Below are 115,343 nucleotides of genomic sequence, written 5' to 3'. Positions count from 1 at the left end.
AGACGGTCATTATCGGCCCGCCGGATCCAAATCATACGCAATGGCAGACCGGAGCACCCAGCCAATATAGCTAATATAGAATGGCTTCCAGAGCATAAATAGTCAGTTACTAGCTTGCTGCTACTGGTTTCTTCGCTATTCACCCAGCAATGCAAAATGCCACCCAATTGTGGGTGGCATTTGCACTAAGATGATTTTGACATGATGACGATGACTACATCCTCTTATGAAATAAGATTCTGCTGTACGTTGTACAATCTCGCATAGATACCATTTCTAACAAGCAGCTCCTCGTGCGTCCCTTGTTCCTCAATAACGCCATCTGCCAGAACGATAATTCTCTGTGCATGACGAATCGTGGACAATCGATGGGCAATAACAAGTGTCGTGCGACTATCGCTCAGCTTCTCCAGCGACTGCTGTACAGCCTTCTCGCTTTCATTATCCAATGCACTGGTTGCCTCATCAAAAATAAGAATCGGTGGATTTTTCAAAAATACACGTGCGATGCTTAATCGCTGCTTCTGTCCACCAGATAATTTAATACCGCGCTGACCAATGTCCGTCTCGTAGCCATTTGGCAGCTCCATAATAAAGTCATGGGCATTCGCTTTTACAGCTGCCGCAATTACTTCTTCCCTACTTGCATTCGGTCTGCCATATCGAATATTTTCAAATACCGTTCCCGGGAATAAATAAATATCTTGTTGAACAATACCTATATTCGTACGTAACGAATGCAAACGAATATTTCTAACATCAATTCCATCCAGATAAATTGTACCTTGGTTCGTCTCATAGAAACGAGGGATTAACGTACATAAAGTGGTTTTCCCTACACCTGAAGCGCCAACGATAGCTACATATTCGCCTGGCCGGACATCCAAGTTCACATTTTTCAATACATAGTCTTGATCTTCTTTATACGCAAAGCTCACATTGCTGAATGTCACTTTACCATGTACATGCCCAAGCTCGATAGCTCCTGCTGAATCTTGAATCTCTGGTTCGATCTCCAAAATGTCCATAAAACGATCGAATCCCGTAATACCTTCTTGATACAGCCTGGCGAAATTGACCCAACGCTTAATAGGGTCAATGAGAATACCTACGCAAAGAACAAAAGTTAGCAAATCAGCCAAGCTCATGGAAGCATCGACGATAGCCACACCGCCAAATACGACGACAGCAATCGTGATTAGCTCCGTAAACGCAAATAACCCTTCATGGAAATAAGCTTCACTTCGATAGCCTGCTCTTCTACTCTCGACGAATCGATCATTTTCATAAGCAAACTTTTTTGTCTCGATCGCTTCGTTCGCAAATGATTGAACGACACGGATGCCTGACAACGTATCCTCGACCTGTGCATTGATGTCCCCAATTCTGTCTTTGCTGCTGCGCAATGCAGCATTCATCTTCTGATTGAAATAGAACGCATAGATCGCCATAACAGGAAGAAAGAGAAAGACGATCAGGGCAAGCTTCGCATCAATATGGATCAAGATGAAGAAGACGCCAATAAAATTCATTAGCGAAATGGCGATATCCTCGGGACCGTGATGATACAGCTCAGAAAGTGAAAAAATATCATGCGTCGTCCGAGTCATCAGCTCGCCCGTCTTCTGCTCGTCGTAGAAACGAAACGATAATTTCTGTAGATGATCGAACATTTCACGGCGCATGTCGCTTTCCATTTTCGCCCCCATCATATGCCCCTGATAGGTAACCAGCATATTGCAAACGGTATGAATGGCAAGCAAACCAATCATAACTGCACCTATTGTGTAGATCTGATAAAGGACATCAGGCGGGTTATTCTCCAGTACTTGTGTCATGTATCTCACACATAAAGGAAGCGCGAGCGTAATCGCTGATACCATAAACGCACATGCCAAGTCCACGCTCAACAAGCCCAAATACGGCTTATAATAAGAAAAAAACTTTTTCGTTCGAGAATTCAATGTCTCTCCTCCATATAAGGTGGAGGGTTACATACGCACTGCCCTCCAACCGTGATTGTGGTGGGTTTGCTGTGTTTTTCTCATTAAGAAACACCCTTTCCGTAGTTTTGTAAGATTTTATCACAAACTCCTTTTCCAAAGATAGGCGTAAACTCCTCAAAAAATAAAAATCCTCGAGATCCATCAGTGCAGGAAATCGAGGTTTTGAAGTTAAGCTATTTTATATCATCATTAGCTATTTTCGTTCTTCAATGCTTCAACAATATTTTGTCCGTTTTGTTTTCTAGTCGCATAGAGTATGGTCAAACCTACAATAAAGAACACACCCACTACTGCTAAGATAATATCCACCCAAGGCAGCGTAAAATCAAATGAGAAATTACGGCTCAGAATCTTATAGATGAAATAGATTACACCTAAGCTAATAGGCAACCCGTAAAGCAGTGACTTCATGGCATAAAATAGTCCTTCAAAGCGTATCATCCGCTTCATGCTCTTTGGGGTCATCCCAACCGAAGTTAACATGGCAAACTCTCTTTTTCTTAGAGCCATGCCTGTTGAAATCGTATTAATTATAGTTGCCGTACATATAAGCCCTATGAGAATGACAAAGCCATATAAGAACACTGATATGACCGTAGCCCGATCCAACTCAGATTGCCGTAGCTCTATCAGATTGGTCGTATAGGCATTTATACTCGGATAACTATTTGTAATAGGCACTATTTCATTCTCCAAGTCAATAGACTGTTCGGTTGTAAATTGAACCTCGCTGTTCATATAGTTAGGTACATGTACATTACCCATCTGTTGAAGCATGTTGTCAAATCCATGCTCTGAAACAACAAGCGTTACAATAGAAGGATCTTCCTGGTAGTGATGCATAAATGGTGGACGTTTATCCGTAATAGATGCGATCTGGATGTTCCATTTCGCCTCCGATCCATCCTCATTGATACTGAAAGACAGGTCCGTTCCTTCGTTAACATTCAATTGGGTGATATCTGTAAAAATCCGTTTTTCTTTCACGGTGAACTGATTTACAAGTACTGCCGGAATGTTAGCACCTTCGAGTTTCTTATTATTTATACCTAAAGTTTTTAGATAGTTTGTAAAAGATGTGTCATCGAGCGAAACAATGTTTGCATTCAACGTGTAAGCACCCTCGTATGGTGCTAATCGCTTAGCAATGTCCATCGCAACTTGGTCTTCTTTAAGGTTTAGTGCTGTAGTAAATTTTTGAGTCTTTACTTTACTTGAAACATGTTTGACAGTCATCAGCTCGTTTGTTAATGTCTTCACTCCTGCCAAATCATCACCACTCACGTAGACGGATACATCATATGGGACTGGTGCTTGTGCCATGTTATAAGATTTGTCTAAATACAACGAAAATGAAGAGGCTGCTAAAAATAAAATGACACTGATAGCAAGAGAAAAGACAGTTGTACGATAGTGATGTTTGTTTCTCTTTATATTTTTCAATCCAAGCTCAGCTTCAAATCCAAACCATTTACGAGTCACTTTTGATGTGCGAACATCATTACTTTTCATTTCAATATCTTTGTTCTGTCTAATCGCGCTTATCGTAGTAATTCTAGATGCTCTTACGGCTGGCAGCCATGCTGAAATGAAAAGCGTTAAAATAGAAACTAGGATAACGGCAATGACGCTAAACGGTTCTATTACGATACGTATGGGTTCACTAACTGAAAACATTCTTTGGATAAACGGACTGAGCAGTTCGAAGGTTACACCAATACCTAATGAACCAAATAGCAATCCTACCGGGATAGCGAATATACCAATTACTGTGGCTTCAAAAAATACAGAAGCTCTCTTTTGCTGTTTGGTTGCCCCTACACTGGACAGCATCCCTAGTGCACGACTGCGCTCTGACAGCGAGATTGCGAACGCGTTATAGATTAGTGATATCGATCCGATCATAATAATCGTACCAATCGTAATAACGGCCATATACATGGTCGTAACAAACCTATCGTCATTCGAAATCCCGGAATAAAGCAGAAGGTTTCGATGATACTCGATTTTTACTCCGCTTGATTTCACTTGGTCTTTTACTCGATGTACGTTGCTGGCGATATTGTCACTAACCTTGTAGACGTCGGTCCCCCATTTTTTATAATCCTTATATTCAACGCTGACGGTGTACGGAGAACCTGCCTTCAAATGGTTCTTAGAAAGACCGCTGAATGCACGGTAAGCTGCTGCTGCATCATACTCTCGTGCAGGTGCTTGAACAATGCCAGTAATCGTATAGGTTTTGCTGTGTTCAGGCGTAAAAACTTCCTTTGAGTAGTAAGGATCTTGGCGGACTAATGGCATTTTAACGCCTTCTACAATCTCGCTGCGCTCACCAAACTCCAAAGTAATGACATCACCGACCTTCCATGGAACACCGGAGGTTTGCATAAATGGCTTGGAAATGACCAATTCATCTTCCGTTTTAGGCAAGCGGCCTTCGAGAGTGCTCACCGCTAGTAAATCGTGATTACTATGTTCCGTAACATATAAGTAGGGCTTTTTGCTGTTTTTAGAGTTTGCAAGCCGGGCAAAACCTAGCTCGTTTTCTATATCATACCCTTCAATCTCTGCCTTATTTGTAATACGGTCTACATCTTCCCCTGCAACATCAAGAAATGCAGCATTCCATTTGCCGCTAAAATGAATAGCTTCTCTTTGCATCATATCCATAAAAGAAGCCTTAATCGTAAACACGGCTGTAAGCATGGCGACCGAAATAACTGCCCCAATGATGGTAACAATCGTGCGGCTTTTATTATGTTTCATATAACGCATGGTGAGCTGATTGATGATATTCATCGTCGGATCACCTCGTCTTTGGAAATCATGCCATCCTGGATGGAAATAATCCGATCTGCTTGCAAAGCTATGTTTTCATCATGGGTAATAATAATAAGTGTTTGATTTCGCTCTTTGTGTAACTTTTTCAAAAGGCTTATAACATCAGCACTGTTTTTACTATCTAGGTTACCGGTTGGCTCATCTGCCAATACGATAGCTGGAGTGTTAATCAAGGCACGTCCGATGGAAACACGCTGCTGCTGGCCACCAGATAGCTGGTTAGGCAAATGCTTTAATCGTTGTTGAAGACCTAAAATCTCTACAATATTAGTTAGATTATCTTGATTTACTTCTCTACCATCCAATAGTAAAGGCAACGTGATATTTTCCTCCACATTAAGAACAGGAATCAGGTTAAAGAATTGATAGATAAGACCGATTTGCCTACGTCTAAAAATGGCCAGAGCCGTTTCATCCATTTCGTATATATCCGTATGATCAACAATCACCTTTCCAGATGTTGGCGTATCTACACCACCTAATATATGCAAGAGAGTAGATTTGCCTGATCCAGATGGACCAATAATCGCTACAAATTCCCCTTTTTGTACGGAAAAAGAAATATGGTTTAGTGCAGTAACGGCTGTCTCGCCGTCACCGTATGTTTTCGACAAGTTTTCTACTCGTAAAATCTCCATCTTGAACCTCCTAAGATTGGTTATTGTTACATTTAATTTACTTGGCTAAGATGTCTTGTCGGTGACATTCTATCTTACAATTTAGTCACTAAACCATTTGTTTGAAAAATTTGATGGTACACTTTGTGCCCACACCAAGCTGGCTTTCCATAAATATATCGGCACTTTGACTTTGCAAAATCGATTTAGACATCGCTAAGCCTATTCCAATACTGTCAGGACCAGAGTTTTTCCCTTTATAAAATCGTTCAAAAATGTACGGGGCATCTTCTGGACCAATTCCCTCACCACTGTCGGTAATAATCATTCGCGTATACAAAGGCGTCTCTTCACAAGAAATCGCAATCCTGCCTCCGGCCGGCGTATGCTCAATCCCATTTTTAATAACGTTCAAGATCGCTTCGACGGTCCAATTTTCATCTACAGTAACCATTAGATTGTGATCACAGGACATCGTAAGCTGTTGATCTTTTAATTCCATAGGAATAAGGAGCGGCTCTAATGCTCTATCTACTAATTTCTTGACAGATACAAGCTCCTTTTTGAACGTAACACTTTGCACATCAATTTTGGATAGCTTAAGCAATGAAGTCACAAGCCATTCAATGCGCTTCAATTGATTAAGTATGTTACCTACAAATTGTTCCCTTTTCTCTCGGGGAAGACTAGGATCGTTCAACAAATCTGCCATGACAAACATGGAGGTGAGAGGTGTTTTTAATTGATGCGAAATATTAGACAGCGTTTCGGCCAAATATAATTTATCCTTTTTCAAATGAACAGACAGTTCAGATAAAGTTAACGTGACTTTGTAAATATCATTTTTCAATATACTTAATTCGCCTTCTCTGTTGTCCCGTATATCCATAGTCGGTTGACCAGAATAAACAGAAGCCAAATAGTCAGATAACTTTTTGATGTCTCGAAAACGTTTAAGGGTAAATAGAAAGAAACATAAAAAGAGCAGGGATAGCGTAGCAAAGGCTACAACTCCTGCTTTCCAGTCCATCATCCAGATAACCGAAGTGCCAATGATAGATATAACTGCGCAACAAGTGAATAGTGCCCATATGCTCTTATTTTTAATCATGATTTCCACCCATACGATAGCCTAGTCCGCGCACGGTTTCGATGACTTTGGAATTTTGGTTACTATCCTCTAGCTTATCTCGCAATCGCTTAATGTAAACAGAAAGCGTATTGTCATTTATAAAGCTGCCATCCAAATCCCAAATACCTTCTAACAGCTGATTTCTGGTTAGAACTTGTCCTTTATTATTCATAAATGTCAACAGCAAGCGATATTCCAAAGCCGTTAACACTACTTCCTCTGTCCCTTTATACACTTTAGCCTGTTTTGTATTTACAACAATATTTCCAACCTTGACCACATCATTGGAAGCGTACGCCTTTGTATAATGCTTAAGTGCTGATTTCATTCTGCTAATCAGTTCACGAATACGAAATGGTTTGGTAATATAATCGTCTGCTCCCATATCTAATCCGCGAACCACGTTGATTTCATCATCGCATGCCGTTAGAAAAATAACAGGAGCTTCCTGATTATCTTTAATATATCCGCACACCTCATATCCACTACCATCTGGCAAGGTTAAATCAAGTAAATAAATATCAAAACGTTGTTGTCTGATTGTTTCCAATGCCATTTGCTTATTTTCACAAATGAATACTTCATAACCTTCACTGGTAAGCGAATAGTGCAATCCATCCGCAATCGTTTTGTCATCCTCAACTACTAGTACTTTCATTTTTTTGTTTCCTCCAATTGCATATAATCGGGTAATATTTCACTAATTATTTTTCTCATGGTATGTAATGAACATAAGTAAATCATAAATGAGATACGTATCGCAAACTATCATAATCTACTTTCCATGGTTAGACAAAGTCAGTCGAAATTGTCCGCTTTCCATAGACTTATTTACGTATCGACGCAAACGAATATTTCGAACGTAGATACCATTCAAATAAACTGTGCCTCTGCTCTATAGTTTGAGTCTGAACGAAAATAAAACAGCGTAATCTTGGACCAATAAAGTCCTGACTACGCTGTTTTTCTTTATACGGAGCAATCTATTATCTTTTGTTATTTTCACGGTGTTTCTGTTCTATGTTCAATTATGTGTAATACTTTTGGTTCAACAGCAGGTGAAATTCCACCTCCAACAAGCGTAAGACTGATCGTATGGCTATGGACGAGGACCTGGAAGAACGGAACATCTTCTCTATAAGAGTGTCTACCTTCGCCTTAACTTCTTTTTCTGTTAAAGAACCGACTGGCTTTGCCTGAGGCTCCCAATTCACTTGATCGATACGTTCAAAAATCCGGAATCTTCTCCATCGCTTGACCCGAAATCGCTGCACTTGGCGAATGACAAGACCGTGCAGCCAGAACTGGAAAGGACGGCTCGTATCATAGTTCGCAAGTGAGGTCTACATTTGCATATAGATCTCGTTCATAATATCTTCCCGCTCCTGCTGATGATCCACCAGAAAGGAGACGGTTCGATAAACATCCCATAAGGTGTTGGTTTCTTAGAACGTCATCGCTTGACCATGCCTTGCTAGATACTGTTCCTTCTCCTTATAGTCAGGCATGATGCTTCCCACACGCCGCCAGAAGGAACGATCATGATTCATATGATGCAAATGACATAATTCATGTATGACAACGTAATCAATCACTTCAAGAGGGGCCATAGCCAGTCGATAATTAAAAGTTAGCTTTTTATCTGAACTGCAAGTGCCCCATTTCGTTCTAGACTCCACGATTTCAAAAGATTTCGGCTTTACTTTCAAATCATTCTGATATATTTTAATCCGTTCCCCAATTATCTTCTTGCAGCTGGCGAAATAGAACTTCTTGAGCTTTAGCTTAAGCTCCTCTTCTGATAGTCCATCCGTCTCAATTAATTCATGGAGCAAATATTCTTTACCTAAATGAAGAAACTTGCCTTCATCATCATACTCCCTCGTGTTGGTCGTATCTTTATCAGCAGCAATTTTGCGCAAATTATCAGTGATCCACTTCCTATATTGTTCAATCGCGCTTCGTATCGTTTCTTCCGTCATATCCTTAGGCACTTTGATCGAAACACGCCCGAATGCATCCATATGAATCGTGCTTTTCTTTCTGCGCCCATATTGAACATGGACATTTATGATTTGATTATCTATTTCAACTTGCATATTCACCATCATCTCTATCTACTTTTATATGGAAAAGAAGGCTTACGATCCACGTTACTTTCGCAAGGCAATCATCCTAACTGCCATTTTACCATAACTGTAAAGATGGAAGCCCACGCTCGACTGCGTAAAATAATTTAACAATAATACCGCCAAAAAGTAAAAACTACGAGTAACCGTCTCTGCTTCACAAAAAAAGGCAGCCCGTAGGCTACCTTTTCCTTGCACATCCTAATTCCCTCTAGGACATACTTCCTTCTATAGTTGTGGACCCGCTGCGCGTATCGCCTCAGATGCATCACTGAACTTCTCGAAATTTTGCTGAAAACGCTGTGCAAGCTGCTTCGCTTGACGATCATAGTCTTCTTTATCCGCCCATACCTGTCTTGGATCAAGCAATTCACTAGGGACATGCGGGATTGTGTTAGGGATATGTGTACCAAATATCGGATGAGATGCAAACTGAGCATCCTCAATACTTCCATCAATAATGGCAGTAATCATAGCTCTTGTATACGCTAAATCCATTCGTTTACCAACGCCATACGGCCCACCGCTCCAGCCTGTATTGACGAGATAAACACGCGCGTTGTGCTTTGTAATTTTATCACCGAGCATTTCTGCATACACGCTTGGTCTTAACGGTAGAAATGGCCCGCCGAAGCATGCAGAGAACGTCGCTTCTGGCTCCGTAACGCCCCGCTCCGTTCCAGCCAACTTAGACGTGTAACCAGATAGGAAGTGATACATCGCCTGCTCCTTCGTCAACTTGGATACAGGAGGCAGCACCCCATACGCATCGGCTGTTAAGAAAATAATGACGTTCGGATGGCCCGCCACTCCTGGAATAACGGAATCATCGATGTAATCAATTGGGTATGCAGCACGTGTATTCTCAGTCAGTTCGTTGCTGCTGTAATCCGCTTCACCAGATACAGCATCGATCGATACATTTTCAAGCACCGAGCCAAATCGAATCGCATTCCAAATTTGCGGCTCTTTCTTCTCAGTCAGCCCAATGCACTTCGCATAACAGCCTCCCTCAAAATTAAAGACCCCGGAATCCGACCAACCATGCTCGTCATCTCCGATTAATCTACGCTCTGGATCTGCTGATAACGTCGTCTTTCCTGTCCCAGATAGTCCGAAGAACAAGGCAGTATCCCCAGCTTCGCCAACATTTGCCGAACAATGCATTGGCATAACGCCTTGAAACGGCAGCAAGTAATTTAACACACTAAAGATTGATTTTTTCATCTCACCCGCATAATGGGTTCCGCCGATGAGCACGATTTTCTTTGAAAAGGATACCGCGATAAAGGTTTCTGAATTGGTTCCATCTGTAATTGGATCCGCTTTCAAACCCGGCAATGCAATGACGGTAAATTCCGCATCATGTGTTTGTAATTCTTCTGCTGTAGGACGAATAAATAATTGATGAACGAATAGATTTTGCCATGCATATTCGTTGATTACTCGGATCGGTAAGCGATAGTCTTTATCTGCGCCTGCATAACCATCGAAAATATAAAGCTTCCGATATGCCATATAATCGATCGCTTTTTCATGCAGCAGATCAAATTGTTCAGGAGTAAGTGATTGATTCACGCCTCCCCATGCAATATGATTGATCGTTTGCTCTTCTTTTACGATGAATTTGTCCTTTGGAGAGCGGCCTGTAAATTTGCCTGTCTCAACTTGCAGCGCGCCTGCCGACGTAAGATGTCCTTCTCCATGAAGAAGCGCGGATTCTACTAGCTTCACAACTGGCAAATTTCTTTGCATCGTATCTACATCTAAATCAGCAAATTGCATGTTTGCCCTGCTATTCGCGGTCACGGTAATTCCTCCTATATTTGCCTCAGCTTCTTATTATTCAGCGTACATATTTACGGGTACATCGAGACTTCTATGCAATTGGCGGCACTCCGGTTGATCGCATACACCATAATAAACAACCATTCTGTTCGTATTCAACGTTTCTACTTGAGAGTTACAATGCTTGCAAATGATGACACCCATATTTACGTTCAAGTTGTTCATGGATTCGTTCATGCTTCATTCATCCTCCCTATACGTTAGGTTAGTTAACTTCATGCACCTGATTGCCTATCCAGGGTCTCTCCTTGTACACGTCTTCGTGCGGGTTATCAAAAACATGATGATAAAAGAACAACATTCAGCTACAGCGGATCGTAATCGTATAATACATTTTATATGCAGACTGTTGTGGAAATAATGTACATCATTTTTTAATGATGTGCAATATATAATGGTTTTTTGGTCATAAAGTTTTTTTATTGTATCTTTTTGTTTTTTTAATTACATAATGTTCATATTGTTCATGCTGATTCCGACAAAAAGAGACCTTCCATCGCAGAGCTTCCTTCCTCTAATCTGAAATGATATGCCTCTTGTGCATCGGTAACAATGAAACCGGTTGTTGTGCCATATCAAAAAGCCCCACTTATATGTATAAGTGAGGCTTTTATCTAACTCAGCTTTCGATAATATTAGGACATTTTCACCAAGCTGTAGTTTTTCTTTCCTTTACGGATGATGATAAAGCGTCCGCCAATAGCATGCTCTTCGGATACTTCCAAGCCTACATCGCTAACACGCTCTCCGTTCATGGAGATTGCACCGTTTGTAATATCTTCACGTGCTTGACGCTTAGACTTCACGATACCAAGATCAACAAGCCAGTCCACGATATTTTTCGCTTCCTTCGTCGCTTCGAACGTAGGCATTTCCTTGAAGCCTTGCTCGATCTCGTCAGCTGTCAATGACTTAATGTCGCCGCTGAACAAGGCAGCCGTAATACGCTTCGCTTGCTCCAACAACTCTTCGCTGTGTACAAAGCGGGTCATTTCTTCTGCAAGTGTAATTTGAGCTTCACGTTTATGAGGCTCCGTCTCAACCTTTTGAGCCAACTCATCAATGCGCTCTTTGGAAAGGAACGTGAAGTATTTCAAGTATTTCACAACGTCACGGTCATCTGTATTTGCCCAGAACTGATAGAACTCGAATGGAGTCGTTTTGTTCGGATCAAGCCAAATTGCGCCGCCAGCTGTTTTACCGAACTTCGTGCCGTCTGCTTTCAGCATCAATGGAATCGTAAGGCCGAATGCTTTTGCCTCAGAGCCTTCTTTTTTACGAATCAGATCAAGTCCGCTCGTAATGTTACCCCATTGATCAGAACCACCGATTTGCAATTGAACATCTTCATGCTGGTACAAATGCAAGTAGTCCAAAGACTGCAAAATTTGGTACGAAAATTCTGTAAAGGAAATACCGCTATCAAGACGGCTGGATACAACATCTTTAGCTAACATCGTATTGATGCTGAAGTTTTTACCGTAGTCACGCAAAAACTCAATAACATTGATTTTGTGAGTCCAGTCATAGTTATTTACCATGCGCATTTGATTGTCGCCCTCTGTTAGGAACAACTTCTTCAATTGTGCAGTAAGTGCATCTACGTTCGCTTGGATTTCGTCCAACGTTTGCAAAGAGCGCTCCGATTGACGACCGCTTGGGTCACCGATTGTGCCTGTAGCTCCACCAATTAGGATAACTGGACGATGACCAGCAAGCTGGAAACGTTTCAGTACCATAAATGGAATCAAGTGACCAATATGCATACTGTCGCCCGTTGGGTCTACACCACAGTAGAGCGAGATCGACTTCTCATTCGTAAGTTCTCTAAGACCTTCAGCGTCAGTTTGCTGGTTAATGGCGTCGCGCCATTCTAGTTCGTTGATAATATTCACAGCTATCCCACTCCTTCGAATTATAAACTTCCCTATTCGTTTGCTTCATGCGGCATAAAAAAAATCGCCCCTTGTCTATAAAAGACATAGGGACGATTGACCAACCGTGTTACCACCCAGATTGCACCCATGAACGATGCGCTGCCGCATACTATGGATACCACTCTCGGCGAGTTATCGTTCGCCATTCCGCTCAGCATTACCCGAGATACTCCAGAGTGTACTTCGCCTACTTAATGTGTACCGGGTTCCATCACCCCCCGGCTTTCTGAGACAGGGATTAAGTAGCTACTGCGCTCTTTCAACGTATATCGCATATAAGATTACAGACAGTATAGATAATTAAAATAGGGATGTCAACCGAGCGAGGACAAAACGTTAAGACCGTCTGCCAAATACACTAACAAATACACCAACATTTTCGTTTTCTATATAAGCACGTTTGTCACGATGAGAATCATTCATCAAATAGATGCACGATCCACTTATCAATCAGATGCCAGAGCCGTTCATTAATTAGCTGCTGATTCTCCGTTCCGTTATTTCCAATGCAATTTTTTCTGCATTAAGCCATACATTATCTGCTCCTGCATGGCCCGCCACTACTTGAAGCTATTGTATGTCATTGATTAGTGGTGCTTTGTTTAATAGTGCTTTCACTAACGGTCGCCATTGACGTTATTTCAATGAAATAGTACAGATTAGAATTTTAACGGTTGTGAGAGTGCCTATATGGACAATAATAGTGCATTATATCGCTCAAACTGGCAAATAAGCTCTCTGACGCCCTTTATATTTCAAAATGAGTAAATGTACGCTGAATAGCCTCTGTGGCAACCGTTACGAGCCAATTGAGCCCGTAATATATGCTCGATACGATTGTTTTGCTCTAGGTGATGGCGAACGATTTGACCTCATACAGCATCCTTGGCGGTAGCTGAAACACAACGTTGAAGCATACTTGTAACAACTGAGTCTAGTATGATACATTCTAAATATAATTTTATTTGTCGGTATGAAGCACATACCGCTTTGATCGCATCGCTACCACTCTATGGAGCTAGCCCATGCGTCAAAGCGGTTTTTCTATACCCTTTTTGAGATACAGGTTAGCATTTCTATTAAAATACCAAATTGCAACCGATCAATATGTGCTAGGAATTAGTATTGCCGGATAATACGAACAAGTAATTCACTTTCGATACGAGAGGAAGATTCCATTTGTTTGAAGATGTATATGAGCTCTGGCTCACTGACCAAATCGAACAAGAAAACAACCCACGGAGAAAAGAGCTGCTGCAGCAAGGCTTAGGTCATGGAACGGTAGAGTTTTTGCGCTCAATCTGGTTCCCTGCGGTTGGCAATCTGAATGACCTATATCCTGAATATGAAGTTCGCGATTATAGCAACGGTTATCGTTATTTGGACCTAGCATACCTGCCTAAGGGTGCAAAAGGATGCATTGAAATTCACGGCTATCGTTCACATGCGAGAGATATTGAAGTAAGGCGATTTAAAGATTTGTGCATGAAGCAAGCATTGCTTGCACTTGATGACTGGCTGTTCCTTCCGATTGCTTATTTGTCCATCAAAGATGACCCCGGAGTATGTAAACAATTAATTCTCTCTTTTGTAGGAAAATTTTTAGCTGCTACCGTTCCTTCTGATTTGACATGGTCGGAGGCAGAAACGTTGCGATTTGCTCGCAGAACCTTGACTCCGTTTACTCCGAAAGAGCTTGGAATCCATCTACAACTGTCAGAACATCGCACTAGAGTCGTACTTCGTTCACTACTGCATAAGAACTTACTAGCTGTCGCAAGCGGAAATCAGCGATACCGATCGTATCGTTTGATGGTAAAGGAATAATCTTTTTACATTGTAAATTGATAAGCTTTGCACTGCATCAATGCAAATGCAATAACGCTGCTGCGAAATTATACTGAAGTACTTTGACTCTTCAGCACTGCAGTAAACACTGTAGTAGCTAACGGTCGTAGCGGACGTTATTTTAACGAAATAACCCACATTTGAAACCTAACGGATGTAGCAGAGCTTATTTTCACATAAACAGTGAAAAAGAACGCATATATCGATGAATAAGCTCATCAGCAACCGTTAAAATTCATTTTCTATAAAAATGAGCAAAATAACGGCGGTGACGACCGTTAGAACTATTCGATGGTGCTTCGCTATACAAAATGCTTGCTCACGCACATCAGTTAGCCTATTATTAACCAAAAAGATCCAAAGGCACTATGGATTAATTGTGGATTAATGAGACGAACTGGAGGCTGACATAACGTGGAACTACCATCATTAGAAATTCTTCTGCTTTTAATTGCCACAGGCTTCATTGCTGCCTTTGTGGACTCCGTTGTCGGAGGCGGAGGGCTGATTACGGTACCTGCACTGCTTGCGATGGGTTTGCCACCACAGCTTGTATTAGGTACGAATAAGCTTGCCAGCACGATGTCCTCGCTGACGAGTACAGCATCGTTTTTACTATCTGGAAAAATTGAATTCAAACTTGTCGCGAAATTATTCCCGCTCTCGTTTGTTGGTGCTATATTAGGCACACTCTGTGTCAATGCAATTCCTTCTGAATTTCTGAAGCCACTCGTCGTCATCATGTTGATTGCGGTAACTATCTATACATTAATGAAGAAAAATTGGGGCGCAGCTTCTACATACAAGGGCTTAACGACAAAGAAGGTCATTCTCTTAATTGTTGCTGCAACAGGGATTGGATTTTACGATGGATTTTTCGGGCCTGGAACAGGTTCCTTCCTTATATTTGTCTTCTTGCTTCTGGGCTTCGATTTTGTTCGTGCCTCTGGCAATGCAAAAGTACTAAATTTTGGCTCTAACCTAGCATCATTTATTGCCTTTGCCATGCTCGGCTCCATCTCTTATGGATATGGCATACCGATGGGACTTTCGATGATTGTTGGTGCACTTGTAGGTTCTCGTGTAGCTATTAAACGTGGAGCAACATACGTAAAACCTCTTTTTATCGGAATAACGATTCTGCTGATAGGAAAGCAAGTGTGGGATTTATTAATAAAGTGATGGCAATCATTAGGATGGGAATTAGGAATGCAGATGCAGCGCAACGCTGGTCTAAATATGAATAATATGAATATACACCACAGCTGATTTATGCAGGTATAGCATAAGCGTTCTCGCATGCAGATACATTATTCGCAGCTTTGACACTAGCAAAAAGAAGCCGGACCGTGTCAGGTTCGGCTTCTTTACTATGCTCTTACTTACGCTAAAAAATAAGAAGCGGCTAACTTAGAGCCTCTGCTTATTTAAATTTAACATTTGAAAAATAGGAAGGCATGTGCAAAGTTGCATTCTCCAATTCCAATCTTCACACTCGATTGCTTTGTCTAAACATCAAGTACATAAAGAATGGCGCTCCTAATAGAGCTGTAAATATGCCCGCAGGCACATCTAATGGAACAAACACAGTTCTTCCTATTAGATCTGCTAGCAATACCAATAATGCGCCTATTAGAGCCGATGCAGCAAGGACGACCAAATTGTTATTGCCAACTAATTTACGTGCCATATGTGGTGCCATCAAACCTACAAAGCTAATTCCTCCTGCAATGCCTACAGCTGAGCTAGCAAGAATAACACTTAGCGCGATGAATAGGAATCGCTTCCTCTCCACTCGCATGCCAACGCCTTTTGCTATACTATCTCCTAATTCTAATACATTGAGATTTCTAGATTGGAATAGCGCAATTCCCCCGCAAATCACGACCCAAGGCGCCAAATACAGCACATGCTTCCATGAAGTCCCGTATACCGTGCCCGCCATCCAGCCTAATGCCTGTGAGACCATATGTAGCGGTCCTGCAAGGGTAAAATAAATCGTTAAAGCCCCCATCGCAGATGATACAGCTACCCCGATCATCGCCATTCGCAATGGCGAGCTGCCGTTCTTCCATGCAAGCATATACGTTAAAGTGGAAGCGAAGCATCCCCCGATTAATGCCGCAAGTGGCAGCCATGCTACACTTATTTCTCCGTTCATAATCGTGATCGCGGCGACTACGGCTGCTGTAGCTCCAGAGGTTGTCCCCATCAAATCAGGCGAAGCTAACGGATTTCTAATTAACGCCTGCAGCATCGTTCCGGCCATCGCCATCGCTGCACCAACCAATACAGCGGCGACTATACGAGGCAAGCGCAATTGCATCAGAATAAGCTCATACTTCGCTTCCCCCATGTCGATCAAAGATTTAATAACATCAATAACGGGCACATGTAAACTACCCAACCCAATGCTAACTATAATTGTAACGATTAATATGACGACTAAAGCCATCATTTTCAAACCTAAAAATGGATTGCGATGATGGCCTGAGTTGTTTTTTGCTATCCGTTTAAATCTGACCAAGTGCCTTCCTCCTTACAAGCCAAACTACAAAAGGAACACCTAGTATCGCGGTCGTCACACCGACTGGTATTTCCTTTCCATCCAGCAAAAATCGAGAAGACATATCGGCCAGCAGAAGAAATGATGCGCCTAGCACTGCGCTGTAAGGGAGAAGCCAACGATGATCGTTGCCTACTAGCCAGCGCGATATATGCGGAATCATAATGCCAACGAAACCAATTGGACCAGCCAAAGCAACACTACCTCCAGCTAGAATGACGACCACGACCATCGTCAATAATTTGACCCACATACTGCGCTGCCCCAGTCCTGCTGCCACATCATCCCCCATCGCCATGACATTTAGAGAACGAGACATAAGCATAGCAATGACCCATGCACAAATAAAATACGGCAGCATTTGAAGCGTGTGATTCATGGAACTATTGGACACAGAGCCTGTTAACCAGAACAAAGCCCCTTCCAATGTCGCATTGCTTATTAGCATAAATAATGAATTTAAGGACGAGGCGAATGACGCTAAAGCTGATCCTGTTAATATCAACTTCAATGGCGTCATTCCTCCCTTACCCAGCATTGCTATCATGAAAATGATCCCTGCGGATAGACCCGCTCCAATAAAACCAAACCACATCAACTCTGAGAAGGAAAATACCGCTCCATACCAATACAGCATAGCTACGATAGCCAAAGCAGCACCAGCATTAACTCCCAGTATCGAGGGAGAAGCAAGGGGATTCCTTGTCATGGCCTGCAGCATAGTTCCAGCAATAGCAAGACTGCAGCCAATGACAGCTGCAGTTATAGCGCGAGGCACTCTAGACGTACGAATAATAAGCTGCTCATCGCTGCCTGTAAACGATGTATAAGCTTGAATGACGGTGGCCATATCAAAATTTTGCAGTCCAAATAAAATACTTGCAGCAACAGCTGCTGCAAGTAGAAACAATGCTGCTATTAATCCCACAGCTTTTCTTTTGTCACTAGACAAAAGAGAGTTCATATCTTTTTTCTCCTCTTATCCCATTAAGATTTGATCATTAGCCCTTAATGTTTTGAAAGTATTTTTCAATATCGGCAACCAATAGTTTAGCTGCGATCATTCCGCCAGCGGAGTTCCAGATCGCCTCATCTACTTGATAGATTTGTCCATTTTTATTAACTTTCATATTTTTTGCAATAGGATCCGCCAACCATTCTTTTGCCGTATCAGAAGCGGCTGTTTCACCACTGCGGTCGGATGCAAAGTAGAACAATACATCGCCATCTAATTCACTAATTTGCTCTTTTGTGATTTCCTCTGCAAATTTCTCTTGATTTTGCTCTGTGGTTCTAGCAATCCCCATCTTATCCAACACTACGCCAGCAAAGTTTTGCTTGTAGTACGCTCTAGCCTTGCCTGCTTGGAAACGAGCAAGCGATACTTCTAGCTTAGCTTTATCACCTAATCTAGCTCCTGCCTCTTTCGTCAATTTATCGAAGTCAGCAAGCACTTGTTGACCTTTTTCCTCAAGATTCAATGCCTGCGCATACAGTGTGAAATTCTCGATCATACTGTCGCCAAGGTTTTCCGTTAATACTGTAGGGGCAATAGCAGTTAATTGATCATAAATTTTTTCTTGTCTTACCTTTGTTCCCAAAATCAAATCCGGGTCTAGGCTAGCGATGAGCTCCATATTTGGTTGTGTCTCGTCACCTACTACCGTTACACCTTCCATTTGGTCTTTAATATGATCGTACCAAGGATCGCCAATCCATGACTTAACGGCCCCAACTGGTTTAATTCCCAATTCCAACAACGTCTCTGTGCCTTGCGTTGTTAACACAACAATTTTTTGAGGCGTGCCTTCAACCTTGGTATCTCCCATCGCATGCGTAATCGTTCTAGTCTCAACTGCTGCAGGTTCTTTCGACGGCTGCGAATTTTCCGAATTGGCTGGTTTCGCCTCGTTACTTGTACAAGCTGTTAACAACGTTAGGATCATAATAATCAATGCTGATGTCTTTAATGTTCTCACGGTTTCCGCTCCTATTTTTGTAATAATGAAAATCATTATCAATAATTGTTAAAAAAATAAATGCCTTTCGTTACCGATGCGCAAACGGTTCTGTAAATGTTACAATTACAACACTAATATACACGTTCACCTGTTTCAATAGATTGAGCTTCGAAATGGACATAATGAAGGAAGTGTAACACATCATGAATATCATCGAAGGCCATCAACAATCGAAAGAATGGATCACTCTTTCTCTCCTCTATTTGATGGAGCATAAAGTCTACTCGGATATAAAAGTTACCGAGATTGCTAAAAAGTCCGGTATGGTCAGACAAACAATCTATCGCAACTATCAAGACAAAGATGATATTTTATTCGAATATTTATGTCATCAATTAAATCTCATAGATAGCAGAATTATCGACAATCAACTGTCTGGTGAAGCAATATTTGTTGTGTTTTTTGACATGTGGAAGGAATTTGTCCCGAGTTCATTATTAAAAAACATTCATTCTGCCGATCGTAAAATTAGACAAATTATATATAAAAGCTTGGAGTACTTTGTTCAAAATAAATATTTGAATTATTTCATGTCAGCACAGATACCTGTTAGCGCACTTCATGATTATGCCTTACGGTCTTTAGCTTCTATCCTGCACGGTGTATTAATAGAATGGAGTTTGCAATCCTATAAACAGTCTTCTGCGGAGATTGGCAAGCTTACGTATCAACTCACCAGCTCTATTCGTCAATATTGTCTTCAAGATGCCATCGATTAGGATGATGAATAGAAAAAAATGTAGACTATTCAAGGGAGATTTGATGCTATGTGGCGATAACCCATATACAGTCGAACCTCCCTTTTCATATGCAAAAATGATGAAATAGCAAACGGCTGGATACACTTTATGTATAAGGCAGTCCATTTTTACGACGCGGAGCGTTCGAGTTTACAGGCAGGTATACGATTTGGATGAATGCTGCTGAGCAAAATTTACTCTTCAATATTCCTTGACAGGAATATTCCTTATGAAGTATATTCAAAACAGAAGATGTAAGCACATCGAAGAAAGTGAGGTGAACCCACCAACGTATGGACATCGGAACATTTAGCGCTCTGGCTGAACCTAACCGTTTGCGAATTGTCGAGCTGCTTGCCCATGGTCCATTGACAGTTGGAGAAATAGCCGAGCGTCTCAATCTTCGGCAGCCTCAAGCTTCTAAGCATTTACGTGTTCTGCTAGAAGCACGATTGGTAAGTGTACATGCCGATGCGAATCGCCGCAACTATGCGCTGCAAATGGAACCACTGCAAGAAATGGATGCATGGCTGAATAACTACCGTCGCATCTGGAATGAACGATTCGATAACTTAGATCACTATTTACAAGAGCTTCAGAGCAAGCCAGAACAATAAATTTTAACTTACTTTTAGGAGGAATAATGATATGTTGAACAAAATGTTATTCAAAGCTGAGGGAAATGTACTAACGATGGAAAGAACGTTTAACGCACCTCAGGATCTTGTATTCAAAGTATTTTCGGATTCAGAGCATCTTAAGCAATGGTTTGGACCGCGCGGTTGGTCTATCACTGTAAGTGAGCTGGATTTCCGTCCTGGTGGTGCTTGGCACTATTGTATGAAATGTGAAGATAGAAATCAGGGTGACTTCTATGGAATGGAATCTTGGGGGAAATCCGTCTATAAAGAAATCGTTGCAAACGAAAAACTCGTATACGTCGATTACTTCTCGGATGCGGAAGGCAATATCAACGAAAATATGCCTGCTGTCGAAGTTACCGTGACTTTCGAGGCTGTTGATGGAAAAACGAAGATTACAAGCATTGGCAACTATGCGACTGAGGAAGCATTGAAAACAGTCATCGATATGGGCATGCAGCAAGGAATTACCGAAACATGGGACCGCTTGGAAGAGCACTTGGAAAGTCTTCAATAATCTGCGTCCCGAGGGGCATTCTGCAAGAGAGGGCATTCGCCCTCTCTTTTTTTGAAGTCGAATACTTATAGAATAAACCCGCTTGTTGCAGCCCCTCGTGCTGGGAAAGCAAATTACAAAAGTGGACAGTATTATTTCAAACTACCCAACTTTTCAATCGCCTGCTGTTCAGTTGGCAAGAAGAAAATATCCTTTCCGTTATTGCACTCATAGATGAAATCCTTCAAGCTTTTGCTTGTATAGGCCGTGAAATCTCCGACGATAGCTACCTTCACGTAATAATTAATGAACTTCTGAAGAATATCGCCTGCTAGACGTGTTTTCAAATCAAAAAAGCTTTCGCTCAATATAGATTTGTGCAGAACGATACGATCGCAATCTGTCTCATATCGCACGGTTGCCATCAGATCCAATGCAGACTGAACATTTTCAATAAGGATCTCGTTCTCACTTCCACTCACAACAGCAACATATTTTCCGTCTACTTCAACCTTCGTAATAATCATAAATATCCTCCTTTAAACCTTTTCACATAGTCCTCGCAAATGTAGCGATTATCTTCACCATTTACCGGCGGAATGTTCGTTACTCTGAAGAAACTTAAACCTACTACCATCGCCAGCAGCCCATAAGCGGCGCTTGGAGAATCCTCCACAGACATACGACCTGTCATATTGCCATAATCAAAAATTTTGGCGATACCATGAAGGTCAGCCAAATAGCTTTTCGATACAACCTCTTGCAAGTTAGGATCTAATGTAGCTTTGGAGAAAAACTGAAGAAAGAGCTTCCCTGAAGCATCATACGGGATATACATTTTTTCAATGCCATCCAGCTGTGAAACATTAATTTTCTTATCAGCGTCATCCCGATACGGTGGTAGGATATGTTTTAGCGTAACATCCATCATTTCCATCGGAGTCATCGTCGCTTCAATTTCCGATTGAATCTTTAGGCCATAATAAGCCATGAACGCTTTAAAGGCTTCGATCGTCAAGTTATCTTTATTTTTAAAATAATACGTGACTACGCCCTTGGAGCAGTCCGCATACTCAGCGACCTTATCCAGCGTCATACCATCGATTCCATGCAGACTAATACAGGTTAATGTCGCATTAATAACATCTGCTCGGCGTTTCGGTTCCATTCCTAATTTGGGCATCGTTTCACCTTACTTTTATTTATACTGTACAGTCGGAATAAAAAAATAATAACCTATGATTTGCCAATTCGTCAATGTGCATGAAGCGAATTGTCCTGTATCCAATATCACAAACAAAAAAACACGATCCATAAGATCGTGTTTAACAGGATTTCCATTTTCACATTCGATAAATATTCCACTCGAAGTAGCTATGCAAACTGTCCGTACTATGCGAATGAACACCATTTTAGCACATTATGATTTTATAAAGTAACTCGCATTTTCTTCAGCCCATTGTTTAAACGTGTATGCGGGTTGTCCAAGGACTTCCTCTATTGTAGGTAGGACCGTATAAGCAATTGGTGGTGGGTTGAGATGCCAGCTAATCACGAAGTTGATAACATCCTCGCGAACCCCCATTTTTCTCATTTGCTCCCGTTCTTCTTCTTCCGTCGTCTCAAGCAAGGTCAACGTCTGTCCAATTGCCTCACCGATAATTCGAACTTGATCCGTAACCGACAGTACCTCAGGACCGGTTAGTATATATTCTTTACCAGCATGACCATCCTCGGTCAGCGCGACCGCCGCTACTCGGCCAATATCAGCTTCATGCACAGATGCATTTAAGGAGCCGCTGAATAAATCCCTTACGATTCCTTCCTTGCTAATGGAATCCGTCCATTTGCGCACGTTGGACATAAACTCAACAGGTTGAAGCTGTGTCCACTCTAAATCACTAGCCTCAACCGCTTGCTCAACAGAGCCTTTTTCCCCCGTCCACAGTACTGTAACTTTGCGAACTCCCGCCTTTTTAGCCAATGCGACGATTTCTAGGCCTGTTTGTAAGGGAACATATTCTGCACCCGTCGTCATCAAATGTATGGCTGTAACACCTTCGAACGCGGCATCCAGTGTACTCGGATCACTTAAATCTCCAACTGCAATCTCTACTCCTTCAGGGAGTATGGCTTGTGGATTGCGTGTCAAAGCCCTTACCTTCTGACCTCTTCGCAGCAGTTGATCGACGACATGACGCCCAACTGTACCTGTCGCTCCCGTTACTAAAATCGTCATTGCTCTTCCTCCTCCGTATGCTCTAACATTTGATTAATCTTCTCAACCAAGGCTGATTTCGCATCGTTTAGCGAATTGATTTGGCTATTAATTTCACGTAACTTCGCTTCATATAACTGCAGCACTTCTGCACAGTAAAGGCCCTTATCTGCGTGTTCTTGTTTTTCTTGTTGATCGGGAAACTGACAAAATAAAATGTCTTTAATTTGCTCCGTAGTGAGTCCTAAACCTAAATAAAGCTGGATGGTTTGAATGGACTCGATTACCTTTTCATCGAATTCGCGATAGTTATTATTTTGGCGGGTAGGCTTGATTAAGCCCTTATCCTCATAATGTCGAATCGAACGGGCACTCGCTCCGGTAATTTTAATTACTTTTCCGATCTTCATTTCATCCCCCTCCATTTCTATCCAGCGGATTAAGGTAATTATAAACCCTCACATTAATGTGAGGGTCAATAGTTAATTTGCGAAACTGGCAAATAGGTAAATGCAAAAAAGCAGCCACTATGGGCTGCTTCTAATTTAGTAAATCCTGATGAGGCTTCTAAATGCGTTTATTTCTGTCGCTCCAGCTCGCATCTTTTTATAGAACGATAGCCGTCTCCAATCCCATGCGGATCATGTCATGGAGTGCCGTCTCACGTGTTTCTGGCGTGATCGTTTCATTCGTCAACATATGGTCGGTAACCGTTAAAATGGACAATGCACGGGCATTGTATTTCGCAGCAACCATATACATAGCCGCAGACTCATTGTCACAAGCTAGCACCTGATACTGAGCCATTTTCTTATACATTGGCTCATTGCCGTCATAGAAATGATCTTCCGTCATAATCAAACCTGCACGTACAGGCAAGTTCAATTTTTCTCCGATATCATACGCTGTTCTTACCAATTTAAAGTCTGCAGCCGGTGCGTAAGAGAAGTTCTCGAATTCATGTCTGAACATCGCAGAGCTTGTACATACCGCCGTGCCTACTACCAAGTCCATATGCTTGACATCAGCATGATAGGATCCACTTGAGCCGATGCGAATCAAGTTCTTTACTCCATAATCATTTACCAACTCAGTCGCATAAATAGACATGGATGGCATGCCCATTCCTGTACCTTGAACTGAGATGCGCTTGCCTTTGTACGTTCCCGTATATCCTAGAATACCGCGAATCCGGTTGTAACATACAGCATTCTCTAAATAGTTTTCCGCGATAAATTTCGCACGCATCGGATCACCAGGCAGCAATATCGTTTCGGCGATATCGCCAACTTTCGCTTCGATATGAAAACTCATGATGTATTCCTCCTATCCCTTAGAAACCAGTCCCCGTTGCGCCTTCACGATTTCGATTAGCTTTATAGCTTTGCTTCCATTCGATCAAGCCATCGATGCAAATGATCAAGTTAATAATCGCTAGCAAAATCATTACGTACAATTCTGTTGAGAGGTACATCACGATTAAAATCAGGTTCATCAAAATCCACAAATGCCAGTTTTCCAAAATCTTTTTGCTTAACAAGTACTGTGCAGCCAATCCGATAACTGCGATGAAAGCGTCTAAATAAGGCTTAGTTGCTCCTGTATAAGTAACTTGAATATAAGACCAGATGCCCCAAGTTACTAAAATAATGCTTACCCAAATGACGTAGCCCTTTGTTGACAAACGAATCGTTGGCGCAGTATCGTCTTCGCCTTTATTTTTAACCCAGTAGTACCAGCCGTAAATGTTAAAGATCAACTGCAAGGCCGATAAAATAACCATTGCGTAAAGGCCTGTTTTGAAGTAAATGTACATAAAGCTTACTACTGCAATTGCACCAAATAGGAAGTTGATAACTTTCTGCCTAGCTAACAACCATACGTTGATAACACCAATAACAGAAGCAAATATTTCAATATACGAAGAATTCAGATACAATCCCGCCCCAATACTGATGGCACAAGCAATAATAACGAACAAAGGATGTTTAATCATTTTTCTATAACCTCCCATAGTAATCTGACCTGATGCTTACGCTTTCATTTCAATTCTTGAATACCATTTTCACAATTAATGATAAGGCTTACATTTTTTCGAATATAGGCTTCAACATAAACGTTAGCATCTAAAAACCTATACACTTCCAATCGATTGTTAAGCTCGACTATTTCGATCTTCCAGCTCCAACTGCAATTGCTTCGTATCCAAAATTATAATTTCCTGCTTGTTCAAATCGATGATGCCTTGCTTCTTAAGCTCTGACAAAATACGATTGATGCTTCGAGGAGTGACAGCAAATTGATGACTGAGCTGCTGCTTATCAACCTTAATCACAATACCTTCTGCCCTCTTTTGACCGTGCGGCAGACAACGGAGCAAGTAACTGCACACTCGATCATGCAGGGTGTACAGATTGTTGTCTCCCTCCTTCTTCAGGATGTCGTACTGAAGCTTCAAGATGCTGCGGATAAAATACTCGTTAAAATTACGGTCCAAATGGAGCCATTCCAAAAAATGCTCGCGCTTCAGACCCATAAGCACCACATCCGTAACCGCTTCCACGTTGCTGATAAAAGGAAGGCGGTCCACAATCTCAAGCTCGCCAATCATATCCCCTTTATGATAAGTCGACTGCACATATTTCTTACCGTTTTCGCCAATAACGCTAATATCCGCGACACCCTCCACCATAATGTAAAAGCTGTCCTGAATATCGCCTTGGGAAAACAATACGGAGCCAGCCTTAAACTTGGTCAGCTTCCATTCGCGCAATATTTCGTAGGGGCATTGCTTCATCATTGCGTAAATCTTTTCGCTTTGCTCCATGTATTTAATCATTTGCTGCATCCCCATGTTGATTCACCTCAAGTATATATTTCTGGGACTGATCCAGGATAGGACGACAGTCCGTTATATGTATAAAAGTAGCTGCATTTTAGCGAGCAGATTACAGATATTCGGGACAAATGTCCTTCGCACATTTTCCTTGATATATTCTTTACGTTGTGTAACGGTTGTGAGAAACGTTATTCGATAAAAATAACCAGAAACCGCGGTCAAGTATAAAGAGCCATAGTATTCGACCATCCTTAATAAGAAGGGAGGTGAAAACTATGGCTAAAGACGTATTATGCGAAGTAAACAACTGCAAGTTCTGGGCAGCAGGCAACAAATGTGCCGCGTCCTCCATCTATGTCGTAAGCAATCGCGGTAATCAAGCGAGCAATAGTGGAGAGACAGACTGCAAAACGTTCGAACCAAAAATTTAGCATATCGTTTAGCACATTTTTGCAGCACAGCCGTTCATTTTTACAATAGCTTATCTGCAAGTAGAGCATCCCTAGCGGGGGGTGCTCTTTTCATTTGTTTTCCGTCGAACATGTCAGCAGCATTTCTGTCTCTTTAGTACAAGTATAACCTCTAATTGAGAATTATTTTCACATGCGAAGTAGAAAAATATCGTACTACAGATTAATGCCAAATACGATTAAAATAACCGCTACCGCATAAAGCAATCCGCCAGGATGTCGTCCGCGTGATGCCCATAGGGCAACAATAGCTGCAAACAGGAATGAACTGCCGACAAGCAGACCAATCGCTAGCTTAACATCCGGTTCGAACCAGATAGAAGCGATCAGGGCAAGGCCCCCAAGGAACCAGTTGAACGTGCTGAACTGTAAGAGCGGCGGCACGAGCATTTTGACCAATTTCGGCTGCTTAGTAGATCCAGACTCCTGTAACGGCCTGACCATCAATCGTTGAGTCAAAATGCCATGAATCACCGCCACGATACTTCCGATCATTCCAGCTGCCAACAAAGCTGCATCTTGCCAATTCATATAGCATACCTCCCTGATAAATAGTTGTAAAAATTATTTACTGAGGGTGACCCTAGTGAGAAATAGCAATAGCGCGCCAATCCAATTGTTTATTTCATTTAATACGATATCGTAGTATATCCCCGATCTCAATTTAATACGTTTTCGTAGTAATGTCAACGGTCAATTTCCATCATTTTCTTCAGAAAAAAATCCGACCTATTGTAAGGTCGGATTTCTCGGTTTTATCTATTTCTCTACATAACGTTATAAATTACCTCTTACATCTGAAAACTGAATTAACTTACTTTTACTTCTCTTTAACACCTAGCTTTTGCACCCGCTCCACTACCGCTAACAATGCCGGAAGCATAATTGGCAGCATTACAAATCCAAGCAAGCATAAGCCGATAATAACCGTCATCGCTACTTCAATCAGCGTCAGCACCCCTGAAGGGATGAGCGCCGCAAATGTACCACCAAGAATAATCGCCGCCGAAATAACAACCCCGCCCATATGGCGAGCAGCCTCGATCATTTCCTGCGCAGAATGACCGTCCATTTCACGATAGCGCATCATTAAGAAAATACTGTAGTCAACGCCTAATGCCACAATCATAATGAAGCTAAAGAATGGAACATTCCAACCTAATTCATTTACGGATAGTAAATGTGTAGCTAAGAACTCACTTATCCCAAGCGAAGTAAAGTACGCTAACACCAATGACAGAATAATGAAAATCGGTATCCACAAGGAACGTGTGATGAAAATAAGGACCATTCCAATACCAATCAACATGATCGTCGCTGTCCGTGCAAAGTCACCGCTCGCGATCGCTTCAAGATCCACATTTTCAGCCGTTTTCCCACCCAGTGCTGCCTTGGCATGTTTCAAATCGCTGCCTTGAATCGCTGCCTGCACTTCTGTGTTAATCTGCTTTACGATCGCCATTGCTTCTTTCGAATATGGGTTCACGTCCAGCATAATATTCATTTGTACCGTTTTGCGATCCGCAGACATGTACATATCCATTGCTTGTTTAAATTCCTCGCCCTTCAATATATCTTGAGGAATATAGAATTTTTCCGAAGCCTTGGAATCACTCAGCCCTTGCAAATAGCTCTGAGCATCTGCTAAGCCCGTACTCACTTCTTCCAAGCCTTTCGTACTAGCAGACAATCCAGATTGCAGCTTCTCCATATTACCTGTTAATGCGGTTAATCCGGAGAGCAGTTGCTTTTGTCCCGCATGAATATCTGTCAATCCTGTATGAAGCGCAGGAGGAACTGCGGTCATTTTATTCGATCCATCCGCTGCTTTTTGCAATCCATCCTTCAATTGGGATGAACCTTTATGCAGCTGCGACACACCACCTTGCAATTGCATAAGACCATTTTGTACAGCAGAAAGTGAAGCATTTGCTTGTTTAAAGGATGACATCGCTGCGTCATATTCCGTTTTCAATCCATTAAGCTGTTTAGCTAATTCCTTCATCTGCTGTTTGCCTGCTGCAGCAATGCCAATTGCCGTTTGCAAATGCTCATCATTTGCTGCATCTGGATTGGATTGAACATAAATGCCCAACGTACCTTCGATTTGTTCAAATGCCTGTACCGCTCCCCCAATCGCTTGCTCTAAACTTGCAAATTGAGTTCCGAATGAAGAAAGTCCTGTTTCAAGCTCCAAATAGCCTTTATGCAGCTTCGGTAATGATTGAGATAACAGGTTCATTTGGTCTTTAAGCGATGCTAGACCGCTTTCCAGTTGATTAGCTCCCTTAGCACCTGAATGTACACCTTTCGATAATTCATCAATCGCTTTCCCTAAACTCGAAACACCTGTCTTCACTTCATTGGTTCCATCGATTAGCAGCTGCACATTTTGTACACCCTTTGTATCTGCTTGACCGATTTCTTTTTCCGCAGAAGACAGCCCGTCGTTAATCTCGCCAACGCCTTTTGAGGCATCCCCTAGACCTTTATTTAGTTCCTTCGTTTGATCTTTCATGTACAGCTCATCCATTTTCTTACCTACTGGACGAGTCGTTGTATACACTTCAGCTACACCAGACATCTTCGAAATTTGCTCCGCAAGTTCGTCCAGCTCTTGTAATGCCTTCGCATTGTCCAACGGCTTATCCGATTGAATAAACAATGTCGTCGGTGAAGAGAATCCTGGTGAGAAATGCTTTTCAATGACCTGAATCCCTTGCTTAGAAGCGTAGCTATCATCAACCTCCAGCAAATCGTTATAGCTCAAGGAATCGCTATACTTCATCACGAACGGAATGCAAAGGACCGCTATAAACAAGAGCGCTGCGATAGGTCTTGTCACGGATGTCTTCGCTAGCACACCCCAAATTCGGCTCTCTCCATGTCCATCGAAGTTCTTAACTGGCCAAAACAACTTTTTCCCTAACGTAACCATAATGACCGGATTCAACGTCATCAGTACAAGCACGAGCACTGCTACACCTATGGCAACCGCCGAACTTGCTCGATAAATGCCGAACTCCGCCAAAATTAATGCCATAAATCCGATAAAAACAGCTAACGCGCTATAGAGCACCGTTTTTCCAGCAGAGCGATACGTTGCTTTTACCGCTGCAAGCGTATTTTCCTGTCGTGTAAGCTCTTCTTTGAATCGAGAGAATAATAAAATATTATAATCGGTTCCGATACCAAATAAGATGACGACTAGAAACACTTGTGTAAAGTTAGAAAACGGATAGTTAAACCACTCCACAAAATGAGCTACAATACCAAGTGATACGATATAAGAGATTCCTACTGTAACTAACGAAACAACCGGCACAATAGGAGATCGGAAGACGATGATGAGTACGACGATAATAAAAATGACCGCAATGATTTCGGTTTTCTTAATACCTTCTTCTGTCGACTTTACAAAATCCTCGATAACAAGACTGTTGCCTGTCAAATATGTATCGACCGTGTCTACATTTTTCATCAACGCTTCCAGCTGCTCTGTTGCTTCAGAGATCGTACCTTGACTACGACTAACAGACAACTGCGTTAAAATGGTCGTCTTATCTTTCGATACGAGCTGACTCTTCGTGTGCTCATCATCTAAATGAGTGAGCATATTTTCAATACCTAGCTGCTTTTGCTTCGATTTGAATTGTGAAATGACAGATTCAATTTGTTGATGCTGCTTACTACTTAAAGGCTTATCACTTCCACTATTAAATACAGCAATGATCGAGTAGCTATTGCCACTGTCCTCATCCATATGACTCAACATTTCATGCGCAATATTACTTTGCGCACTGTCTGGAATCGATACTTGTCCCTTTTCCCTCACTAGTTGATTGAGGTTCGGCATCGTCATCACGATAACAACGGTTATCAGAATCCAAGCCACGATCGAAGCAATTCTCAAATTTTTAATTTTCCTCATTCTCTATCTCCTATCTTGTAACATTCACAAAACTAAACACGTGTTTACTTTTATACATGAAAAAAGTATACTCATTGTGAGAAAAGCGTACAATGGTCAATTTTTAATCATTTATTCAATTTTGAATATTTCGAATTAAATATGTTTAATTTTGAACAAAATAAGGAGTATACCAAAATGAGGGAAAAAGCGGAATACAGAAGCGCCATTCGTTCGAGGAACATGATTCGTCGTGCATTGGTAGAGCTAATGTTGGAGAAAGAATACCAAAAGATTACGATCAAAGATATTGTCGAGCGAGCTGATATTAGCCGCGGAACATTTTATGCCCATTATTCGGATGTACATGCTGTCATTGAACAAATCGAAAATGAAATTATGGAGAAGATGATTGAATTTCTCGATGAATTCAAACATACCGATCTCATTCAAAATATGATGCCTTTCTTAGCGAAAGTGTCGAATTTCCTAGGTCAAGATATTGAATTTTACCGCATGCTCATTGCTGTTGATGCGGCAAGCACATTTATGACGAAGGTTAAGGCTGTTCTAATCGAGAGCCTGCTCAGCTATGAACGAAAGACCAATTCGGTTCAAGAACGTGAAGCGTTTATTCTACACGTTAACTTCTTCGCAAGCGGCCTCGTTGCCATGTATCAAGACTGGTTCGAAGGAAAACTCAATGGTTCCCTCGATGACTTGGCAGCATCGGTCAGCCGTATTATGGTGCAAGGGTTTCAGCCTTTTTTGTTACCATCATCGAAATAAGTGCAAATAAGCCAAACGGTACACCGGGATTTTATCCTGATGATCGTTTGGCTTATTCTAGCTTACCTTCTATATAAAAACACGATAAATACTAGAATATATTACCTGTCTATATTGGTACGGTTAGTATAGAATACAAGCAAGTATCAGACATCCACTTTTTTCTACCATTCTCCTAAGAGCTATTCAACATTTCCGCTGCTTTTTACAATTAATCTGACAGATGTGCTTTGAGCAAAATAATGCTAGCGAACTTTTGGAATCTGATAAGGGGGTGATCGAAGAACCTCGAATCATTGATGTATCTTTGTGTTAAGGCATCATCAAACCCATTCCAAGGAGGAAAAGTCAAATGAAAAAAGTAAGTTTTGGTCTAATTGCGATTATTATGCTTCTCGTATTTGCAACAAGCGCATTTGCAGCAACTGCTTCCGCTAGTTCAACAAGAACGGTTACAGGTGTTACCACGCATACAGGCGGTAATCTTGCCCTTGACTATTCCGCTTACGATTCTCGTATTCACGGTTGGATGTATATCGAAATTTATCGGGTTACAACTTCGGGTGATGTCGCGATCAATGCAGCTAGCGTTGAAGGAGGACGGCCTACCGATAACGGCATTCGCAGCGGCACTGTTTATTCGGATAATCAACCCGCAGGTACTTACAAATACGTCATTACAATTCCATCTAACTGGATGGGACCAAGTGTCTCTTGGCGCACGTATTAGATTAAAATAGAAACGAACCGTAACATGTTCGCATGCGAGCTTGTACTTGATACTTGTACTTACATTTGCATTTAAATTTACAACTGCACTTACACTCGTATACATTCGCATAAACAAATTATATTTTTCAGTTCTCATTGTAAACGAAGGGGACTGTCTCAAAAGGAATAAGCCATCTAGATAGACAGCCCCTTGCTTTGTTTCGTCTTCGTAACAACGACTCTCTCAATTACAGCAATGGCAAATCGTAATCATTAGCGCCCAATAGCCCAGATTCCCCCAACACCTAGGCTCATTAGACAGATCCGAAACAGCTCCGAATCAGTCCCCATGAACGTAACGGTTGCCACAGAGGCTATTTGATAGCAATCTACTCATTTTAAAATGTAAAGGTCGCCAGCGAGCTTATTTGTTATTGATAGCGATATCATTCACTACATGTGCTAAAATAAGCGCGCTCACGACCGTTAAAAATGAAAGATGAACGATTTCACGTTAATAACGTCAATAGCGACCGTTAGATGAACCACCTCGGCATATCGCAATGCGAAATCCAACATGGCCACTGTCATTGTGCGCTTTCATGGGCTTTTATCTGCTTTTATGCGCTCCCCATCGAATCATACCAGAAGATACATAGTTGCAAACTATAATTATCAATGTTATATTACTTGATACATCAATAGTTGACCCCTCAATTATTGAGTACTCAAACAATTTGGATGGCGTGGAGATATAGCTCTACAATGAAGTCGTTCGTATGTTTACGCTCTCAGGAGGCTCGAAGGCATGACACGTAATGATTGCACGGAGCAGCAGATATTGACTCTGCTTAACGGATTGTGCAACAAGATCCACCACAAATTCGAACATTGTACGGGCATAAGCTCGTCCCGACTCGAAATTTTGCACGAACTGTGCGGGGGGATTGAGGTCAAACAGTCCATGTTACAAAAGCATATTAACATCGACAATGCTGCTATTACTCGTCATCTCAAGCAACTTGAAGCTGAGGGCATGGTGACGAGACGCAAAAATCCTGACGATAATCGCGAAACCTTTGTTCGTTTATCTGATGAAGGGCTTGAAAAAATCGAAGGCTACAAAATAGAAAAAGAAAATTTCATTCGCCAGATTTTGAAGGACTTCGATGATAAAGAAATTCCAATACTGGCCGATTTTCTCGAACGAATGAAACACAACATTTCAATTAATAAGGAGCTGTAATATATCATGAGCAAATTTCAAAAAACAAATGACTTTAAGGAAATCACATATGGTCGTCGTTCTGTAAAAGAATATGACCCTGAGGTGAAAATCAGCAAAGAGGAAATGACCGCAATTCTTGAAGGTGCTACGAAAGCTCCGTCCTCTGTTAACATGCAGCCTTGGCGCTTTGTCGTTATCGAAAGTAAGGAAGGCAAAGAAAAGCTAGCTCCGTTGGCAAAATTCAATCAGACACAGGTTCTCACCTCTTCTGCCGTTATAGCTGTATTCGCGGATATGGAAAATGCGTCGTACATGGATGAAATATTCAGTAAATCCATAGAACTTGGTTATTTGCCGAAAGAAATGAAAGATGTGGTAATGAATATGTACAAACCATACTACGATACGATTTCTGCGGCGGATTTGCGCGATGTTAACTTTATCGATGGTGGACTTGTATCGATGCAATTGATGCTAGTTGCCCGTGCACATGGCTATGATACGAATGCAATTGGCGGTTATGAAAAAGATAAAATTGCTGAAGCTTTTGATATGGACAAAGAGCGTTACCAACCAATCATGCTAATCAGCATCGGAAAAACAGCCAAAGAGGGATACCCTTCCTATCGTTTGCCTGTTGAAACAGTAGCGACTTGGAAATAAATTCGATACATTAACCGTGGAATATCGTTATCGCTGCTATTAATTTCAAATTTACTTCGTGCTTCAAACCGACTCCAGCCTTACGGCCAGGGTCGGTTTTTTAGTTCATGCTCACCTACCGCATATCCACTCAAAATAAAAACGCAACCTACATTGGCTGCGTCTTGTGTCTTAGTTGGAAATACAAATGAAACTGACATACCAAATTCGTTATGCTCACCAACGATATTACAGCTAGAAAAATAACAAGAGACGGCATCGCCATCCATAGTCCACTCAAAGGTACAACGCGCCCGCCGCCAATAAAGGCAGCGATTGGTGACAAGAACAAGAGAAGCAAAGCAGGAAGTAAACTCACGATCGAGGAAGTAATCAACCTCACTATCGTAACCCTCTTCTTTTTTCGGTTCCTATGGATGAATCCATACACGCCCCAAATGACGGTTGCAAGGATCAGCAACATCATAGCCATCTCCATATTTCTACTGTTAAAGGCAGAGGGTTCGGCATTCTCTCCCATCATAATTTCAACTACTCCGTTAACAATAGCAGTGTAGTCAACAAAAGCATTCAACCCCGTTGTAAACAACATCGTTATGCCCAACTGCTGATCCACAAAAATGACCTCTTCCGCCTTGTAGGTCCAGAAAATACCGCCATGGGAAATCGTCAATCGTCTGGCCCCAACGCTTATCCTTACCTGCTATCCAGCCCATTCCATATGGACCTATTTGTCCTGCTGCATGATATTGATCCATAAGCTCCGGGGCAAGAAGACGGCCATTATATTGAGCAACCATCCATTTTGCCATATCTTCTGCCGTGGAAATAATGCCTGCAGGACCATCAATAAACCAAGAAGGCTCAGTTCTGCTAATCGATTGACCGAATACAAGATAATGTCCCCATGGAACAGCAGGATGCTCATTCATTTGCTGTGTCGAACTTACATTGAACGTCTGGTCCATCTTCAACGGCTCAAAAATATTCTTTTCCAGATAAGCAGTAAAACTTTGTCCGCTCACTTTCTCCACAAGCAGCGCTAAGTATTGATAATTTGGATTATGATAGCTATACGCTTCACCGGGATCATGTGCAAGCTTAACCTTGTCCAACGATGCGTAGATCTCCTTCAGCGCTTCGTATTGTACAAAGCGTGTCATATCAGGATTTACTTTGTCATTCAGACCACTCGTTTGATTCAGCAGCTGTCGGACCGTTATCTGGTGGACACGCTCGTCTATAGGCGATAAATCTGAGGTACCCGAGAAATAGGAGGAATACGGCGCATCGAGATCGATTTTCCCCTTTTCCACCAATTGCAGCACAGCTAGCGCCGTAAACGATTTGCTTAAGGAAGCAATAGGCAAAGGAGTACTCCCCGTTATTGCGCCCGCCTCGGAAACACCACCATAACCTGTTGCATAAAACACACGATCGTTATTGGCTATGGCTAGAGATGCCCCTTTAATATTATTCATTTTCATCGTTTCGACGACATACTCATCGATTTGTTTCAGGACTTCATCTTTGTTACGAACTTCAATAGCGAGAACTGAGTTTGCGAAACTAAACCCAAGCAGCATCAAACAACATAAGCATAGAATCAATTTCTTTTGCGAAATGGCCATCTTAACACTCCTTATCTATGTGATAAGAAGAAGTTACATGATAGTTTTCAACTATTTATCAACTCCGCAAACAAAACATGCCGTTACTCTTCCGCCGCCAGAGGAACTGTTTTCGATATGCAAGCTACCACCGTGCTTTTCGCATAGCACATGGCAAATATACAGTCCCAGCCCATGATGCACATTGGCCTCCCATACCTCGTCCCGATAAAAAGGAAGCTGTGCCTTTTGCAACGCTTCAACAGAAAAACCAATACCATCATCCATGACCGTTATAGAAAAGTGACCATTATCGATTTCATAATGAACATTTACATGACTCTCCGCATAACGCACACTATTCGCAATCAAATTTTCAAACACTTGCATCACCATATGCTTATCGACAACCACTGTTTTCGAATCTGTTTTAATGGACGAACTCACCGTCTTGCCACTGCGCTCTGCAATTTGATGGGCACTATCGTTCAATAAAGAAATGAACAGTTCCACTTCCATCTCAACGCGATGTACAGGCATGTCCTCCAGCTTCTGAATCGAGTTCATCGCCTCTGTGTAACGTTCAAGACGAACAATATGAACGTTCATCGTTTGGATCGTATCCAACAGCTTTTCCTCGGGTATTTTATTTTGAGGCAAATAAGCAGTGAGAAATTCAGAATATCCTTTTAAAACAGAAAGTGGTGTCCTCAGATCATGCGCAAAAATAGCATTCAGCTGCTTCCGTTCCTCAACCGAACGCCAAAGCACTCGATGATTGGCCTCCAATTGGCTTCGCATCTTCTCAAACGCTTGGCATAGCTTCCCCATCTCATCTTTATGATCATAAGAAATATGGAAATCCAAATCATTTTCCGAAATATTTTCCGATCCCTTCATCAGCATGTCCAGCGGCGTTTTCAGTTTCCATTTATAAAAGACGATGGCCATCGCCACGATAGCTACAGCAACCGTTACAAGTATAGTCGCAATAAGTACATACAACACCCAATCATCGTCTGAGGGGTGGCTCGCAAACTGCCGTCGCAACCTTTCCGCCCATTCGAATTCCAATACAATGATAGTTGAGACCATCATAAGTGTAAGGCTGCATAGCAAGATAAAGGATTGAAGCAGAGATAACTGTTTTAGCTTCAATCGCAGCCAATTGATCATTTTCGCCATTTATACCCTACTCCCCAGACGGTTTCAATCCACCTTTCGCCGCCATGTTCTTTCAACTTCGAACGAATTCGACGGATATGTTCCGCTATCACAGCACTGTCGCCTTGCTCGTCCAAGCCCCAAACCTTTTCATAAATACGTTCCTTGTCAAATATCATGCCAGGATGAGTGGATAACAGTTCGATAATATCAAACTCTTTTTTCGGAAATGAAAATTGCGTGCCACCGCAGTACATCACACGCGCCGAATAATCTACTACGATATCCCCACTGAATTTTACCGCTGCTTTATTGTGGCTTCGCATTTCCCGGCGCAAATGAGCCTCCACTCTAGCACCCAATTCATGAATGCTGAACGGCTTGACGATATAATCGTCTCCTCCTGCTTGAAAACCTACAATTTTATCCGCATCCTCTACACGAGCACTTAAAAATAAAATAGGACAGGAGACAAATCGCCGAATCTTCCTGCATAATTCAAGACCATTCAGTTCAGGCATATTAATATCTAGTAAAATAAGATCCGGTTGCTCTTCCGTTTTCCGTAGCGCCTCATTACCATCCTTCGCCGTCAGCACGAAATACCCGTTCATTTCAAAATAATCCGTCAGCAGTTTTCTAAGATCCGCTTCATCATCGATAATTAATATTTTTTTCATAGGCCGTACGTCTCCCTCACTTTGCATCCAGTCCAGCATAACAAAAATAGAGCCACATCCCAACGGTCGATCTTCCACTCAGAGAATGGACGTACGAAATCGTCAAGTATGGCTCTATGTAGATTTACAAAAGTATAAATGTTTAAAAACATTATTATGTAGGTTAATTATGTTAATATAAACCGCCCTAGCTCTCCTGCCTCAGCTTGTTCCAAAATCGCAAGTAGAAAAGACTCTGCTAAGCTATTTTTCATAATAACCTCTCTAGCTTCAGCAAAAGTAAACCACTCTGCCTGCTCAACTTCCTCATTGATTTGCATAACCGCCTCATTGTTCACCACAGAGACGAAATTTAACATCAGCGTATTCGTACGTTCGAAATAACGGCTTCGCATGTACTTATACTCATCCACATGCAGCCCCACTTCTTCCTTAACCTCACGAATCAGCGCCTCTTCCGCCGCTTCTCCTCGATTAACATAACCAGCAAGTAAGCTGTAATCCTTCATCTTATACTGTCTAAGCAATAGCACCTTGTTTCTTTCTTGATTCAAAATAGCTGTGCTAATCGCCGTACTGAAGATCGGAAAGCGAAATGCCTGACATGAGTCACAATACGGGATTATTCCCTCTCCTTCACATTCCTTAGAACGTAACTTCGTTCCGCAAGCATAACAATAATTCATTCCTAGTTCACCTGCATTCTATAGCTTTAAGTCCTTTTATTATAGCAGTTAGAGTATCACAAACAATGTGACTAACACCTCGCAATACGAGTCGAAACCAAACTTATTTCTCCATCATTTTGATGACCTTCATCATCATTCGCGCTGCAACAGAATGTCCTGTATATTGATTAACCGTGCCCGTAAAATACAGATCCGTCTCCTCATGATAAAAAGCAAATGCACCAGATTGTCCCCAGTGCCCAACGATCCCCTTTTTCCAATTAAACATAGCAATCGGCTGCTTACATATACCGATTCCATAGTAAAAGAGTCCTGGGCCAAATAATAGATTCCATTGGGAAGTCAATTCTGCGAGATCTGTTTTAGGAAAAAGCCGTCCGTTAAAAAATGCTTTTAAAAATAGCATGGAGTCCTGCGCAGTGGAAACAATTCCACCTTCAGAAGCAATCGAGGATATATAATGAGGCAAATACAGTGGTTGTTTTTTATAATAAATAGGAACCGGGCGCACATCGTTCACATCTTCAAATACATATGTCTTGGCCAACTGCAATTCATCAAAAATGAAGGCTTGAAATACCTCATGAATGCTCTGACCCGTAATGTTCTCAACAATCGTACCAAGCAGATGAAAGTTGGGGTCCGAATAGTGTGCTTTTCCTTTTTGACCCGGTTTAAATGAAGGCTTCTTGCTCTTGATTACATCTAAAGTCTTATCGAGCGACCACGCCTGATCTTTTCCACTTATTAACTCCGAGACGAATTCAGATGTAAAGTACGTAGGAATACCCGACGTATTAGACAATAAATGCTTGATCGTAATATCGTTGCTGTAATCAACTCCATCCTGTACATGGAGTTTGTTCATGATTTCCTGAGAGAGGTATCGGGAGATTTTGTCTTCAAGCTGCAGTTGTCCTTTCGAGCGTAATTTTAGCAGCACAGCTGTGACATACATTTTCGTAATACTTGCGATAAAATACGGGGTTTCCGCTTGAATGTTACCCGCTCCACTGACGAGCGATAACGATCCATCTCCTTTTTCCACACATATCACAGCACCGTAAATATGTTTCTTTTGGATCGCTTGAGCCACGAGATCATCCAGCAGCGACTGGGTTAGTTCCTTTTTCATTGAATGCTAACGCCCCTCTCTCGGTTTCATTCTCGAGTACATCTTAATCAAATCCATATCAGCAAACATACATTCTTATCTCACGTTCAGTAATAACCCATTCAGCAATGATTACTTTCGCTTCTTACATATATATCAGCAAGTCTCCTCTTTAGACGAATGCAATTGCCATTGTCCACTCCGCTCAATTTTCTTCTCTAACCAACTTCCGTTGTGCTGCCCTTAGCCACATTGATCAAACAAAAAACACGACCCATTGGATCGTGTAACGTTGGTGTTAAGGAGTATGTCTGCAAGCTGATTAACTACAGCTAAAGGCTTGCTCGCTAGTTAATTACTTTACATACTTCAAAGAAATAATGTGATTAATTCCGATTTTTTCGGCTTTCTTCTGAGGAATAGATTTCCGTTTATATTCTTGGAAGCCTAGCTTTTGGTATAAGTTCATGGCAGGCATATTCGTATCCGCTACTTCTTCAATGAGAAATTGATCAAAAGGGACATTTTCAACCATATGACGGATGATCGCACTTGCCGCTCCCTGTCCTCTGCATTCAGGAGCAGTTCCAACAAACTCGATTGAACCATGTGTGGAAATAGGAGCATCCGTTGTTGTCTTTACTGCCTTGGTTGCTTCAAATTCTTTTTTCAAAATAACTCCAGCAAGTGTTCCCTTAACTAGCCCCAAATGCTTACGCAGTTCCTTTGAGTTTAGCTTTACCGAAGAAGCCGTACCGTCTGTACACGCGGCCATAGCAGTAATTTTACGTTCATCTGTTACAGCGACATAAAATTGATTTAACACGAACATATGAGCAAAAGCTCTTGCAATTGCCTGATTATCCTTGGAAAAATAGCCAAGCCACTGCGAAAATCCATCCGCAAAAATTTGAGACATTTGTGGCCTTGGATCAAATTCTAATTGGTCCGCTCTAATCACGGTAAACATATACGCTTATTCCCCTTCCTTATAGAGAAATGAAGTGAGCGCAACTGGAGAGGGCATCTGAAAATTGTGCTGCAGCATCATTTTCATAGCAGCTAGCCCATGTATCGTTGAATAGAACAACAAAACCATTTCATCCGGATTTCCTGAACGAAATTCACCCCGTTCCTGACCTCTTTTAATAAGCTTGGCTGTTGCAGCAAATAATTGCTCACTAACCCGGGTTACCTCGACATGATTTACAGCTGCTCCCCCTCCCGTCAAAAACGACTGCTGCATAAGGATCAGTAAATTAGCAAATTGTTCGCCTGTCATCATATCGTTGTATATTTCATGTACAAACTGATCCATTGCTTGCTTAGGTGAAACCTCATTTGACTCAAAGTACTCCATCTGCTGAGCCATGCCTGCAAGTGCGAAATCCACCAATTCGTTAAACAATTTCTCCTTCGACTTGTAGTGCCGATACAGAAGTCCGATGCTAATCCCAGCTGCATCCGCAATATCCTGCACATTCGTAGAACCAAATCCTTTTTGTACGAACAGCTGCATGGCTGCCGCTTGTATTTTCTCTCTTGTTGCAATTCGCATCTGTTCATACTGTTCCTTCGTGCGTGGCATGATACAACCTCTTTTTTTGAGTGAGTTTTTACTCATTATAAAAAAGTATGCTTCAGAGATCAATCGGAAAGATCAATATTTGCTCTCAGCGTACAAAGAAAATAGTTTCATACAAACTCCTATATGGTACAATCTGTAAACGTTTGCTATTATGTTGTTTGTTCGCAATTATAAATAAAAGGGGAGTAAACGATGAATAAACCAATGTTCAATAGATGGACATTCTCGCTAGCACTTGTTCTCGCGGTTGGAATGTTCGGCACTACAGCAGGAACTAGCATAGCAAAGCCCGCCTCTGCTTCCGAACAAGTTGAAGCACAAACGGTAGAAGTTAAGTCTAAGTCCGGGAAGAAATCAAAAAAGTCCAAACCTAAATCCGGATCCTCAAACAAATCAAAAAAACCTAAATCAAAATCAAAAAAAGTTAAACCAAAACAAGAGCAAGAAACGGTGTACTATAAAAACTGTACTGCTGCACGCAATGCTGGTGCGGCCCCACTGTACGAAGGTGATCCAGGCTATCGAGTGAAACTTGATCGAGATAAAGACGGAGTAGCTTGTGAATAAGTAATGATCTTATACAAAAGCCACAGGATGAGAGATAGTTAATCCTCTCTAAGCCTGTGGCTTCTTCAATACTAAGCTAGCTTATGCTCGCCTCTTATTAACCGTTTTGTTCAATAATTTCTCTAGATCTTCTTTAGTAAAATGGTACGTTTCATTACAGAAATGACAATTGGCTTCAGCCTGTCCATCTGTCTGAATCATATCTTGAATCTCTTCACTTCCTAAACTGATAATGGCATTGGAAACTCTTTCTTTGGAGCATTGACATTGGAATTGTACCGGCATTCTCTCTAATAATTTCACGTTCCCTACACCCAGTACTTGCTCAAGTATTTGTTCCGGAGTCAATCCTTGCTCCAGCATCAAAGGAATGGGATCGATCACTTTAAGACGCTCTTCAATCTCGCTCATGATCTCAACTTTTGCGCCGGGCATCAGTTGAACGATGAAACCTCCGGCTGCTTGAATCGTATGATCGGGATTAACAAGAACACCAACCCCTACAGTAGATGGCGATTGTTCCGAAAGAATAAGATAAGAAATAAAATCTTCTCCTATCTCACCCGATATCACAGGAATTTGTCCCACGAAAGGTTGCTTCAATCCTACGTCTTTGGATACTGTCAGCGTTCCATCTATCCCTACTGCTCGTGGCACATCCAAATATCCCTGATCATTACGATCGAAATGAACTTGAGGATTGGTGACATATCCTCTAATTTCCCCTTTGCCGTTTGCGTCTACTAGAATCGTTCCAATTGGACCTCCTCCAGCAATTTTCACGGTTAAGTGCTCCTCATCCTTGAGCATAGCACCGAGCATCGCACCAGCAGTCATTGCACGTCCGAGAGCATCCGAAGCAGTTGGCGATGTATGATGACGACGTTGAGCCTCTCCGATGGCTACGGTTGTATGGACTGCATAGGCACGTACTTGATTATCTAGTGCTAGCGCTTTTACTACATAATCCTTCATTTCTTTGTCCCTTCTTCTATGGCAATTTTATAATAATTCCTTAGCCAGTAATCGATACACATTCAGGCGCTTCTCTTGTGAATGAGGAATGCTGCAAATCATCGCTTCATCAAAACCGTATCTATCTTGCTCTTCCAGTAACAGAGTTGCAATTTCTTTCGCTGATCCCACTAGATGAATGTTTCGATTTTGCTTAATTATCATTCGATCCATTTCCGTCAACGGATAATCACGAGCTTCTTCCGGTGTCAACAATTGATCTATCTTGCCTTTCATAAATCTTAAGCGCCAAATATCTTGAGGCAATGCCTCAAACTCAGCTTCTTCTTTTGTTTCCGCTGTTGTCACCATATAGGATACGTTGATTTCCGGTTTCTCCATAAAAGCGGAAGGCTGGAAATTGTGTCTGTATGCATCTAAAATCTCCTTACTCAACTCACCATTGAAAAATTGTGCAAAGGAATAACCAACACCCCTTTGCCCAGCCTGAACAGCACTGTTACCGCTAGAACCCAACAGCCAAGCTTCTGGCAAGACAACGTGAGACGGTGTTGCAATGGTCTTTTTATACAAGTCAACTTCGGGTACTTCGTCGTTAATCAACTGAAGTGCAGTATCAAATTTTTCATACATATTGCTTGTCATCGGTCTGCGCCCTTCCGATAAAGCATATATAGAGTCGTTATCCCCTCCGGGAGCTCGACCAACGCCAAAATCTATGCGGCCCGGTGAAAACGCACTTAGCGTTTTAAACACCTCAGCCAGTTTCAATGGGGAATAATGCATCATCATCACTCCCCCAGTTCCCATACGGATATTTTTCGTTTTAGCAGTCAAATGGGCGATCGTGACCTCAGGAGCTGAGCTTGCAAACACATTAGTTGCATGATGTTCTGCCATCCACATTCGATGGTAGCCTAATTCATCACCTAACACGGCTAACTCTTCCGCTTTTTTCAATGCTGCTGCTGCTTGATTCCCTCTCGTAATAGGGGCTTGGTCCAATATACTTAATCTCATCTGGCTGCTATCTCCCTTCCAATAAACTATTCTGTCTTGGAATCAATTTCCTTTTCTTTACTGATTTTATCCGGTGTTACATCATTTCCAAGTGCATCAAGCACGGTCAAACCAGAGAACGTGTTAACAACTTGTCCGCGAATTTCATGTAAGTAGTCTATACGCAATGAAATTTGCTCGACCCATTCCGCATTTGTCAAACCTTCTGCCCGTTCTTTTCTCGCTAATTCATTTATACGACCTAATATTTCTATCATCGTTTCTCTTCCTTTCCTTAAAGACCAAGTGTCAAATTATTTTCTCTAAACGTTCGTGTAAAACCGTGATGCGATAGAAATTTTTCCACATGTATTCCACCTGACTATGATGCATTTCCATTACATAACCATTTTTTCTTTAATCCATTGTTGCAGCAATTGTACTTTGGGCTGATAACCCACATTTATTTCTTCGTATAGGGATGCAATGGTTTGGCGCTTCAGCACCGTTTGCCAAGATGATTCGGCTTCCTGCATTAAGTCCGTTAACAAGCAGCATCCTTCCTCTTCCAGATCAAGCATGCCATGCATTACGCCACTAGACGAATAAAGAGATTGCTGTCCCTCTATAGCAAGATAAATATCGTATATCCGAATATCTTCAGCTTTTTTTCGCAGTTTAAATCCGCCTTTTACCCCTGGTACAGAAGTAATCAAGTTTGCACTGACTAACTTTCTCAACAATTTTTGAAAATACGTTGGGGAAGCTCCCAACTGTTGACTAATCGCTTCCCCAGGTAATACCGCTTTATCCGGCAACATGTTAAGAATAAGGATCGCATATACTGACTGCTCCACTCCCGTTTTCATCTGCATGAAGATCACCGCCTTTATTCAAATACATTTTTATATGGTTTTCACAACATCAATATTTATAACGCGGATAATAATTATCCACTTTATCTTAACTCATTGGTTACTAAAAGTAAACATTACTTCACTATCATCGTAAACAATAGAAAAAGAGTCATTGAAAAGGATAGTATGCATAAAATATGGACTGCTCATTTATCGCATTTTTGGACGTACTAACTCAGTCCAATGATTGATATACTTACGGAAATTCAATAGTGAGGAGTGTTTAAGAATGGATATGGTTCGTTACAAAATAAGAGAAGTGTTGGATAGTGACAAAATAAAAGCCTTTCTGAGTAAAGCGCGAATTGGGCATCTCGGGATGGTCGATGGTCAGCTGCCCTATGTTGTTCCGCTCAATTTTGTTTGGGCAAATGAGAAGCTTTATTTTCATGGAGCCACAGGCGGGAGACGCAATCAAGTCATGAGTATGAATCCAGAGGTCTGTTTTACGGTTTGTGAAGAATATGGAACCATTACCGATCCAGTGCCTGCTAAGACGGACACTGCATATATGAGTGTTATGATTTTTGGCAAAGCCGAACCCGTCGTTGATCTGGATGAAGCTACCTATATGTTGCAGGAGATGCTCCACAAATATGTGCCTGGTTATTATAACCGACCGTTGTCCAAGCAGCATGTAGACAAGTACAGGTCCGCAGTATTTAATAGTCCTGTTCAGGTATACCGAATTGATCCCTACCATATAACAGCGAAAGAAAATCCAATCGAAGAGGAAAAAATGTACGCACATCAGAACGATTAGGAGCATGCATATGATTACAACATCATCTTCACTGCGTGGCCGTGATTGGATATCTCCCACGATAGCTGCTCTTATATCAGTCATTGTCAACTATGGCGGGACATTTATTCTCGTGTTCCAGGCAGCAAAAGTAGCGGGATTGAGTCCTGAAATGACCGCTTCGTGGGTATTGTCGATTTCAGTGGGCGTGGGAATAACCGGTATTTGGCTAAGCTATCGATACCGTGAACCAATTATTACGGCTTGGTCAACACCAGGCGTAGCTTTTCTCGTTTCAGCTTTAGCGGTAACTCCATACACGGAAGTGATTGGCGCTTACATCATCTCTGCTATAGGGTTTATAGTTTTAGGGATATCGGGCATGTTCGAGCGTTTCGTCCGGCTTATTCCTTCAGGCATTGCTTCCGGTCTGCTGGCAGGTATTTTATTGCAGTTTGGTATTTCAGCATTCAGTGGTGCGGAAATTGACCCTTTGCTTGTCATTGTCCTTTTTGTTGCTTATGTACTATTAAGAAGGTTTACGTCCCGTTATGCTATTGTTGGTATTTTAGGAATCGGAGTTATTTACTTGATTAGTGTTGAGAATGTAGATTTCAGCACTATTAAATTGGCAATCGCGTCACCGGTATTTGTCTTTCCTGAGTTCTCGTTTCATGCTTTATTGAGCGTTGCATTGCCGCTGTTTATTATTACATTGACGGGACAATATATGCCTGGCATGCTCGTGCTGCGAAATGATGGCTTTAAAACGAGCGCGAATCCAATTCTGACAGTAACGGGACTAGGCTCACTCCTTACAGCACCGTTCGGCTCACATGCTTTTAATGTAGCAGCCATTACTGCAGCGATTTGTACAGGTAAAGACGCGCATGAGGATTCAACAAAACGTTATATTGCTGGAATTGCCTGTGGCATTTTTTACATCGTTGTCGGCCTATTTGGTGTGACGCTGGCTGCACTGTTTCTGATTCTTCCAGCCACTTTCATTGCGACTTTGGCGGGATTGGCACTGCTCGGAACAATTGGCAGCAGCCTTGCCAATGCTCTAACTGATCCCAAAGGACGTGAGACAGCTCTGATTACTTTTTTAGCAACGGCTGCAAATGTTACCTTACTTGGTGTTGGCGGTGCATTCTGGGGGCTTGTTGCAGGTTTGACCGCACATATTTTGATGCATAAATCAGAGGCACGAAAATGAATACAAGGACAGAAAGACTAAGCTTAGCCGGAGATGCTCCTATTATAGAAGCATCTCCGCGAGACGGCATATACCCGTTTCTATTTCTGACTCGTTTACTTTGGCAAAGCCCAACACCCACCCTTTGCGCTTGCTTTCCAAGCAATAATTACTCAGCGGATATATACGCATTCCCTTGTCTAGTGCATGATTCGCAGCTGCTTCTTCGTCAAACGAATCTTCAGCTTCAAGGAACATATGCAATCCCGTTTCTACGCCGCTTAGTTTAAAGCGTTCTCCGAGGCCACTTGAACCGATAGCTTTCGTCATGGCTTCGTGTCTGCGCCGATATACGTTTCTGACTCTTCTCATATGACGCATAAAATACCCATGCTCAATAAAGTGAGTGAGCGTCAATTGCTCCATAATAGGAAGGTGCCGATAGGTTAGTTCATGGACTTGAGCAAGCTGGTGTATAGCACTTCTGGGCCCAATGATTGCCGATATTCGTATACCGGGAGCAATCATTTTTGAAAAGCTCATCATATACAAGGTGTTCTGTGATTGCTGGCTGAACAACGTAGGTAACGGGTCACCGCGATATCGAAACTCGCTATCGTAGTCGTCTTCCACAATCCAAAATTGCTGTTGAGCGGCCATATGCAGCAATTGCTGCCTACGTGGTTCCGACATAATCACCCCAACTGCACACTGATGTGCAGGCGTAACATAAACAAGTTTGGATTGCGGATGAATGTGGTCTACCTGTAATCCGTAATCGTCTACAGGAACAGGGACAACATTCATCCGCCGATATTTCATAGCCATCCACGCGGCCGGGAAGCCGGGATCCTCTACGGAAACCGTTTCTCCTTCATTTAGTAGAGCTTGGGCAATTAAATCAAGGCTATGTTGTGCGCCTGATGTTAACATAATTTGATCGATATGCACGTGGACGCCTCGCTCTAGTGACAGATAACGTTGAATCTGTTCACGCAGCGGAACGAAACCACATGCGTTGCCGTAAGCCCAAGTAGTTAGTTCCGTTTCTTTGGAGGCTTGCAAAAAGGAGTGTCTCCAATTTTTTTGAAATTGTTGATCCAAATAAGGCTCGTGTGGGCTGAAATCTATCTCAACATTTCGATATTCCTTGCCTCTAAACCAGCTCTGCAAATGGCTGACTGCATCGTTTAATAAAGGTAATTCGGGGGTGATAGGCCCTTGAAGTGTTACATCCTCTGTAAAACCTGTTCTACAGGTCCAGTCACTTACCCTTGTTCCGCCGCGCCGGGAAGTAACCGTGTAGCCACGACTAAATAATTCCTCATACACAATCTGTATCGTTGAGCGGGAGACACCTATCAATTGTGCAAGCTCACGAGAAGGTAGAAGCAGTTCTCCTGGCGGCCATTTACCAGTTGTTATATTATGAATAGCTTGGTCAAGCAATTGCTGCCATATGGGGTGTTTGTCATCGCGCTTAATTTGTAGCATCCATTTCACCTCTAGTTGTGTTCGGTTTGAAATATGGACTGCATCCATTGCTTCTTATTATTGTACTACTTTGACCACTTCTCCTGCTTCTATATTGTGTTGACCAGACACAACAAGCTGTTCCCCTATTTTAATCCCGCTTAGTACTTCCTGATAAGGTCCCTTCACACGACCTAATTGCACTTCCCGCTTCTCCGCCTTATTTCCATTTAGGACGAATACATAGGCTGCGCGTCCTTCCCTTACTATACTTAATGACGGAACTGCTGCCACCGTTTCCTCTGCTATTGTGGTTAGCTGAAGATGCACTCTTGATAAAGGCTTCAACACATGATCCCTGTTGACCGCTTCAAGCTCCAACGTATACATTCTCGTCGCAGCGTCGGGTACATCGGACAGATGAACGACTTTAGCTGTGCGGTCCGAGTCCGCGCCATTACCATTGGAATCACGAAATGTTAACCTCTTTTTGCTACCAACCAGCTTTACAGCCGATTCAGTTAAGTGTGCTTTTATTTTGACTGTTTCTGTCATCTGCACGATTCCCACTATACTCCCCGCTTGAATGTTCGTGCCTTCAGCAACCTTGATGTCCGTCAAAATACCGTTAGCAGGAGATACAATTTGCCCATCATTCCAAGTCTGCTCTGCTTGTTCAAGTTCAAGCTTAGTCGTTTCAACTTCGGCCTCCTTAATAGCCACTGCCTTTTGTCGATCAAGTGCTGCCAGTTTCGTTAAGGATGCTTGAAGCTCCCGCTTATTGGCTTCGATTTCCGTCTCAGAAGCTCCATCCCGAGCCTGCTGTTTCAGTGTTTCTTCAACCTTACTTATCGCATTCGTTAATTGGAGTCGACTATCATCTACACTTTCTTTCGTTGTCGTTAGCGACAGTTCTGCACTCTTAAGGGCTAGCTTCGCCTTTTCCCTGGCTATCAAGGCATGACGGCTTTCTAGCTTGGCGATGACTTCACCTGCCTGAACCATTTCACCGCTCTTCTTTAACAGCTTTACGAGAGCTCCGCCTGATTCGACCCTAACTTCAACTTGAGTTGAGGCATGAACTTCTGCAATTTGTTCCCTTGGATCGCCCATACTGTGCTTGCCAACAGCCTCAACCTTAACCTGCAGCGGTTCATTCTCTTTAATGGATGTATTAGCTGACGTGGTAGCAGCAGGAGTTGGTGATGTTGAGCAGCCTGCCATATAAGCGGCGCAAAGTAAGATGAAGAATCCTTTCATTAAATGTTTTGAAGTGGTGTTACGTACAATCTGCATCTTCATTTTATAATTTCCCCCATCTACAAATGATTAGCTAACTTCGTGTGTAGAGCCAGAAGGTACGTTCCGTTTGAATAATCGGCTCATCCGAACCTTGAACGATTCGATCATCTCATACACAATTGGCACAACAACAAGCGTAAGTATCGTAGAGGTAATTAGTCCGCCAATGACGACAACCGCGAGCCCCTTCGATATTAATGTGCCGTTCGAAATTCCAAGTGCCAATGGAACCATAGCAGCAATCGTTGCTCCCGCTGTCATAATAATCGGACGCAGACGAACTTTTCCTGATTCAATAAGGGCATGCCGAACGAGATAGCCTTCCCCCCTCAGCTGCTGCGTACGATCAAGCAGGACAATTGCATTTGTCACAACGATTCCAATTAACATCAAGAAGCCAATTAGGGATGTAATATTGATAGATTCATTTGCTATCCACAGCCCTAGCAAGCCACCGATAACTGCTAAAGGTAAAGAAAATAGAATAGCGAATGGAGTACCCGCATTCCCGAAGCACAGCACCATAATAAGATAAACGATGGCTACTGCAGCTCCCATAGCAGCAAACATTTGATTGAAGCCCTTCATCATATCCATGCTCACACCGCGAACCGTCGTCGTTACTCCTGCTGGAAGCTCGATTTGGTTAAGTGCATCTGTTACTTGCGCACTGATCGCCCCTTTGTCTACGGAGTCAATCTTGGCCGTTAATTGTACCATCAGCTTCTGGCTTTCCCGCTGAAGCGCGACTGGCGCTGTGACTTGCTGTAACTTCGCCACTTCGTTCAAATATACAGTACTTCCATCAGCCGCCTTCATCGGCATTTGTCCGAGCTGCTCTAATGAATTTTTGTCTTTAGGAGCAAGTTCAACTGCTGCCCGATAAACCGTGTTATCCAGACGAACATTGCCAAGTTCATATTTAGCAAGCCATTGCCCAACATACATATGGACCATCGATACTTCCAAGCCAAATCGTTTCGCTTTTGACGGGTTCACCGTAATCTGTACTTCCGTCTTTGCATCTCCTAAGCTATCTTTTATTTCCTTTAACACAGGGAATTCCTTCATCCTCGTCTTCATCATTGCGGAAGCCTGTTCCAACACCTGTTGATCCTCCGCATAAATCACATACGTGAAATCGGTGGAAGAATATCCGCTGCCTCCTTTTAAAGATCCAGGCAATACCTCAGATCCTTTAGGAAGCTGGCTTGCGATAAGCTGTGTATATTGCTCCATTACAATTTTAGGATCGACGTTCTCATTTGCCTCTGTAATGACCTCTATAGAATACGGAACACGTTCCTCACTTCCCCTGTATCCAACTAGCGCTTCCACAAATGTGAACAGCGGCTGCTTATTCTCGTCTGTTGCTTCGTGCAGCAGCGTTTCAATTTGCTGTGCCTGCAGGTTTGTGCTGTCAAAGGGGGTTTCTGTTGGCAATTTGATCGTAAAGTTCATTTGCCGCTCTACTGCATCTTCAGGTAAAAATCCTTGGGGAAGATTAGGAATTGTAAATATAACGGTCAAAATGAGCAGCAGTCCGGAAAATAGCAGAGTCTTAATTCGATGTGTTAAGCTCCAAACTAGCACTCGCTCATACCACTCAACTACTTTGCCTCCTTCATGCTCCTTCACACTCGTCGCCTTAGTACTACGAAGTACCATCAGCTTCGCCATCATCGGTATAATCGTTAAAGAAACGAGCAAGGAAGCAAGCAGTGCACAAGAAACCGTAATCGCAAACGGGCGAAATAATCCGCCAATAACACCCGTTACAAAGGCAATGGGAAGAAACACACCTACTGTTACAAAAGTAGAAGAGCTAATAGCCATCGCAACCTGCTTAACGGCTAACAAAATAACAGATTCATTTCGTTGCTGAGCTTTTTCCAAATTGGCATAGATGCTCTCAATCACGACGATACTGTCATCCACGATCCTTCCCACGGCAATAAACATGCCTCCGAGCGACATAATATTTAAGGTGACATTCATGCCATGCATCATAATAAAGGTTAATAGAATGGAGAGCGGTATCGACACAACCACGATTAAGGTCATCCTCATATTGCGTAAGAAGAGCAAGATCATGAGGGAAGCAAGGACGATGCCTATCATGCCTTCTTTCAGCAGGCCGCTAATGGATGCCCGAACCTCATCCGCGCTGTCATAGATTTTGCTAAAGGACACTTCTGGGTGTACTTTTTCCCAACCGCGGATCAGCTCATTAGCTTCATTGGAGAAATCAACAGCATTAGTAGCAGCCGACTTGTACAAATGAATACCTACAGCCGGTTTTCCATCCATACGAGCGATAAAGTTAGCCTCATTGACGGCTTGAATTTTTGCGATTTCCTTCAGTAGCAATGTTGCACCCGTTGGAGAGGTTATCTCTAAGCTCTCTAGGGAAAAAAGACTGTCCAATTCGCCCTGAACCCGAGCAATTTGCGTATTCCCATTAAACTCCACGATTCCAGCCGTACTATTCGTCATCGCCGATTGCACGGAATCCGTCACCATATTTGGTGTCAAGCCATAGGCTGACAATGCAGCGGCATCCAACTGAATATCTAGAGACGTACGGCGAGCTCCTATCGTATCGATGTGATCGATCCCGTTGATCGATTCGAAGCCGGACTTGAGCTCTTGCTCATACAATTGATCCAATTCGCTTTGGGACATGGAATCTTTAGTATGAATGGCTAAGTAATAGGCAGGTTCCGATGCGAATCCTAGCGTAGATACTTTGGGTCTGCCTGCCCCTTTTGGCAATTGCACATCTTGGACGAGACTTTCTAGATCTTGCTTCATCTTATCGATCTGAACGTTCTCGTCAAACTGAAGCGTGATCATGGAACTGCCATCGTTGGACGTAGAACTTACCATCGTCAGCCCTTCAACATTCGCAACTTTATCCTCAACCGGCTTCGTGACAAGACTCATCACATCTTGCGGTGAAGCTTGATAAGGAGTTGTAATGAAAATAATGGGTATGGAGATATTAGGCATATTCTCTACCTTCAGCGACGTACCCGAAAAAGCCCCCGCTCCTACTACAATTGCAGTTAGTATAATCATGGCTGCTATTTTGTTCATCGAAAATTGAATGAGTGACTTCAAGCGTTAACCCTCCTACCCTATAATCTCTAAAGCTCTACCTATGTATTGGGTTTTTCTTCCTAGTAACTTGAAGTCAGTCTACTACACGATTATGAACATAATGTGACGTAATCACATGTTGAACAGATTTTTTTACGATACTAATAAAAAAAGCCAACGTCTAAGGCGTGTTCCCCTTAATCCGTCGACTTTGTTGTCACCTTATGAAATGATATGAGGCAGTGTAACGATTACGGTTATGCCTGCGTCTGAATTGCTTTTAAGGACAACCGTTCCCCCATGCAAGGAAACAATTTTTTTGACAATCGCTAATCCTAGACCGTTACCAGACTTAATCTTGTTGTGGGACTTATCCACTTTGTAGAATCTCTCAAATACTTTAACCTGCTCTTCCTCGGGAATACCGATCCCCGAGTCTGTGATTCTAACTTCAATCGATCCTATATGTTTGACAATCGTTATCCGAATGTGGCCACCTATCGGTGAAAACTTAATACTATTGCTGATAATATTCATCCACACCTGATTCAGCTGATCTTCATCTGCCTTAATCTTAGTGCGGGACAAATCCATCTCCCATTCTATCGATTTATCCGACCATAGCGGCTCGATCGACACAACTACTTGACGCAGCTGCTCATCCAAATCGTACATGCACGGAGAAAATGGATGGTGCTGCGACTCCAAAGAGGCTAGCTTTAATAAATTTTCGGTTAGACGCGAGACCCTTTCGCTCTCCTGCTGAATAATGGTTAGATATCGAATTCGCTCCTCTTCTGATAAATGATTATGCTGAAGAGCCTTTGAGAACCCCGAAATAGAAGTCAGTGGGGATTGAATTTCATGAGACACATTAGAAACAAACGTTTGCCTCATCCCTTCAAGCTGCTGCATCTGACTCGCCATATAATTAAAGCTTCTTGCCAGCTGTCCAAGTTCGTCCTTTCTGTTGCTCCACTCCAATTCAATGTCGAACTCTCCCCTGGCCAATTGCTCGGTAGCCGCCTTCATGCCCCGTATCGGTCTCACTAAGTACTTTGCACCAATAATAATGATCACACAGCCGACCAATAAATTAATAATTAATGCAAAAATAAGCAGCTTCGTCGAAACAGAGGACATAGAGCCTTCAGACGCTTGAATAAATAGCGCATAACGGCTGCCCGCCTCTTCGTAAGGAATTCCGATGACAAGTTCTGACGGGGATACATCACGTCCCCTGTACGTTTCACCATTTAATACAAACCGAACAACTTGATCGGGAATAATAAATAGATCAGATGAATCTCTTCCATTTATCACTCTCATCACTCTGCTGCTGTCGTATAACCTTACATCGTATTTTTCGGCATATCCTTTCTGCTTTAGTAGAGCACCGACTTGCTCAATCCCGTTACTGCGAATCGCCTGCTCAAGGCTGGCAGCATCCTTTGCCAATTCAATTTGAAGATTTTCAATAAACTGATCACCATAAGTTTGGATAACAAACTGAGACAACAAAAATGCACTGATCAAGCCAATCGATACTGCCGTTACATAAGTGAGCACAACCCGAACGTATAGGGATTTGATCATGTCCGCTGTTCCTCTAGTTTATAGCCTAGCCCACGTTTGGTCTCAATCGTGAAGGCGCAGTTCAATCCGGCGAATCGATCTCTTAACCGTTTAATATGTACATCTACCGTGCGGTCGTCTCCTTCAAAATAGGCACCCCACACTTGCTCGATAAGATCATTCCGGGTAAATATTTTACCTGGATAGCTTGCCAGCTTATATAGAAGATCGAATTCTCGAAGCGGGAGCGATAACTGTATACTGCCAATGACCGCTTCATATCTATTTTTGTCCAGCAGCACATTGCCTACTTGAACCTTCATAGAGGATTGAATATGATATCTCTTCAAATGAAGCTTCACTCGCGCTACCAGCTCGATGGGGTCAAATGGCTTGACGAGATAATCATCCGCACCCAAATTAAAGCTTTTAATTTTATGCTCGGTTTCTCCCTTAGCTGTTACCATCAAAATTGGCATCTCATGAAAGTCGGCCCTCAAGGCTCTACACAAATCCCACCCGTCCATCTGCGGCATCATAATGTCTACGATAACTAGATCCATTTTCTCTTCACGCAATCTCTCAATTGCCTCAACGCCATTGCTTGCATGATTGACCTTGAAGCCATCTCTATGCAAATAAAAGCGAATAAGCTCTAGTATATCTGGGTCATCATCCACAATTAGAATGTTAGCCATCACGACATCCCCCTGTAACCTAGTTCCTCTAAGAAACTATAACTAGTTGCTAATCTTATGCACCAAGCTATATCACTTAAATCTATTATATAGATTTATACCATATATTGTATGGTTGGTATACTGCCGTGGAACAGGTTAGAGTCGATAGTGATTGCTTACATAACACGAAAACACCGAAATAATCCGGTGTTCTGCCCAGCACAGAGTCAAGATTAATATGCATCTACTCCGAGTAGTTCCAACGCCAATCTAACGTGAGATTGCTCGCGCTTTTCAGTCAAGTAGCAGGCGTAGCCCTTTATAATGGGTGATTCTACAGAAAGCGGGACTTGATACAGCTTGTACGATTGAAGATACGGATCCGCTATCGATTTTGGCAAAAAGCCGAAAACCGAGTTGCTCAACAGCATCGTGAGCATCGTGGACGAATGATCGGTTTGAAGTGCTGGTATAAACCCCGGCTCAACAAGGGAGGCAAACCATTCCGTGAAAGGATTTCCCCAGTCGATGTGGCAATAGGTCGGCGAGGAAAAATTGGGCTCCGATAGCGCAGCAGTTCCATCAGCAGATACAAGAATGATTTCGTCTTCGAACAGCAGCTGTTTCGAAATACTTGGATGGTCGGGTGGGTCCAACTTGACCGCAAGGCTGACACTACCATCAAGCAGCAAATCACGAATCATATAGCCTGGGTCGATATAGCTCAAAAATTTGACGGCTACATGCGGATGTTTGTCTCTAAACTCAAGAATCCGATTCAAATATCGGTAGTGCCATACGGAGCCTGGGCCGCTCAACACGATATGTTCCCTATATTGTTCGGACAGTGACAATTTGCTCTCTTCGATAAGCTGGAGCATACGTTCAGCGTATGGTAGAAAAGCGATACCCGAGCGCGTCAGACTGACGGTTCGATTATCACGATCAAACAGCCGCTTGCCAACCGTTCGTTCCAATGCCCGAATTCTCGCCGTCACAGCGGATTGGGAAATGTGTAGATGTTTGGCGGCAGTGGTGAAATTGAGCGTTTGGCATACCGCCATAAATGCCTCCAAGTGAGACTGGTCCATTCACATTCCTCGATTCGATTTATTTATTACTGCAATACTTAAGATTCGTTATACAAATTATTCTAGGTCAACTATACTTCTATTACAAGATCGTTATGCAAAGACAGCTTGGATACGGGAGGACATCATAATGAAGGACAATATGCTGCTTATTGAACTTACAAACAAGGTTGACGATTATATCGAGGAAGAACTTGCTGACCTTCTCGTACAAGTGGTAGAAGGCGGCGCTTCAATCGGCTTCTTGCCACCCCTCTCTCCTGATGAGGCTCGGGATTATTGGGCTAACGTCTTGGCTCCAAACGTAAGGTTATGGATTGCTGTATGGAATGGATGTGTAGTAGGTACTGTGCAGCTCCATCTCTGCGGCAAGCCAAACGGAAACCATCGGGCGGAAATTGCGAAATTGATGACAAGCCCACAACATCGAAGATTAGGAGTTGGACGTGCCCTTATGCGCACGGCGGAAGAAGCGGCATGGAGCGAGGGCCGCACGCTGCTCGTACTCGATACAAGAGAAGGAGATCCGTCCAATCTGTTGTATCGTTCTATTGGATATCAACAGGCGGGGACAATCCCGTCCTTTGCAAGATCAGCGAATGGAAATCTCGATGCGACGGTTCTATATTATAAACTGCATGATCCGAATGCCTAAGTGTGAGCGAACAAAACAGCCCATAATCGCACTAACATGGAAATTTATCTGCTTTCCATTTGTGTGACTGGGCTGTTTGCTTTTACTAAGCATGTAAGCTGTATGAAAGCAACTATTAACTAAGCCAATACATAATTGGGCTAAAGACTGCAAAAATGAATCCGATGCACAAGACTACGTTGAGGAGTGCTAACTTATTGTTCTTGCACAAAAAAGCACACATGAAGCCCAGGTACCCTATTCCTACAGACCAATATAAATAATTGAAATTAGAGAAAATGAACAAGGCAGTGATATAGCCAATTACATTTATTACAATACAAGTAATTGAAAGATAAATAAGAACCTTTTGCATAGCCGAATTTGTAACGACAGCGCCTCGGATCCCCTTCAGCAATTTTCTCACCTCCGATATTTGTCCATAAAGATATAAAAATATTGGTAGAACATGGATGAACATATCATTATACATGATCTTACAAGATGATAAGTGACTGTCAATATTTCAGTATGTTCTCCAGCCTCGGGTTCCTAATAATCGTGGCAATCCTCACAAAATAAAAACGCAGCCTTGAATATGCTGCGTACAGTATTACACTCCACTATCATTACAGGCGTTCCTTATCGAACCCCTTTTACCATAGATCGATTGCTTACGGTCCAAGCTGTAGCTGATAAAGGTTAATAATGAGGCAGCGATCGCGACGATACCACCGAACCATGATATATCGATTATTTCCCTGTGCGTTGTGACAATCCCGCCAAGAGCTGAGCCAAGCGCGATTCCGACATTTACAGAAACAGGAGTCAACGATGAAGCCAAATCTTTCGCAGCTGGATAATGTTTATCAGCCAAATCAATGAAATACAACTGCATAGTGGAGTTCATGACATACACGATAAGAGCAAGGAATGAAATGCTAATTAAACCTGCGACAATTGAGTTAGAGGTAACATACAACGACGCGAGAATAAGCGCTTGAATGAGAAACACATATCTAAGCTTCCTAATCCCATCCCGATTGGCCAATTTTCCTCCAATTAGTGTGCTAAACACGGATACAACTCCGTAAAGCAGAAATACAAGGCTGATATATTGGTCTGGGACAAAGAGTACCTCTTGCATCAGAGGAGTTAAATAGGTATATACGGTATAAGTTGCTCCAATACTTAACGCCGGAATAAAGAAGGCTATGACAATACGTGAATTGGTTAATAAACCGATTTGTTTTTTTAATGAGCTCCGTGTTCCCTTTAGCCCTCTGGGAATCGTTGCCGAGCTTGCGAATAGAGAAATGATTCCTAATAGAGAGGTAAACCAAAAGGCCAGCTGCCAACCGCCCCATTGTCCGATATAAGTACCTAGAGGAACTCCAATTACACTAGCAATTGTAAAGCCCATAAAGATGATTGAAATGACCGCGCCCCTCTTTTCGGCAGACACGCTTTCGCTGCCAACGGCCATTGCAAGTGCGATCAAAACTCCGGTTACAACAGCCGTAATAATTCTGGAAACAAGGAGCAGCGCATACGAATCGGATAAGGCAGTTATAATATTGCCTGCAATAAATGCCCCAATCAATGAAAGCATTAGAGGATACTTATTGAACTGACTGAACATAGCTGTCAATATCGGTGTACCTATTGCAAAAGATAGGGCAAATGCTGATACTAGAGCCCCTGCTGCTGAAATAGAAATATGTAAATCGGCTGACACTTCAGCCAAAAGACCCACAATAACAAATTCACTTGTCCCTAGGACGAAGGTCAATAAAAATAAATTTAAGGTCAACATCTTTTGTTGTTTACTCAAGATGAACTCCCCCTTTCCATATCATCTTCTTTAAGCTCTTTCAACAGCAATCTGGACTTCAGCAACATACGTTTCTGGGTCACCTAATTTTTCATGAGGGAGACAGATTTCTCGTCGCGGCTCATTCTCCTTTATTCGATAACCGCTTCGTTCGATCCACAATGCCAATTCCGTACTCGCGGTACAAGAACTCGCTGTCCGACAAATATGGGTAAGCGTGGCCATCGTCGAAATTTCCGGCAATCGTTTTACCATGAAGAGTGGACCGCTTGGGATTTCGTGCGTTAGCGGACGAGCTACTTCGATATCGATCTCATCCTCACTACTTTCGCAGCCGTGCCAAAGTACGATTTTACTTGTAGAGGATAGACCTAATTTTCCTAAGTAATCGTCCAACTGTTTAAAAAGATCAGGTATTCGTCTGTATGAAGTTTTAAGACGGTAAGAAATTACAAGTTGAGGATCAACGGCCTTTAGAATGATATCGTGTGAAGGCTGGTTTTCAGCCTCACTCTCAAGACAGCACAGACGCTCCGCAATTCGAAAAAGCCTAGCTTGTTCCTTATCAATAATAGATTGAATCTCATTTTGCTTTAGGCGAAACATCCCCCTAAGTTGTTCAATCGGAACTTGCTCACCCAACATCGGACGAATTTGTTCCAACGAGAAGCCCAGTTCTTTATATGCCAAAATCCGATTCAGTTGAAACATTTGGTCAGCCGTATAATACCGATACCCTGTATACTTGTCAGTGTGAGTCGGCTTAAGCAAGTTCAACTGGTCATAGTATCGAAGCGTCTTAACGGACACTTGACTAATCTTCGAAAACTCACTAATTTTAAACATCGATTGGTAACCTCCCTTACCTATATTTCAATGCTCCCTTTGTCTTTTCCAAGTATAACTATCCAGTTAAGGGGAGAGTCAAGCGTGATATTTTTATGCTCCGCACAAAGCCAAATGCAATTGTATCTGCAACAAAAAACACGACCCATTGGATCGTGCGTGAATTGTATAACATATGTAGTTGCTACCCCATCTGTATCTGTTACGACTGCCCCCGCACTTTACCACCTAGTAAATAGCGGATTAGGTCCAGCATGCGTCGGAAAGTGCGGCAGCACTTCCTCGGCCAATTCCTGAATCACCTCAGCAGGCGGCCGACTCGAAAATTGGATGCCAAGCGCAGCATGATTGACACCCGCTGCTCGCCATTCCTCCAAAAGCTGAATCAAGCCTGCTCTCCCTGTACGCAATACGAAACCTCCGCGAAGCGGCGTTCGAGGATAATTGACATCTTCCACAAGATCAATCCACTCGTTGGTCATATGCGGTTTAAACATCCCGCCAGGAATTTTTTCGCGCCATGCCTGGATCTTCTGTGCAAGCATCTGGGGACCACTAGCATTTGCCGTCGCTTGGGGATAAGTAAGCCATCCGTCACTATGCTCTGCAATCCAATCCAAAGATTGCCTACTTGAACCAGTTACAATGAGTGGAATGCCGCCTGCCGCAGGCTTAGGGAGCAGTTCTACTCCTTTCAAATGCCCAAGCGAAGATTGAATCGCAGGACTATGCTGATGAATAAGTTCGCGGAAATACTCCACCGTCTCCCGGAACCTCACTTCACGATGGTCCGCATCTAGACCATAAGCCGGGAACTCTACAGGTCGGTCTCCAGAGGCTATCCCAAGTACAAGGCGTCCACCTGACAGCACATCAATAGATGACGCAGCTTTGGCCAAATCAATCGGATGGCGAAGTGTAAAAATCGCACTTCCGGTTACTAAGGACACATTTTTCGTCCTTGCAGCTAGATAGGCTAAATAGACAAATGGATCAAAAACCTGGCCTGCATCTCCAAAATTAGGATCGAATAACGGAACATCCCGAACCCAAACGGAAGCAAAATTCGACTGATCGATTTTTTCAACTAAATCAGCTTGTCCCTTTAACACATCCATTTGACCTTTATAGAACGTAAGCGGTAAAAATATACCGATTGTTAATTGATTAGGGGCAAACATGCGCCGAAAACCAGGATGATCATTAAAGCTTCCACCGTTATCGCTAGCAGTTGACGTATCTCTATCCTTTTGTTCACTAGATTTTATTTGTTGCTCCAATTGGATCGCCTCCCCAAATATAAGTGTTCCAGTCCTCTGATATTGCACCTTAATTCGCCTGGAACTGATATAATTGTAATAGTCAACTGCACCTACAAGTAGTGACAATTCTCAACAATAATATGGGGTCAGTTTGTCCACTTGAGGAGGATACGTATGATCGATTTGACGATTTTGCTAAATGAAAAGTCAGAAGAACCGTTATACACTCAACTTTATCAATATATAAAGAAAGAAATCTTGAGCGGAAAGCTAACCGCTCAGACACGACTGCCTTCCATTCGTGCGCTATCTTCGCATCTTCATGTTAGCCGGAATACGGTGGATCTGGCCTATCAGCAGTTAATAGCCGAAGGCTATGTTCTCAGCAGAGCAAGAAGCGGCTTATATGTTATTGACCTGGAACTTGAAACGCTGCCCTCATCGCATTCGAATAATATGACAAGGTTGGAAAACCGTGTACAAGACCAGCCTGCGATCCAATACGATTTTCGTTATGGTGATGTGGATGCTGAGCATTTTCCATTTTCCACTTGGCGCAAGTTATCCAATCAAAGCTTACAGCAGAATCAACGGATGTTGTTTTCTTATGGCGATCCTCTGGGGGAACATGGATTTCGAAGTGAAATTGCTAAATATGTGCACAGCTCTAGAGGAGTAAATAGTTCCCCCGATCAGATCATCATTGGTTCTGGTATTCAGTACTTGCTCGGCATATTAACTGGATTACTAGGAGCTACTGACAACGGTATAGCGATGGAGGAGCCCGGCTATGACGGGGTTCGAACGATTTTTAAACATAACGGTTTCCCCATCCACCCTATTCCGCTGGATGAAGATGGACTTAACATCCATAAGCTATATGAAAGCAAATCACGCATCGTATACATAACGCCATCCCATCAGTTTCCCTATGGAATGGTCATGCCGCTCGCAAAGAGAATGCAATTACTGAAATGGGCAGCGGACCAGAATGGCATCATTATCGAGGACGATTACGACAGTGAGTTCAGATATGTAGGTAAACCTATACCTTCCCTGCAGGGCATGGATACCCGTCAGCGAACGGTCTATTTGGGAACCTTCTCTAAATGCCTTCTTCCCTCATTACGAACTGCCTATATGGTTCTACCACCGGACTTGCTAGAGCGTTACAATAAGCAAGACTTCCGGCTATATGACCAAACCGTGTCACAGATTCAACAGAAAACACTAGAGTTGTTTATGAGCAACGGGCATTGGGAAGCCCATATTCGCAAAATGCGCAAAGTTTATCGACAAAAACAATTTACGCTGATTTCTACGATCCAGAAGTTGATGGGTACGCAAGCGACGATAGTCGGTCAGGATGCGGGACTTCATATTTTATTACGTGTACATAATGGCATGGATGAAGTGGAATTGATTCAAACTGCAGAGGAAGAAGGCGTAAAAATATATCCTGTATCTCCCTTTTGGGCGCAACGAGCTCAAGCTGAAAGATCTATGGTTCAGATCGGTTTCGGCGGTTTGAGTAACACAGATATCATAGAGGGAGTTCAATCTCTTTATCATGCGTGGTTTAAGAAACGCTGAACCGTATAAATAGAAGCTCTACAAATAGAGCAGCATCAGAAGTTTACTATTACATATCACCAGAATATCAATATAAAGCGGAGCCACCATTTTGTGAAAATGAGGGTTTTTCCTCTTGTACGCATCATGTCATGTTGACTAGATACTAACAACGAAAGATGCTAATCATCGGATCAAAAGGCTGCTCAGCTTGATATATGGATGAAAGCCTAGCGCACATCAAATTGGTCATTCATATCATATCGCGTATGTATATTAGCCCTAATGTATAGGGGGAACAAGAAAATGAATGCTTCGGAAACCAAAGCCACAATTACTAAAAATGCAATCTTTCTTGCCGCCATGAGCTATCAGGCCTATCTATTGTTTCTTACTAATAAAGTACACTTGCCAAAAGGCTATAAGCTTCGCTCCATCATTCGCGTGTTAGCCAATGTAGAAAATCCGAAAGAAGAAATTTTCGGCTTTATAGCAGAATCTAAGCAAAAAATAATTATTGCATTTAGAGGCTATGCAGACTACCCTTCAGAGCTTCTTGCTGGATATGACGCACTTCAAATCCCCTATCCCTATGTCCAAAGAGCGGGCAACACGCAACGAGGATTGACTTGTATGTATCAATCAACGAGAGACAAAATCATCCGAGAGTTAAACAAGCTCCCAACAACCAAAAAACTGTACATTGCGGGTCATAACTACGGCGGTGTCGTTGCAACACTAGCTGCGCTGGATATCGCAGTGAATACGAAGTTTAAGCGCCCTATCGTCTATACGTATGGCAGCCTGCGAACCGGAGACCCGCTCTTTGCATCACGATTTGATAAGGTAGTCAAAAACAGCGTACGCGTCGTAAATGTCCATGACGTTAATACTACTTTCCCAGCCGCCTTTTACCCACCTCCGTTCACGAAGAATGGGTTGAGGTACCAGCATGTAAAAAGCAAATACCCACTCTACTTCCAGCTCAACAGTACACCTCGAAATGATGGAATTGGCTGCTATTTTAAATACCTCAGCAAAAAGAATCCAGCTTATGCAAAAACACTCTGCCAAACGAATCCGGGGTTTTGTCCCGACACAAGTATGTGTGTTCCGCTATTAAAAACTTGTTAATTCCATTGCCTAATGTAATTGAAAGGAGTCAACTATGGGGAGCTCTGAGGTGAATCACGATTCTACGAATAAAACAGCCATTTTTCTCGCAGCTATGACCTACCAGACGTATGTGCTTGTTCAAACGAAAAAGATTTTTTTACCGAAAGGCTATAAACTACGCTATGTCATTCAAGCTCTCGGTGGTGTTGAGAAGCCGATAAAAGAAGTGTTCGGGTATATCGCGGAATCCAAACATAATATCGTTATGGCTTTTAGAGGAACGGGTTCGTTTCAAGACAATGAATCGGACCAAGATATTTTTCAAGTCCCCTATCCTTTTGTCAAAAATAGTGGAAAGACGCATCGAGGTTTTACGTGCATTTATAGCTCCGCAAGAAACAATATCATTCGTGTTCTAAACAAACTGTCCCCGACTAAACGACTGTATATTGCTGGTCATAGCCTAGGAGGAGCTTTAGCTGTATTAGCAGGCTTGGATATTGCCGTAAATACGAAGTTCCATAAGCCAATTGTGTATACGTATGGCTCCCCTCGTGTTGGGGACCCTACCTTTGCCGCGAAGTACGACCGCGTCGTAAAGAACAGTGTGCGTGTGTTCAATGTCCACGACATTATCCCCTTGATACCGGATAAAGTGTACCCTCCTCCTTTTACAAAAGAGGGACTATACTATCAACATGTGAAAAGGAAGTATCCTATTTCATTTCAATTGAACAGTGTCGCGGGACTTAACCACAACATTGTCTGTTATTTTAATACCCTCAGCAAAAAGAACCCTGCGTACACGAAAGCCATCTGCCAACCCAATCCGGGTTTTTGCCCCGCTACAGGGGTATGTGTTCCTTTTCTAGGTGGATGCGGATCAACGATCACCAAAGGACAGTTGTATTGTGTAGGCTGTTAGAGGACTATTCCAACCCTGCTGAAGAATTAGCGCCCTCTAAATCAATTTTTATATTTGACCTTTACAGCACCATTTGCGGTCAGCGCTATGACCGATACTAACACTGCCAATAAAGAATGGCTTGATAAACTATGGAGCAATATTACTGCACAGCCTACGAACCAAGCATCGTACTTCGGCAACACTGTTCGACTGCATAGCGTAATCGTCGTTTCCGGCAACTGGTGGTCACCAAATTAATTCACAACTGCGTGCAACCGTGTATGTGTTCAACTCTTATAACATAGGTAGTGACTAAAACCTGCTATGAAAACTAAGAAACTGAGGCATCTAAAAAAAGAGCCGACGGCAAAGGAACTGACTCCTGTATATGAGACAGCGGTCAGTTCCTTTGCGGCTCTTAAACATGGATTAATACATAAATGTATTCCTTTTTTCGTAACCTTGAGTAATCCTTAGTTGTTCATCAAAACTAAATTATGGTAGCATTTACTTAGGCATAACTCATAGGAGGGAATTTTATGAAAAAACTATGCATTGCCGCTATTGCTGCTGGTGTCTTATTGAGTGGTTGTAGTCAAAAAGAAACCACCATCCAACCAACTCATCAGGTACAAGAAGAAAAGCCTTCAACGCCAGAACAAACAGAACTCCAATATGTTCCAATTGATGAAAATAAATATGATGGTATCGAAAAAGAAATGATTAAGCTAGTAAATTTGCATGCGAAGTACGTAAATGAACGAAATGAATCAAGTTTTAAAGAACTATATCAGGACCCTGATAGGTTCGACCTTCCCCCCTCTGAAATTCTGAAAATCGAAGTGAATGAATTTCATAACATGAAACATACGCAAGGATATGTCAGTGTGAATATAACTTATAGAGTGCTCGAAACAAAAGAAGTCACAACATTAAGCCCGAATTTTTTTATTGCTCAGGGTAAAGAAAGCAAAGAATGGAACATAGTGGATCTTGATTAAAAATAAAGGGGATATGATTTTATCCCCTTTACCTAAACTTATTGCCATGCTGTAGGATTAACCTTAACCATACTAAACACCTCTCTAATTCCACTTGCGCTTTCTGGTACAAAAGTTCCTGTTGTCTGACCACTCTTGTAACGCATTTGAGAGGAGCCGCCGCCATCCAAGTAAACCGCCATAGCACATCCTTTATCTTTCATAAATTGACGCATTCCCCAAGGGGTTTCACTCTGAAAAACAACCAGCACAACTTTTCCTGTCGTATAACTATATCCAATTGCTGTACGTGCTCGAAGTCCAGGTGAGGAGTAAGTGCTACCGCTCTTTTTAATTACGTTATTAATACCTGATGCTTCTTCATTAACATCTAAGCGACGGTAAAATTCTTGCTCAATAATGTTCTCGTTGACATATAGATTTAGACCACCAATTGCATATAGTTTCATATTTGGCGAAAGTGGGAAATCTTCGACCTTACGTACATTGGCTACATCATGCACACGATTCCCAGAACGTAAATCTCGGTAACAGTAAAAAGTTCCCCGTTGTTTATTACCATAAGCATTAAATCTTGCGTTACCACCAATAGCAGTATCATTGTTAACCGCAATTCCTAAAAAATCATTCGACGAACTAAAGAATGTACCGTTAACACCATAGTTGCCTGAAGCTGTAACAGTGTTATCTATTTTCACTACAGAAATAGCTTCAGAATCTGCCTCGATAACACGTACATCTCGTCCATTATGCGTGGTTTTTGAGTATTTTGCTGTTGTCATTTTTCTTCATCCTCTCGATATTATGAATAATAAGAACATCCAGCGCTGGATTTCTTCTCATTTATAAAGTCGATTTTTTCAGATCTTTAACAACCAACTTCAAAAAAATTTTCAATCTATGTTTCAATATGCAAAGTGGCTCTAACCACAAACTCTGCAAAGCATCTTCTTTAGGCATCTTGATATATTTGCAAGCTGATAAACACGTGCGCCTCGTTCACCGTCTTTACTATTGCAATACAAGGATATTCCTAAAACAACGGTTGTCTTTCCATTTTTACGGGCAACAAAAATAAGCACTTCCTTGAATCTGCGCAGACTAGATGTCCTAGTGGACCCAGCCATATGCAGAGCCAATAATGAAATGCTGCCACGGTTGTATTTCTAAGCGTTCATAATCACCTCTAGATGGTATGCAACATCATGACGCCCCTTAACTAATGTGATATCTCCTCAATAACTAAAAACATCTCTTCTATTTTTACAATAGTCATCAAATTTCTTTTTTCTCTATCTACTTTGATTTTCAACCTAAACGACTACATATATTCTATTTCACTAAAGTTACATACCAAATCATGTGGATCTTCAAAAAATCTCTGTCATGTTGAACTTTCGATTTTTCGGAACGATACCTATCAGATGAATTTCCGTCAATTTTCCCTTCTAAATTTTTATAAGTATAGATGAATTTAGGTTGATTCTATTAAGGAGGTGATGAAAGCTCAATCCCAATTTTTAACGGTAAATGTCTCAGTTTTATCAAAATAGTGTATGTGAAAAGGAGTATACCTATATGAAACCGAAAAAATCGTTCATTCTTATGCTCTGTTCTGCCTTACTTATGCAAACGCTAGTGTTCTCTGTCACTACCTCTGCAAATCCAGCATCCTCTCCATCTGTAAAAGATTCTGTGTATGGACAAAATGTAAATGAAGAGAACATCGATACATTTGCTGTTGCCCAACGAGGATTTCCACAGCATGTAACCTACTCCAACGGTGTTATTAAACCAAGAGTATCTCAAGCGAATTTAGATCAAGAGGTTCGCAGACTATATAATGAATGGAAAGCTAAGTACGTAAAAGCCCACCCGTATAAGAGCGGTCGCTATTTTGTCCACTACAATCAAAACGCCGAATCAACGGACGATCCGATTGACGCTGTTACCGTATCTGAAGCTCACGGCTATGGCATGATCGCCACTGCCTATCTGGCAGGTCATGACGCTGACGCGAAGAAATTATTTGATGGGATGTACCGTTTTTATCGTGACCACCCGAGTACGAATCACCCCGACTTGATGGCTTGGCAGCAGGTTGATCGCAACGGAGCCATTATCACCACACCAAACTCTGGGGGCAGCTCCGCTACTGACGGAGATATGGACATTGCCTACGCATTGCTGCTCGCTGAGAAGCAGTGGGGCAATAACACGGGCATTAATTACGGGGCACAAGCGAAGAAAATGATTAACGCCATTATGCTCAAAGATGTGAACCACACCTACTACCATCTAAAACTTGGTGATTGGGCGCAAGATTCTCATGCTAAATATGGCCCCGGGACACGCACATCAGACTTTATGTTCCACCATTTAAAGGTATTCCAAACGGCTACAGGCGACTCGCGCTGGAATCAAGTCATTACGACAACCCACGCTGCCAGAGAAAATTTATACTACGGGTACGCTGCCCAAACTGGGCTCCTTCCTGATTTCGGCATTCGTAAGGGGCAATACTACGAGCCTGTTAAACCCACAATCCCACCTTTCTTAGAGAACACAGATACAGACGGAATCTATTACTATAACGCTGCACGCATTCCATGGAGAATTGCTACCGACGTCATTTTGACAGGGGATACACGTTCCAAGTTCCACTTGACCACACTTAACAATTGGATTCGTACAGAAGCTAACAACAACCCCGCTAACATTCATGGTGGCGGTTTCTATCTGGACGGCACAAAATATTTGAAAAGCGGAACTTATTATGATTTGACCTTTACAGCGCCATTTGCGGTCAGCGCTATGACCGATACTAACACTGCCAATAAAGAATGGCTTGATAAACTATGGAGCAATGTTACTGCACAGCCTACGAACCAAGCATCGTACTTCGGCAACACTGTTCGATTGCTTAGCGTAATTGTCGTTTCTGGCAACTGGTGGTCACCAAATTAATTCATATCTACGTGCAACGGTATGAATAAGTTCAACTCCTTATAACGTAGGCTTTCTAATAGTAACAAGCTCGAGCCCCCCCTTGTCGCAAAATTTGATAAGGGGGGTTTTTAGGTCGGCTAGCATGAGCATTATTACTAGAATCCAACCTCACGGCCTTAAACAACGAAAGAAAATTACATTGTATAAAAAAATTAAATTTGATAAAATAACTGACGAACGTTCGTTAATATAGAGGTGATTTTATTGAAAAGTAAAGAAATTAAAGACACGGCTTTAAAATTCTTCACAATTCATGGATATGAGGGAGCATCTCTGTCTCAAATTGCTGACAATGTCGGTATGAAAAAACAGTCTCTCTATGCTCATTTCAAAGGGAAAGATGATCTATTTCTACAAGTTTTACAAGATGCCAAAGAGACAGAACTCTCATCGAAACTAAAATATTTGAGTACAGTGGATGCCCAAAATCCCAAAGCAGATTTATTAGGATATTTGCAATTGGTCATTGATATGTTTCAACAGAGCGAACAGTTAAAGTTTTGGCTGCGTATGTCTTTTTTTCCACCTCCTCACCTTGCAGCAGCGATTAATGAGGAAGTAATCGTTTCGGAACAAGCCATTCAAACCGTGCTAGAAAGCAAATTTAAAGATTGGATCGATGCAAAAGCCATCAAGGAAGATATAGCCTTGGTACCTACCCTTGCCTTCTTAGGGGTAGTAGATTCGATCATGCTAGAACTTGCTTATGGACACGACGAACAACGATTAAACGATAAACTAAATGCCTCATGGACCATATATTGGAGAGGTATTTCATAGTGATGATGTTACAAAGAGAGGTATTGCTTCATGAAAAAACCATTAAAAGAACAAAAAACAGTTTTACTCATTCTACTAAGTAATATATTCATTGTTTTTCTAGGAGTCGGACTTATCGTCCCTGTTATGCCATCCTTTATGAATATAATGCATCTATCAGGCCAAACGATGGGTTATCTTATGGCAGCCTTTGCGTTTGCACAATTACTCATGTCCCCCATTGCAGGACGGTGGATTGACACTTTTGGCAGAAAGAAAATGATCGTAATTGGCTTATTCCTGTTTAGTATATCAGAGGTCATCTTTGGATTAGGCACACACGTATCCGTTCTTTATTTCTCTAGAATTCTAGGTGGGATCAGTGGTGCATTTATTATGCCAGGCGTAACAGCCTATGTTGCAGATATTACTTCAGTAGAGGAAAGACCTAAGGCAATGGGGTATATTTCTGCCGCTATTAGTCTCGGGTTCATTATTGGCCCAGGCATCGGGGGCTTTATTGCTGAGCTAGGCGTGCGTGCTCCATTCTACTTTGCTGCTGGCTTCGCATTTATAGCATGTATTTCATCCATATTTATTTTAAAAGAGCCACTAACCAAACAAGAGCTTTTGGAAATCAGTCTGCTCAAAAAAGATACCAGCTTTGTAACTGATCTGAAACGATCCATTCACCCACAATACTTAATTGCTTTTATTATTGTGTTTGTATTGGCCTTTGGGTTATCAGCATACGAAACCGTATTTAGTCTGTTTTCCGATCATAAATTTGGTTACACCCCAAAAGATATTGCGATCATTATTACAATAAGTGCAATCTTCGGGGTTGTCGTTCAGGTCTTTATGTTTGGTAAATTGGTAGAAAAGCTTGGTGAAAAGAAGCTCATCCAAATATGCCTAATCGCTGGCGTAGTATTGGCGGTAGTATCCACCATGATCTCGGGCTTTTTAGCCATTTTGCTAGTAGCTTGCTTCATCTTTCTCGCATTTGACTTACTGCGACCAGCATTAACGACCTATTTATCAAAAACGGCTGAAAAAGAACAAGGATTTGTCGCTGGAATGAACTCCACCTATACAAGCTTGGGCAATATCGCTGGGCCCGCGTTAGGCGGTATCCTATTTGATATAAACATCAACTATCCGTATCTCTTTGCTGCTGTCATTATGTTTATTGGTCTACTCTTTACGCTGATGTGGAAAGAAAAACAATCCGGTAGCAGCTTGGCAAATTAATAAGAAGAACACGTACGCCGTAAAGCAAAAGAAAACCCGATGTCTCCGAAAAAGACATCGGGTTTTTCTACATACGATCCGTTCATTCCCGTTCGTTATAGCCTCGTAACAACAGGTTACTGTTCTTCCGTTCTTCTATTCTTTACTCCATCCCATGCTCTTCACGAATTTTGTACAAGCCATGAAGGGCCAGTTCAGCCGGATCCCGATTCAGTAGAAAATGTATGAGCAACAAATCAATTTTAAAGGCACACACATTATTTCCATCTACTATAGAAGAAAATCCTGCTTCAAACACTGGACCATGCTCCTCATGCCATTCCAAACCTGCATGTACCTGCTCTGGGGCAAATTCTTCTTCGATCGTAGCAATACAATGCGGGATTATCTGATGATCGAGCATCGCTTTATATTCCTCTTCACTAGCTGGTGGTTTTGGAAGTGCCTTTCCGCCCTTCGTTCTCATCAACTCGACAAAAAATGAGGCCATCCATCTTGAGGGATCTTCATCGGATTGGAACCTCTTAATCAGTTCCTGAAGCAAAAAGCCACATTCGTATTCGTCATTAGAATCGTCTTTCACTGAAAAAATAAAAACAGGGCCGTAAGTCTCCTGGATTACTGCGCGTCCTGTCACTTGCTCGTAGTGTGTTTTCAATGCGGTAACACCATCACGACAAACTACATGAATGAGTTCATTCCATTGCTCTTCTGAAAGTGTTCCTTGTTTGTTGTCATCTGTGATTTCGTTAGTCTGTGTTTTGTTACTCATTCTCTTCATCACCCCATGCTCATCATAACATTCCATAGTTTGGAGAGCAAAGTTACTCGTTTGGAAACATTGAGTTCTGTTTACGAGGATGCTCCCTTGAAGCTCTTTCTTGTTATTTTACATCACAAAAAAACAAGGTAGCGAAAGCAATTTACAATTTTCTAGTAATAGTTGTCTTTCCCCTCATACCGACGGGCTGGGCTGTATAATAAAAAACCTCAGTCGGGTTAAACCGAACTGAGGAAAACAAACCACCTATCTTCATTTTTTACACTGTCTACTTGACAAGAAGACACTACATAATTAATTACTACCACTGTTTCCTTGCCGTTAATAATAAAGGTCGCTATTTCATAATAGGTCTCACCTATGCTTTATTTAATAACTTCAACCTTTTTATCCCCTTTTGTCTTCGTTGCCTCTACCGTTGTTTTACCTTGGTCAGCAACTATCCCACCTGTAACCAGCGTAATGACGACTAAAGCTGCGCTGAGCGCTGTGAAAATCTTCTTTTTATTGCGATTTACCATGACCATACCTCCGTATCTATTTTTTGATAAGCGGTGAACGTCAATTGATATTATTTAAATCACAACATTCTACTTTTTTTGTTGGTAAAATTTATTTAGTGATTGTATTATAACGTACTGAAAATGATTGTAAAAGGACTTTTTATTGAACGACCATTAGTTATTTTAGAAGCGTATATTGGCCAATAAAAAAAACGGCATCTCTGCCGTTTGTGTTAGTTATTGGTGGAACCAAGGGGGATCGAACCCCTGACCTCTTCGCTGCCAGCGAAGCGCTCTCCCAGCTGAGCTATGGCCCCTTATTCAACTCAATCATGGATTCCCTATGCTTTGAATCCGCTTTAATAATATATCATATGCATATGTTCAGCCGCAAGTATGAGCCTGCATTTTATTCCAATAAGAAGTCCACACTCCAAAATCCTCCATTTCTCAAATATATCTCCCATTCTCTCTTTCTATCTCTCTCAATCAAATTTATTTACACCATTTCATTCCATGTTATATAATGCTAAAAGCACTGGTTCAACAAGGAAACTTATTGAACCAATCGTGCATGAACAATTAGTTAAATAATTGACGTAAGAGACGGAAGCTGGTGTGAATCCAGCGCGGTCCCGCCACTGTGATAGGCATATGCCTTAAGTCAGGTCGGTCGCTTACCTCTATCATTTAACCTGGACTTTCGAGGCAAAAGTCAGGTTACATCATCATGTTTCTTTTTGTATGATGATGGACCGCCCCTGCCTTCTTGCAGGGGCTATTTTATTTTCATGGAGAGGAAGAGAGTCAGAATGAAGAAGAACATGTTTTCCCTGCTCCTTGCTGTAGCTTTATTTGTCAGCACAGCACTAGGAGCAATCCCCGTACAGCAGGTTGCAACTGCTGCTGCGGGCCTAGATCTAAAGAGCGAGCTTAATCGAGTAGTGACTACTTACTCTGCCAAGTCATATGATGATTGGGCAGCAGTAGCAGACAACATTACAGGCCGCCAAATCCCTGACAGCTACATCCAGAAGGCAAAAGAAGCAGTTATCGCTGCACAAGGAAATTATAAAAAAGGAACGGATCTTGCCAAAGCAATTATCGGCCTTACCGCTGCTGGTGTTGATGTTACCAATATTAATGGCATTAATCTCATCGAGAAAGCTGCAAACTTTGATAATAAGCGTTTACAGTTATCTAACGATGTCGTTTATATGCTTATTGCCCTCGACTCCGGCAAATACAAGACACCTGACGGCGCGCCAATTACTCGCGAATTTCTTGTAGATAAGCTCCTTCAGCTAAAGCTTGCTAAAGGTGGATGGTCATTCTGGGGTACAGAACCAGACCCAGATATGACAGGCATTATTATGGCTGGTCTTGCTCCATATACAAATCAACAAAGTGTTGCCGATGCTGTCTATAGCGGCGATAAATATTTCCACAATAAACCGATTGATAACAGCAACAGTGCAGCGATGCTTGTTATTGGCTTATCCTCCACTGGCAAAGATGCTAAGAATACTCTTTATAATCAAGATGGAAAAAATGCAGTAGACAACCTATACAGCTACCTTGCTGGAGACGGTCTGTACAAATGGATGAAAAGCGATGCTGACAGTAGCATCATGGCTACGAAGGATGTTATGCTTGCTTACCTATCCTATCAGAGATTCGCCAATGGACAGAACAATAGCATTTTCTATGACTTAAAAGCCAAATATAATCCAACACCTGAAACACCAAAGCCACCAGAACAAGTTACATACGATGTATCCATTAGCGTAACATCGGATAAAACATGGAACGGCTTCCCACAATCCGGAACGGTAACACTTAAAGAAGGCGACACTGTTGACACAGCATTAAACAAGCTTGTAGGCACAGATAATATTACTTACAAAACATTCGGTACAATGAAATATGTAGCTGGCATTAAAGGCTTGCAAGGGGGCGCCTACGGCCCAATGAGCGGTTGGATGTATACCGTGAATGGCCAAACACCTAATGTAGGCGCTGATCAATACAAGCTCAAAGCTGGTGATATCGTAAAATGGAACTACTCTAACGTAGAGCAAACTACAGTTATTCCTCCAGGTAATGGCGCTGGCGGTAGTGTTCCCACCACCCAAAACATTCAAGTAACGGTTACAACAGAAGTTCCTAAAACAGGATTGCCAATGAATAACCAACAAGCCTATCGTACGGATATGACAGCTTTTGATGCACTTGTCGGTCTCGTAGGTGCAGCAAACATTACGAGCGTTGGTTCAGGTGCATCTTTATACGTTTCTTGTGCAGTAGGTCTATGCGAAATGGAAAATGGACCTATGAGCGGTTGGACATATACGGTCAATGGCACAGCACCTAATCGCTCCGCTGGTGCTTACAAATTAAATCAAGGCGATACAGTAGTTTGGAAATACATCGGAACCCCTCCTGCTAACAATGGCAGTGACAGTTCGAATGGGGGTGGTTCTGTCGGTCAACCAAATACCGGCAATCCCACAGCTCCTGGTTCTGGAACAGCAGGTAATGAATCAGCCAGCAAGGACAACAACAAAGGAAACATCAACGGAAATGGCAGCAGCGGGGGCAGCTCCACAACTGGCAATAAAGGAAACGGAACAAACGCAGGTGCTAACCTTACTGCCAATGCTATTGCTGAGCATCTTTCTAAATATAGCGATCGGGATCAAATATCTGCATGGGCAAAGGAAGCTGTCGCTCGTGCAAAACAACTCAGCATCCTTGAAGGAGCAAAAGACTCCACAGGAGCCGTAACATTCAATCCTAAGAAATCCATTACGAGAGCAGAGTTCCTTACCATTGTGACTAAGCTCTTGTATAAAGAAGTTACCGTAACAAGCAACACGGAATATAAAGACGTTAAACCAGGCGACTGGCACTATAAATATATCGTTAAGGCAAAAGAAGCTGGTATCATCGGTGGCTTCCCAGACGGCAGCTTCAAGCCGAATGAGCCGCTTACAAGAGAACAAGTCGCTATTATTGTAACCAAAGCATTCAAGCTAAAGGCTCAGCAAGCATCAACCTTCAAAGATGTACCTAGTTCTCATCCTTCTGCAAGCTACATTGCTGCTGTGGAAGAACAGAAATTGATGAAGGGCACAAACGGTCAGTTCCAACCAAAGCAAGCAGTAACGAGAGAAATGGCGGCTGTAATTGCCGTTAAATTGTATGATGACTTTTCATCAAAGAAATAAGGAGGCAGGACGATGCAAGCAGTAAACACGGGTTTTCAGCGAATTGTCGCTTCCCCACTCATACGAGATATTTGCATTGCAATTAGCTTATCTGCACTTAGTATCTTCGGCAGAATTTTAACCAATCAATTTCATATGCCGAACATTCAACCTTCAACAGCGATTATTATGATCGCCTCAATAACGCTTGGCATGCGCTACGGTATAGCCGTTGCCGTTGCGACTGCCTTAGGCTCTAACATTGCACTTGGACATGGCCCATGGACGATGTGGCAAATATGCGCTTGGGGTTCGGTTGCAATAGCAGTCAGCTTCTTAAAGCCTGTCTATAAAAAGTTGCCAATATATGTCCTCGTAGGCTGCGCAGCATTGACCGGATATTTGTACGGCTTTATCGTTTCTAGCCCTGTTTGGGCTGCTGGACCACAAGCATTCTGGTTGTATTACCAAGCCGGTCTTCTGTTTGATACGTTCCACGCAGTTGGTAACGCCGCCTTTATGGGCATGCTCGCTCCGATATTATTGAGAGCTGTACACAAAGTGAAATTGTAACGACTTAGACACAACAAGCTTAGTGTGCGGATCATTACAGCGTTTCATTCGAACTGTGAATAGAACGCTTAACACGTAATGATGCACAACTCATGCGTAGAATTAGAATTAGGGTGACTTACCCAAATATACACGAAAGACCGTTTCCTCAGCACATTAGCTGATTGTGAAACGGTCTTTTCTTTACGGTCGCTTTCAAAGGAATGCACTCAGCATTAGTTGCAAAATGAGCTTCCACCACACTACTTTTTACATGCACTTATCATGCATCCCATCCCGCTCTCTCCCCATAAAAAAACAGCCCCATAGCGGCAATAACGCCTTTGCTACAAGACTGTTTCTACATCCCTATCCTATTATGATTAGGAATTCCCATTCATATCGCCGAGCGGATGCTTAGACAACAACGTTGTCAGCTCCTTCATAAACATATCGATGTCTTTAAACTGACGATATACCGAAGCGAAGCGCACATACGCTACTTCATCTACAGGATACAGTTGTTCCATAACTAGCTCACCGATTTCACGGCTCTCGACTTCAGCATGCGCTGTCGTGCGAAGCTGCTTTTCAACTTCGGATACGATAGCTTCAAGACGCTCCAATGGAACAGGTCGCTTTTCACATGCACGAATCAATCCGCGCAGCAGCTTCTCTCGACTGAATTCTTCACGACTGCCTTCTTTTTTAATAACGATAAGTGGCGTCTCTTCGACCATCTCAAACGTCGTAAAACGGCGGCTGCACAGCTCACATTCTCGTCTACGACGAATCGACTTATTATCATTTGCAGGGCGTGAATCAAGCACTTTTGTTCCGTTATGATCACAATATGGACATCTCATTTTTCGTTTCCCTCCTGTCCTACTGTAAAAAGTAATAAACTCCCAATGGTTACCTGTAATGATATTCGTAACTTTGCGCACAATACAATTACCAACCGCAAGGAGGTGAATAGATATGAGCCAAAGCAACAACCGTTCCAGCAACAGCTTAGTTGTTCCACAATCAGCAGGCGCACTTGAGCAATTGAAGTATGAGATCGCTCAAGAACTTGGTATCTCCATCCCGCAAGATGGATACTACGGACACGTAGCAACTCGTGACACAGGCTCCATCGGTGGTTACATCACAAAACGTCTTGTAACCATTGCTGAGCAGTCACTTGCAGGTCAATACCAATAATGGTAATGAAGCGTCGAGAGTGCGCACGCGCACTTTCGATGCTTCTTCCTATTTTCAAGCAAGGGCAAGTCCGATTTCAAGACACTACGATCCGTATACTTTTTTGTACTTCGTATAATAATGAAATACTTTCGTTACATAGTTGCGTGTCTCCTGAAAAGGAATTTGTTCCTTAGCGGTTTCCAATCGCCCATCCCATGTCCCTTGCTTCAACCATTTGTTCACATTGCCTGGGCCTGCATTATAAGCTGCAACAGCAGCAGGTATATTATTATGATACTGCTTGATTAATGAATGTAAATAATAAGTACCAAGCTCTATACTGGGATCGGCTTCTAAATGAAGCTGCTCCAATGACCATTTCTGATCACGTCCAGATTTCTCCATAAGCCAATTCGCCGTATCCGGCATGAGCTGCATAATACCTAAAGCACCTTTATGTGACTTCTTCCCGACTTGGTAATTCGTTTCTGCGCGAATTATAGCCGCAACTAGCAACGGATCAACCTGTTGCTTATTCGCATGCTTTGTAATCTCATCTTTATAAGGAATGGGATACATCCACTCCCCCAACCAATTCGATTGGAAAAAGAGAATAAATAAAAATCCGATAAACAAAAGAAGCATGACTCTCTTTTTCCGAAAGAGTCCCATTATTTTTTTCATAATAGCCCTTTCTCCTGCAAAAACAAACGAACTTGACGCTCTGTCTCCGTACGGTCCTTATCATTATAAATAATCCAGTCCGCCCGTTCCCGCTTCTCTTCTAGACTCATTTGCGCATGTATGCGTTTATGTGCCTCTTCATCAGTAAGCTGATCCCGTTGTTTAAGACGCTCCAACTGCACGGCCGGTGGTACATAGACGACGACAACTTCTTGGAGCAGCTCGTCCAATCCAGACTCATACAAAAGCGGTACATCTACAACGACGAGCCTCTTCGGTTCTTCTAATTCGTATTGCTGCATCTGACTTATCATTTGTTTGCGAATTGTCGGATGTGTAATCTGTTCGAGCGCGCGGCGTTCGACTGGATCTTGAAAAATAACTTGTCCTAATCGCTTACGATCTAACGTACCATCTGGCAGCAGCATTTCGGAACCAAACCGTTCAGCAATCTGCTCCAGTACGGCACTGCCAGGAAGAACAACCTCCCTGGCAATTCGATCTGCATCTACCAAACGTGCTCCATAATGTACAAACAATTGAGACACGGTGCTTTTGCCAGATGCGATTCCACCCGTAAGACCTATGTTCAATCGAATCACCTCCATTCACTCGATGATTACACATTTCTCAAGATTTCAAACCTATTTACATCACATTAACTTCATAATTCCCATCATAATTAACAATAAACCGGGTAGAAAGGTAAGCTTGCGAATCCATTCTGTACGAGCAAATGCTGCACCGACGTGAATACCCAGCTTGAGAAATATGCCGCCAAATAAAGCGATGAACAACGAGGTCCATAAAGATGGATAGCCGAGCATCGCCGCACCAATTCCCGCTCCAAATGCATCTAGCGATAGTGCCGCTCCAAGCCATGCTGCCTCTGATGGGCTAATGGTTCCTGAGCGATCCATATCAGCTGCCGCTGGACTCCGCAAAATATGAATAATGATCCCGAGTCGCTTCAACTGCAAATGAAACAATGTAGCTGGTGTGGATGCAATCTCGCGTGTAGTTTCAGCAGGCACGGTATCTACATGTACAATAGCAGACGTGACCACTTTATCTAAAGGATCTGCAATGTCGTTCGTTTGAGGCACTACCTCGTCATCTTCTGAAGAGGTTCGGAAAAATTGAACCAGCACCCAGCAGCCAATCCCAATCAGCAGCAGCGCTCCGATCCAACGAGATACATCTGCCGAGAAAACCTGCATAATAATCGTGCCAATTTGCATCGATACATATAGCACTAATCCCGAACAACCCGCAATGATAGCGACTGGCAGCCATCCGATCCGCACTCTTCGTAGTCCATAGGTCATGCCTACCCCGAAGCTGTCCAGACTTAGAGCAAACGCCAAAATAAATACAGATGACATAAAAACGACCACCGTGCACCCTCCTCGCACAGTGAAGGACATCTCCCTTCACTGTATCTTGTTGCGTATCCCATCATATGGGCGCACATCACGAGGGGTGCATAGTAATAGCTGCTCATCACTCATCATTAATTCCAGCACTTAAACGTATCATAGTTTCTTCCATGTCGTTAAAATCAATTATCCATAAATGTCAGTGCTTTAATACTGAGGCTGGCATACTCGACAAGTATGTGTTCCTCTCCCACCAACAACGCTTTTCTCAATCATCGTACCACAGTTTGTACAAGCTTGTCCCTGCTGTCCGTATACTTTGAGCTGCTGTTGGAACATACCCATTTCCCCTTGTCCATTCACATAAGACTTAATGGAAGATCCGCCTGCATCAATCGCTTCTTTCAAAGTGGAAACGATAGCATGATAAAGGCGCTCCACTTGCTCACGTGTAAGGCTGTCCGCGGATTGCAGCGGATGTATACGTGCTGTAAACAACGCTTCATCTACATAAATATTGCCTAACCCTACGACAATATGCTGATTCAGCAGCACCGGCTTAATCGCACTGCGACGCTTGCGAAGCGCTTCATACAACGCGTCTGCTGTAAAGGAAGGATTCATTGGCTCAATCCCCAATTTATGAAGCGGAGCCAAGACCTCTTCATCACCTGCATTGAATAAATGCATCGTTCCGAATTGGCGTACATCCTTATAGCGCAGCTCTGTTCCATCCTCGAAATGGAAAATAACATGCGTATGCTTCTCCACAGGCTCTTCAGAGCGATATACACCATATCGCCCTTCCATTCGCAAATGAGAAACGAGTACAAGCCCATCTAGACGAAAAATGAGGAACTTTCCTCTTCTATCGATATGTTCAATCGTATGACCAACTAAAGCGTCACCGAACTGTTCATGCTCCTGTGGACGCTGAATAATTCGAGGCAGCGAGACGGTAACCCGTTCGATACGCTTGCCTGTTACTAATTCATTTAATGTTCGTTTTACCGTTTCAACCTCCGGCAATTCCGGCATGCCTATCACCTCGATGTTTGTATTACTTATAACGAATGTTCTAATGTTCTATGCTCAACAACTCAGAATTCTCTAAATTGGTCCTGTCCTACGTTTTCTTTATTTTGCCTCGTACCAGTTGGAACCTGTGCTCACATCTGCGCGAAGCGGTACACTCAGCTCAATCGCTTGCTCCATAACTTCGGGCACAAGCTTTTTCATCGTCTCCACTTCGTCCTGCGGCACTTCAAACACAAGCTCATCGTGTACTTGCAGCAGCATGCGGCTCTTCAATTGCATTTCACGCATACGCTTATCCATTTGAACCATCGCTAGCTTAATAATATCTGCCGCTGTACCTTGAATCGGTGTGTTCATCGCAGTACGCTCTGCAAAGGAACGCAAGTTGAAGTTGGAAGCATTAATCTCCGGCAAGTAGCGACGGCGCTCCAACAGCGTTTTCACATAGCCATCTTGACGCGCTTGCTTCACAATATCGTCCATAAATGTGCGTACCCCTTGGAATACAGCGAAATACTGGTCGATAAACTGAGCTGCTTCCTTACGCGTAATATTCAAGTTTTGCGACAATCCGTAATCGCTAATACCGTATACAATACCGAAGTTGACCGCCTTCGCTTGGCGGCGCATATTCGAATCTACATCCGATTCAGCTACACCGAACACATCCATAGCTGTCTTCGTATGAATGTCCATATCTTTAATGAATGCTTCTTTGAGCTTTTCATCACGAGAAATATGAGCCAATACGCGCAGCTCGATCTGAGAATAGTCCGCTGCCACAATCGTCCAGCCTTCCTCGGTCGGCACAAACGCTTGACGGATACGGCGTCCTTCTTCCAATCGAATCGGGATATTTTGCAAGTTGGGATACTGCGAGCTTAGTCGACCTGTTGCCGCAATCGTTTGACGATAGTACGTGTGTACCCGCCCTGTCTCTGGCTTAACCTCTTTCAATAAGCCTTCAATATAAGTAGACTGCAGCTTTGTCATTTGGCGATAATGCAAAATGAGCGGGATAATATCATGATACGGAGCCAACTTGTCCAGCACTTCAGCATCTGTAGAGTAGCCTGTCTTCGTCTTCTTAACAACAGGAAGTCCGAGTTTATCAAATAAAATCTCGCCAAGCTGCTTCGGAGATCCAATGTTGAACTCCGTGCCTGCAAGTTCATAAATACGAACCATCGTTGTTTCAATTTGTTCTGTAAATTGCTTACCAAGCTGCTCTAGACTTTCCTTATCTACATGAATCCCCGTCTTCTCCATCTGCGCCAATATCGAAGATAACGGCAATTCAAGCTCATCATAGAGCTTGCTCATCTCGTAGCGCTCAAGATCAGCCTTCATCATAGGTACCACGTGGCGAATAACATACGCTTTGCGTGCCGTATGATCAGCTACTATAGACGCTTCCGGTACTTTAAACTTCGCACCTTTACCAAAGATCGCTTCGTCCTCTACTACTGAAATCTGTTCGTATTTGTTAGCTATCGACTGAACCGTTGCATTCGCATCGCTCGGATCAAGGATGTAAGCTGCAAGCTGTATATCAAACTCATTACCACGCAATGTAATGCCCGCCCAATGAAGTACAAGCTCCATATAGTGCAGATCGTATCCGTATTTCACAGCTGATTCATTGCCAAGCCATTCTCGTATAAATGCAGCATCTTCATGCAGAAGCATGTCCACTGGTACATACCAAGACGTATTCGCAGAAGAGAGCATCAACCCAATTGCTTCTGCCTGATGCGGATTATCCCCTTTTGCTTCAAGTACAAGGGTATCTACTTCTGTAATAGCATCACGCAAACGAGCCAAATGTTCTGGAGTAACAATGACTACATCTAGTTCAATTTCAGGTTCTTTCTCAATCTCAAATGCAACATCACCATTTTGATGAGCTGCGAGCTTCTCGACGCGCTCCAGTACAGACTTGAACTCAAGTTTGCGCAGCATCGGAAGTGCTGTGTCCGCAGGGATGCCCTCAAACTTCAGCTTCTCCTGATCAAGCTCAATTGGCACTTCACGGTATATCGTTGCCAGCTGTTTACTCATACGAGCATCTTCAGCATGGTTCGTAATATTTTCTTTCATTTTTCCTTTTAGCTCATCTACATGATCAAGCACATTTTCAACAGAACCATATTGATGGAGCAGCTTCAATGCTGTCTTCTCACCTATGCCAGGCACACCAGGAATATTATCGGATGAATCGCCCATAAGACCCTTCATATCGATAATTTGCAGCGGTTTCAGCTGATACTTTTCCTCAATGGCTGCAGGTGTGTACTTTTCGATTTCCGTAACACCTTTACGCGTCAACACAATCGTAACTTGGTCAGATGCCAATTGGAGCATATCCTTGTCCCCTGTTACAACAAGCACCTGCTTTTCTTGTTCGGAATCCAAGGTCATCGTTCCGATAATATCATCAGCTTCATATCCACTAAGCTCAAACTGAGCTATTCCCATCGCTTCCAACAGCTCTTTCATCAATGGAAATTGTTCTGACAGTTCTGGCGGAGTTTTGGCACGGCCACCTTTGTAATCCTTATAATCACCATGGCGGAATGTTATTTTGCCCGCATCGAATGCTACAAGCATATGAGTTGGCTTTTCCTCTTCAACGAGCTTAAGAAGCATCGTAGTAAAGCCATAAACTGCATTCGTATGTATGCCTTGTGAGTTCGTCAAAGGCGGCATTGCATAGAATGCTCTGTTCGCGATACTATTTCCATCTATAATAATCCATTTTTCCATAACCTGTACGCCCCTCAATTGCAATCTCTTCTTATTATGATAGCATAGCGCATGCCTATAATGGAAATAAGTCGCGCAGTTATTGAACTGCCATTTTGGACGAGAAAAATACTGCCATATTCGTTTCTACGCCCAATGTAGCATCGACTCAAAAAATAGTCAGAAAAGCCGCCCCCGCTAACTCAGGGACGGCTTTAGTATACATTTGTTCAACTAGCTGTTGAGGTCAGGACGATTGTTCGTAACCAAGTATACGACACTTTCACCGATGTTCGTCGCATGGTCAGCAATGCGCTCAATGTAGCGGCCTACGAAGTTCAGCAGCATCACTTGGCTCGCATTATGCGGATTCTCGACAATATATTGATATAGGTCTCGTAAAATCTGTCCGTACAATTGATCGACCAAATCATCTTCCTTCGCCATCTTATACGCAAGATCTACATCTTCACGCTCATAGGCTTTAATTGAATCCTCGATCATTTTTTGTACAATCTCAGCCATGCGCGGAATATCAACCAATTCCTTAATCAAGGGCTGACCTTCCAAACGAACGACTACCTTAGCAATATCGATTGACAAGTCACCCATACGCTCCAGATCACTCGCGATACGGAAAGCAACAAGAATACGACGCAAATCTTTTGCTACTGGCTGTTGAGTAAGGATAAGCTTAGAACCAATATCCATAATATCGTTCTCAAGCTGATTCAGCTCAGCATCTTTTTCAATAATTTCTTTTGCACGATTGACATCCTGTGTTTTCAATGACTCGACCGACTCAGCCAAAGCACGCTCCACACGACGCCCCATCTCTTCTAAAAGCTGACTTAACTCTCCTAAAGCAAGATCAAAATCTCGACGTTGTATCATCGTACAGTCTCCCTTCTCGCTTGCCGCTGCTATGTCTCATTCTATACTACAAAGGCGAACACTTCGTTTCTTCAAAATAATTCTGCTCAATCGATTATTCATGCCGTCACTTTCTAATTAACCAAAGCGACCTGTGATGTAATCTTCCGTACGCTTATCGCTTGGATTAGAGAATAGTTTGTCTGTTTGATCAAACTCAACCACTTCACCATTTAGGAAGAATACCGTTTGATCCGAAATACGTGCAGCTTGGTGCATATTGTGCGTAACCATAACGATTGTATATTTGCTCTTCAACTCTTGTGTTAGCTCTTCAATCTTCAATGTAGAGATTGGGTCAAGTGCAGATGTCGCTTCATCCATCAATAGAATCTCTGGATTCACTGCCAACGCACGTGCGATACAAAGACGCTGCTGCTGTCCACCAGACAAGCTGAACGCGGAACGTTTCAAGAAGTCTTTCACTTCATTCCACAGTGCAGCCTGTTTCAAGCTTTGCTCTACAATCTCATCAAGCTGTGCTTTATTTGTCGTTCCATGTAGACGCGGACCATAAGCTACGTTGTCATAGATCGATTTCGGGAACGGGTTAGCCTGCTGGAATACCATGCCGACTTTTTTACGAAGCGTTTCTACATCTACTTCATTGCTGTAAATGTCCGTTCCTGCAATATCAACTAGACCTTCAATTCTCGTATTCGGAATCATATCATTCATACGGTTTAACGTACGAAGCAAAGTCGACTTACCACAACCAGAAGGACCGATAAATGCGGTTACTGCCTTCTCTGGTATGGTCAGATTCACTTTCTTCAAAGCGTGATACGTACCATAATACAGATCCATATCTTTAATATCTATAATCGTCTTAAAATCAACTGCTTTCGTTGTTTCTTTAACTTGTGGAGCCGCTGTCGTTGTAGACATACGTGCATACCTCCCTCAAAAGTCCGTTCAGGTGTTAGTGCTAAATATTTTTCTGATACTTATTACGAAGCATGATTGCTGCCACATTCATAATAACGAGCATAATCATCAACACGATAATTCCTGATGCCGCCAAGTCTTGGAACGCTTCTTGCGGACGAGCAATCCAGTTGTAAATTTGAATCGGCATAACCGTAAACGTATCGAACAAGCTCTCTGGCAAGAAAGCAACATACGTTGCCGCACCGATAATAATAAGCGGTGCCGTTTCACCAATCGCACGTGACAAGGCTAGAATGACACCCGTCATAATTGCGGAGATCGCTGAAGGAAGTACGGATCGAGATACCGTTTGCCACTTCGTTGCACCAAGCGCGAACGAAGCATCGCGACGAGCTCTCGGCACTGCACGTATCGCTTCCTGAGAAGCTACGATAATAATCGGCAGTACAAGCAATGTCATTGTCAACGCACCGGATAGTAAGCTTCGTTCTAATCCGAATGTACGAACGAAAATAGCTAGACCTAGAATTCCGTAAACGATGGAAGGAACACCTGCCAACGTACTAATGTTCAATTGAATCAATCGTGTGAAGCGATTTTTCGGTGCATATTCTTCCAAATAAATCGCTGCTCCTACACCTAGTACAAACGAAATCGGAGCCATTAAGCAAAGCATATATAACGATCCAACAATCGCTGATTTCATCCCTGAAGCAGATGCTCTACGAGATGGATAGTTCGTAAACAGATCTGGATTTAGTCGAGCTATCCCGTCTGTAATAATCGTGATAATAAGAGCGGACAACGCTACAATACCGAACATCGTAGCTCCTAAAAATAAAATCCGCCAGATGAGATCGTTTCGACGACGTCCACTTATTTGTTGACGATTCGCGTCTTGAAATAGATTGTTCATGCTTAGTACTCCTCTCTAAACCGTCTCGATACGTACTGAGCAAGCATGTTGAGTACCAGTGTAATGACGAACAACGTCATACCTACAGCAAAGATTGTGCCGTATTCCACCGATCCGTGCGGAATATCTCCCATACTTACTTGAACGATATACGCGGTCATCGTCTGAATGCTTTCCAATGGATTCGCAGTCAGATTCGGAGTTGAGCCCGCTGCAACCGTAACGATCATCGTCTCACCAATCGCACGTGAGAAAGCGAGTACGAAGGAAGCAATGATACCAGATAATGCCGCAGGTACAACAATCTTAGTCGCTACTTCAAAGCGAGTTGCTCCTAATGCATAAGCTCCGTTTCGCAAGCTGTCTGGAACAGCTGACATCGCATCTTCACTCAAAGAGGAGATCATCGGGATAATCATAATACCGACGACGATACCTGCACTTAATGCATTAAACACTCCTGTGTCAGGGAAGATCGAACGAACAATTGGCGTAATAAAGGTTAACGCGAAATATCCGTAAACGATAGTCGGAACACCAGCCAACACTTCTAGAATTGGCTTTACAATTTTACGAACACGTCTGCTTGCATATTCACTGAGATAAATCGCACTTGCCAAACCAATCGGTACCGCAACTATGATAGCGATAATGGTAATGAGCATCGTACCGCTAAGCAATGGCCAAATTCCGAATGACTTCGGATTGATCAATGGTGACCACTTAAGAGATCCGAAGAAGTCTTGTATAGGAACAATTCTAAAGAAACTGATCGTTTCACTAAGCAGCGTATACACGATTCCAATCGTCGTTAATACAGATACCGACGCACAAAGGAATAATAATACAGGCATGATTTTGTCTGCGATACTCGTCTTGCCTTTTGTAAGATCTAGACGAGCAGACGATTTAGGTGGTTGTTGGTTCATTAGACCCAGCCTTTCTCGAATGATTCCTTGATATGCATGTAAGGATGCCCCAGCGAATAGCTAGAACATCCATCACATGAAGAGTGGAATATAGAGGGCTGCTTCTGCTTATTTAAGCTTCGCTATCTCTTTATCCATTTCTGCTTGTGGCAATGCAATATAGCCAACCTCTTGTGCCAATTCACCAATCGTATTCAAGTAGAATTCCATAAATGCTTTAACCTCAGGCTTTTCTTGCAGCATGCCTTTGTCCACATAGACGAACAATGGACGAGATAGAGGTTCATAGGAGCCGTCTTGAACTGTTTCATACGTTGGTGCAATTGCGCCTTTACCATTATCAATCGGAACAGCTTTCAACTTGTCTTTGTTCTCTTCAAAATAAGCGAATCCAAAGTAGCCGATTGCGTTCTTATCACCAGCAACACCTTGTACAAGGTTGTTGTCATCTTCAGAGAATGTAACTTGCTCATCGTTACGGCTTGCTTGTGCTTCACCGTTAATCGTTTCTGTAAAGTAATCAAATGTACCAGAGTCTGCGCCTGGAGAATAAATCTTAATCTTTTCATTCGGCCAGCCTGCACGAACATCAGCCCATGTCTTCACTTTGCTGCCTGGTTCGAAGATGGCTTTCAACTCAGCAACTGTCAATTTATCAACCCAATCATTGTCCTTGCTCACGATAACGGACAAGCCGTCGTACGCAACACTTAGTTCGATTGGTTCTATACCATTTGTAGTAGCCAATTCTTTTTCTTTATCTTTCATGTGACGAGAAGCGTTAGCGATTGGGATCTCCCCGTTGGCAAAGCGCTTGAAACCGCCGCCTGTACCAGAAACACCAACTGCGATACGAACATCAGGATTTTCACGGTTGAACTCTTCCGCTATTGCCTCTGTCAACGGATACACCGTACTTGAACCATCAATATCAAGTTTCCCTGTCATGCTTGATGCTGCATTTCCGCCTTCTCCACCTGTGGAGCTTGTGCCTCCCCCGCATGCTGTGACAACTAGTGCAAGCACCATAATCAGAGTTAACATTACAAAGCGTTTGTTGCGTGTGTTCAAAACAATCCCTCTCCTTCAACGGACATGAAGTTTATTAGTCATTTCTCTCTTGCTCATTTGTAGTGTACCGCCCAATTGTTAATTTCAATTATTTAATTTGTAAACGCAATGTAAAATCTGAAAACATTTACGTGAAATCGACATTACAACTATAGTTCCATTACGTTTGGACATGCTATTCACATAAAATAGCGCATAATTCCCAGTAAATGTGCAGATATTGGTTATATTACAAATCTGGATTGGCTTAGCATGCCCAGCATCCACCTTTTGAATGAAGAGTCCAATGAATTGGAATAAATACGAAAGCGGTGAACAAGGTGAATTCGAATGATCATACGAATCGCATCAACAAACAGGAACGTTGGCTCATCATATTGAGCTTTAGTGTAGGCGTTATTATGCTGCTGTCATTTATCCGCCGCTTTTTAAGCTAGACTTACAAATCGTAAGTAGAGTTCCAACTAAACTACATATCTAATTTCATCAAGAAGGAGTGAGCATATATGAATAGTTATGACCCGGTCCTATACAGTCGAATGTTGACGGGACTTACATTAGGTGTCCATATTGTCTACGCCACCATCGGTGTAGGTGTCCCTCTAATGATTGCGTTAGCAGAATGGATCGGCATTAAGCGAAATGACACCTATTACTTGCTCATGGCTCGTCGCTGGGCTCGCGGCTATACAATAACAGTTGCGGTAGGTGTAGTTACGGGTACTGCAATAGGACTCCAATTAAGCTTGCTATGGCCCAACTTTATGCGGGTTGCTGGACAAGCTATTGCACTTCCCTTGTTTCTCGAAACATTCGCCTTCTTTATCGAAGCGATATTTCTAGGTATTTATTTGTACACATGGGACCGATTCAAAAATCGCATGCTGCACTTTCTGCTGCTGCTGCCCATCGTTCTCGGTGCATCGATGTCTGCCTTTTTCATCACTTCGATGAATGCATTTATGAATACGCCGCAGGGCTTTGATATGGTTAATGGAAAAATGATAAACATTGATCCGCTTGTTGCGATGTTCAATCCTGCTATGCCAACTAAGGTGGCACATGTTCTGACCACCGCTTATGTAACGGCTGCGTTCATTCTTGCAGGAATCGCTGCATTTGCCCTGCTTAGAGGGCGCAACCATGTGTATCACAAAAAGGCACTGCGCTTAACGATGATGGCTGCGCTTATTTTTTCGCTGGCATCTACGGCAATAGGAGATTTATCGGGTAAGTTTCTGCATGAATATCAACCAGCAAAGTTGGCAGCTGCAGAATGGCACTTTGAAACGTCAGACAAAGCCGAACTTATTGTCGGGGGGGTTCTAACAGAGAACAATGAAGTCAAATACGCTTTCAAAATCCCCTATGCGCTCAGCATATTGGCTGGAAGTTCTCCAAATACAGTCGTAAAAGGATTGAATGAAGTTCCTAGAGAGGAGTGGCCACCGCTGCGAGCTTCCCATTATTTATTTGATGGGATGGTGTTCTTTGGTGTATACATTACCATCGTGGCCTTATGGCATGTGCTTGCTCATTGGCGAAGATGCAAGAAAGGAACAATGAAAAAACCATTGAATCGTGGACTACTCGTTGCCATTCTACTCGGAGCTCCTGCTGCGATGTTAGCGATTGAGTTCGGATGGATATTTTCAGAAATCGCACGGCAACCGTGGATATTATGGGGATATATGAAAGTATCTCAAGGGGCAACAACAGCTCTGTATGTAGATAGAATGCTGTGGGTGTTTGCTGGGCTGTATGTCGTTCTGTCAGTGACCTGCATCTATGTACTAATTAAGATGTTTAAAAACAATCCAATCGAAGCAGAGTTTATTGCCCGGGGAATGAAAGAAGGAGATGTGAAACGATGAGTTACGAATTAATAGGGATTACGGTTCTATGGCTCTTCCTTTTCTTCTACCTTCTTCTAGGGTCGATTGATTTCGGTGCAGGATTTTTCAGCTACTACAGCCTATTGACTGGGCAGCGCCACATTATTAATAACATTATCGAACGTTACCTTGCTCCGATGTGGGAGTTAACGAACGTGTTTCTCATCTTCTTTGTCGTCGGTCTGGTAGGTTTCTTCCCAGACTCGGCTTATTATTATGGCACGGCTTTGCTGATTCCAGGCAGCCTTGGTATTATCTTGATTGCGATTCGAGGTTCCTACTATGCGTTTAGCATGTATGGCTCTCGTAACAATCGGATATTCATGCTGTTGTATGGACTAAGCGGGCTACTTATACCTGCTGCGTTGTCAACCGTGCTGACCATTTCCGAAGGCGGTTATATTTTTGTGGAGAATGGCATAGTTAACTTCCAATTCACGCGGTTGTTTACAGATGTATATCCTTATGCCGTTATTGTTCTCGCGCTCGTCAGCGTGTTGTATATATCAGCGATGTTCTTGACCTACTATGCTAACCGAGCACAAGATAAACCGGCACTGGAAATCGTACGCAAGTATGCTCTGTCTTGGTCACTGCCTACGATACTTGCAAGCTTGTTCGTCTTCTATGCCATACGGGGACATAATGTAGAGCACTACAACAATATGGTTGCAAATGGATGGATGTTCGCCCTATCATTTCTCTTCTTTGTGGTTGCCGTTTACTGCGTATGGAGGCGGCGCCATTATGGGCTATCTTTCATTGCTGTTATTTTGCAATTTGGCTTCGCATGGTTCGGTTATGGCAAAGCTCATTTACCCTACTTGCTCTATCCATACTTAACCATCGAAGAGCATTTTACAAATGCTACAATGGGGGCTACGTTAGTCACCGTGTTTATGTTGGGCTTGCTCTTTCTTATCCCGTCTCTATACTTGCTGCTTCGATTATTTCTGTTCGACACCAACTACGTTAAAGGCAAGCATAGCAAGCCAAAATATTAGAAGGGAGCATACCGTTACATGACTGTGTTTCTTATTTTCTTCCTTCCCTTGATCATTGTCGTACTTTCCATTGTGGCTGTTTTTACTTGGGGAGCGATGGCAAGCACGAAAGAAGATGCATAATTTAATGTGCGAAAATGATAAATAGTGAATCGCCTTAGATGTGCTTCCACTAATACAAAGAAGGAGCATCCTTCTATCACATTGGATAAAGGGATGCTCCGCTCTTATGAAACGTTATATGACACGCTTGTCCTACGCTGCCATTTACATCATTCCTGATACAAACCCACAGCCTTTTACTAACTTCAAAGCTTGGCATGTACCGAAACGATAACATACATTCATACAGACATACGACATCGATGTAAAACCGTGTAAATTATTGCAAAGAAGTCTTACTTACTACCAACTTGTACCCGACGCCTCTAATAGCGTCAATATGCACCGACTGCTGATTAAGCTCTAGCTTCTTCCGCAGTGAGCTAACGTGTACGTCCACCGTGCGCTGGCCACCAATATAATCAAATCCCCATACTTGGTTCATCAGCTCATCACGGGTTATGACGGTCCCAGGTCGTTTAGCCATATGCAGCAGAACTTCAAACTCCTTAGGACGCAGCGATATTCCTTCTCCCATCAGCGTAACTTCATATTTGTCAGGGAATATATGAAGCTCTCCAAGCTTGATACCCGTATTGATAGGCTCATCGATTGCTTCAAGTGTCATTCCGTCTGCGGACGTACGGCGCAGCACTGCACCTACACGAGCCAGCAATTCTGCTACACCAAATGGCTTCGTAATATAATCGTCCGCCCCATACTTGAGTCCTTGTACGACTTCTTCTTCCGCATTGCGAGCTGTCAAAATAATAATCGGTGTAGTCACCTTTGCTTGACGAAGCTTCTGCAGCACTTCGAATCCGTTCATACCTGGAAGCATAATATCAAGTACAATGAGCTCGAATGGTTCATTAAGCCCCATCTGAAGTCCATCGCGGCCATTATCAACAAGCGTTGTCTTGTACCCTTCTTGGGTTAAGTTATAAGATAAGAGCCGCGCCAAAGTAGGCTCATCTTCCACGACTAATACTTTTGGTTCCGACATGTTCTCCTCCATGTTACCAATAGGAATCACCGTTCCATCTATACTGCTAACCTATCCATATCCTATCACATTCTATAGCAGATGCATAACCTCTTGTCCTCATCCAATTTATTCGAAATCAATAGGCGCGTCTTGAATGATTGGCAAAGTAATCGTAAAGGTAGTGCCAACACCAACTTCACTTTCAACTTTTAGCGTCCCGTGATGTGATTCTACAAGATGCTTCACGATAGACAAACCTAGCCCTGTGCCTCCTGAACTGCGAGAACGAGCCTTGTCTACCCGATAGAATCGTTCGAAAATACGAGGCAGATCTTTCTTCGGAATGCCTATGCCCGTATCCGTAATCGAAATCTCAATTTGCTCATCAGGCTCACTATCATTAAAGGTACCAACTAGTATCGGCTTGGCACAAAGCTTCACTTTACCTCCCTCAGGAGTATAGTTAATTGCATTGGACAAAAGGTTCAATACAATTTGACGCAGCCTGTCTTCATCCGCCTCGATAAACAAGTCATCGGTTACTTGCAACGTAATTTCAATTTCTTTGCGATCTGCATTTTTCCCCAATATATGAACGGTCTGTTCCAATAAGCTTGGCAGGTGTACCGGTGAGTACTGCATCGGCACTTGTCTTGACTGAATCTTGGACAGCTCCAGCAAATCTCCAATTAATCGATTCAAGCGTTCGCTCTCATCATGAATAATTTGCACAAAGGAATGTGCCGTCTCCGCATCCTGAATTGCCCCATTCAGCAGAGTCTCTGCAAAGCCCTTAACAGCAGCAATCGGTGTCTTTAATTCATGGGAAACGTTAGCTACGAATTCACTTCTCATTCGCTCAAGTCGACGCAGTTCCGATAAATCCTGCATCATCAAAAGCAGCCCTGCCCATTCATCATCTGTATAATAAACAGGAACAGCATGAATATCTAATAGTCTCTCTTCTGGATAATACACTGTCGTTTCGTGCTGAACGTAATTGCGATACATCATAACTTCCGAAATAATGACCTGCAGCTCGCTTGGAATCCGAATGTCTGTGTAATTTTTCCCTAGGCATTCTTTGCACGATAATCCAAATAATTGTTCAGCCTTACCATTCATCAAGCCGACTCGACCATTCGCATCCACCATAACAATGCCATTCATCATATGATCGAGAACGCTCCGCAAGCGACTTTCATTTTCACGAATCTCATCCACTTGCTCCTCCAAGCTATCCGCCATTGCATTAATAGCAGAGCCCAGCTGTCCAAGCTCGTCCTTCCCCGTTGCTTCTACCCGAGCTGAATAATCCCGTTTAGCAATGCGCAAAGCAACCCGCGTCATATTTTCTATTGGACGGGTGAGCTTGTGTGCAATTCGATAGCTGACAATGGCTGCAGCTAGAAATAGACCCGCTAAACCAATTACTAAATACTCTAAAAGCTGCCGTACACCTGCTTCCACTTCAGCAAGACCTTTAGCTAAACGTACATAGCCTTCGAACTTGCCAGGATGTTGGATTGGTCCAGCCACGTAAAGCATATTTTCGTTTAACGTGTTGCTAAATCGGATGATAGAGCCGAAGTATCCTTTGGCAGCTTGTTGAATCTCTTCCCGCTGCAAGTGATTATCCATCGAGCTTACATCATAATTAGAGTCTCCCGTTACCGTGCCATCTGACAGTACAAAGGTTACCCTTGTATCTGTCGCTTCCTGCAATGCTTTCGCCCATGTCGTATAGTACGCGCTTCTGTCTTCCGCAGAATCAAAAGAACGCCATTCGAGCATCGTATCAAGCATTTTAATTTCCTGTACCATTGTCTGTTCCAATTGCTTAATATGGCTGTCTTTAAAGGAATAGGTCATATATATCCCCGCAGCCAGGACGGATAACCCGACCATAAGCACATAAGTTAACGTTAATCGATTACGAAATCTTGACATACGTATACGCTCCATCTTCCATTCATTGTTGTTCAAATATCCACACTATAATTGAACAACGTTTCATCTATATCCTAGCTTGTCTCAGTTCAAATTACCAGCAAGAACACGTTGTCTCCTCCGAATAAGCGCATGATAGATTGTTGCACCCGGCTGCTGAATCAAAATGGCTAATACTACAGCAACCGCCGTTTCTGCCCCAAAATGCTGCATAGCTAGCACTAATCCTAACGATATATTGCGCATGCCAGACGCAAAACCAAGTGTAGACTGAGGCGGGCTTAAATGGGGAGGCCATAGCCGTTCTGTCACATGACCAAGCGCGTAGAAAGCAGCAACTAAGCCGCATACGGCAGCAAAAACAATAAAGGCTTCTGTATCCCATGTCCTAACGAAAGGTCCGATTGCTGCTGCATTTAGCATTACCACACCAACGAAAGCAAGCTTGGACAAAGGCAGCAAAACAGGCGCCATCCGAGGTTTAGCTTGTCCCCGCGTCCATTCATGTACGACAATACCAGCCAACGTAGGCAGTACGATAATAAGAAGCAGGTCCAGCAGCATCGCCCAGCCATCAAACGGAATTGATTGTTCATACAACAACGACAGCGATAAAGGAACAACGATTGGACTTAGCAAACTATCTACGACAACTAAGGCAAGCATAATGGGTACAGCTCCGCGTGCCATTTCAACCCATAGAACAGAGGAAATCCCTAATGGAATAACGGCAAACAGCACCAAGCCGATCGTATAAGAAGAGTCTGAACCAAATAATACGGCGCCAAACCCGTAAGCTAATAGGGGCGCAACGAGATGCGTCATCACAAAGACAATCAGGAATAAAAGTGGCCGACGAAAAGCCGCCATAATATCTTTCCAACCGCACCCTAGTCCCATAACGAACGTAACCAAGCCGAACAGCCACGGCACCAATGGAACATGATCAATAAGTAATGGACTACAAAGAACCCCCAGCACAAGACTGAGGGGAATCAAAACAAACATATATTTTTCAAACCATGTATTCATTTGTATCCCTAACGATTGTCGAGCCATTAAAATACGGTCTCCTTGAATTGAGATAATTTCTCGAAGGAATTTCTATCCACATCCGCGTGTAAGCTATTGCCATGGGAATCCATCGTCACAATCGCGGTAAAGCCTTCTGCTTGCAGATGCCACATCGCTTCTGGAATACCAAACTCCATGAAATCTACATCGTTTACTTGTTTAATACAGCGCGCATAGTACTGAGCTGCACCGCCGATAGCGTTCATATATACGCCGCCATGTTCTTTCAAGGCAGCAAGCGTCTTCGCTCCCATACCGCCTTTGCCGATAACTGCACGGATGCCAAACTTTTTAATAATATCGCCTTGATAAGGCTCCTCACGAATGCTCGTCGTTGGGCCTGCTGCTTTTACATGCCAATCACCATCTCTATCCTGCATCATAACAGGGCCGCAATGATAAATAACGCCGCCGTTCATATCGATTGGACAATCATGGTCCATCAAGTGCTTATGCAGCGCATCGCGTCCAGTATGAATCTCACCATTAATGACAACGACATCGCCAACTCGCAGTGAACGAATATCTTCCTCACTAATTGGCGTCGTAAGCACGACTGTGCGTCCACTTTCTTCATCAGTATCCGTATTTGCAGACGTGCTATTGTCGGATGTAGCAGACGCAGCCACTTCTTCAGCAGCATCCTTCATTGGAACAGCTGTGCCGCGCTCATACACCCATTGTTTCAAGGCACCTGTTGTGCTGTCCAGCAATACACCTTGACGACGGTACGCCCAGCAATTGTACGCAACAGAAACGAAGAAGCTTGCCGGCAAACGATTCATCACACCAACTTTACAACCTAGCAGCGACACTTCACCGCCAAAGCCCATCGTACCGATGCCAAGTTGATTTGCTTTGTCCATAATATACTGCTCTAGCTGATCCAGCTCAGGAATTGGGTTACGATCGTCTACTTCACGGAACAGCTGATGCTTTGCAAGTTCGTACCCTGTTGTACGGTCTCCACCGATTCCAACACCGATAAAGCCCGCGCTGCATCCTTGTCCTTGTGCCTGATAAACAGCGTGAAGAACACACTTCCGGATTCCGTCCAGATCACGCCCTGCTTTGCCCAATCCTTCTAACTCAGTAGGCAAGCTGTATTGAATATTTTTATTCTCACAGCCGCCCCCTTTAAGGATCAGCTTAACTTCTATATCATCTTGCTCCCACTGCTCAAAATGAATAACAGGCGTCCCAGGGCCTAAGTTATCGCCGCTGTTCGCTCCTGTCAAGGAATCAACAGAGTTCGTGCGAAGCTTGCCATCTTTCGTCGCTAGACGCACAGCCTCACGAATTTCCTGCTTCAGAACGATTTGATTCACGCCAACAGGGGTATGTACGATAAAGGTAGGCATCCCTGTGTCTTGGCAAATAGGAGAAACATTGGTTTCTGCCATCTCAATATTTTGTGCAATGGTACTCAACGACAAGCCCGAACGCGTAGCGGCGTCTTCCCGCTCTCTCGCTTGTCTGATCGCTCTACGAACGTCTCCCGGTAGGTTTGAAGACGCTTCCACGATTAGTTGATAAACACTCTGGCCAAACTGCTGCAACATCCTCCAACTGCTCCTCTCTATATTCCCTCGTTCCCGTCTGAAGACTGGTCTAAGCTGTTTATTTATTTGTATCAGCAGGATTAATTGGCAACCTATCTATTATCTATTCAAAAAAGTGCCAATAATCATATAATAGCATAACAAACCCTTTTTGAGAGGATGGAATCTATTGAAAACGCCCGCTTCACACTTTCTAGCCTATATGTATCGTCTTAAATATATCGAGCGCTGGAGCTTAATGCGCAATACGAATCGGGAGTCCGTTGCCGAGCATTCCTTCCATGTTGCTCTTACTGCTCATTTACTGTGTACGATCGCTAATGAACAATTTCATCGCGGAATCAATACCGACAAAGTCGTAACCATGGCCTTATTCCACGACGCTACCGAAGTGTTCACGGGAGATATCCCTACACCCGTCAAACACCATAACCCTCGGATTCTGAATAACTTCAGAGAAATTGAGCAGCTTGCTGCTGACAGACTACTTGAAATGGTACCTGCACAGCTGCGTTCCGTATATGGACCATTAATAGGAGCAGGGCAGCAGGACCCGGTGCTTAAGAAGTACGTAAAGGCTGCTGACTTAATCGATGCCTATTTAAAATGTACATTAGAACTTGCTACAGGCAATCGTGAATTTGCAGAAGCAAAGCGTCAAACCGAACAAAAGATGAAGGAGCTCCAGATGGAGGAAGTAGACTACTTCCTTAACGTATTCTTGCCAAGCTTCGAAATGACGCTCGATGAAATGTCCAAATCAGAATAGGAATTTATCCAAAACAAAAAAGGCTATCTCTGGCTTGGTTATAAAACCAAACCATTGAGATAGCCTTTCATAATTAACGGTAGCAAATAACCATTAGATGATTGACGAATTTTGCATTAGAACTAGCATACCGATGAAGAGTACAAAAATGATGGAGCTAAATGTTACAACTTTGGAAATCGAAGCTGTATCAGATTGGTTGTTTTTAGCTGCTTGTAATGCAACCTTCATCTTCTTGCCCATAATGCCGCTGAATGCGAACATAGCAAGCAATAGAACCGTTACAACTCCCATCCACACATAAGAAACGCCCGCTTTAGTCATCATGTAGCCGCCAGTAATAAACTGAACGACGAGAATATACTGTGCAATGCGGTTACCCACGATCATCGTGGACAGTACGCCCTCTTGCGCACCAGGAGCAGCCTTCTTAAGATTGTTCGCAAAAAATGGAGCTAGCCCGTAGAAACCAATCAAAGCAACTGCCATAAAGTGAATTGTCCAAAATACTGAAGCCATTGTTCCAAATCCTCCATTACCTCTAATTTATGTATCTCTATGAATGAATCTTCCTGCAACGATGAGCGCTGGAGTAAAGAATCATCCTTGTCTATGATTTATTATACTATACATTTGACATTGAAACATAGAAAAGAGTTGCTCGCACGCGAGCAACTCTAATAGCTTATCCCAAAAATTCACTATCCATTCACAACTTTAATTACGTTACGAACGGATTCAGCAGATTTATCAAGTGCGGCTTTCTCTTCAGCAGTAAGCTCGATCTCAATAATTTTCTCGATTCCGTCTCCGCCAAGCACTGCCATAACGCCCATGAACAAGTTCTCATAGCCGTATTCACCTTCGAGCAATGCAATGACAGGAAGAACGCGCTTCTTGTCTTTAAGGATAGCTTCAGTCATTTGTACAATAGATGCCGCAGGAGCGTAGTAAGCACTGCCGTTACCGAGCAAGTTTACAATCTCGCCGCCGCCAACACGTGTACGTGCTACGATTGCATCAATGCGTTCTTGCGGAAGAAGCTTCTCGATTGGCACCCCACCAACGCTCGTATAACGAACGAGTGGAACCATATCGTCACCATGACCTCCAAGAACAACACCACGCACATCTTCTACAGATACATTAAGCTCTTGTGCGATAAACGTACAATAGCGAGCTGTATCCAATACACCGGATTGACCAATGACACGGTTCTTAGGGAAACCAAGCGTTTCGTTCGCTGCATATGTCATTGCATCTACTGGGTTACTCAAAAGAATAACATAAGAGTTCGGGCTGTATTTCTTTACGTTCTCACAAACGGAGCGGACAATTCCAGCATTGGTGTTAACCAAGTCATCGCGACTCATACCTGGTTTACGAGCGATACCTGCTGTAATAATAACTACATCAGAATCTTTCGTATCTTCATAGTTAGAAGTACCGATAATGTTGCTGTCGAATCCTTGCACCGGGCCTGTTTCAAGCATATCCAATGCTTTTCCTTTAGTTGGGTTCTCCAACTGAGGAATATCTACTAGCACAACATCTCCAAGTTCCTTCTGTGCAAGCATCAATGCTGTAGTTGCTCCTGTGAATCCTGCACCTACTACTGTAATTTTCGCGCGACGAATTGCCATCTGTTTATCCCCTTTACTTCAAGTTGCTGATGATTTGGTCAGCGAATTCTGAGCATTTGATTTCTGTAGCGCCTTCCATCAAGCGTGCGAAGTCATAGGTAACCGTTTTGTTGTTAATTGCTGTAGCCATACCACCATAGATAAGGTCAGCAGCTTCTTGCCAGCCCAAGTGCTCCAAGAGCATAACGCCAGACAAAATAACGGAACCAGGGTTAACTACATCAAGATCCGCATACTTCGGAGCAGTACCGTGAGTAGCTTCGAAGATCGCATGGCCTGTTAAATAGTTGATATTTGCACCTGGTGCAATACCAATACCACCAACTTGTGCAGCCAAAGCATCGGACAAGTAGTCACCGTTCAAGTTCAATGTTGCGATAACATCAAAGTCTTTCGGGCGAGTCAATACTTGTTGAAGCGCGATATCAGCGATTGCATCTTTAACCAAGATCTTGCCTGCAGCAAGCGCTTCTTCTTGAGCTTTGTTCGCAGCTTCTGTGCCATGCTCGTCCTTAATGCGGTCATATTGACCCCAAGTGAACGTCTTGTCAGCAAACTCTTCCTCTGCCACTTCATAGCCCCAGTTCTTGAAGGCACCTTCTGTGAACTTCATAATGTTGCCTTTGTGAACGAATGTAACGCTCTTACGACCGTGCTTGATTGCAAACTCAATCGCAGCGCGAGCAAGACGCTTGGAACCTTCAGAAGATACTGGTTTCACACCGATACCAGATGTTTCAGGGAAACGAATCTTGTTCACGCCAAGCTCGTCTTGCAAGAACTTGATCAATTTGTTCACATCTTCGGAACCAGAAGCGTACTCAATACCAGCATAGATATCTTCTGTGTTTTCACGGAAAATAACCATATCAACCAGTTCAGGACGCTTAACTGGAGAAGGTACACCATCGAAATAACGTACAGGACGCAAGCAAGTGTACAAATCCAGCTCTTGACGAAGCGCAACGTTCAAAGAACGAATACCGCCACCGATTGGAGTTGTCAAAGGTCCTTTAATGGCAACGATATATTCACGAATTGCTTCCAACGTATCGTTAGGCAACCACTCACCATATTCATTATAAGCCTTTTCACCTGCAAATACTTCGTACCAAGCAAGCTTGCGCTCGCCGCCATAAGCTTTCTCAACTGCAGCGTCCAATACACGCTTGGATGCGCGCCAAATGTCACGGCCTGTACCGTCTCCCTCGATAAATGGAATGATCGGTTGTGTTGGTACTTGCAACTTACCGTCTTTAATCGTAATTTTCTCGCCCTCTGTTGGTGCAGCAAACTTCTCCAATTGCAACATATATAGTTCCTCCTCAGAATAATGCTGAATGGTATGAATCCGCGTATATGACATACGCCGATGACGGGCACTACATCCTTATTGTAGCAACCCGCCATTTTCTATGACAAGCTAAAATATGAAAATTTTTGATACTTAGATAAATTAACGTTCAGAAATAGGAATATAAGCTTGTGTTGACGGGCCAACATACTCAGCGCGCGGACGAATAATACGATTGTTCTCGTATTGTTCTAAGATGTGCGCTGTCCAACCAGATGTACGGCTGATTGCAAAGATTGGTGTAAATAAATCGCGAGGGATACCAAGCATCGTGTAAACCGAAGCGGAGTAGAAGTCCACATTTGGTTTAAGTCCCTTTTGACCCGTTACCAATTCTTCAATACGTACGCTCATCTCATACAAATCAAGATTGCCTTTCTCCTTGCCAAGCTCTTCCGACATCTTCTGAAGATGCTTAGCACGAGGGTCTCCGTTCTTGTATACACGGTGTCCGAAGCCCATAATCTTAGCTTTGTTGTCCAACTTGTCTTGAATGTAATCGTCTACATTTCTTGATTCACCAATCTCTTCCAACATAACCATAACCGCTTCGTTCGCTCCGCCATGCAATGGTCCCTTCAAAGCACCGATTGCCGAAGTGATACCCGAGTAGATATCGGACAACGTGGCAACGGTTACACGACTTGCGAAAGTAGAAGCGTTCAATTCATGATCAGCATGCAATACTAATGCTTTATCCATTGCTTCGACCGCACGCGGCTCAGGCGCTTCGCCTAGCAATGTGTACAGGAAGTTGTAAGCAATAGACTTGCCTGCTAACGGTGCAACTGGTTCTTTACCCTCTCGAATACGAGCATAAGCAGCTACGATGGTAGGTAACTGAGCTTGAATCTTAATTGCTTTATTCAAATTCGCTTCTGCACTCATGTCATTGGCACTATCATCATACAGTGCCAAAGCAGAAACAGCCGAACGAAGGACAGCCATTGTATTCGCTTCAGATGGGAACAACTTCAATTGCTCGATAACACCTGCTGGAACGGATGCATGATCACTTAGCTTTGCTTGAAGATCTTGAAGCTCTGCCTCATTTGGAAGCTTTCCATACCATAACAGATAAGCAACTTCTTCAAACGTAGCATGTTCAGCCAAATCATCAATATTGTAACCACGGTAGGTTAATACCCCATCAATAATGGAACTGATAGACGAAGCCGCTGCAACAATACCTTCTAGCCCTTTGGTTGCTGTCATAGCCCTCTCTCCTTTGCATCATACTTCTCTTTTGTGTACAACGTTCGACTGCGTATTCGATTGTGCATAAGTATTTCTATGAAGTAATTAAAACTTCTAGTTAAATGATATAGGATATTGTCGGTTCTGTGAACGCAAAAAGGCAATTTTAGGGATAGAAATGCTTTATCACCTACATAAACGGATTTTTAAGGAACGAATCTGAAAAAAGATGAAATTGTTTAAAAAACCTACATATATATAAGATAATCTCTATCTCATCGCGCTCAAGAACGTATATCGGCCGCATAGCTGGAACACAGTGTTTGTTGCCATTTCATAGAAAAGAATAGATTGGACTAGCAATACAGAGGGGGCGTATCGTGGATATTAACATTACAAAACGAGTCGTACGAGCTGTGATGGTTATGATCTTGATCATGGCTAGCATAATTTTATGTGCATTGCTGCTGCCCTTGCTTTATCCATTTTTGCTAGCATGGATCATTGCTGCACTTATGAATCCGATCGTCAACCTCTTGGAATATCGCCTACGTTTTCCACGATGGTTAGCTGTTACTCTTTCTTTATCTGTCTTTGTAACCTCAATGTTCACCGTGCTTGCTGCTGTTGTCACACGTATCGTCAAAGAAATTATGACCTTGACAGAGACGATTCAACTGTATTTGCAAGCATGGCGCGAATTGTTTCTTACCCTTATGAATAATGAACATATCGTATCGCTAATTGAGACACTTAGTCTGCTGTATAAAGATAACCCTAACATTCAGAACACAATCAATACGAATATCTCTCGTACTGCCGAAACGGTTACGAATACCGTAACTGATCTTGTTACATACATGTTGAATGGCATTGTAACACTACTATCACGCCTCCCTAACATTGCTACAATTTCAGTTGTGGTATTACTAGCAGCTTTTTTTATCAGCAAAGATTGGAAGCATTGGCTTAACCTCGTAACCGATTGGTTCCCTGATCAATTGCGCAAACCAGCTTATAGTGTATGGGCAGATCTAAAGAAAGCTCTATTTGGCTACTTGCGCGCTCAATTCATTCTTATCTCCATAACAGCCGTCGTCATTACGATTGGTTTGTTGCTGTTAGGTGTACCCTATGCCGTCACGATCGGGCTATTAATTGGTCTCGTGGATTTGCTCCCTTATCTCGGTGTCGGAGCAGTCATGGTGCCGTGGATTATGTATAGTTTTATAACAGACCCTTCTTCACTAGCCATTGGTTTAACCGTTCTCTATGCAATCGTCCTCGTAGCAAGGCAAATTATAGAACCAAAAGTACTTGCATCCAGCATCGGGATCGATCCGTTCATGACCTTGGTCTCCATGTTTGTTGGGCTAAATCTATTCGGAGTACTCGGGCTTATTATCGGACCTGTCACACTCATACTGCTAACTGCCGTACATCGAGCACATGTATTCCGAGATGTTCGCAATTACATTATGATAGGGAGAAAATAGAGCGATTATATCGATGTCGAACACTCGTCCCATAACATTTAGAAGTAACTAGCCACGGGTCGTTGATCAAATTCACATATTGCGCTCTAAAAAAAGAGCAAGAAAACAACGAAGCATCCAGCAGCTCGTCATTCCCTTGCTCTTTTCGTATTATTTTATTTTTCAACTAACTAAGATACCGCTTCAACTCACTCTAGCGTTTGAGTCTCAGAGTTTGAGTGTGCTCTAATGAGATCTAGAGTTCGATCCTAGAGATTGATTCTGTTCTAGCGAGCTCTAGGGTTCGAGCCTAGAGTTTGAAGTATGAGTGCTCTCTAACGAGCGCCATCACCGTTATTTTAGGGAAATCATCCATATCTGACATGTAACGGTTGTAGTCGAGCTAATTTAAGCAATTTCAGTCCATTTCATGGCTCAATATGATAAATAAGCTCACTGGCACCCTTTACATTTTATAATGATTAAATATGAGGCAAATAGCCTCAATGGCAACCGTTAGCACGAGTGTCATCGATACTTCACCAGCACACCACTACTTCATCACTACTTAACACTTCATACTGCATGCATAGTGCATCACCAGTTCATCACTAAATGTTATCGCAAAATATGAAAATTACCATTCTGCATCTTTTTCTCAATCCATTTCAACATATAGTGTCTGTAAATAGGACGAGTTAACGGAAAGACCATCGTAAACCCGATAATATCGGTTACAAAGCCAGGAGTTAGCAGTAAAATACCACCCAGCATGACGCAAAGTCCTTCGACTAGCTTACGGCCTGGAATTTGTCCAGACTGCATCTGCTGCTGTACGTCGCCCCATACTTGTGCCGCTTCATGACGAGTAATAAGAACGCCTATAATAGCCGTCACAATAACAAGCAGGAACGTATTCCAGCCTCCAATTTGGCCGCTCACAAAAATAAATCCCCATATTTCCATTGCTGGAATAAGTGCAAGTAATAACAGGAACCACATATACATTCACTCCCTATTTACCATTTCAACCTTCTATTGCTTTTGTGCAAATGGTTGCAGCATCGACCATAATTCAGGCTGCTCACGACTCACGCGCTTCGGACGCCAGTCACGCCCGATCCAAGCATGCTCGGTTCCACCTTCGTAGAGAAGCTCTCCAATCGGCTCTGACAGCCATCCTGTTGTCTGTACCTGAATCACTTGCTCCTCAGTCAACCGACAGACAAGGGATTGGAATGACATACGAATCGTGCCCAACTGATCAAGCCTTGTAAACACAGCCACCCAATCATCATAATGAGCGGGGCGCTTATAGCTGATTCGAAGATCAGTGACAGGAAACAAAAGTCCTTCCTCTTCGAGCTGTTTGTAGTTAACACCAAGTGCTCTTATCCATTCAGTACGTCCAACTTCAAACCAAGTTGCAACATTTCCATGGAAAACAACGGCCATGGCGTCTGTCTCCTGGTAACGAACCCGCATAGCCACTCCGAACCAAGGATTTTTTGCAATATGATCGGTTTCGAGATGCGTCGATTGCTGCTCTTCATTCTTCACTCTTACTCCCCCTAATGGAAAGTTAACGATACAACAAAAGCAATGGCTGCGACACCATTGCTTCTGTAGATATTGCTATTTATGAATTAGTTGCAAGCTTGTCCAATTTGCGTAACTTTCATCAGGTTCGTAGAACCTGCGCAGCCAACTGGTACACCAGCTGTGATGACAACAAGATCACCATGAGCAACTAGACCCGTTTCAAGACCGCCTTTAACAGCTGTATCGAACATTTCGTCTGTTGTTTTTGCTGGCTCACCTTTAACAGGTACAACGCCCCATACCAACGCCATGCCGCGCATTACTTGCTCAGAGGCAGCTACAGCAACGATTGGTGCTTTCGGACGGTATTTGGATACCATACGAGCTGTATAGCCTGTTTGTGTGGATGTAATGATTGCTTTCGCATCAAGGTCCAATGCAGAGTTAGCTACTGCTTGACCGATTGCATCTGTAATAGTAGATTGCTGCTTCGAACTTTGACGAACGAAGATTTCACGGTACTCAAGCGCAGATTCTGCTTTCTCAGCGATACGAGACATCGTGAGTACAGATTCAACTGGGTATTTACCAGCAGCTGTTTCACCAGACAACATGATTGCGTCTGTTCCATCGAAGATAGCGTTAGCTACGTCAGAAGCTTCCGCACGTGTAGGACGTGGGTTGCGCTGCATGGAATCCAACATTTGTGTTGCTGTAATTACTGGTTTACCTGCCAAGTTACATTTCTCGATCATGCGCTTTTGCACAAGAGGAACTTCTTCAGCAGGGATTTCAACGCCGAGGTCACCACGAGCAACCATCAAGCCGTCGGACAATTCAAGAATTTCATCCAAGTTGTCGACACCTTCTTGGTTCTCGATCTTGGAAATGATTTGGATATGATTCGCATTGTGCTCTTTAAGCAAGTTGCGAATTTCCATAACGTCGCTAGCTTTACGCACGAAGGAAGCAGCGATAAAGTCAACGTTTTGCTCGATACCGAAACGGATATCGTTAGCGTCTTTCTCTGTAATACCTGGAAGAGAAATGCTTACGCCTGGAACGTTAACGCCTTTTTTGCTCTTAATTGTACCACCGTTAACGATCTTACATTTGATTTCTGTGCCTTGAACTTCAACAACAGTCAATCCGATCAAACCGTCATCGATCAAAATTGTAGAACCTACTTCAACATCACGCGGAAGATCAGCGTATGTAACCGATAGGCGGTTAGCATCTCCTTCAATCTCTTCTGTTGTCAAAGTGATGTACTGATCTTCTACAAGCTCAATTGGTTCTACAGCCAATTTACCCGTACGAATTTCAGGACCTTTTGTGTCAAGCAAGATGGCAACTGTTTTGTTCAACTCTTGAGCTGCTTTACGAATATTGATGATACGATTGCCATGCTCCTCAAAGTCTCCATGGGAGAAGTTCAATCGTGCTACATTCATACCAGCCATAATAAGTTGTTTCAGTTTGTCCAATGATTCGCTGGAAGGACCAATCGTACATACAATTTTAGTTTTGCGCATTATGAGTTTCCTCCAATATGTTCGGCTCTCTACTATCCACTTGATATATTTATTATAACAAGTTCACAACTATTTAATTTACTATACCTTCTTCAATTTGTACATGAAGATTGTCATATTTTTAAGTTTTACCAAATGAATAAGTCGTTATGACTGTAAATTGTTAGTTAAGCTTGATCTAAATAGGTGAATCGACCGATAGAACGGAACTTTTCATATCGATTTTCACGAAGCTCATCTGGTGTCATTGCCAGCAATTCTGTTAATTGTCTTACTAATGCATGCTTAACAGAAGCCGCAGCCGTAGGAATATCTTTGTGCGCGCCACCTTGCGGCTCCGGGATTACTTCCTCAATAATGCCCATCTCAAGCAAATCAGCGGCTGTAATCTTCATTGCTTCTGCAGCCTGATCCGCCTTCGACGCATCTTTCCACAAAATAGATGCCGCTCCGTTCGGAGAAATTACCGAATAGATGGCATTCTCAAGCATTAACACTCGATTGCCTACACCAAGGGCTAACGCTCCACCACTACCGCCTTCACCAATAACAACGCAAATGATCGGCACGCCCATCAGCATCATATCACGCAAGTTGCGGGCAATCGCTTCAGATTGTCCTCGCTCCTCTGCTGTATTGCCAGGGTATGCGCCTTTTGTATCAATAAAAGTAATAATTGGACGCTTAAATTTATCGGCCTGCTGCATAAAGCGCAGCGCCTTCCGGAATCCTTCAGGATGAGGACTTCCAAAAAACCGTGCTATATTCTCTTTTGTATCTTTGCCTCGTTGGTGGCCTACAACGGTTACTGGCATGCCATTCAGCTTGGCAATGCCTCCGACGATAGCTAGATCATCTCCGAATAGTCGATCACCATGCAGCTCAATAAAGTCAGTAAAAATATGATTAACAAAATCCAGCGTCGTTGGACGCTGGTGATGTCTAGCCAGATGCATCTTCTGAGACGGTGAAATGCTCGAGTAGATCTCCTCAGCCAGCTTTGAATGACGCTCTTCCAGTCGCGTAATCTCTTCGCTGAAGTCTATGTTCTTCTCTTCTCCAAAGCGCTTCAATTCTGCAATCTTCTGCTTCAATTCTGCTAGCGGTTGTTCAAATGGAAGCTCACTCGCCATTCGCCATCTCTCCTTTCGCGGTATGAAGGTCAATCAACTTCGTTAACGTTTGACGCATATCTTTGCGTGGAACGACCATATCAACCTGACCGTGCTTCAAGTTGAATTCAGCGGTTTGGAAGTTGTCCGGCAGCTTCTGACGAATGGTTTGTTCAATAACAATTCGGCCTGCAAAACCAACAAGAGCCCCTGGCTCGGCCAAATTAATATCGCCCAACATAGCAAAACTCGCAGATACGCCTCCCATTGTCGGATCCGTAAATACGGATATGTAGAGGCCTCCACTTTCATGAAACTTCGCTAATGCAGCACTTGTCTTCGCCATTTGCATCAAGCTCAATATACTTTCCTGCATACGAGCTCCACCTGACGTAGAGAAAATAATAAGCGGATACTTCTTTTGCATCGCCATCTCGATCGCACGAGTTATTTTCTCTCCAACAACAGATCCCATACTTCCGCTGAAGAAGTCAAAACTCATGACAGCAACGACAACGGGATATCCGCCAATCGTACCCTCACCGGAAATAACAGCTTCATTTAAGCCAGACTTTGCATGCTGCTGCTCCAGCTTCTTCGCGTATCCCGGGAATTCAAGCGGATCTTCAGACACCATATTAGCTTCATATTCAAACAAACGACCATCATCTAAAGTCATCTGTATGCGTTCCCATGCACTGAGACGGGCATGATGTCCGCATTCCGAGCAAACTTTCAAGTTCTTTTCCAATTCCTTATGATATTGAATCGTGCCGCACTTGGCACACTTTGTCATCAATCCCTCAGGTATTTCACGCTTAGGACGATCACTATCATCACGTATGGATGGAATCGTCGCGTATTTCTTCTTTTTGTGGAATAAGTCTTTGAACACTCATGACACCTCTTTAGGCTGATTTACGCTGCATGTAAACAACATCCACTGGGGCTTGTCCACCGAACGAATGCGCCCGATTGTAGGCAACAAAAAGCGGCTGTCTCAACAACAATGACGTTCGTCAAGCAGCCGTATTATGCGTGCAAAATAGAGTTGAGCACTTCTTGCACTTCTTCCACTTCACCGGAAGGTACGAGCACTTCGAATTGTTGTTTAGACATATGGACAGGGCGGACTTGTACAAGAAATCCTTCCTCCGTCAATCTGTTGTTAATTCTTTCAGCAATTTTAGCTGTCGGAGCGATGTAGATAACTGTCCACATTCGCGTGAGTACCTCCTCACGTTTGTTGCATGGTCATTAATGCACCTATGATAACATAGTGCCTTTTTCATAGCAACAAAATCGAGCCCTCGATGCTATAGAATCTACACAATATTCCAGTTATTAGGCTCGTAGATTTTCGCAAAACGGTGCGGTATAAGCAAATGTCAATGATGACTGTCACACGATCAGAATAAATTATGAATCTACTTTATCATACTTGATAGCGTTCGGATCTTGATGTGCAATCCGAGCAGATGCTGCCGCCGCGAGGCCAGCTACCAAATCATCAAGAAACACATGGATACCGCTATGATCATTATTCAACTGCCCGAGTATCCCTAGCTTATTTTTGTCCAAGTATCCAAAGCTTGTCAGACCTATCATACCAAACATGCTCGTGATCCCGAGTGCCAGTGTCTCATCTACTCCATACAGAGACTCATCCGCTTCCAGCATGGATTGCAGCGGCTCCGGCCATTGTTTGCGCTCTGCCATCATATCCATGGCTATGCCTGTCATCAGCGTATATTGTACTTCACGTTTCTGCAATACCGACTTCACACTATCGAGGCACTGCTCCAATTCTAGCAATGCATTGTAAGGCTTTTGCAGCTTGTATACGATTTCTGCTATCGCTTCAAGCTTCACTCCACGCTGTTCCAACCATGATACCGCCATTGTATAATTCAAAAGGCACTCCCCCTGTCTCACGATCCCGCAGCCTTGTCTCTACACAAGGTGTAAAGACAATATATGCCGGATAGTAAAAAATGGTGAGTGCCTTATACAAAATTCAATCGACTACGATAAGTAAGACAATTACATTTCAGTAAATACTTGTAGCGTTTCAGGCCGTTATTACTTGACGCGTACGCTACCTTCTCCGAATAAGCTTTCGATACGCTTAAACAGCTGCGGCGAAGGCTTCAGCGTGTAGCTTCCGCTAAGAGCGCGAAGCTGCTGCTCGCGCTCGTAGAAGAGCACGGTCGGCAGCGTGCCATGGTGCTCTTGAATGAGCGACTTCAGCTCATTCAAGAGCTCTGGCCGTTCGCATTCGGCCGTGATCTTAATGTACACACGCTGGCTCTGCTTGGCGCGTGACGTGCCTGCGGCGTGCGCGTCTGTGCGCGAGGCCGTGCCTGCGGCATGCGAGCTGCCCGCCTCTCGCGGGGCAGGCTCCGCGCCTTCGCGAGCAGCGACGCCATTGGCGCTGTGCTCGCCTGTGGCACGGGCGAAAGCTTCGCCATGCGCTGCTCGCCCGCCCGCCGCTTGAGCGGAAGCGCCATGCCCAGCTGGCGAGCCAGCGGCCGGCGCAGTTCGCGCAGCCCCGGCGGCGTTAGCCGCTGCTGGCGGAGCGGCTTGGCCTGCACTTGCGCCGCTTGGCGCCTGTGCGCGGGCGCGCTCTGTGCCGCCGCTGCGGCCCGCAGCATCGCGGCCGCCAGAGGCAGCTGCTGAGCGCTGCTGCCGCGCACGTCGCGCCAACTGCGCGACAGCGTTCAAATCCAGCGGCGCAACATCATGCGCCAGCAGCTTGAAACCTTCGTCCTGCTGCTGGACTTTGGCACGTACCGCGATTAAAGCCCCCTTCGAAACAAGCGGCTGAGCACGCCTCCATACTTCAGGGAACAACACGACCTCTACGCGCTCGATTCGATCCTCAAGCTCAATAAACGCCATCGGCTTGCCCTTTTTCGTCATAATGCTTCGTTCCGATACAATCATGCCGACGACGACGCATTCACTCTCATCAGGCGTGTCATGCAGATCCACGATGCGATCCGCATCGGCTCCCTGCAACAACTCTACATATTCATCAAGCGGATGTCCGGACAAATAAAGACCAAGCAATTCCCGCTCTAGTTCCAGCTGCTGACTCATCGTGAACGGCTGAATATCCGGATAATCAATCTGCCTGTTGTTGACTTCTACAAAGTCAAACATTTGAATTTGCAAATCTTCACGCTGCTTTCGCCATTTCACTGCCGATTCGAGCATCTCATCGAGTACGGCCAACAATTGAGCCCGATGCCCGGGCAGTGAATCCATTGCTCCCGCTTGAATCAACGATTCAACAACACGACGATTGCACACACGCAAATCAACGCGACGACAGAAGTCTTGCAAATCCTCATAGGGCTGGTTGCGGCGCTCCCGTATAATGCTTTCGATCGCCTGTGTACCCACATTTTTAATAGCTGCTAATCCAAAACGAATGGCACCGTCTACAGGTGTAAATGTCACTTCGCTCTCATTAATATCAGGTGGAAGCACCTCTAGCTGTGTGCGGCGACAATCTTCGATATATTCAGCAACTTTACGGTGATTGCCCATCTGAGCCGTTAACATCGATGCCATAAACTCAGTTGGATAGTGGGCTTTCAAATAGGCCGTCTGGAATGCCAACACGCCATATGCAGCCGCATGGGCACGCGGGAAACCATAATCCGCAAATCGTACAATCATATCATAAACATGATTCGCATCTTCCAACGTATAACCTAACGCTAAGCTTCCTTTTACGAAGTGCTCTCGCTCCTGATCAAGCACCTCTCGCTTCTTCTTCGAAACCGCTCTGCGAAGCAAATCCGCTTCTCCCAAGGAGAAGCCTGCCATCTTCGAGGCGATGTGCATAATCTGCTCTTGGTATACAATAATTCCATACGTATCCTGTAAAATAGGCTCAAGATCAGGATGAGGATACTGTACAGGCTGTTTGCCATGCTTACTCAAAATAAAATTCGGAATAAACTCCATCGGACCAGGTCGATACAACGCCAATACAGATACGATATCTTCAAATGCAGATGGCTTCAAATCTCGCAGCACACGCCGTACTCCAGCTGATTCTAACTGAAACAGCCCTGTCGTCTCGCCTCTCCCAAGCAATTCATACGTCTTCGTATCTTCATCATCGACACGATTCAAATCAAGACTCTCTCCGGTCTTCGCCTTGATCCAATTCAATGTGCGTTCAATAATCGACAACGTTCGCAAACCTAGGAAATCCATCTTCAATAATCCGATAGCTTCTAGATGTTCCATAGAGAACTGTGTCAGCGGTACGCTCTCTGTTCCTTCCTGAAGCGGCACGTAATTCGTTAGCGGTTCAGGGCCGATAATAACACCAGCAGCATGGGTAGAGGAATGACGAGGCATCCCCTCCACTTTTAGCGCCATACTGATAAGGTCATCAATACGTGTTTCCTTATCACGCCACTCCCGCAATTCATTGCTAAGCGACAACGCCTTGTCCAGCGTCATGCCCACTGCTGATGGAATCAGCTTAGCGGTCTTATCTGTCTCGTGATACGGGACATCCAACACACGACCGACATCGCGTACAGCAGCTCTAGCGGCCATCGTACCGAATGTAATAATTTGAGCCACATGATCTCGCCCGTATTTCTCTGCCACATATGCAATAACTTCATCACGACGCTCATCATTGAAATCGATATCAATATCAGGCATCGTAATACGCTCAGGATTCAAAAAGCGCTCAAACAACAGCTTGTATTTCAACGGATCTACATTCGTAATCCGCAGCGTATAAGCAACTAAACTTCCAGCTGAAGATCCACGTCCAGGCCCCGTCATAATGCCTTGCTCATGCGCAAAGCGAATGAAATCCCAAACGATAAGGAAATAATCAGAGAAGCCCATCGCTTCGATTGTCTTCAATTCATAGGAAAGTCGTTCCTGTGCTTCAAGCCGGAACGACTCATCATTCCACTCTGGCAAATGCTCATATCGAGCGTTCAATCCCGATTGGCATAATTCTGCCAAATAAGAAGCAGCCGTCATCCCGCTTGGGATCGGACTAAATTCCGGAAGCACATGTACGCCAAGCTCAATCTCAACATTACACTGTTCCGCAATAGCAGCCGTATTCGTGATTGATTGCGGGACATGAGGGAACAGCTTCATCATATCTGCTCCAGATTTCATATACATTTGATCGCTTGAAAAGCGTAATCGAGCCTTCTCTTCTACCGTCTTTCCTGTACCGATACAAATAAGCACATCTTGAACAGCCGCATCCGATTGCTCCATATAATGAACATCATTCGTGGCAACTAACGGAATGCCTAACTCTTCACCAAGAGCAATAAGACCGATATTGACCTTCTTCTGCTCAGGAAGCCCATGATCTTGCAGCTCCAAGTAGAAGCCATCCTTAAATATATCTCGATAAGTCATCGCAACTTCACGAGCTTCATCTATTCGATCATGCAGCACATGCTGTGCCACTTCTCCGCCTAAGCAAGCGCTTAAAGCGATAACACCTTCGGAATAGCGGCGCATCGTTTCTTTATCGATCCGCGGCTTATAATGGAAGCCTTCCAAATGACCGATACTGCACATGCGCATCAAATTGCGATAACCTTCGTTATTTTTCGCCAACAAAATCAAATGATAAATCGGCTGTTCCTTACGTGTTCCACGATCCGACATCGTGCCTGCGGTGACATATGCCTCCATGCCGATAATCGGCTTGACTCCATGCTTGCGGCATGCCTTATAGAAGGCGATCGTGCCGTACATGACACCATGATCAGTGAGCGCCAGCGCCTTCATACCATAGTCGGCCGCTCGCTTCGCCAATGCGTCAATACGGGCTGCCCCATCTAGCAGACTATATTCGCTGTGTACATGTAAATGCACGAACTGTTCCATGCCTTTTCACTCCATTTCATTTCAAAGATGCAATCTATATATGCTGATTCCATTCATTTCATTAAGGTGCAACCGAACATACTTTCGTTCTTCATTGTATCATATTTTTCCGCCAAAGTTCTATATATGTAGTAAGAGGTTGTCCGCCTGACTATTGGGATGGCGCGTATTACTTCGACTTCCAATCCGTTCGAGAGGACGATTACAAAATGAGCCCATTTATGTCCAAAGCTATAATCGATTTTGCTATTGCACTAGGCGTTGTTATCGGCGGCTCCCTATTAGCAGGCATCGCTAGTGTAATCGCACTGCAATCTCCAATCGATACGATGAGGCAAGTCAGCGAGCACTTGAAAATATGGGCGATCGTCGCAGCTGTTGGCGGTACCATTGATCCGCTCCGCGTCATAGAAACTAATTTTTGGGTGGGCAATTTATACCCTGTATTCAAACAGCTTATGTTTATTTTAGTGTCTTTCCTAGGCGCACATATGGGCACTGAACTCATTCAATGGATATGCAGGGCCAGGGGGTGAGGCTAGTGCGGCTGCAGCGGTTATTTCAAGGAGCAGCTTTATTTATCGTGGGCGCAATCACAGGCGCTGCGGTATATCACGGTATATTTTTGCATCAAATCGATGAACTCATAATGCGCAATCTAGACCTTCAAGACCGCCTCGCTCACTATAAAGCAGAAGCGGAAGCCTTATTGAAATATAAAAATCGCTCTACCGTAATTAAGAGCATAACGATGCACATTTATGAGTCTGCTGAAGAGAAAATGTCGCCTTCCGATGAAACCGAACTGCGCAAGCGACTGCTCAAAGACTTGGACGGACTGAAAGGACGCAACGTCTATCAAATAGACGAATACGTTAAGCTCATTGAGGGATTGTTAACACGGAAGCTGTACACAAATGTACATCATCAAAACTATGTTGTTACGTTGCGGACAATGCTGGTCACAGAAGGAGTACTGCATGTATGGGTAGATGTGAAAGCAGAACTTCCCTCCCCAGGCTAATGATATCGAACTGTATCGCACACAACTATCATATGGTAAAATAAGCATGTTACCTATTAGCAGGAAGGAGCGTATCACTAGCATGTACGCAATCCAAATTACCTTACTCGTGCTTATTTGTGCAACATCCTTGCTTTCTCTTGTTTACAGCATTCGCTCCCGCCGCTCTCAAGACCAAGTTAAACGAGGACTTTTCGCCGCTCGTACAAATATTTGCATGGGGTTCATGCTAATATTTATTTCTATCATCCAGATGACGATGTTCCCGACAACAGGAACACTACGAATTGTATTCGGTGGTATTTTACTCGCAATAGGGGTATTCAATCTGGTCGCAGGACTGCGCAATCACAGCTATTTTGCGCGGCTGCAGCAATCCAACTAATTCATATGTATGTTTAGACCGTTAAGCATCCCTTAACGGTCTTTTTCGTATTGCATCATGTTCATAAAATCGGTAATTATTTTTACTTACATTTTGTAAGTTTGTGATATAATTATATTAATTAATTGAACATACATATATAAAGGAGCATGTATTATGAAATCATTTGAGGAAATCGTAACCGCACGCCGCTCTGCTAATAAATTTTTACCTGACATCAAAATTACCGAGTCAGAACTAAATGACATATTTTCTTTGGTCAAATATGCACCTTCCAGTTTCAACCTACAGCCAACTGAATATCTCGTTATAACGGATCCCGATAAAATAGAACAAGTATATGTAGCTGCTGAGAAGCAATATAAAATCAAAACCGCTCCCGCAACTATCATCGTATTAGGAAATAAGTATGCTTATCGCGATGCAGCGCGCATCTATGAAGGTATGCTTCATCTAGGCATGTTGAATAAGCAGCAATTTGATATGACCGTAGCAGATACGATCGAATCGTATGAGAAAAGAGGAGAAACCTTTAAACGTGAAGATGCCATTCGAAATGCAAGCATCTCCGCTATGCAGTTCATGCTCATTGCTAAAGATAAAGGCTGGGACACTTGCCCGATGGTTGGCTTTGATCCAGAAGCACTTATCCGTGACTTCAACATCCCTGAACATCTAGTACCTGTCATGCTTATCTCCATCGGCAAAGAAGATAAAAAGAGCAGTCGTCCGCGTGGCTACCGCAGACCTATTGGCGAGTTTGTAAAGTATAACTCCCTATAGACATACCAACCAAATTAAAACGCAAGCCCCCTACTCACTTACGAGAATAGGGGGCTGATTGTATTAATTATGGTCAATCGATTGAACCGTCATCATCACTTTAGCGACAAGCTGGTCGCCTTTTTTCATTTCAATTTCCAATTTACAAACTTTGCGGCCCATTTCAATGAACCTAGGGACAAGCCTTACAATGTCTTCAATTTGAACCGGGCGTACGAAATAAGTCGTCATATTTTCCATAATATGATCATGCTGTCTCGCATCCTTTGCCGCACGAAGAGCCCCGTTTGTAAGCAGAGATGTCATAATTCCTTCCGATACAACACCGAAGCTATTTACCATCTGCGGCGTGATAACTCCCTGAAAGTAGATGCGTCCTTCTTCGTCCCTCATCTCACTGAATCCGTTCCATATCAAATCGTCGAACGTCTCTCCTAACTGAGGTTCATTCGGAACATCCCGCATCGCATTAAGCACATCCTGTCTCGTTATGACAGCCAACAGCTTGCGACTGCGATCCACAACAGGCAACAGCTCAATCCCTTCCCACACCATTGTATGTGCTGCTGAAGCAAGCGTTGTGTTCATGGTAACTGTTATTGGATTTCTGGTGTACAGTTTGTCGATTGCCTGATCTTTGTCCGCGTATTCTACATCCTTAATCGTAATCATACCGGCTACTCGATTCCACTCATCTATAATCGGAAAGCGATTATAGCCTGTGGACTCTCTTAACTCTTCAAACTGCCGGACCGTACTTGATGGCCGCAATACAGACACTGATAACTTAGAACCGACAATATCCTCGACCAACAAAATTTTCTTCTTAATTAAGCGATCGAACAACGCTCTATTAATCATGGATGCTACCGTAAAGGTATCATACTTGGAATTAATGATAGGCAAATCCAAAGAATCGGCGAGCAGCTTTACTTCACGACTTGTCGTAAAGCCACCTGTGATCAGAACTCCCGCACCATGCTGCAAAGCACTTTTATGCGCATTTTCCCGATTACCAACAATAAGCAAGCTGCCAGCATCTATGTAACGAAGCATAGCGTCAAGCTTCATCGCTCCGATCGCATATTTATTGAGTGTTTTGTTCAATCCCTGTGCTCCGCCCAGCACATGGCCTTCAACAATTTCAACGACCTCTGCAAATGTAAGCTGTTCCGAAAGGTTACGCGGCTTCTTCTCTACTCGCACCGTTCCGATACGTTCTTTTGTCACGACAAGACCGACATTTTCAGCCTCTTTTACTGCGCGATACGCCGTCCCTTCGCTTACACCCAGCTCTTTTGCCAGTTTACGAACAGAAATTTTAGTACCCGGTTTAAGCCCTTCAATATGGTGAAGCAGTTGTTCGTGCTTCGTTACGGTCGCATCATGAACGTCCATTCTGTTACACCCAACCTTCCCGAACTGTATTAATCTGTTATGTTAGTGTAACACAGTAAAGATAACCTATACAAATATATTGTCTATCTATTCAGACGCTCATATTTGTTCCAAATACTCATAGTTGGTCACAGAAAAAGATTGCATCATTATTTTCAGCACAACCAACACAAAGAACCGAACACTGGCTTACACCCGCTTCGGCTCTACATGCTGCACGCTACAGCTTATCTAATTACAAAATCATTTATTTCATTCGTTCTGACATACGAACGATACGCTTTTCTACTTGGCGATAACGCTCTGCTCGAACTTGCCGCATTCGATTTTCTTTTTCTTCATCAACACGAAGCAAACGATACAAATGAGCTCCGACAATCAGCAAAGCGAACAAAGACCAAATACTGCCGAAGACGACAGCCATCGACCAGCCTTCCCGAAAAGGAATCGTAGGCAATGCAATAAACAACATGATCATGACCGCCGCAATTGATAATACAGATATCCAAGAGCCTCTG

The 115,343-nt window shown here is 43.1% G+C and carries 108 protein-coding genes, 1 tRNA gene, 3 pseudogenes, 1 riboswitch and 1 other annotated feature (2 of these 114 cut by a window edge); of the genes and pseudogenes, 35 read left to right on the top strand and 77 right to left on the bottom strand.

Annotated features, from left to right (window positions below; genetic code table 11):
• Window positions 1-74, top strand: the end of a protein-coding gene (locus FPZ44_RS04660; RefSeq protein ID WP_144987857.1) for a cupin domain-containing protein. Its footprint begins 505 nt before the window's first position; the window shows 74 of its 579 coding nt (coding positions 506-579); the start codon falls outside the window, past its left edge; it ends in the stop codon at window positions 72-74.
• A 150-nt stretch (window positions 75-224) separates the two neighbouring features.
• On the opposite strand, the gene FPZ44_RS04655 is transcribed toward FPZ44_RS04660, so the two are convergent.
• From FPZ44_RS04655 to tyrS, 10 genes and pseudogenes are all read right to left on the bottom strand, one after another.
• Window positions 225-1,964 carry an ABC transporter ATP-binding protein gene (locus tag FPZ44_RS04655; RefSeq protein ID WP_144987855.1) on the bottom strand — a complete coding sequence of 580 codons (1,740 nt, stop codon included), beginning with the start codon at window positions 1,962-1,964 and terminating at the stop codon, window positions 225-227.
• A 231-nt stretch (window positions 1,965-2,195) separates the two neighbouring features.
• Window positions 2,196-4,808 carry an ABC transporter permease gene (locus FPZ44_RS04650; RefSeq protein WP_144987853.1) on the bottom strand — a complete coding sequence of 871 codons (2,613 nt, stop codon included), beginning with the start codon at window positions 4,806-4,808 and terminating at the stop codon, window positions 2,196-2,198.
• Window positions 4,805-5,488 carry an ABC transporter ATP-binding protein gene (locus FPZ44_RS04645; RefSeq protein WP_144987851.1) on the bottom strand — a complete coding sequence of 228 codons (684 nt, stop codon included), beginning with the start codon at window positions 5,486-5,488 and terminating at the stop codon, window positions 4,805-4,807. Before FPZ44_RS04645 ends, FPZ44_RS04650 begins: the two co-directional genes overlap by 4 nt.
• A gap of 88 nt (window positions 5,489-5,576) precedes the next feature.
• On the bottom strand, window positions 5,577-6,578 hold the full coding sequence (locus FPZ44_RS04640) for a sensor histidine kinase (protein ID WP_144987849.1): 1,002 nt from the start codon (window positions 6,576-6,578) through the stop codon (window positions 5,577-5,579).
• A complete protein-coding gene (locus FPZ44_RS04635) occupies window positions 6,571-7,257 on the bottom strand; it encodes a response regulator transcription factor (RefSeq protein WP_144987847.1) in 687 nt (228 codons plus the stop codon). The genes FPZ44_RS04640 and FPZ44_RS04635 overlap by 8 nt, the downstream gene beginning before the upstream one ends.
• Before the next feature lie 562 nt (window positions 7,258-7,819).
• A pseudogene (locus tag FPZ44_RS26750) lies at window positions 7,820-8,035 on the bottom strand (sigma factor); the annotation flags it as partial.
• Between the two features lie 9 nt (window positions 8,036-8,044).
• Window positions 8,045-8,710 (bottom strand): M48 family metallopeptidase, encoded by a 666-nt coding sequence (locus tag FPZ44_RS04625; RefSeq protein ID WP_418789125.1) that lies wholly within the window; start codon window positions 8,708-8,710, stop codon window positions 8,045-8,047.
• A 246-nt stretch (window positions 8,711-8,956) separates the two neighbouring features.
• Window positions 8,957-10,513 (bottom strand): phosphoenolpyruvate carboxykinase (ATP), encoded by a 1,557-nt coding sequence (pckA, locus tag FPZ44_RS04620; RefSeq protein WP_144991676.1) that lies wholly within the window; start codon window positions 10,511-10,513, stop codon window positions 8,957-8,959.
• 57 nt (window positions 10,514-10,570) lie between these two features.
• Complete coding sequence (locus FPZ44_RS04615; protein ID WP_144987845.1) at window positions 10,571-10,753, bottom strand: GapA-binding peptide SR1P; 183 nt, start codon at window positions 10,751-10,753, stop codon at window positions 10,571-10,573.
• A 458-nt stretch (window positions 10,754-11,211) separates the two neighbouring features.
• Window positions 11,212-12,471 (bottom strand): tyrosine--tRNA ligase, encoded by a 1,260-nt coding sequence (gene tyrS, locus FPZ44_RS04610; protein WP_144987843.1) that lies wholly within the window; start codon window positions 12,469-12,471, stop codon window positions 11,212-11,214.
• An 85-nt stretch (window positions 12,472-12,556) separates the two neighbouring features.
• Window positions 12,557-12,785 (bottom strand) — a binding site (T-box leader).
• A 907-nt stretch (window positions 12,786-13,692) separates the two neighbouring features.
• On the opposite strand from tyrS, the gene FPZ44_RS04605 reads away from it, so the two are divergent.
• Entirely contained in the window at window positions 13,693-14,340 is a 648-nt protein-coding gene (locus tag FPZ44_RS04605; RefSeq protein WP_144987841.1) for a transcriptional regulator, read from the top strand.
• A 435-nt stretch (window positions 14,341-14,775) separates the two neighbouring features.
• Window positions 14,776-15,543 (top strand): sulfite exporter TauE/SafE family protein, encoded by a 768-nt coding sequence (locus FPZ44_RS04600; RefSeq protein WP_144987839.1) that lies wholly within the window; start codon window positions 14,776-14,778, stop codon window positions 15,541-15,543.
• Window positions 15,544-15,850: 307 nt separating this feature from the next.
• Here FPZ44_RS04600 and FPZ44_RS04595 read toward each other — a convergent pair whose 3' ends face one another.
• From FPZ44_RS04595 to FPZ44_RS04585, 3 genes are read right to left on the bottom strand one after another with little or no spacing between them, the layout of a single operon-like run.
• Window positions 15,851-16,888 (bottom strand): FecCD family ABC transporter permease, encoded by a 1,038-nt coding sequence (locus tag FPZ44_RS04595; protein ID WP_261378199.1) that lies wholly within the window; start codon window positions 16,886-16,888, stop codon window positions 15,851-15,853.
• The gene (locus FPZ44_RS04590) at window positions 16,875-17,891 is read right to left on the bottom strand and encodes a FecCD family ABC transporter permease (protein WP_144987837.1); all 1,017 of its coding nucleotides are present in this window, start codon (window positions 17,889-17,891) and stop codon (window positions 16,875-16,877) included. The genes FPZ44_RS04595 and FPZ44_RS04590 overlap by 14 nt, the downstream gene beginning before the upstream one ends.
• 37 nt (window positions 17,892-17,928) lie before the next feature.
• A complete protein-coding gene (locus FPZ44_RS04585; RefSeq protein WP_261378198.1) occupies window positions 17,929-18,906 on the bottom strand; it encodes an ABC transporter substrate-binding protein in 978 nt (325 codons plus the stop codon).
• A 185-nt stretch (window positions 18,907-19,091) separates the two neighbouring features.
• On the opposite strand from FPZ44_RS04585, the gene FPZ44_RS04580 reads away from it, so the two are divergent.
• The 3 genes from FPZ44_RS04580 to FPZ44_RS04570 all read left to right on the top strand — a co-directional run bounded on the left by FPZ44_RS04580 (window position 19,092) and on the right by FPZ44_RS04570 (window position 20,846).
• Window positions 19,092-19,667: a TetR/AcrR family transcriptional regulator gene (locus FPZ44_RS04580; RefSeq protein ID WP_144987833.1), complete on the top strand. Its 576-nt coding sequence runs from the start codon at window positions 19,092-19,094 to the stop codon at window positions 19,665-19,667.
• 314 nt (window positions 19,668-19,981) lie between these two features.
• The gene (locus FPZ44_RS04575; protein ID WP_144987831.1) at window positions 19,982-20,305 is read left to right on the top strand and encodes an ArsR/SmtB family transcription factor; all 324 of its coding nucleotides are present in this window, start codon (window positions 19,982-19,984) and stop codon (window positions 20,303-20,305) included.
• Window positions 20,306-20,336: 31 nt separating this feature from the next.
• Window positions 20,337-20,846 carry an SRPBCC domain-containing protein gene (locus FPZ44_RS04570; protein ID WP_144987829.1) on the top strand — a complete coding sequence of 170 codons (510 nt, stop codon included), beginning with the start codon at window positions 20,337-20,339 and terminating at the stop codon, window positions 20,844-20,846.
• A gap of 131 nt (window positions 20,847-20,977) precedes the next feature.
• On the opposite strand, the gene FPZ44_RS04565 is transcribed toward FPZ44_RS04570, so the two are convergent.
• From FPZ44_RS04565 to FPZ44_RS04535, 7 genes are all read right to left on the bottom strand, one after another.
• Window positions 20,978-21,352, bottom strand: coding sequence for a DUF4180 domain-containing protein (locus FPZ44_RS04565; protein ID WP_144987827.1), 375 nt, complete (start codon window positions 21,350-21,352; stop codon window positions 20,978-20,980).
• A complete protein-coding gene (locus FPZ44_RS04560; RefSeq protein ID WP_144987825.1) occupies window positions 21,349-22,008 on the bottom strand; it encodes a TetR/AcrR family transcriptional regulator in 660 nt (219 codons plus the stop codon). The genes FPZ44_RS04565 and FPZ44_RS04560 overlap by 4 nt, the downstream gene beginning before the upstream one ends.
• A 237-nt stretch (window positions 22,009-22,245) precedes the next feature.
• Window positions 22,246-23,064, bottom strand: a complete 819-nt coding sequence (locus FPZ44_RS04555) for an SDR family oxidoreductase (protein ID WP_144987823.1) — start codon at window positions 23,062-23,064, stop codon at window positions 22,246-22,248.
• Window positions 23,061-23,453: a MerR family transcriptional regulator gene (locus tag FPZ44_RS04550; RefSeq protein ID WP_144987821.1), complete on the bottom strand. Its 393-nt coding sequence runs from the start codon at window positions 23,451-23,453 to the stop codon at window positions 23,061-23,063. Before FPZ44_RS04550 ends, FPZ44_RS04555 begins: the two co-directional genes overlap by 4 nt.
• Window positions 23,454-23,649: 196 nt before the next feature.
• Window positions 23,650-24,357 (bottom strand): purine-nucleoside phosphorylase, encoded by a 708-nt coding sequence (deoD, locus tag FPZ44_RS04545; protein WP_144987819.1) that lies wholly within the window; start codon window positions 24,355-24,357, stop codon window positions 23,650-23,652.
• Window positions 24,358-24,376: 19 nt separating this feature from the next.
• The gene (gene pnuC, locus FPZ44_RS04540) at window positions 24,377-25,039 is read right to left on the bottom strand and encodes a nicotinamide riboside transporter PnuC (RefSeq protein ID WP_144987817.1); all 663 of its coding nucleotides are present in this window, start codon (window positions 25,037-25,039) and stop codon (window positions 24,377-24,379) included.
• Window positions 25,040-25,198: 159 nt separating this feature from the next.
• Window positions 25,199-25,897 (bottom strand): Crp/Fnr family transcriptional regulator, encoded by a 699-nt coding sequence (locus FPZ44_RS04535; RefSeq protein ID WP_144987815.1) that lies wholly within the window; start codon window positions 25,895-25,897, stop codon window positions 25,199-25,201.
• Window positions 25,898-26,157: 260 nt separating this feature from the next.
• Here FPZ44_RS04535 and FPZ44_RS04530 point away from each other — a divergent pair, with 260 nt between their 5' ends.
• Entirely contained in the window at window positions 26,158-26,313 is a 156-nt protein-coding gene (locus FPZ44_RS04530; RefSeq protein WP_084509058.1) for a DUF1540 domain-containing protein, read from the top strand.
• A 195-nt stretch (window positions 26,314-26,508) separates the two neighbouring features.
• On the opposite strand, the gene FPZ44_RS04525 is transcribed toward FPZ44_RS04530, so the two are convergent.
• On the bottom strand, window positions 26,509-26,883 hold the full coding sequence (locus FPZ44_RS04525; protein WP_144987813.1) for a hypothetical protein: 375 nt from the start codon (window positions 26,881-26,883) through the stop codon (window positions 26,509-26,511).
• A gap of 289 nt (window positions 26,884-27,172) precedes the next feature.
• Window positions 27,173-30,283 carry an MMPL family transporter gene (locus FPZ44_RS04520; RefSeq protein ID WP_144987811.1) on the bottom strand — a complete coding sequence of 1,037 codons (3,111 nt, stop codon included), beginning with the start codon at window positions 30,281-30,283 and terminating at the stop codon, window positions 27,173-27,175.
• A 177-nt stretch (window positions 30,284-30,460) separates the two neighbouring features.
• Between FPZ44_RS04520 and FPZ44_RS04515 the strand changes: the two genes are divergently transcribed.
• From FPZ44_RS04515 to FPZ44_RS04500, 4 genes are all read left to right on the top strand, one after another.
• A complete protein-coding gene (locus tag FPZ44_RS04515) occupies window positions 30,461-31,051 on the top strand; it encodes a TetR/AcrR family transcriptional regulator (protein ID WP_186785912.1) in 591 nt (196 codons plus the stop codon).
• Between the two features lie 352 nt (window positions 31,052-31,403).
• Window positions 31,404-31,781: a hypothetical protein gene (locus FPZ44_RS04510; protein WP_144987807.1), complete on the top strand. Its 378-nt coding sequence runs from the start codon at window positions 31,404-31,406 to the stop codon at window positions 31,779-31,781.
• 789 nt (window positions 31,782-32,570) lie between these two features.
• Window positions 32,571-33,008 carry a MarR family winged helix-turn-helix transcriptional regulator gene (locus FPZ44_RS04505; protein WP_144987805.1) on the top strand — a complete coding sequence of 146 codons (438 nt, stop codon included), beginning with the start codon at window positions 32,571-32,573 and terminating at the stop codon, window positions 33,006-33,008.
• A 6-nt stretch (window positions 33,009-33,014) separates the two neighbouring features.
• Window positions 33,015-33,653, top strand: a complete 639-nt coding sequence (locus FPZ44_RS04500) for a nitroreductase family protein (RefSeq protein WP_144987803.1) — start codon at window positions 33,015-33,017, stop codon at window positions 33,651-33,653.
• A gap of 148 nt (window positions 33,654-33,801) precedes the next feature.
• On the opposite strand, the gene FPZ44_RS26745 is transcribed toward FPZ44_RS04500, so the two are convergent.
• The 8 genes from FPZ44_RS26745 to FPZ44_RS04465 all read right to left on the bottom strand — a co-directional run bounded on the left by FPZ44_RS26745 (window position 33,802) and on the right by FPZ44_RS04465 (window position 40,498).
• Entirely contained in the window at window positions 33,802-34,269 is a 468-nt protein-coding gene (locus FPZ44_RS26745; protein WP_261378197.1) for a hypothetical protein, read from the bottom strand.
• Window positions 34,211-35,284 (bottom strand): serine hydrolase domain-containing protein, encoded by a 1,074-nt coding sequence (locus FPZ44_RS04495; RefSeq protein ID WP_261378196.1) that lies wholly within the window; start codon window positions 35,282-35,284, stop codon window positions 34,211-34,213. Before FPZ44_RS04495 ends, FPZ44_RS26745 begins: the two co-directional genes overlap by 59 nt.
• Window positions 35,285-35,335: 51 nt before the next feature.
• A complete protein-coding gene (locus tag FPZ44_RS04490) occupies window positions 35,336-36,448 on the bottom strand; it encodes a HAMP domain-containing sensor histidine kinase (protein WP_144987801.1) in 1,113 nt (370 codons plus the stop codon).
• Window positions 36,436-37,107 carry a response regulator transcription factor gene (locus FPZ44_RS04485; protein ID WP_144987799.1) on the bottom strand — a complete coding sequence of 224 codons (672 nt, stop codon included), beginning with the start codon at window positions 37,105-37,107 and terminating at the stop codon, window positions 36,436-36,438. The genes FPZ44_RS04490 and FPZ44_RS04485 overlap by 13 nt, the downstream gene beginning before the upstream one ends.
• A 167-nt stretch (window positions 37,108-37,274) precedes the next feature.
• Window positions 37,275-37,793 (bottom strand): NUDIX domain-containing protein, encoded by a 519-nt coding sequence (locus FPZ44_RS04480; protein WP_144987796.1) that lies wholly within the window; start codon window positions 37,791-37,793, stop codon window positions 37,275-37,277.
• 103 nt (window positions 37,794-37,896) lie between these two features.
• Complete coding sequence (locus FPZ44_RS04475) at window positions 37,897-38,931, bottom strand: serine hydrolase domain-containing protein (protein WP_144987794.1); 1,035 nt, start codon at window positions 38,929-38,931, stop codon at window positions 37,897-37,899.
• A gap of 334 nt (window positions 38,932-39,265) precedes the next feature.
• On the bottom strand, window positions 39,266-39,880 hold the full coding sequence (locus FPZ44_RS04470) for a GNAT family N-acetyltransferase (RefSeq protein ID WP_144987792.1): 615 nt from the start codon (window positions 39,878-39,880) through the stop codon (window positions 39,266-39,268).
• A gap of 6 nt (window positions 39,881-39,886) precedes the next feature.
• Complete coding sequence (locus FPZ44_RS04465) at window positions 39,887-40,498, bottom strand: TetR/AcrR family transcriptional regulator (RefSeq protein ID WP_144987790.1); 612 nt, start codon at window positions 40,496-40,498, stop codon at window positions 39,887-39,889.
• 450 nt (window positions 40,499-40,948) lie between these two features.
• On the opposite strand from FPZ44_RS04465, the pseudogene FPZ44_RS26740 reads away from it, so the two are divergent.
• A pseudogene (locus FPZ44_RS26740) lies at window positions 40,949-41,065 on the top strand (excalibur calcium-binding domain-containing protein); the annotation flags it as partial.
• A gap of 81 nt (window positions 41,066-41,146) precedes the next feature.
• Here FPZ44_RS26740 and hslO read toward each other — a convergent pair.
• The 4 genes from hslO to FPZ44_RS04440 all read right to left on the bottom strand — a co-directional run bounded on the left by hslO (window position 41,147) and on the right by FPZ44_RS04440 (window position 43,914).
• On the bottom strand, window positions 41,147-42,040 hold the full coding sequence (hslO, locus tag FPZ44_RS04455) for an Hsp33 family molecular chaperone HslO (protein ID WP_144987788.1): 894 nt from the start codon (window positions 42,038-42,040) through the stop codon (window positions 41,147-41,149).
• Between the two features lie 27 nt (window positions 42,041-42,067).
• Window positions 42,068-43,060 (bottom strand): MsnO8 family LLM class oxidoreductase, encoded by a 993-nt coding sequence (locus tag FPZ44_RS04450; protein WP_144987786.1) that lies wholly within the window; start codon window positions 43,058-43,060, stop codon window positions 42,068-42,070.
• Between the two features lie 26 nt (window positions 43,061-43,086).
• Window positions 43,087-43,317: a DUF896 domain-containing protein gene (locus FPZ44_RS04445; protein WP_144987784.1), complete on the bottom strand. Its 231-nt coding sequence runs from the start codon at window positions 43,315-43,317 to the stop codon at window positions 43,087-43,089.
• Between the two features lie 120 nt (window positions 43,318-43,437).
• Entirely contained in the window at window positions 43,438-43,914 is a 477-nt protein-coding gene (locus tag FPZ44_RS04440) for an RrF2 family transcriptional regulator (protein ID WP_144987782.1), read from the bottom strand.
• A gap of 271 nt (window positions 43,915-44,185) precedes the next feature.
• Here FPZ44_RS04440 and FPZ44_RS04435 point away from each other — a divergent pair, with 271 nt between their 5' ends.
• Both FPZ44_RS04435 and FPZ44_RS04430 read left to right on the top strand, forming a co-directional pair.
• Entirely contained in the window at window positions 44,186-44,719 is a 534-nt protein-coding gene (locus tag FPZ44_RS04435) for a pyridoxamine 5'-phosphate oxidase family protein (RefSeq protein WP_144987780.1), read from the top strand.
• A 10-nt stretch (window positions 44,720-44,729) separates the two neighbouring features.
• Entirely contained in the window at window positions 44,730-45,917 is a 1,188-nt protein-coding gene (locus tag FPZ44_RS04430) for a benzoate/H(+) symporter BenE family transporter (RefSeq protein ID WP_144987778.1), read from the top strand.
• 42 nt (window positions 45,918-45,959) lie between these two features.
• Here the strand turns inward: FPZ44_RS04430 and pdxR (FPZ44_RS04425) are convergent, their stop codons facing one another.
• The 6 genes from pdxR (FPZ44_RS04425) to FPZ44_RS04400 form a co-directional block, all read right to left on the bottom strand.
• Window positions 45,960-47,390 carry a MocR-like pyridoxine biosynthesis transcription factor PdxR gene (pdxR, locus tag FPZ44_RS04425; RefSeq protein WP_144987776.1) on the bottom strand — a complete coding sequence of 477 codons (1,431 nt, stop codon included), beginning with the start codon at window positions 47,388-47,390 and terminating at the stop codon, window positions 45,960-45,962.
• A gap of 57 nt (window positions 47,391-47,447) precedes the next feature.
• Window positions 47,448-48,671, bottom strand: coding sequence for an efflux RND transporter periplasmic adaptor subunit (locus tag FPZ44_RS04420; protein ID WP_144987774.1), 1,224 nt, complete (start codon window positions 48,669-48,671; stop codon window positions 47,448-47,450).
• Window positions 48,672-48,698: 27 nt separating this feature from the next.
• The gene (locus tag FPZ44_RS04415) at window positions 48,699-51,794 is read right to left on the bottom strand and encodes an efflux RND transporter permease subunit (RefSeq protein ID WP_144987772.1); all 3,096 of its coding nucleotides are present in this window, start codon (window positions 51,792-51,794) and stop codon (window positions 48,699-48,701) included.
• A gap of 201 nt (window positions 51,795-51,995) precedes the next feature.
• The gene (locus tag FPZ44_RS04410) at window positions 51,996-53,369 is read right to left on the bottom strand and encodes a sensor histidine kinase (protein ID WP_144987770.1); all 1,374 of its coding nucleotides are present in this window, start codon (window positions 53,367-53,369) and stop codon (window positions 51,996-51,998) included.
• A complete protein-coding gene (locus FPZ44_RS04405) occupies window positions 53,366-54,046 on the bottom strand; it encodes a response regulator transcription factor (protein WP_144987768.1) in 681 nt (226 codons plus the stop codon). The genes FPZ44_RS04410 and FPZ44_RS04405 overlap by 4 nt, the downstream gene beginning before the upstream one ends.
• A gap of 215 nt (window positions 54,047-54,261) precedes the next feature.
• On the bottom strand, window positions 54,262-55,119 hold the full coding sequence (locus FPZ44_RS04400) for a LysR family transcriptional regulator (protein WP_144987766.1): 858 nt from the start codon (window positions 55,117-55,119) through the stop codon (window positions 54,262-54,264).
• 130 nt (window positions 55,120-55,249) lie between these two features.
• Here FPZ44_RS04400 and FPZ44_RS04395 point away from each other — a divergent pair, with 130 nt between their 5' ends.
• Window positions 55,250-55,774 (top strand): GNAT family N-acetyltransferase, encoded by a 525-nt coding sequence (locus tag FPZ44_RS04395; RefSeq protein WP_144987764.1) that lies wholly within the window; start codon window positions 55,250-55,252, stop codon window positions 55,772-55,774.
• 592 nt (window positions 55,775-56,366) lie between these two features.
• Here the strand turns inward: FPZ44_RS04395 and FPZ44_RS04390 are convergent.
• The 3 genes from FPZ44_RS04390 to FPZ44_RS04380 all read right to left on the bottom strand — a co-directional run bounded on the left by FPZ44_RS04390 (window position 56,367) and on the right by FPZ44_RS04380 (window position 59,713).
• Window positions 56,367-57,587, bottom strand: a complete 1,221-nt coding sequence (locus FPZ44_RS04390; RefSeq protein WP_144987762.1) for an MFS transporter — start codon at window positions 57,585-57,587, stop codon at window positions 56,367-56,369.
• Between the two features lie 30 nt (window positions 57,588-57,617).
• Window positions 57,618-58,433 (bottom strand): MerR family transcriptional regulator, encoded by an 816-nt coding sequence (locus FPZ44_RS04385; protein WP_144987760.1) that lies wholly within the window; start codon window positions 58,431-58,433, stop codon window positions 57,618-57,620.
• 221 nt (window positions 58,434-58,654) lie between these two features.
• Window positions 58,655-59,713, bottom strand: a complete 1,059-nt coding sequence (locus FPZ44_RS04380) for an LLM class oxidoreductase (protein WP_222429788.1) — start codon at window positions 59,711-59,713, stop codon at window positions 58,655-58,657.
• A gap of 156 nt (window positions 59,714-59,869) precedes the next feature.
• On the opposite strand from FPZ44_RS04380, the gene pdxR (FPZ44_RS04375) reads away from it, so the two are divergent.
• From pdxR (FPZ44_RS04375) to FPZ44_RS04360, 5 genes are all read left to right on the top strand, one after another.
• Window positions 59,870-61,288 carry a MocR-like pyridoxine biosynthesis transcription factor PdxR gene (gene pdxR, locus FPZ44_RS04375; protein ID WP_144987758.1) on the top strand — a complete coding sequence of 473 codons (1,419 nt, stop codon included), beginning with the start codon at window positions 59,870-59,872 and terminating at the stop codon, window positions 61,286-61,288.
• 285 nt (window positions 61,289-61,573) lie between these two features.
• Window positions 61,574-62,401 carry a lipase family protein gene (locus FPZ44_RS04370; RefSeq protein WP_144987756.1) on the top strand — a complete coding sequence of 276 codons (828 nt, stop codon included), beginning with the start codon at window positions 61,574-61,576 and terminating at the stop codon, window positions 62,399-62,401.
• 34 nt (window positions 62,402-62,435) lie between these two features.
• The gene (locus tag FPZ44_RS04365; protein ID WP_144987753.1) at window positions 62,436-63,308 is read left to right on the top strand and encodes a lipase family protein; all 873 of its coding nucleotides are present in this window, start codon (window positions 62,436-62,438) and stop codon (window positions 63,306-63,308) included.
• Between the two features lie 87 nt (window positions 63,309-63,395).
• The gene (locus FPZ44_RS26345; protein WP_186785911.1) at window positions 63,396-63,548 is read left to right on the top strand and encodes a hypothetical protein; all 153 of its coding nucleotides are present in this window, start codon (window positions 63,396-63,398) and stop codon (window positions 63,546-63,548) included.
• A 281-nt stretch (window positions 63,549-63,829) separates the two neighbouring features.
• Window positions 63,830-64,291, top strand: a complete 462-nt coding sequence (locus tag FPZ44_RS04360) for a hypothetical protein (RefSeq protein ID WP_144987751.1) — start codon at window positions 63,830-63,832, stop codon at window positions 64,289-64,291.
• A gap of 38 nt (window positions 64,292-64,329) precedes the next feature.
• On the opposite strand, the gene FPZ44_RS04355 is transcribed toward FPZ44_RS04360, so the two are convergent.
• Together FPZ44_RS04355 and FPZ44_RS26735 are read right to left on the bottom strand one after the other, a co-directional pair.
• Complete coding sequence (locus tag FPZ44_RS04355; RefSeq protein ID WP_144987749.1) at window positions 64,330-65,073, bottom strand: phosphodiester glycosidase family protein; 744 nt, start codon at window positions 65,071-65,073, stop codon at window positions 64,330-64,332.
• A 186-nt stretch (window positions 65,074-65,259) separates the two neighbouring features.
• Window positions 65,260-65,491 (bottom strand): annotated as a pseudogene (locus FPZ44_RS26735) (terminase large subunit domain-containing protein); the annotation flags it as partial.
• Window positions 65,492-65,869: 378 nt separating this feature from the next.
• Between FPZ44_RS26735 and FPZ44_RS04350 the strand changes: the two are divergent.
• From FPZ44_RS04350 to FPZ44_RS04340, 3 genes are all read left to right on the top strand, one after another.
• Window positions 65,870-67,258: a family 8 glycosyl hydrolase gene (locus FPZ44_RS04350; RefSeq protein WP_186785910.1), complete on the top strand. Its 1,389-nt coding sequence runs from the start codon at window positions 65,870-65,872 to the stop codon at window positions 67,256-67,258.
• A gap of 237 nt (window positions 67,259-67,495) precedes the next feature.
• Window positions 67,496-68,080 carry a TetR/AcrR family transcriptional regulator gene (locus FPZ44_RS04345; RefSeq protein ID WP_261378195.1) on the top strand — a complete coding sequence of 195 codons (585 nt, stop codon included), beginning with the start codon at window positions 67,496-67,498 and terminating at the stop codon, window positions 68,078-68,080.
• 30 nt (window positions 68,081-68,110) lie between these two features.
• Complete coding sequence (locus tag FPZ44_RS04340) at window positions 68,111-69,313, top strand: MFS transporter (protein ID WP_144987743.1); 1,203 nt, start codon at window positions 68,111-68,113, stop codon at window positions 69,311-69,313.
• Window positions 69,314-69,455: 142 nt separating this feature from the next.
• Here FPZ44_RS04340 and FPZ44_RS04335 read toward each other — a convergent pair whose 3' ends face one another.
• The 3 genes from FPZ44_RS04335 to FPZ44_RS04330 all read right to left on the bottom strand — a co-directional run bounded on the left by FPZ44_RS04335 (window position 69,456) and on the right by FPZ44_RS04330 (window position 70,914).
• Window positions 69,456-70,085 carry a hypothetical protein gene (locus FPZ44_RS04335; protein ID WP_144987741.1) on the bottom strand — a complete coding sequence of 210 codons (630 nt, stop codon included), beginning with the start codon at window positions 70,083-70,085 and terminating at the stop codon, window positions 69,456-69,458.
• Window positions 70,086-70,459: 374 nt separating this feature from the next.
• Complete coding sequence (locus tag FPZ44_RS26340) at window positions 70,460-70,615, bottom strand: hypothetical protein (RefSeq protein WP_186785909.1); 156 nt, start codon at window positions 70,613-70,615, stop codon at window positions 70,460-70,462.
• A gap of 223 nt (window positions 70,616-70,838) precedes the next feature.
• Window positions 70,839-70,914: transfer RNA gene (locus FPZ44_RS04330), tRNA-Ala, on the bottom strand.
• A gap of 264 nt (window positions 70,915-71,178) precedes the next feature.
• Window positions 71,179-71,323: riboswitch (adenosylcobalamin (AdoCbl) riboswitch) on the top strand.
• Window positions 71,324-71,409: 86 nt separating this feature from the next.
• On the opposite strand from FPZ44_RS04330, the gene FPZ44_RS04325 reads away from it, so the two are divergent.
• Together FPZ44_RS04325 and FPZ44_RS04320 are read left to right on the top strand one after the other, a co-directional pair.
• A complete protein-coding gene (locus FPZ44_RS04325; RefSeq protein ID WP_186785908.1) occupies window positions 71,410-73,827 on the top strand; it encodes an S-layer homology domain-containing protein in 2,418 nt (805 codons plus the stop codon).
• Window positions 73,828-73,839: 12 nt separating this feature from the next.
• Window positions 73,840-74,379, top strand: a complete 540-nt coding sequence (locus FPZ44_RS04320; RefSeq protein WP_144987737.1) for an ECF transporter S component — start codon at window positions 73,840-73,842, stop codon at window positions 74,377-74,379.
• Window positions 74,380-74,741: 362 nt separating this feature from the next.
• On the opposite strand, the gene nrdR is transcribed toward FPZ44_RS04320, so the two are convergent.
• On the bottom strand, window positions 74,742-75,224 hold the full coding sequence (gene nrdR / locus FPZ44_RS04315; protein ID WP_144987735.1) for a transcriptional regulator NrdR: 483 nt from the start codon (window positions 75,222-75,224) through the stop codon (window positions 74,742-74,744).
• A gap of 115 nt (window positions 75,225-75,339) precedes the next feature.
• Here nrdR and FPZ44_RS04310 point away from each other — a divergent pair, with 115 nt between their 5' ends.
• Window positions 75,340-75,564 carry an alpha/beta-type small acid-soluble spore protein gene (locus FPZ44_RS04310; protein ID WP_144987733.1) on the top strand — a complete coding sequence of 75 codons (225 nt, stop codon included), beginning with the start codon at window positions 75,340-75,342 and terminating at the stop codon, window positions 75,562-75,564.
• Between the two features lie 84 nt (window positions 75,565-75,648).
• On the opposite strand, the gene FPZ44_RS04305 is transcribed toward FPZ44_RS04310, so the two are convergent.
• The 10 genes from FPZ44_RS04305 to FPZ44_RS04260 form a co-directional block, all read right to left on the bottom strand.
• Window positions 75,649-76,230, bottom strand: a complete 582-nt coding sequence (locus FPZ44_RS04305) for a lytic transglycosylase domain-containing protein (RefSeq protein WP_418789123.1) — start codon at window positions 76,228-76,230, stop codon at window positions 75,649-75,651.
• The gene (gene coaE / locus FPZ44_RS04300) at window positions 76,227-76,823 is read right to left on the bottom strand and encodes a dephospho-CoA kinase (RefSeq protein ID WP_144987731.1); all 597 of its coding nucleotides are present in this window, start codon (window positions 76,821-76,823) and stop codon (window positions 76,227-76,229) included. Before coaE ends, FPZ44_RS04305 begins: the two co-directional genes overlap by 4 nt.
• Before the next feature lie 60 nt (window positions 76,824-76,883).
• Window positions 76,884-77,627: an MntP/YtaF family protein gene (locus FPZ44_RS04295; RefSeq protein WP_144987728.1), complete on the bottom strand. Its 744-nt coding sequence runs from the start codon at window positions 77,625-77,627 to the stop codon at window positions 76,884-76,886.
• 189 nt (window positions 77,628-77,816) lie between these two features.
• Entirely contained in the window at window positions 77,817-78,647 is an 831-nt protein-coding gene (gene mutM, locus FPZ44_RS04290; RefSeq protein WP_144987726.1) for a DNA-formamidopyrimidine glycosylase, read from the bottom strand.
• A gap of 99 nt (window positions 78,648-78,746) precedes the next feature.
• Complete coding sequence (gene polA, locus FPZ44_RS04285) at window positions 78,747-81,413, bottom strand: DNA polymerase I (protein ID WP_144987724.1); 2,667 nt, start codon at window positions 81,411-81,413, stop codon at window positions 78,747-78,749.
• A gap of 213 nt (window positions 81,414-81,626) precedes the next feature.
• Complete coding sequence (gene phoU / locus FPZ44_RS04280) at window positions 81,627-82,286, bottom strand: phosphate signaling complex protein PhoU (RefSeq protein WP_144987722.1); 660 nt, start codon at window positions 82,284-82,286, stop codon at window positions 81,627-81,629.
• A 117-nt stretch (window positions 82,287-82,403) separates the two neighbouring features.
• Window positions 82,404-83,213: a phosphate ABC transporter ATP-binding protein PstB gene (pstB, locus tag FPZ44_RS04275; protein WP_144987720.1), complete on the bottom strand. Its 810-nt coding sequence runs from the start codon at window positions 83,211-83,213 to the stop codon at window positions 82,404-82,406.
• Window positions 83,214-83,253: 40 nt separating this feature from the next.
• Window positions 83,254-84,132, bottom strand: a complete 879-nt coding sequence (pstA, locus tag FPZ44_RS04270) for a phosphate ABC transporter permease PstA (protein WP_144987718.1) — start codon at window positions 84,130-84,132, stop codon at window positions 83,254-83,256.
• Window positions 84,133-84,134: 2 nt separating this feature from the next.
• Window positions 84,135-84,986 carry a phosphate ABC transporter permease subunit PstC gene (gene pstC / locus FPZ44_RS04265; RefSeq protein WP_418789164.1) on the bottom strand — a complete coding sequence of 284 codons (852 nt, stop codon included), beginning with the start codon at window positions 84,984-84,986 and terminating at the stop codon, window positions 84,135-84,137.
• 183 nt (window positions 84,987-85,169) lie between these two features.
• On the bottom strand, window positions 85,170-86,132 hold the full coding sequence (locus FPZ44_RS04260) for a PstS family phosphate ABC transporter substrate-binding protein (protein ID WP_375163030.1): 963 nt from the start codon (window positions 86,130-86,132) through the stop codon (window positions 85,170-85,172).
• Between the two features lie 506 nt (window positions 86,133-86,638).
• On the opposite strand from FPZ44_RS04260, the gene FPZ44_RS04255 reads away from it, so the two are divergent.
• The 3 genes from FPZ44_RS04255 to cydS are packed head-to-tail and all read left to right on the top strand — an operon-like array spanning window position 86,639 to window position 89,154.
• The gene (locus FPZ44_RS04255; RefSeq protein WP_144987713.1) at window positions 86,639-88,006 is read left to right on the top strand and encodes a cytochrome ubiquinol oxidase subunit I; all 1,368 of its coding nucleotides are present in this window, start codon (window positions 86,639-86,641) and stop codon (window positions 88,004-88,006) included.
• Window positions 88,003-89,031 (top strand): cytochrome d ubiquinol oxidase subunit II, encoded by a 1,029-nt coding sequence (locus FPZ44_RS04250; RefSeq protein ID WP_144987710.1) that lies wholly within the window; start codon window positions 88,003-88,005, stop codon window positions 89,029-89,031. Before FPZ44_RS04255 ends, FPZ44_RS04250 begins: the two co-directional genes overlap by 4 nt.
• A gap of 18 nt (window positions 89,032-89,049) precedes the next feature.
• Window positions 89,050-89,154, top strand: a complete 105-nt coding sequence (cydS, locus tag FPZ44_RS27070) for a cytochrome bd oxidase small subunit CydS family protein (RefSeq protein WP_375163031.1) — start codon at window positions 89,050-89,052, stop codon at window positions 89,152-89,154.
• 259 nt (window positions 89,155-89,413) lie between these two features.
• Here cydS and FPZ44_RS04245 read toward each other — a convergent pair whose 3' ends face one another.
• The 4 genes from FPZ44_RS04245 to FPZ44_RS04230 all read right to left on the bottom strand — a co-directional run bounded on the left by FPZ44_RS04245 (window position 89,414) and on the right by FPZ44_RS04230 (window position 94,707).
• Window positions 89,414-90,139: a response regulator transcription factor gene (locus tag FPZ44_RS04245; protein ID WP_144987708.1), complete on the bottom strand. Its 726-nt coding sequence runs from the start codon at window positions 90,137-90,139 to the stop codon at window positions 89,414-89,416.
• Window positions 90,140-90,247: 108 nt separating this feature from the next.
• Window positions 90,248-92,071 carry a two-component system histidine kinase PnpS gene (gene pnpS, locus FPZ44_RS04240; protein WP_144987706.1) on the bottom strand — a complete coding sequence of 608 codons (1,824 nt, stop codon included), beginning with the start codon at window positions 92,069-92,071 and terminating at the stop codon, window positions 90,248-90,250.
• A gap of 84 nt (window positions 92,072-92,155) precedes the next feature.
• Window positions 92,156-93,130, bottom strand: a complete 975-nt coding sequence (locus tag FPZ44_RS04235) for a bile acid:sodium symporter family protein (RefSeq protein ID WP_144987704.1) — start codon at window positions 93,128-93,130, stop codon at window positions 92,156-92,158.
• The gene (locus FPZ44_RS04230; RefSeq protein ID WP_272482985.1) at window positions 93,130-94,707 is read right to left on the bottom strand and encodes a fumarate hydratase; all 1,578 of its coding nucleotides are present in this window, start codon (window positions 94,705-94,707) and stop codon (window positions 93,130-93,132) included. The genes FPZ44_RS04235 and FPZ44_RS04230 overlap by 1 nt, the downstream gene beginning before the upstream one ends.
• Window positions 94,708-94,876: 169 nt before the next feature.
• Between FPZ44_RS04230 and yfbR the strand changes: the two genes are divergently transcribed.
• Window positions 94,877-95,476 (top strand): 5'-deoxynucleotidase, encoded by a 600-nt coding sequence (gene yfbR / locus FPZ44_RS04225; protein ID WP_261378194.1) that lies wholly within the window; start codon window positions 94,877-94,879, stop codon window positions 95,474-95,476.
• A 93-nt stretch (window positions 95,477-95,569) separates the two neighbouring features.
• Here yfbR and FPZ44_RS04220 read toward each other — a convergent pair whose 3' ends face one another.
• From FPZ44_RS04220 to citZ, 4 genes are all read right to left on the bottom strand, one after another.
• On the bottom strand, window positions 95,570-95,995 hold the full coding sequence (locus FPZ44_RS04220) for a hypothetical protein (RefSeq protein ID WP_144987702.1): 426 nt from the start codon (window positions 95,993-95,995) through the stop codon (window positions 95,570-95,572).
• Between the two features lie 182 nt (window positions 95,996-96,177).
• Entirely contained in the window at window positions 96,178-97,119 is a 942-nt protein-coding gene (gene mdh, locus FPZ44_RS04215; RefSeq protein ID WP_144987700.1) for a malate dehydrogenase, read from the bottom strand.
• 13 nt (window positions 97,120-97,132) lie between these two features.
• Entirely contained in the window at window positions 97,133-98,431 is a 1,299-nt protein-coding gene (gene icd / locus FPZ44_RS04210) for an NADP-dependent isocitrate dehydrogenase (RefSeq protein ID WP_144987697.1), read from the bottom strand.
• Between the two features lie 144 nt (window positions 98,432-98,575).
• Window positions 98,576-99,688 carry a citrate synthase gene (gene citZ / locus FPZ44_RS04205; protein WP_144987695.1) on the bottom strand — a complete coding sequence of 371 codons (1,113 nt, stop codon included), beginning with the start codon at window positions 99,686-99,688 and terminating at the stop codon, window positions 98,576-98,578.
• Window positions 99,689-100,050: 362 nt separating this feature from the next.
• Here citZ and ytvI point away from each other — a divergent pair, with 362 nt between their 5' ends.
• Window positions 100,051-101,166 (top strand): sporulation integral membrane protein YtvI, encoded by a 1,116-nt coding sequence (ytvI, locus tag FPZ44_RS04200; protein WP_144987693.1) that lies wholly within the window; start codon window positions 100,051-100,053, stop codon window positions 101,164-101,166.
• Between the two features lie 597 nt (window positions 101,167-101,763).
• On the opposite strand, the gene FPZ44_RS04195 is transcribed toward ytvI, so the two are convergent.
• The 8 genes from FPZ44_RS04195 to FPZ44_RS04160 form a co-directional block, all read right to left on the bottom strand.
• Window positions 101,764-102,153 carry an FxsA family protein gene (locus FPZ44_RS04195; RefSeq protein ID WP_144987691.1) on the bottom strand — a complete coding sequence of 130 codons (390 nt, stop codon included), beginning with the start codon at window positions 102,151-102,153 and terminating at the stop codon, window positions 101,764-101,766.
• Window positions 102,154-102,180: 27 nt separating this feature from the next.
• Window positions 102,181-102,705 (bottom strand): acyl-CoA thioesterase, encoded by a 525-nt coding sequence (locus FPZ44_RS04190; protein ID WP_261378192.1) that lies wholly within the window; start codon window positions 102,703-102,705, stop codon window positions 102,181-102,183.
• Window positions 102,706-102,791: 86 nt separating this feature from the next.
• Complete coding sequence (gene pyk / locus FPZ44_RS04185) at window positions 102,792-104,222, bottom strand: pyruvate kinase (protein WP_144987689.1); 1,431 nt, start codon at window positions 104,220-104,222, stop codon at window positions 102,792-102,794.
• Between the two features lie 167 nt (window positions 104,223-104,389).
• Complete coding sequence (locus FPZ44_RS04180) at window positions 104,390-105,355, bottom strand: acetyl-CoA carboxylase carboxyltransferase subunit alpha (protein WP_144987687.1); 966 nt, start codon at window positions 105,353-105,355, stop codon at window positions 104,390-104,392.
• Window positions 105,345-106,229: an acetyl-CoA carboxylase, carboxyltransferase subunit beta gene (gene accD, locus FPZ44_RS04175; protein ID WP_144987685.1), complete on the bottom strand. Its 885-nt coding sequence runs from the start codon at window positions 106,227-106,229 to the stop codon at window positions 105,345-105,347. Before accD ends, FPZ44_RS04180 begins: the two co-directional genes overlap by 11 nt.
• Before the next feature lie 137 nt (window positions 106,230-106,366).
• Entirely contained in the window at window positions 106,367-106,555 is a 189-nt protein-coding gene (locus FPZ44_RS04170; protein WP_028594234.1) for a hypothetical protein, read from the bottom strand.
• Window positions 106,556-106,753: 198 nt separating this feature from the next.
• Window positions 106,754-107,248, bottom strand: a complete 495-nt coding sequence (locus tag FPZ44_RS04165; RefSeq protein ID WP_144987683.1) for a phosphatidylglycerophosphatase A family protein — start codon at window positions 107,246-107,248, stop codon at window positions 106,754-106,756.
• A gap of 168 nt (window positions 107,249-107,416) precedes the next feature.
• Window positions 107,417-111,235: a DNA polymerase III subunit alpha gene (locus FPZ44_RS04160; RefSeq protein ID WP_144987680.1), complete on the bottom strand. Its 3,819-nt coding sequence runs from the start codon at window positions 111,233-111,235 to the stop codon at window positions 107,417-107,419.
• A 209-nt stretch (window positions 111,236-111,444) separates the two neighbouring features.
• On the opposite strand from FPZ44_RS04160, the gene FPZ44_RS04155 reads away from it, so the two are divergent.
• From FPZ44_RS04155 to FPZ44_RS04140, 4 genes are all read left to right on the top strand, one after another.
• On the top strand, window positions 111,445-111,771 hold the full coding sequence (locus FPZ44_RS04155; protein ID WP_144987678.1) for a YtrH family sporulation protein: 327 nt from the start codon (window positions 111,445-111,447) through the stop codon (window positions 111,769-111,771).
• A 5-nt stretch (window positions 111,772-111,776) separates the two neighbouring features.
• Window positions 111,777-112,259 (top strand): sporulation membrane protein YtrI, encoded by a 483-nt coding sequence (locus FPZ44_RS04150; protein WP_261378191.1) that lies wholly within the window; start codon window positions 111,777-111,779, stop codon window positions 112,257-112,259.
• Between the two features lie 82 nt (window positions 112,260-112,341).
• A complete protein-coding gene (locus tag FPZ44_RS04145; RefSeq protein ID WP_144987676.1) occupies window positions 112,342-112,644 on the top strand; it encodes a YtpI family protein in 303 nt (100 codons plus the stop codon).
• 156 nt (window positions 112,645-112,800) lie between these two features.
• The gene (locus FPZ44_RS04140; protein WP_144987674.1) at window positions 112,801-113,427 is read left to right on the top strand and encodes a nitroreductase family protein; all 627 of its coding nucleotides are present in this window, start codon (window positions 112,801-112,803) and stop codon (window positions 113,425-113,427) included.
• Between the two features lie 63 nt (window positions 113,428-113,490).
• Here the strand turns inward: FPZ44_RS04140 and FPZ44_RS04135 are convergent, their stop codons facing one another.
• Both FPZ44_RS04135 and FPZ44_RS04130 read right to left on the bottom strand, forming a co-directional pair.
• Complete coding sequence (locus FPZ44_RS04135; protein ID WP_144987672.1) at window positions 113,491-114,825, bottom strand: DRTGG domain-containing protein; 1,335 nt, start codon at window positions 114,823-114,825, stop codon at window positions 113,491-113,493.
• Between the two features lie 247 nt (window positions 114,826-115,072).
• Window positions 115,073-115,343: the 3' portion of a hypothetical protein gene (locus tag FPZ44_RS04130; RefSeq protein WP_261378190.1), read on the bottom strand. Its footprint extends 38 nt past the window's final position; 271 of the gene's 309 nt are visible here — the last part of the coding sequence; its start codon lies off the right edge, out of view; the stop codon is at window positions 115,073-115,075.

This window comes from Paenibacillus agilis (assembly GCF_007786455.1).
Lineage (GTDB): Bacteria > Bacillota > Bacilli > Paenibacillales > Paenibacillaceae > Paenibacillus_B > Paenibacillus_B agilis.
This window is presented reverse-complemented; position numbering and strand designations above follow the sequence as displayed.

Excerpts from the sequence above, each read along its gene's own strand:
- FPZ44_RS04405 (WP_144987768.1), bottom strand. The coding sequence starts at position 54,046 with ATGGCTAACATTCTAATTGTGGATGATGACCCAGATATACTAGAGCTT.
- FPZ44_RS04155 (WP_144987678.1), top strand. The coding sequence starts at position 111,445 with ATGAGCCCATTTATGTCCAAAGCTATAATCGATTTTGCTATTGCACTA.
- FPZ44_RS04370 (WP_144987756.1), top strand. The coding sequence starts at position 61,574 with ATGAATGCTTCGGAAACCAAAGCCACAATTACTAAAAATGCAATCTTT.
- FPZ44_RS04420 (WP_144987774.1), bottom strand. The coding sequence starts at position 48,671 with ATGAAGATGCAGATTGTACGTAACACCACTTCAAAACATTTAATGAAA.
- cydS (WP_375163031.1), top strand. The coding sequence starts at position 89,050 with ATGACTGTGTTTCTTATTTTCTTCCTTCCCTTGATCATTGTCGTACTT.
- FPZ44_RS04475 (WP_144987794.1), bottom strand. The coding sequence starts at position 38,931 with ATGAAAAAGGAACTAACCCAGTCGCTGCTGGATGATCTCGTGGCTCAA.
- FPZ44_RS04560 (WP_144987825.1), bottom strand. The coding sequence starts at position 22,008 with ATGCCCAAATTAGGAATGGAACCGAAACGCCGAGCAGATGTTATTAAT.
- pstC (WP_418789164.1), bottom strand. The coding sequence starts at position 84,986 with ATGCCTGTATTATTATTCCTTTGTGCGTCGGTATCTGTATTAACGACG.
- FPZ44_RS04135 (WP_144987672.1), bottom strand. The coding sequence starts at position 114,825 with ATGGACGTTCATGATGCGACCGTAACGAAGCACGAACAACTGCTTCAC.
- FPZ44_RS04220 (WP_144987702.1), bottom strand. The coding sequence starts at position 95,995 with ATGGCTTCAGTATTTTGGACAATTCACTTTATGGCAGTTGCTTTGATT.
- FPZ44_RS26340 (WP_186785909.1), bottom strand. The coding sequence starts at position 70,615 with ATGGTAAATCGCAATAAAAAGAAGATTTTCACAGCGCTCAGCGCAGCT.
- FPZ44_RS04430 (WP_144987778.1), top strand. The coding sequence starts at position 44,730 with ATGATTACAACATCATCTTCACTGCGTGGCCGTGATTGGATATCTCCC.
- FPZ44_RS04305 (WP_418789123.1), bottom strand. The coding sequence starts at position 76,230 with ATGAAAAAAATAATGGGACTCTTTCGGAAAAAGAGAGTCATGCTTCTT.
- FPZ44_RS04550 (WP_144987821.1), bottom strand. The coding sequence starts at position 23,453 with ATGAAGATCGGAAAAGTAATTAAAATTACCGGAGCGAGTGCCCGTTCG.
- FPZ44_RS04325 (WP_186785908.1), top strand. The coding sequence starts at position 71,410 with ATGAAGAAGAACATGTTTTCCCTGCTCCTTGCTGTAGCTTTATTTGTC.
- FPZ44_RS04245 (WP_144987708.1), bottom strand. The coding sequence starts at position 90,139 with ATGTCGGAACCAAAAGTATTAGTCGTGGAAGATGAGCCTACTTTGGCG.
- FPZ44_RS04385 (WP_144987760.1), bottom strand. The coding sequence starts at position 58,433 with ATGTTTAAAATTAGTGAGTTTTCGAAGATTAGTCAAGTGTCCGTTAAG.
- FPZ44_RS04365 (WP_144987753.1), top strand. The coding sequence starts at position 62,436 with ATGGGGAGCTCTGAGGTGAATCACGATTCTACGAATAAAACAGCCATT.
- FPZ44_RS04515 (WP_186785912.1), top strand. The coding sequence starts at position 30,461 with ATGAGGGAAAAAGCGGAATACAGAAGCGCCATTCGTTCGAGGAACATG.
- FPZ44_RS04355 (WP_144987749.1), bottom strand. The coding sequence starts at position 65,073 with ATGACAACAGCAAAATACTCAAAAACCACGCATAATGGACGAGATGTA.
- FPZ44_RS04575 (WP_144987831.1), top strand. The coding sequence starts at position 19,982 with ATGGACATCGGAACATTTAGCGCTCTGGCTGAACCTAACCGTTTGCGA.
- FPZ44_RS04640 (WP_144987849.1), bottom strand. The coding sequence starts at position 6,578 with ATGATTAAAAATAAGAGCATATGGGCACTATTCACTTGTTGCGCAGTT.
- FPZ44_RS04635 (WP_144987847.1), bottom strand. The coding sequence starts at position 7,257 with ATGAAAGTACTAGTAGTTGAGGATGACAAAACGATTGCGGATGGATTG.
- pstB (WP_144987720.1), bottom strand. The coding sequence starts at position 83,213 with ATGTCTACAACGACAGCGGCTCCACAAGTTAAAGAAACAACGAAAGCA.
- FPZ44_RS04525 (WP_144987813.1), bottom strand. The coding sequence starts at position 26,883 with ATGAATTGGCAAGATGCAGCTTTGTTGGCAGCTGGAATGATCGGAAGT.
- pstA (WP_144987718.1), bottom strand. The coding sequence starts at position 84,132 with ATGAACAATCTATTTCAAGACGCGAATCGTCAACAAATAAGTGGACGT.
- deoD (WP_144987819.1), bottom strand. The coding sequence starts at position 24,357 with ATGAGTTTTCATATCGAAGCGAAAGTTGGCGATATCGCCGAAACGATA.
- polA (WP_144987724.1), bottom strand. The coding sequence starts at position 81,413 with ATGGAAAAATGGATTATTATAGATGGAAATAGTATCGCGAACAGAGCA.
- FPZ44_RS26345 (WP_186785911.1), top strand. The coding sequence starts at position 63,396 with ATGACCGATACTAACACTGCCAATAAAGAATGGCTTGATAAACTATGG.
- FPZ44_RS04650 (WP_144987853.1), bottom strand. The coding sequence starts at position 4,808 with ATGAATATCATCAATCAGCTCACCATGCGTTATATGAAACATAATAAA.
- FPZ44_RS04230 (WP_272482985.1), bottom strand. The coding sequence starts at position 94,707 with ATGTTGCAGCAGTTTGGCCAGAGTGTTTATCAACTAATCGTGGAAGCG.
- FPZ44_RS04505 (WP_144987805.1), top strand. The coding sequence starts at position 32,571 with ATGACACGTAATGATTGCACGGAGCAGCAGATATTGACTCTGCTTAAC.
- FPZ44_RS04615 (WP_144987845.1), bottom strand. The coding sequence starts at position 10,753 with ATGAACGAATCCATGAACAACTTGAACGTAAATATGGGTGTCATCATT.
- FPZ44_RS04570 (WP_144987829.1), top strand. The coding sequence starts at position 20,337 with ATGTTGAACAAAATGTTATTCAAAGCTGAGGGAAATGTACTAACGATG.
- FPZ44_RS04395 (WP_144987764.1), top strand. The coding sequence starts at position 55,250 with ATGAAGGACAATATGCTGCTTATTGAACTTACAAACAAGGTTGACGAT.
- FPZ44_RS04400 (WP_144987766.1), bottom strand. The coding sequence starts at position 55,119 with ATGGACCAGTCTCACTTGGAGGCATTTATGGCGGTATGCCAAACGCTC.
- mutM (WP_144987726.1), bottom strand. The coding sequence starts at position 78,647 with ATGCCGGAATTGCCGGAGGTTGAAACGGTAAAACGAACATTAAATGAA.
- FPZ44_RS04180 (WP_144987687.1), bottom strand. The coding sequence starts at position 105,355 with ATGGCGAGTGAGCTTCCATTTGAACAACCGCTAGCAGAATTGAAGCAG.
- FPZ44_RS04145 (WP_144987676.1), top strand. The coding sequence starts at position 112,342 with ATGTACGCAATCCAAATTACCTTACTCGTGCTTATTTGTGCAACATCC.
- pnuC (WP_144987817.1), bottom strand. The coding sequence starts at position 25,039 with ATGATTAAACATCCTTTGTTCGTTATTATTGCTTGTGCCATCAGTATT.
- FPZ44_RS04250 (WP_144987710.1), top strand. The coding sequence starts at position 88,003 with ATGAGTTACGAATTAATAGGGATTACGGTTCTATGGCTCTTCCTTTTC.
- hslO (WP_144987788.1), bottom strand. The coding sequence starts at position 42,040 with ATGAAGGATTATGTAGTAAAAGCGCTAGCACTAGATAATCAAGTACGT.
- FPZ44_RS04490 (WP_144987801.1), bottom strand. The coding sequence starts at position 36,448 with ATGGCGAAAATGATCAATTGGCTGCGATTGAAGCTAAAACAGTTATCT.
- FPZ44_RS04465 (WP_144987790.1), bottom strand. The coding sequence starts at position 40,498 with ATGCCACGCACGAAGGAACAGTATGAACAGATGCGAATTGCAACAAGA.
- pckA (WP_144991676.1), bottom strand. The coding sequence starts at position 10,513 with ATGCAATTTGCTGATTTAGATGTAGATACGATGCAAAGAAATTTGCCA.
- FPZ44_RS04470 (WP_144987792.1), bottom strand. The coding sequence starts at position 39,880 with ATGTTTACCGTGATTAGAGCGGACCAATTAGAATTTGATCCAAGGCCA.
- FPZ44_RS04160 (WP_144987680.1), bottom strand. The coding sequence starts at position 111,235 with ATGGAACAGTTCGTGCATTTACATGTACACAGCGAATATAGTCTGCTA.
- FPZ44_RS04485 (WP_144987799.1), bottom strand. The coding sequence starts at position 37,107 with ATGAAAAAAATATTAATTATCGATGATGAAGCGGATCTTAGAAAACTG.
- pyk (WP_144987689.1), bottom strand. The coding sequence starts at position 104,222 with ATGCGCAAAACTAAAATTGTATGTACGATTGGTCCTTCCAGCGAATCA.
- FPZ44_RS04495 (WP_261378196.1), bottom strand. The coding sequence starts at position 35,284 with ATGGCCATTTCGCAAAAGAAATTGATTCTATGCTTATGTTGTTTGATG.
- FPZ44_RS04565 (WP_144987827.1), bottom strand. The coding sequence starts at position 21,352 with ATGATTATTACGAAGGTTGAAGTAGACGGAAAATATGTTGCTGTTGTG.
- FPZ44_RS04535 (WP_144987815.1), bottom strand. The coding sequence starts at position 25,897 with ATGGGGATGCAGCAAATGATTAAATACATGGAGCAAAGCGAAAAGATT.
- FPZ44_RS04320 (WP_144987737.1), top strand. The coding sequence starts at position 73,840 with ATGCAAGCAGTAAACACGGGTTTTCAGCGAATTGTCGCTTCCCCACTC.
- nrdR (WP_144987735.1), bottom strand. The coding sequence starts at position 75,224 with ATGAGATGTCCATATTGTGATCATAACGGAACAAAAGTGCTTGATTCA.
- FPZ44_RS04500 (WP_144987803.1), top strand. The coding sequence starts at position 33,015 with ATGAGCAAATTTCAAAAAACAAATGACTTTAAGGAAATCACATATGGT.
- FPZ44_RS04435 (WP_144987780.1), top strand. The coding sequence starts at position 44,186 with ATGGATATGGTTCGTTACAAAATAAGAGAAGTGTTGGATAGTGACAAA.
- FPZ44_RS04520 (WP_144987811.1), bottom strand. The coding sequence starts at position 30,283 with ATGAGGAAAATTAAAAATTTGAGAATTGCTTCGATCGTGGCTTGGATT.
- FPZ44_RS04440 (WP_144987782.1), bottom strand. The coding sequence starts at position 43,914 with ATGCAGATGAAAACGGGAGTGGAGCAGTCAGTATATGCGATCCTTATT.
- FPZ44_RS04580 (WP_144987833.1), top strand. The coding sequence starts at position 19,092 with ATGAATATCATCGAAGGCCATCAACAATCGAAAGAATGGATCACTCTT.
- FPZ44_RS04235 (WP_144987704.1), bottom strand. The coding sequence starts at position 93,130 with ATGGCTCGACAATCGTTAGGGATACAAATGAATACATGGTTTGAAAAA.
- pdxR (WP_144987776.1), bottom strand. The coding sequence starts at position 47,390 with ATGCTACAAATTAAGCGCGATGACAAACACCCCATATGGCAGCAATTG.
- FPZ44_RS04195 (WP_144987691.1), bottom strand. The coding sequence starts at position 102,153 with ATGTATATGTGGTTCCTGTTATTACTTGCACTTATTCCAGCAATGGAA.
- pnpS (WP_144987706.1), bottom strand. The coding sequence starts at position 92,071 with ATGTCAAGATTTCGTAATCGATTAACGTTAACTTATGTGCTTATGGTC.
- pdxR (WP_144987758.1), top strand. The coding sequence starts at position 59,870 with ATGATCGATTTGACGATTTTGCTAAATGAAAAGTCAGAAGAACCGTTA.
- FPZ44_RS04170 (WP_028594234.1), bottom strand. The coding sequence starts at position 106,555 with ATGTGGACAGTTATCTACATCGCTCCGACAGCTAAAATTGCTGAAAGA.
- mdh (WP_144987700.1), bottom strand. The coding sequence starts at position 97,119 with ATGGCAATTCGTCGCGCGAAAATTACAGTAGTAGGTGCAGGATTCACA.
- FPZ44_RS04340 (WP_144987743.1), top strand. The coding sequence starts at position 68,111 with ATGAAAAAACCATTAAAAGAACAAAAAACAGTTTTACTCATTCTACTA.
- citZ (WP_144987695.1), bottom strand. The coding sequence starts at position 99,688 with ATGACAGCAACCAAAGGGCTAGAAGGTATTGTTGCAGCGGCTTCGTCT.
- FPZ44_RS04555 (WP_144987823.1), bottom strand. The coding sequence starts at position 23,064 with ATGACGATTTTAGTAACGGGAGCGACAGGTACAGTTGGGCGTCATGTC.
- FPZ44_RS04480 (WP_144987796.1), bottom strand. The coding sequence starts at position 37,793 with ATGAATTATTGTTATGCTTGCGGAACGAAGTTACGTTCTAAGGAATGT.
- FPZ44_RS04255 (WP_144987713.1), top strand. The coding sequence starts at position 86,639 with ATGAATAGTTATGACCCGGTCCTATACAGTCGAATGTTGACGGGACTT.
- FPZ44_RS04645 (WP_144987851.1), bottom strand. The coding sequence starts at position 5,488 with ATGGAGATTTTACGAGTAGAAAACTTGTCGAAAACATACGGTGACGGC.
- FPZ44_RS04445 (WP_144987784.1), bottom strand. The coding sequence starts at position 43,317 with ATGATAGAAATATTAGGTCGTATAAATGAATTAGCGAGAAAAGAACGG.
- FPZ44_RS04410 (WP_144987770.1), bottom strand. The coding sequence starts at position 53,369 with ATGATCAAATCCCTATACGTTCGGGTTGTGCTCACTTATGTAACGGCA.
- FPZ44_RS04510 (WP_144987807.1), top strand. The coding sequence starts at position 31,404 with ATGAAAAAAGTAAGTTTTGGTCTAATTGCGATTATTATGCTTCTCGTA.
- FPZ44_RS04140 (WP_144987674.1), top strand. The coding sequence starts at position 112,801 with ATGAAATCATTTGAGGAAATCGTAACCGCACGCCGCTCTGCTAATAAA.
- icd (WP_144987697.1), bottom strand. The coding sequence starts at position 98,431 with ATGTTGCAATTGGAGAAGTTTGCTGCACCAACAGAGGGCGAGAAAATT.
- phoU (WP_144987722.1), bottom strand. The coding sequence starts at position 82,286 with ATGATACAACGTCGAGATTTTGATCTTGCTTTAGGAGAGTTAAGTCAG.
- FPZ44_RS04590 (WP_144987837.1), bottom strand. The coding sequence starts at position 17,891 with ATGAACTCTCTTTTGTCTAGTGACAAAAGAAAAGCTGTGGGATTAATA.
- FPZ44_RS04360 (WP_144987751.1), top strand. The coding sequence starts at position 63,830 with ATGAAAAAACTATGCATTGCCGCTATTGCTGCTGGTGTCTTATTGAGT.
- FPZ44_RS04335 (WP_144987741.1), bottom strand. The coding sequence starts at position 70,085 with ATGAGTAACAAAACACAGACTAACGAAATCACAGATGACAACAAACAA.
- FPZ44_RS04625 (WP_418789125.1), bottom strand. The coding sequence starts at position 8,710 with ATGATGGTGAATATGCAAGTTGAAATAGATAATCAAATCATAAATGTC.
- FPZ44_RS04350 (WP_186785910.1), top strand. The coding sequence starts at position 65,870 with ATGAAACCGAAAAAATCGTTCATTCTTATGCTCTGTTCTGCCTTACTT.
- FPZ44_RS04530 (WP_084509058.1), top strand. The coding sequence starts at position 26,158 with ATGGCTAAAGACGTATTATGCGAAGTAAACAACTGCAAGTTCTGGGCA.
- FPZ44_RS04310 (WP_144987733.1), top strand. The coding sequence starts at position 75,340 with ATGAGCCAAAGCAACAACCGTTCCAGCAACAGCTTAGTTGTTCCACAA.
- FPZ44_RS04450 (WP_144987786.1), bottom strand. The coding sequence starts at position 43,060 with ATGAGATTAAGTATATTGGACCAAGCCCCTATTACGAGAGGGAATCAA.